The sequence below is a fragment of the Planotetraspora phitsanulokensis genome (assembly GCF_016863295.1).
Classification (GTDB): domain Bacteria; phylum Actinomycetota; class Actinomycetes; order Streptosporangiales; family Streptosporangiaceae; genus Planotetraspora; species Planotetraspora phitsanulokensis.
This window is the reverse complement of the sequence record NZ_BOOP01000011.1, coordinates 55,663-164,903: the sequence shown is the minus strand read 5'-3', so window position 1 is coordinate 164,903 and position 109,241 is coordinate 55,663. Positions and strand designations below refer to the sequence as shown.

Sequence of the window (109,241 nt, the reverse complement as noted above, 5' to 3'; positions counted from 1 at the left end):
ACCGCCGGCATGCGGGTCGAGCCGCCGACGAGCACCACGTGGGCGATGTCCGCGACCTTGATCCCGGCGTCCTTGATGACCTGGTGGAAGGGGCCCTTACACCGCTCGAGCAGGTCGGAGGTGATCCGCTGGAACTCGGACCGGGTCAGCTTCTCCTCGAGGTGGAGCGGGCCCTCGGCCGAGGCGGTGATGTAGGGGAGGTTGATCGAGGTCTCGGTCTGGCTGGACAGCTCGATCTTGGCCTTCTCCGCCGCCTCACGCAGGCGCTGCAGGGCCATCTTGTCCTTGGCGAGGTCGACGCCGTGCGCGTTCTTGAACCGGGTGGCCAGCTCGTCCACGATCCGCTGGTCCCAGTCGTCGCCGCCGAGGTGGTTGTCACCACTGGTGGCCTTGACCTCGACGAAGCCGTGGCCGTCCTCCTGGCCGACGTCGAGCAGGGACACGTCGAACGTGCCGCCGCCGAGGTCGAAGACCAGGATCGTCTGGTCCTTCTCCTTGTCGAGGCCGTAGGCCAGGGCCGCGGAGGTGGGCTCGTTGATGATGCGGAGCACGTTGAGGCCCGCGATCTGGCCGGCCTCCTTGGTCGCCTGCCGCTGGGCGTCGTTGAAGTACGCCGGGACGGTGATCACGGCGTCGGCGATCTTCTCGCCCAGGTACGCCTCCGCGTCCTGCTTGAGCTTCTGCAAGACGAACGCGCTGATCTGCTGCGGGGTGAACTTCTTGCCGTCGATCTCGACGGACCAGTTCGTGCCCATCTCGCGCTTGACCGAGCGGATGGTCCGGTCGACGTTGGTGACGGCCTGCCGCTTGGCGACCTCACCGACGAGAACCTCACCGTTCTTCGCGAAGGCGACCACGGACGGCGTGGTCCGCGAGCCCTGTGCATTGGCGATGACGGTGGGCTCACCGCCCTCGAGGATCGAGACGACGGAGTTGGTCGTCCCCAGGTCGATACCTACCGCACGTGCCATGAGTACGTCCTTGTAGTCAAAGTTGAGTTGGTCGGACTCAATAGTGAGTCAGCCGTGGAGGCTTTGTCAAACGTCTTGAGTCTAGGAGGCTCAACCCCGAAACGCGCCGAATTCTTCCCGATCTCGGCAAGGATTCACCGCCGCCGTCACAGTCTGCCCTGCCTGGCCGTACGAGCAGGTACGGGCAGGTCGGAGGGGGTAGCCGAGAGCGGCGTCAGCGGGCGCCGTCGACCACTTCGCGGCCCCCGAGCGGGCTGGGCAGCTGAACCCGCGTCTGCTTCTTGATCGCGATCTCGATGCAGACCGCGTCGGGCTGACGGCGGTCATGGCCCTCCCAGAGCGTGACCGTGACCGTCTTGGCGGTCTCGGTCACGTCGACCCGGTCGAGCATGTTGCACGGCTCGACCCCCGACCACCAGACGACGTCGAGCGCGGTGCCGTCGTCCGTGGGCGTCGCGCTGATCCAGGGGACCTTGCGGGGGTTGATCGTATGGCCGACCGGTGTGACGAAGGACGGAGACGGCGTCGCGCCGCCGCTGGAACTCACCGGAATGTCGGAGCTCGCGGGAACGCCGGTCGGCTGTTCCGGAGACGCCGACGACGACGGCGTCTCTCCGCAGGCCACCGCCATGAACAGGAGTGCTGCGAGCCAGAGCTTTCCCATACCTCGTCAACGTACGGGGGGCCGCCGGGGTTCATCCGGCTGTTGACGGGCGACGCGCCGGGGCCTAATTTCAACACATGATGAATTTACCGGAGCCCGCGATAGCCGTACGGGATCTGAGGGTCTCGCGCGGCGGCGTCGAGGTCCTGCACGGGCTCACCTTCGAGATGCCGCGCGGTCAGGTGACGGGGCTGCTCGGCCCCAGCGGTTGCGGCAAGACCACGTTGATGCGCGCGATCGTCGGCGTGCAGATCGTGACCGGGGGCGAGGTGACGGTGCTCGGCCGTCCCGCCGGCGACCCCTCGCTCAGACGCTCGGTCGGCTATTCGACGCAGAGCCCGGCGGTCTACCGGGACCTGTCCGTGGTGGAGAACCTCCGCTACTTCGCGGCCGTGCTGAAGGCCCCGAGGTCGGACGTGGACCGGGTGATCGAGGAGGTCGGCCTCTCCAGCGTGGCCGGTCAGCTCGGCGGAACGCTCTCGGGCGGTCAGCTCAACCGAGCCAGCCTCGCGGTCGCGCTGCTCGGCAGCCCCGAGCTCGTCGTGCTCGACGAGCCCACGGTCGGGCTCGACCCGGTCCTGCGCCAGGAGCTGTGGCTCCTGTTCCAGAGCCTGGCCGACCGCGGGGTGACGCTCATCGTCTCCAGCCACGTGATGGACGAGGCCGCCCGCTGCCAGCGGCTCATCGTGATGCGCGAGGGGGAGATCCTCGCCGACGACACTCCGCACGACCTGCGCGAGCACACCCGCACGACGGATCTGGAAGAGGCGTTCCTGCGCCTCATCGAGGAGAGGACGGCGGCATGAACCCGGCGATCACGCTCGCGACGGCGCGGCGGATCCTCACCCAGCTTCGCCATGATCACCGCACGGTGGCGCTGATGGCGCTGGTGCCCACCCTCGTGATCATCCTGCTCTACTACGTGATCGACGATCAGCGCTCGTTCGACGCGTGGGCGCCGATCCTGCTGTGCGTCTTCCCCTTCCTCGTGATGTTCCTCGTCACCTCCATCGCCACCCTGCGGGAACGGACGTCGGGCACGCTGGAGCGGCTCATGGCCACGCCGCTGGGCAAACTCGACCTCCTCCTCGGGTACGGCATCGCGTTCGGGCTGATGGCCTGCGTCCAGGTGGCCATCGCGCTGGCCGTCTCGCTGACGTGGCTCGGGTTCGACCTGGCCGGGCCTCTGTGGTCGCTGGTCGTGATCGCGCTGCTCAACGCCCTGCTCGGCACGGCGCTCGGACTGCTGTGCAGCGCCTTCGCCCGAAGTGAGTTCCAGGCCGTGCAGTTCATGCCGGTCGTCATGATCCCCCAGCTCCTGCTCGGCGGGATCCTGGTCCCCCGCGACCAGATGGCCACCGTCCTGGAATGGATCTCCAATGTCCTGCCGATGTCGTACGCCATCGAGGGGATGAAGGTCGTCGTGATGAACGGCGAACTCGGCGGCGAGTTCTGGCGTGACGTGGCGGTCGTCGCGGGATCGGCCCTGCTCGCCCTCGTCCTCGGCGCGGCCACCCTCCGCCGCCGCACCCCCTGACGTTCGCGAGAGCCGTACGGAAGGTCAGCCCGAGGCGAGCTGGCGGCTGCGGTCGCGAGCCGCCTCGATGGCGTCGAGGAACGCGGCGCGGACCTTGTGGCGCTCGAGTTCGGCGATGGCGGCGATCGTCGTGCCGCCGGGAGAGGTCACGGCCTCGCGGAGGATCACCGGGTGCTCACCGGAGTCGCGGAGCATGATCGCGGCGCCGACGATCGACTGGGTGACCATGTCGAGGGCGGCCGCTCGGGGCATGCCCAGCAGGATGCCGGCGTCGACCATGGCCTCCACCAGGTAGAAGAAGTACGCCGGGCCGCTGCCGGACAGCGCGGTCGCGGCGTCCTGCTGCGACTCGGGGATCCGCAGGACCTTTCCGACGGGGGACAGGAGGTCCTCGGCTCGCCTGAGGTGGACCTCCGACGCGTGCTCGCCCGCGGAGATGACGCTCATGGCCTCGTCGACCAGCACCGGCGTGTTGGACATGACCCTGACTACGGGCACGTCGCCGCCGAGTCTCGCCTCGACGAAACCGGTCGTGATGCCCGCAGCCACCGAGATGACCAGGCTGTCCGCGGACACGTGGGGGGCGATCTCGGCGAGGAGGCTCGCCATGTCCTGTGGTTTGACGGCGAGGATGAGGGTCTGCGCGCTCTTGGCGGCCTCGGCGTTGTCGGTCACCCGCACGCCGTACCGCTCGCGCAGGGCGTCGGCACGCTCCGGGCGCCGGGCGGTCGCCGTGATCTCGTGCGGCCGGAGCCCGGCCCGCACCAGTCCGGACAGGAGGGCCTCGCCCATCTTGCCGGTTCCGAGAATCGCGATCATGGCATCGTCCTCACCGCTAGAACCCGGTTGGCAGCCTACCGACGGTCAGGCTCTGCGGAGGTTGCGGATCGCGGGCACGCTCAGCAGCACCGCGATGCCGGCGAGGCCCACGCCGAAGCCGAACAGGAGCACGTGATCGGCTCCGACCCGCTCGGAGACGGGACCGGAGAGCGCCTGGCCGATGGGCATGCTGAGGACCGAGCCCCCCACCTCGTAGGCCGTCACCCGGTTGAGGACGTCGGGGGCGACCTTGGTCTGGATGCTGGTGGCCCACATGACCGACCAGAAGGCCCACGCCGCACCGGCCAGGGCGAACCCGGCCGCCATCACGCCGGCGGGCATCCGGGTGGCGATGACCAGCGGCTCCATGAAGTACACGATCATCACGACCGCTCCGGTGGCGAGCGGCCGGGACGGTCTGACGTACATCGCGACCAGGCCGCCGAGGATGGTCCCCGCGCCGACGGCCGACATCATCCAGCCGTAGGCCGACCTGCCCAGATCTTCGGTGATCAGTGCGGATCCGAGGGGCACGAGCGGGCCGAAGATCACCACGCCGTACACGGCCCAGACGAGGATGACCCCCCACATCCAGGTCCGGGACCGGAACTCGTCCCAGCCCTCACGCAGGTTCCTGATCATCGACGAGCCCGCCGCGATCGACGCCGCCGGCCGGACGCGCAGCGACAGGATGCAGACGGCGCTCACCGCGAAGGTCCCGGCGTTTACGCCGTAGACGACGCCCGCGCCGCCGAAGACCACGAGCACGCCGGAGAGGGCGGGTCCGAAAAGCTGGGCGATGGCGTCGGCGACCCGGAGGGTGGCGTTCGCGCGCTGCACGTCGTCGGAGATCTGGGGCACCATGCTGCTCACGCCGGGCTGGAACATCGCGGCGGCCGCGCCGCTCAGCGCCGAAAGCACGATGAGCAGGAGGAGTGAGGGCGTTCCGGTCAGGAAGCTGATCGCGATGGCGGATTGGGTGACGACCCGCACCAGGTCGGCCCCGATCATCATGCGCCGGGCGGTGAACCGGTCGGCGAAGACTCCCCCGAACAGGATGAGGGTGGCGAGAGGCGCCATCCACGCGGCGAGGACGAATCCGACACCGGTGGGGCCGTATCCGGCGCCCAGCACGCCCAGGGAGACGGCGACGGGCAGCATCGCGTCCCCGAGGATGGAGACGGCCCGGCCCACGAAGTAGAGCGAGAAGTCCCGCGTCCACAGGGCCGGCCGCTGCCCTTTCGCTGCGGTCTGTACGGCCTGTGCCACTTCGCCCCCTGATGCCCGATCTGCCGCCGGACATCATGCCAGATTGGAAAGTTTCTTAATCAAAGGGCTTTCTCTGGACGGCGCTTCGCGGGACGGTCGCGCGTGCGGCTCTGTGTTGCATGATCACGATCGGCGTTTTCCCTGATGAGTGGGCCAGCCCGCGAATGTGTGCATGATCACGCGAGGAGAGTCGGGGTGGTGCGAATACCCGGAAAAGAAGGGTCGTTGACCATCTCTTTACGATTGATCGAGTGACGCCACGTCGCGGAATCCTTCCGCTTCTCGCCGTTCTCCTGGCCGCGGGGTGCACCACTCAGGAGGCCCCCGCCGTTCAGATCGGACAGGTCACCCGTGCGCCGGTCAGCGAGGTGATCGAGGCCCCCGCGACGGTCGGCGCGCGTGCCACGGCGGCGCTGACCACTCCCGCGTCCGGCACGATCTCCAAGCTCTACGTGGAGGACGGCGACACCGTCAAGAAGGGGCAGATCCTCGCGAGGATCAGCTCTCCCCAGGCAACGGACCAGCTCGAACAGGCACGAAAGGCCGACAAGCAGGCCTCCCGGCCGATCTCGACGCGAGGCGTCGCCACGTCGGTCCGGCTTCCGCCGCTGAAGGTGCCGGCGAGCCTCGACACCCGGGTCGCCCGCGACTTCGCCAGGGCCAGGAAGGCGGCGGCGAAGGTCGAGGACCGGGCGATCAGGGCGCAACTCCTGGCCGCGATCGACGCGGCGCAGGCACAGCACAAGGCCCAGCGGCGCGCGCTCAACCAGGTGGTCACCGGCCTCAACCGGTCGGTCGATCAGGTGGTCGCGCAGGTGAGCGGCCAGCTCGGCGCGGGGCTCAGCGGCCTGACGGCGTCCATGTCGTCGCTCCAGGCGGCTTCGCGGTCGCAGACCAGGGTGGCGGTGAAGGCGGCCGAGCGGACCGTCGACGGCCTGGTCATCAAGGCGCCGTTCGGCGGGGTGGTCACGCTGGGCGGCGCCTCCTCGGGAGGCGGCGCGGGAGATCTGAGCGGCCTGCTCGGGCAGCTTCCCGCCGGACTGGCCGGCCAGGCGGGCGCGGCCGCCACGGCCCCGAGCGGGCGCTCCGGCGGAGTCGTGGCGACCGGCGTCCCGGTGGCGGCGGGAGACACCATCGTGACGGTCACCGACGTGTCGGCACTCGTCCTGTCCGCCGACGTGGACGAGACCGACGTCCTGCTGGTCGAGAACGGGACGCCCGCGGAGGCCGAGTTCGACGCGGTGACCGGCGCCACCTACACCGCCACAGTGACGGGCGTCGGGGTCACTCCCAAGGAGGGGACGACCGGCGGAGTCAGCTATCCCGTGCGCCTGCGGCTCGGTGACGGCGTCTACGACGACCAGAGCCCCGCCCCGGCGCCGAAGCCCGGGATGAGCGCGGTCGTGCGGCTCACCGTACGGCAGGCTCCCGACGCGATAGCCGTACCGGCCTCGGCGATCGTGACGAGCGGCAGGGAGTCGATCGTCTGGGCGGTGCGCGACGGCAGGGCCGAGCGCCGCGTCGTCAAGCTGGGGGCACAGGGCGACGCCACCGTGCAGGTCGTCAGCGGGGTGTCGCCCGGCGAGCGGGTGGTCGTCAAGGGCGCGGACACCGTCCGCCAGGCGCAGACGCTGCCATGACGACACAATCTCCCGGCACGCCGCCGGCGGCGTTCGAGGCGATCGGGCTGACCAGGTCGTACGACCTGGAAGGCGTGTCCGTCGACGCCCTGCGCGGGGTGGACCTGCGCATCGAGCAGGGCGAGTTCGTCGCCATCCTCGGGCCGTCGGGCTCGGGCAAGTCCACGCTCATGCACCTGCTCGGCTGTCTCGACCGGCCGACGTCGGGTGTCCTGCGGGTGGGCGGGGTCGACGTCTCGACCCTCGACGACACCCGCCTGGCCGAGTTGCGCAACCAGACCATCGGCTTCGTCTTCCAGTCCTTCCACCTGCTCGCCCGGACTCCCGCGCTCGACAACGTGGCGCTGCCCCTCGTCTACCGGGGGGTCGGGAGATCGGAGCGGCGGGCACGGGCCGAAGCGGCGCTCAAGGCCGTCGGGCTCGGGCACCGGATGGGCCACCGGCCCTCCCAGATGTCCGGCGGCGAGCAGCAACGGGTCGCCATCGCCCGCGCGCTCGTGGGCGATCCCCAGGTCGTGCTGGCCGACGAGCCGACCGGCAATCTCGACACGCGCAACGGCGAAGAGGTGATGAACCTCCTCGAACGGCTCAACGCCGACAGCGGGGTGGCCGTCGTCCTGGTCACGCACGAACCGGACGTCGCGGCCCGCGCCCGCAGGCAGGTCCACGTCCGCGACGGCCTCATCGAGCTCGACTCGCGATCACGTACGGCACCGGCCGGCACGACCGAGGGGGAAGTGGGATGAGGACGGCGGAGGCGCTGCGGATGGCGCTGGAGGCCCTGCGGGTCAACCGGTTGCGCAGCACGCTGACCATGCTCGGCGTGATCATCGGCGTCCTGGCGGTCGTGATCCTCGTCGCCATCGGCACCGGCGCGAAGAACGCGGTGGAGAAGGAGATCGCCGGGCTCGGCAGCAACATCATCCTCGTCGTCCCCGGGCAGGTCGGCCTGGGAGCCGCCCCGACGCAGAGCCGTCTCGACCTGACCGACGTGGCCTTCGTCCGGCGCGTCGTCGGGGACCCGTCGAAGGTCACGGTCGCCGTCAACTCGGGCGAGCCGGTGCGGGTCGGCCGCAACGAGGTGTTCGCCACGCTCACCGGGACCGACGAGAACATGCCGAACATCTTCGACCGGCCGCTGCGCCGTGGCCGCTACATGAGCGCCACCGACGTCGACACCCGCCGCCGGGTGACCGTGCTGGGCTCGGAGGTCGCGGCGAAGCTCTTCGGCGACGTCGACCCCATCGGCCGGCAGGTGACGATCGCGGGCGTCAGGTTCCGGGTGATCGGGATCTACGAGACCGTCGGCTCGACGTTCGGCGTCGCCCGGGATCAGGAGGTGCACGTCCCGGTCACCACCGCGCAGCGGCTCATCGGGCTGCCGCGGATCAACGGCATCGCGGTCGGCGCGTCCGGCCCGGACGAGATCGAGTCGCTCCAGAGCAGGGTGGTCGCGGCCCTGGACGCCCGCTATCCGGACGAGAAGTTCTCCGCCGTGACCCAGACGCAGCTCCTGGGCACCATCGGCACCGTCCTCAGCATGCTGACGGGCGTCCTGGCCGCCATCGCCGGGATCTCGCTGCTGGTCGGAGGGGTGGGGGTGTCCAACATCATGCTCGTCAGCGTGCGGGAGCGGACCAAGGAGATCGGCCTGCGCAAGGCCCTCGGCGCCCGCCAGCGCGACGTCCTGTGGCAGTTCCTGATCGAGGCCGTGCTGCTCACGACGATCGGCGGACTGATCGGCATCCTGCTCGGCGTCGGCGGCGCGCTGCTGATCCAGGCGCTCTCACCGGTTCCCGCCGCGATCACATGGTGGTCGATCGCCCTGGCCTTCGGCGTCTCCGTCGGCGTCGGGGTGTTCTTCGGCGTCGCCCCCGCGAGGCGGGCGGGCCGGCTGGACCCCGTGGTCGCCCTCCGCTCCGAGTGATGCGTATGAGCCCCGGCGGGTGATCCGCATGAGCCCCGGCGGCCCGTCGTGCGGTAGCGTCGCGGGCATGAGTCAGGCGGTGCGGGTCGTCTGGGACGACGCTCTGATTTCCTATGACTTCGGTCCGGGTCACCCCCTCGCGCCCGTACGGGTCGAACTGACCATGGCACTCGCCCGCAGCCTCGGAGTGCTCGACGCCGTCGAGATCACCGGCTGTGCCCCCGCGACCGATGACGAGCTCGCGCTCGTTCACAACCGCGACTACATCGACGGAGTCAAGGGGGTCTCGGGCACCGGCCGCCCGGATCTCCGCTGGGGTCTCGGGACCCCGGACAACCCGGCGTTCGCGGGGGTTCACGAGGCCTCCGCCCTGGTCGCCGGAGCCACCCTGGAGGCGGCGAGAGCCGTCTGGACCGGCGAGGCCGAGCACGCGCTCAACATCACCGGAGGGCTCCACCACGCGATGCCCTTCAGCGCGAGCGGCTTCTGTGTCTACAACGACCCGGCGATCGCCATCGCGTGGCTGCTCTCCCAGGGGGCGACCAAGGTCGCCTACGTGGACGTGGACGTCCATCACGGCGACGGCGTCCAGGCGGCCTTCTACGACGATCCACGCGTGCTGACGATCAGCCTGCACGAGAGCCCCACCACGCTCTTCCCGGGAACGGGCTTCCCCCAGGAGACGGGCGCCGACGGCACCGCCGTCAACGTCGCCCTGCCCGCCGGGTGCGGCGACGGCGGCTGGCTGCGGGCCTTCCACGCCGTCGTCCCTCCGCTCCTGCGCGAGTTCGCCCCGGAGATCCTGGTGACCCAGCACGGCTGCGACAGTCACGCGCTCGACCCGCTCGCCCACCTCATGCTGAGCCTCGACGGGCAGCGTGCGGCCTACGCGGAGTTGCACCGGTTGGCGCACGAGATCGCCGGGGGGCGCTGGATCGCCACCGGTGGCGGCGGCTACGAACTGGTGCAGGTGGTGCCCCGGGCCTGGACGCACCTCATCGCCGAGGCGGCGGGCTCACCCCTCGACCCCGCGACCCACACGCCGCAGGGCTGGCGGGATCTTGTGAAGGAGCGGACCGGGGAGACGGCGCCGCTGACCATGACGGACGGCCGCCACCCCGCATACCAGGACATCGCACGGGGATACGATCCAGCTGACGCCATCGACAGGGCGATCCTCGCGTGCAGGAACGCGGTGTTCCCCCTCCACGGACTCGATCCGATTCCGTAGCCCCGCCGACTGGACCGTCACCGCCGGAATCATGACGACACCAGGAGAGCTGTAGCGATTGTGACCCGTCAGCCCGCCTCCCCTCTTCCTCCCACCCGCGCCGAGCTCACCGATCATCTGGTCCGGACGCGCATCGCGGGCGAGGTCGCGACCACCCGCGAGAACAACCTCGACCACTACCGCTCGCTGGCACTGCGCGACCCGCACTACATGTTCGGGCTGACGCCGGCCGCCGAATGGACGTTCGCCGACATCCTCGAGCTCATGGCCAAGAAGACGGGCGTGGTCGCCGATCCCCGCCATCGCGAGGGCCAGGACACCATCGACCCGGAACGGACGATCGACGCCCTGGAGGCGATGGGCGACCGCATCGCCGGGGTGCTCCGCCGCGGCGGAGCCCGCGTCATCGTCGCCACCGGGCACCCCACCGGTCTGCTGACCGTCCATCTGGCCCTGGCCCGGTTCGTCGTCGACCACGGGGCGACGCTGCTGACTCCCGCCGAGGGGTGGAGCTACACGTACGGCGGGCTCGGCCGGCGCAGGTGGATCCGTTATCTCGACGGCGTGGCCATGCTCGACGACCGGGGGAACCTGGTCCACACGCACGATCCGCATCCCATGCGCGAGATGCTGGCGCAGGAGCGCCCCGACTTCGTGATCGCCGATCACGGATGGGCGGGAGCGGCGGGCGAGGCCGGGGTCGAGACGGTCGGATTCGCTGATTGCAACGACCCCGCCCTCTTCGTGGGGGAGGCCGAGGACAAGATCGCGGTGGCGGTGCCGCTCGACGACAACGTGTTGCCACGCCATTACGGTCCGCTCACGTCCTACCTTCTGGAACGGGTCACTCAGGGGTTGTAACCCCAATCCGGACCATCCCATTCGGGCATTTCGCGCCCGCTTTTCCACCAGAGTGTCGACCGTTTGCCAACTTTTTTGTGATCCTGGGCGACTCTAATGTGAGGGAAGTTGGTCCGTTCCAAGTGTGAGGCGAAGGGCACGACCCGGCTGCTGCCAGCGATTTCCTCGGTTTTGACGGCATAAGGCTCTAGTCGCGGATGGAATGGGGGGTTTGCCGACGTGGAGTCCGGACTTACGCTGACAGCAGTACACGTGCGTGAGCGATGGCACCAGTGGGGATAACCCGGAAACACGTGCGGAAGAGGCGTCCGATGGGTGCAGGCGAAAGACCTCTCAGCGAGGTGAAGTTTCTGACGGTCGCAGAAGTTGCCACCGTCATGCGGGTGTCCAAGATGACGGTGTACCGGCTCGTGCACTCGGGCGAGTTGCCGGCCATCAGAGTCGGCCGATCTTTCCGAGTGCCTGAGCAGGCCGTCCACGACTACTTGAGGGACGCGTTCATCGAGGCTGGATGAGCCGGCCCCGCGGCCGAGACCATGGCTCCGTGGAGCCCATGGTGCGATGCAGGCCACGCGGGACCCCCTGAAGGGGCGATCTACCATGGATCGCCGGTAGGCTGTTGAGCCGGTGTGCGTTCGCGCGCCGGTTCTGACACCACCTTCACCTGGGGGTCCCGTGGGCTCTGTGATCAAGAAGCGCCGTAAGCGCATGGCCAAGAAGAAGCACCGCAAGCTGCTCAAGAAGACTCGCATTCAGCGACGTAACAAGAAGTAGTAGACGGAGCGCGCACCGGTCCCGAGGGACCGGGCCACCGTTGGAATGTCCCCCATCCTGCGAGGCGACGTTGACCCACACCGTGCTCGTCACCGGGGTCGCTCGCCATATCGGCGCCCGAGTGGCCGGAGCTCTCGCAGCGGATCCGGGGATCGGACGGGTAATCGGCGTGGACACGGTGCCGCCGCCCGCCCTCACGCGTGACGGCGGAGCGCTGCTCGGCCGTACCGAGTTCGTCCGGATCGACCTGCGGACCCCCGAAATCGCCCAGGTCGTCTCGGCCGAGGACGTCGACACCGTCGTGCACATGAGCCTGGTCAGCGAGCCCGCCAAGAGCCGCTCGGCCATGATGGAGCACAACGTCATCGGCACCATGCAGTTGCTGGCGGCATGCCAGCGATCGGCGACGGTGCGCAAGGTGGTGGTCCGTTCGACCACGGCGGTGTACGGCTCCTCGCCCCATGCCCCGGCCGTGTTCACCGAGGACACCGAGCCCGTCGACGTGCCGCACAGCGGTTACGCCAAGGACGCCATCGAGGTCGAGGGCTACGTCCGCGGCTTCGCCAGGCGGCGGCCGGACGTGGTGACCTCGACCCTGAGGTTCGCCAACCTCATGGGGCCGCGCGTCGACTCGCCCCTCACCCGGTACTTCGCGCAGCCGGTGTCGCCGACCGTCTTCGGCTTCGACCCCCGGCTGCAGTTCGTGCACGAGGACGACGCGGTCGAGGTGATGCGCCGGATGACGCTCGAGGACCGTCCCGGCGTCTTCAACGTGTCCGGCGACGGGGTCCTGCTGCTCTCCCAGTGCGTACGGAAGGCCGGCCGGACCGCTCTGCCCGTCCCGTCCCCCGCATTCGGGATGCTCGGGATGCTGGCGCGGACCGCCGGCCTGGTCGACTTCTCTCCCGAGCAACTCGCGCTGATGAGCCACGGCCGGGTCGTCGACACCACCCGGCTGGCCGCTGCGCTCGCCTGGAGGCCCAAGTTCAGCACGGCTGCCGCCTTCGATGACTTCTTGCAGTCGCGCGGCATGGGCGCGGACAGGCCGGCCGCCCTGGTCGACTGGCTGTCCGGCCTGGCGACGAGGCGGTGAACGAGATCCCTGCTTCCGAGACGCCCTCCGGGGAGGGCGCACGGATCATCCCGATTTCCTCGGTCCGGGGGACGCCCCCGCCCGGCCCTTCGAACTCGGTGGACGAACGGATCGCCGAGCTGCTCGCCCTCCTCAGGCGCAGGGTCGTCGGAGACTACGAGGTCGACGAGTTCGGCTTCGATCCCGAGCTGAACGACAAGGTCCTGCTCGAGCTGATCCGGCCGATCTACCGGCACTGGTTCCGGGTGGAGACGCTCGGCGTGGAGAACGTCCCCGCCGAGTCCGGCGCGCTGGTCGTGGCCAACCACTCGGGCACGCTTCCCGTGGACGCGCTGATGATGCAGGTGGCGCTGCATGACGAGGCGCACCGGGCGGTCCGCCTGCTCGGCGCCGATCTGGTCTACCAGCTGCCGGTCCTCGGTCACCTGTCGCGTAAGACGGGACACACCCTGGCCTCCCGCGAGGACGCCGACAGGCTGTTGCGCAAGGGAGAGCTCGTCGGGGTCTTCCCCGAGGGCTTCAAGGGCGTGGGCAAGCCCTTCTCGGAGCGCTACAAGCTCCAGCGGTTCGGCCGCGGGGGGTTCGTGACCTCGGCCGTCCGCGCCGGCACGCCGATCGTGCCGTGCGCCATCGTCGGCGCCGAGGAGATCTATCCCAAGATCGGTGACTTCTCCACCCTGGCCAGGTTGCTCGGCCTGCCGTACCTGCCGATCACGCCGTTCTTCCCCTGGCTGGGCCCGCTCGGGCTGATCCCGCTGCCGTCCAAGTGGCTGATCGAGTTCGGCGAGCCGATCCGCACCGACAAGTTCGACCCCGAGGACGCCGACGACCCCATGCTGGTGTTCAACCTGACCGACCAGGTTCGCGAGGCGATCCAGCAGCAGCTCGACGCGCTGCGGCTGCGACGTGGCCCCGCGTTCCCGCCGTTCTTCTGACGGGACCCGCCAGGGGCGCGGGCTAGCTCGAGCGGTAGTGCCGGCGGAGCGCGATGCCCGCGGCGACGCCGCCGGCGATGGCTCCCGCCGTCGCCGCGATCGGCAGGCCGATCATCGTGGCCTTCCGCCCGGTACGGAAGTCGCGGATCTGCCAGTTCTGGTCCCTGGCGTACTCCCGCAGCTCGCTGTCCGGGTTGATCGCGTAGGGGTGGCCGACCAGCGACAACATCGGCAGGTCGTTGGCCGAGTCGCTGTAGGCCGAGCAGCGTGACAGGTCGAGCCCCTCGCGCCGGGCCAGCGCCCGGACGGCCTCGGCCTTGGCCGGTCCGTGGAGCAGGTCTCCGACGAGCCTGCCGGTGTAGGCGCCCTCCGCGGTCTCCGCGACCGTTCCGAGCGCTCCGGTGAGCCCCAGCCGCTGCGCGATCACCCTGGCCAGCTCGACGGGCGTCGCGGTGACCAGCCACACCCGCTGGCCCGCGTCCAGATGGGCCTGCGCCAGGGCGCGGGTGCCCGCCCATACGCGGTCGGCCATGACCTCGTCGTAGATCTCCTCGCCGAGCCGTACGACGTCGTCGACCTTGAGGCCCGCGACGAAGGCCAGGGCCATCTCCTTGGCGCGCGCGATGTGCTCGGGGTTCTCGTTGCCTCTGACGCGGAACCAGGCCTGGCCGGCGGCGAACTTCATGAGGTCGCCCGTGGTGAACAGGCCGCGTGCGGCGAGCCCTCGTGCGAAGTGGTAGATGGAGGCGCCGCGCATCATCGTGTTGTCGACGTCGAAGAAGGCCGCCGCGGTGGGATCGGGGATCACCTCGGGAGCCGAGACCGCCGCGGCCGCCGCCACTTCACCCGCGAGCTCCGCCGCGTCCCGTCGTCGCAATAGCCGCCTCATGGCACATCAGCTTAACCGTCCCGGGTTGCCCCTAATGGGAGCAAGCGCGCACGGCCCGGGACGTGTCAACGCTCGGAAAACGCGAACATATCGATGTATTTCAGGTACTTACGTGCCTTTTTGCGATTCGCTCCATCGAGCTTGGGAATCAGCGACTCGACGGCGTCGCGCTGCTCCCTCGCGAAGCGCTGCGCCTCGGTACTCGTGGCCTCCCCGTGCCGCTTGACCAGGCCCAGAGCCGCCCTGGTCTTGGACTCCATGTCCTCGAGGGTCCGCTTGATGAGCTCGTCCCGCCCGGGGTCCGGTGTCGAGTAGCCCGCCAGGGACGCGGTCTCGGCCGCTCGGAGGCGGGCGGCGCCCATCTCGCGGTGCGCCCGCTCCTCGTCGGACGCCATGGACAGCAGCGTCGACTCCGCGGCCCGCTTGAGCGGGTAGAGCGGCTCGCCGGGGACGGAGTGGTAGGTCCGGATGCCCGTGCCGTACATGGCGATCAGCAGCACTCCGAACACGAGGCCCGGGCGGACCCGGGTGAACAGCGACCGGCGGCGCACCCGCGGACGTTCGGCCGGCGGCTCCGACGCGGGCACCCGTTCCTCGACGTGGGTCCGCAGGAGCTCCTCACGGAGACTGGCGCGGAACTCGGGACTCGGGCCGCTGAGGAAGACGCTGAGCTCCGCCAGGCGCGCGGGGACCTCGCCGCCGCGTGCCTTCCGTCCGCGCAGCCGGCGCGAGGCTCGCCAGCAGCTCATGAGTAATGCTCCCGCCATCCCCCGTCTGATCCACCCCTGCCACATGCCCAACGACAGGACGGGGCGGGGGTTACGGCAGGGGCGCTAACCGAGATCCTTCGGTAGTGACCGGGCCAGCGCCTTGATCGCCCGGAACTGCAAGGCCTTGATCGCACCGCTCTTCTTGCCCATCGCCACGGCCGTCTCGGCGAGGGACATCCCATGGAGGAAGCGAAAGATCACGCAGGCCTGCTGCTCGGGCCCGAGCTGCTTGATCGCCTGCATCACGCGCTCGTTCACCATGTTCGTGACGACGGCGTTCTCGGGGATGTGCGGTCCGTCCAGCGGCCGGTCGAAGACCTCGGCGGTGGTGACCTCGAGCCGGTTGCGGCCCGACTTGAAGTGGTCGGCCACAAGGTTGCGGGCGATGGTGACCAGCCAGGCGCCGAAGTCGCGGCCCTGCCAGGTGAAGTCCGAGATGCCCCGCAGGGCGCGAAGGAAGGTCTCACTGGTGAGGTCTTCCGTCTGCGCGTGAGTGCCGACCCGGAAGTAGATGTAGCGGTACACCAACTCCAGGTAACGGTCGTAGAGGACGCCGAAGGCCTCGGTGTCTCCGGTTTTGGCGCGCAGGACCAGCTCCCGCATCTCCTCGTCCTCGCCTGCGGCGGGGTCGATGAAGCGAGTTGGAGACGATGCTCCGAGGGCGGCTGGAGGGGCCAGCCCGGCCAACGGCCACGTGTTCGGCATCCGGTGTCCCTTGGGGGAAGGGGAGTCGGCGTGCTCGAACACTCTAGAAATCATCGGCGGATAACACAATCCGTCTGAGCGTCGCAGTCACGATACGTGACGGAGGTTGTTTCCTGATCGCGGTGGTCCGGGGCATTTGGGGGTCCGGCTACCCGTCAGGCGGCAATGTCCGGCAGCATGGGTTCCACCATGGGAGTCCTTGTCGCTTTCTTAGCCCTCGCCGGCGCCCTGACCGCCGGGATGACCACCGCTGTCCTGATCGGGCGCCTCCGTGAGCAACCGACGGGTTGGTTGATCGCCTGGAGCGTTGCCACAGGTGCGCTGACCCTGTCACTGGCGACCATCGGGCTCGGCCATCTCGCGGGCTTCGGGGCCGGAATCTTCCGGATATCCCAGATCACGGGGTCCTTGCTCGCCCCGCTCTGGCTGGCGGTCGGCGTCCTTCAGCTTCTGGCGGACAAGGGTTCCTCCCGCTTCGGCGGGTGGCTGCTCGGCTCGGCCCTGACGGTCATCGGTGCGGTCATCATGCTGCTCGACCCGGTGACGGGCGCCTTCTCCAAGGAGTTCCCCGACGCCGCGGAGCACTGGGACATCTGGCCCGCGTACCTGCTGCACGGTGTCCACGGCCTTGTGATCTTCATGTTGGTGATCTCGCTGGCCGTCGCCCTGCTGAGCTGGCGTGACGGGGACGACTACGACGTCGACAACATGCAGGCCACGGTGGTGCTCGCCCCTGCGGGCATGCTGCTGTGCGCCGCGCTGGAGCTCGGCCTTCCCGCGATCCTCGTCGTGGTCCTCATGGCGGGCTCTGCCGGAGGCATCTGGTACGCCGTGTCCCGGCCGCTCGCGCCGTACGAGGACGACGAGGAGGAGGACGACGAGCCCGACGAGTGGGCGGGTCGCTCCCGGCGCTCCGCCGACCGGCACGAACCGCAGGTCGCCTCGCCGATCCCGCCGGCGCCCCGCCGCTCGGGTCTGGGTGATCTCGTCGCCGAGATCCAGGCGAAGGAGGAGGCCGAGCTCGACTTCGCCAACCGCATGCAGCCGATGGACGACTTCGGCGCCCGCGCCCGGCCCGACGAGTTCCGCATGCCGGCGGACGACTTCGGCGCCCGCGTTCGCCCCGACGAGTTCGCGGGCCCGGAGACCGGGCAGCTGATCATGCCGGACGCGTACGGCCAGCCTCGTCAGGCCGACTTCGGCGCTCCCGTCGCGCCGCCCGCGGGACCACCCCATGACATGCCCGCCACGGGCGTCATGTTCCCCGTGGTGGACAACCCGGCGTTCCCTCCGGCCGCCGCCGCGGCGTTCGGCTCGGCCTTCGGTGCGGGAGCAGGAGCGGGTCAGGGCGTCTCCGCCTCGCGTCCGGACCCCACGGTCAAGCCCGCGGCCGGCATCTACGGCATCCTCACCGTCTTCACCCTGATGGACGGATCGGGCGAGGCGTTCGACAAGCTGGCCGAGGAGACGGTCGAGGCCGTCCTGCGCAACGAGCCCGACACGCTGGTCTTCATCTGTCACGCCGTCAAGTCGGCGCCGCTCCAGCGCATCGTCTACGAGCTCTACCGCGACGAGGTGGGCTTCTCCGAGCACCAGCGCCAGCCGCACATGGAGCGTTTCGCCACCGAACGGCAGTCTCTGGTGCTGGCGACCAACGTGATCGAGCTCACGGTGAACGCCGCCAAGGTAGTGCCTCTCCCCGGGAACGCCTACCGGGTCTGATCACACTCGTTCCGCCCGCGCGGCGGTTCCCCGGGCCCCGGAGGACGTGGCCCGCGCCGTCCCGCCCGCGAGGCGAAAATCACACGGCCAGCGCCGCTCGGAGGCGGGATTCGTTCACCCGCCAGTAGTCGTGCTGGACGCCGTCGACGAGGACGACAGGGATCATCTCCCCGTATTCGGCCATGTCATCAGGGGACACGGTGATGTCCCTCTCCTCCCATGCCACACCGAGATCCTGCGCCACTCGTTCGACGATCACGCGGGCGTCGTCGCACAGATGGCAGCCGGGTTTGCCGAGCAGAGTGATCCGGTGATCTCCAGGGGACATGGCCTCAGGATATGCGGGTGCGCGCGGGTCGGATTCGCTACCGGGCCGTCGTCCTGGGACAGTTAACGGACGCTCACTTTGTGCGTAGCTTCACAAAGGCACTAATGTGATGTTCATCCGTCGCATCCGCTCGTGCGGCCGGGGACGCACCGGCCGTCCGTCCCCCTGGAGCATCGGCACGTGACACGCCGTATTCCGCAAGCACGCGATCGTGGCATTCCCGACGCGACCGTCGCGAGACTGCCGCTCTATCTGCGTGCCCTCAACGGGCTGGCCGAGCGCGGAACGCCGACGGTCAGTTCGGAGGACCTGGCGACGGCCGCGGGTGTGAACTCCGCGAAACTCCGCAAGGACCTGTCCCACCTCGGCTCGTACGGCACGCGGGGCGTCGGCTACGACGTCCAGTACCTGATCTACCAGATCTCACGTGAGCTTGGTCTCACCCAGGATTGGGCGGTCGCCATCGTGGGAGTCGGTAACCTCGGTCGGGCGCTCGCCAACTACGGCGGGTTCGCTTCCAGGGGATTTCGCATCGCGGGCCTCCTGGACGCCGATCCCGCGGTGGTCGGTGACCGGATCGCCGGTCTCGTCGTGGAGCACACCGACGAGCTGGAGTCCGTGATCGCCAGTCGTGCGGTGTCGATCGTGGTGATCGCCACGCCGGCGACCGCGGCGCAACATGTCTGCGATCGGGTCACGAGGGCGGGAGTCACGAGTATTTTGAACTTCGCGCCTGTAGTGCTGAATGTGCCTGAGGGCGTAGATGTCCGTAAAGTCGATTTATCTATCGAGCTGCAGATTCTTGCGTTCCACGAGCAGCGCAAGGCCAATGGAGGGCCCATCATGGCCGAGGAGTGGCCGGACGGGGTTGAACAAGTGAATGAGCGATCGATCGGAGCGAGCTCATGAGCCTCCTCGTCGTCGGGCTGAGCCATCGGTCCGCTCCCGTGGCGCTTCTTGAGCGCGTCACGGTCAGCGGCGACGCGCTCGACAAGCTCCTGCACGGCGTCAGCCAGAGCGAGCACGTGTCCGAGGCCCTGGTGATCTCCACGTGCAACCGGGTCGAGGTCTACGCCGACGTCGATCGATTCCACGGTGGCGTGACCGCGATCAGCGATCTGCTGAGCGCGCACTCCGGCATGCCCCAGGAACAGCTCGGCAGGCACCTCTACGTGCACTACGAGGACCGCGCGGTCCAGCACCTGTTCAATGTGACCTGCGGGCTCGACTCGATGGTGGTCGGCGAGGGCCAGATCCTGGGCCAGTTCCGCTCGGCCCTGAGGCTCGCGCAGACGCAGGGCACGGCGGGCTCCACGCTCAACGAACTCGCGCAGCACGCGCTGCGCGTCGGCAAGCGCGCGCACACCGACACCGACATCGACCGCGCCGGAGCCTCGCTGGTGGGCGTGGGCCTGACGCTGGCCGAGCGCGTGATCGGCCCCATCGCCGGCAGGCGGGCCCTCGTCGTCGGCGCCGGCTCGATGAGCGCCCTGTCGGCCGCCACCCTTTCCCGCGCCGGCGTCACGGACATCGTCATCGCCAACCGCACCCACGCCCGTGCCGAACGGCTGGCGGAGACGGTCGGTGGCAGGGCCGTCCACCTGGCGGATCTTCCCGCGGAGCTCGCCCAGGCGGATCTGGTGATCTCCTGCGTCGGCGCGGGCTCCCGCGCGGTCACGGCGGAGATGGTCGCGACCGCGATGGGCGCGCGCGAGTCGGGCGGGCTCTTCCTCCTCGACCTCGCCCTCCCGCACGACGTCGACCCGGGTGTGCGTGCCATCCCCGGCGTGACGCTCGTCGACCTGGAGTCCATGCAGCAGGCCGGCCTGGGCGAGGGCGCCGGCGACGGCGGGCACGGCGAGGCGATCGCCGCGGTCAAGCGGATCGTCGCCGAGGAGGTCACCGCCTACCTCGACTCCGAGCGGGCCGCCAAGGTGACCCCGACGGTGGTGGCGCTGCGGAGCAAGGCCGCGCAGGTGGTCGAGGCCGAGATCGGCCGGCTGATGTCGCGGCTGCCGACCCTGGACGCGCGGATGCGCGACGAGGTCACCCAGACCGTGAGAAGGGTCGTCGACAAGCTGCTCCACGAACCAACGGTGCGGGTGAAGCAGCTGGCCACCTCCCCTGGCGGCGATCACTACGCCGAGGCGCTCCGCGAGCTGTTCGACCTCGATCCGAAGACGCCCGACGCCGTCGCCGGCATGGAGCTCAGCACGCTCGAGGCCGACCGCCCGGTCACCGATGGCAGAGGAGCCGGGCAGTGAGCGCCGCCCTGCGTCTCGGGACGCGCAAGAGCCTGATGGCGACCACGCAGTCGCAGTCCGTCGCCGACCGGCTGACCGGTCTGACGGGCCGGGATGTGGAGCTCGTCGGCATCACCACCTTCGGCGACGTCACCAAGGCCCACCTGGCCCAGCTCGGCGGCACCGGCGTCTTCGTCAGCGAGTTGCGCGGCAAGCTGGTCGACGGCGACATCGACTTCGCGGTCCACTCGCTGAAGGATCTCCCCACCGCGCCCGACGAGCGGATCGTGATCGCGGCCATCCTGCCCCGCGACGACCCGCGCGACGCGCTGGTCAGCAACGCCAAGCTCGCCGATCTCCCCCCGGGATCGAAGATCGGCACCGGTTCGCCCCGCAGGGTCGCGCAACTGCGTGCCATGCGGCCCGATCTCGATTACCTCCCCATCAGAGGCAACGCGGACACGCGCATCGGCAAGATCGCCGCTGGTGAGTTCGACGGTGTCGTGCTGGCCGCCGCCGGCCTGGAGAGGATCGGGCGGGACAGCGAGATCTCCGAGATCTTCGACGTGGACGCCATGCTTCCGGCACCCGGGCAGGGGGCCCTCGCCGTCGAGTGCCTGGCCTCCCGTACAGACCTGATCGAGCTGCTGGGCGTCCTCGACGACCCGCGTACGCGGGCCGCCGTGACGGCCGAGCGCTCGGTCCTCGCGGCCCTCGAGGCCGGTTGCGCGGCACCGGTAGGTGCTTTCGCGTCCGGTGACGGGCACATTCTCAATCTGACCGCAGTCGTCGTCGCGACCGACGGCGTCCGGTCAGTGCGCAAGTCCGCCTCAGGACCTCCTCCGGCGGCCATGGACCTGGGCCGTGATCTCGCGGCCGCCATGATCGCCGAGGGGGCCGACACGTTGATGGGGGATCAGTCCCATTGAGCTCCGCGAACCGCAGTCCGCAGGCCCGTTCCGGGTTCGTCGCCTTCGTCGGCGCCGGACCGGGTGACGAGAACCTGCTCACCTTGCGTGGCGCCGACCTGCTGAGCAGGGCCGACGTCGTCGTCCTCGATCAGGCGGCCTACGGCTCGCTGCTGCGTCACTGCCGTGCGGACGTGGAGGTCATGGACATCTCCCCGGACGCCGCGGAGAACTCGGTCTCACTGAGGACGATCCAGCACGCGAAGGCGGGGCGGACCGTGGTCCGGCTGTGTCAGGGAGACCCGTCGTTCTTCTCCTCGGTCGCCGACGAGGTCGCGGCGTGCGCCAAGGCGGACGTCGAGTTCGAGATCGTTCCCGGTGTGCCGCCCGCCACGGCGGTGCTGACCTACGCGGGCATTCCGCCGGCGCCGGGCGTGCCCGAGTTCCGGGTCGTGGATGCGGCACAGGTCGACGACTGGGCGCCGCACGCCGCCTGTACGGGCACCCTGGTGATCTACAACGGCGTCGCGGAGGCCGTGCCGATCGGCAAGGCCCTGGTCGCGGCGGGAAAGCCGGACTCGACCCCGGTCGCGGTCACCAGCGACGGAACCACGACCGAGCAGTACACCGTCGTGTCCACGCTCGGCCGTCTCGGCCCTGATCTCAAGCATGCGGGCATGACCGAGCCCGCGGTGATCGTCGTGGGCGACGCCGTCGCCGCGCGCGAGAAGCTGTCGTGGTTCGAGACCAAGGCGTTGTTCGGCTGGCGGGTGCTCGTACCGCGCACCAAGGAGCAGGCCGAGGGCCTCTCGGAGCAACTGCGGTCGTACGGCGCGGTGCCGGAGGAGGTCCCGACCATCTCGGTGGAGCCGCCGCGCACCCCGCAGCAGATGGACCGGGCGATCAAGGGCCTGGTCACGGGACGCTACGAGTGGGTGGCCTTCACCAGCGCGAACGCGGTCAAGGCCGTCCGGGAGAAGTTCGAGGAGTACGGCCTGGACGCCCGGGCCTTCGCCGGGCTCAAGGTCGCCGCCGTGGGAGATGCCACCGCGCAGTCCCTCGTGGAGTTCGGCGTGAAGCCCGACCTCATGCCCACCGGCGAGCAGTCGTCGGAGGGACTTCTCGCGGAGTGGCCTCCGTACGACTCGATGCTGGACCCGATCAACCGCGTCCTGCTGCCCAGGGCCGACATCGCGACCGAGACGCTGGTCGCCGGGCTCACCGAGCTCGGCTGGGAGTGCGACGACGTCACGGCGTACCGGACGGTCCGCGCCGCGCCCCCGCCCGCGCCCATCCGTGAGGCGATCAAGGGCGGCGGATTCGACGCGGTGCTGTTCACCTCGTCCTCGACGGTGCGGAACCTGGTCGGCATCGCGGGCAAGCCGCACAACGTCACGGTCATCGCGGTGATCGGCCCGCAGACCGCCAAGACGGCCGAGGAGTTCGGCCTGCGTGTCGACGTGATGGCGGACAAGCCCTCGGCTTCCGCCCTCGCCGCCGCGCTCGCGGACTATGGTGCCAAGCAGCGGCACGCCGCGATCTCCGCGGGCGAGGTGCCTCGCCGGCCCTCCCAGACCCGCAGGGGCGCCCGGCGCCGCGTGAAGTGAGTGAGCGGGATGACGCGCCGGGACCGGATGCGTTGGACCGCATGACGGGCCTCGACGTCATGGTGAGGCCTTCCGAACCCCGAGCGGAGAGTCCACAGTGAACGCGCGTTCCCGCAATCTCCCGCCGGCGACTGACATGGCTCAGTTCCCGGTGGCACGGCCACGCCGCCTGCGCCGTACGGCACCGCTCCGCCGGATGGTCGCGGGGACGCGGCTGCATCCGGCCGAGCTGATCCTCCCGCTGTTCGTCAAGGAGGGGATCGACGAGCCGCAGCCTGTGGCGTCGATGCCCGGCGTCTTCCAGCACACGCGCGACTCGCTCCGCAAGGCCGTCCACGAGGCGGCCGAGGCGGGAGTGGGTGGCGTCATCCTGTTCGGCGTGCCGGTCCACAAGGACGCCAGGGGCTCGGCTGCCGACGACCCCGAGGGCATCGTCCAGGTCGCCCTGCGCGATCTCGCGGCGGACTTGGGCGACCAACTGGTCCTGATGACCGACACGTGCCTGGACGAGTACACCGATCACGGCCACTGTGGCCTGCTGACCGAGACAGGCGAGGTCGACAACGACGCCACCCTGGAGCGGTACGCCTCGGCCGCGGTCGCACAGGCGGCCGCGGGATCGCAGGTGATCGCGCCCAGCGGCATGATGGACGGCCAGGTCGGAGCCATCCGCGCGGCGCTGGACGCCGAGGGCTTCGCCGAGATCCCGATCCTGGCCTACTCCGCCAAGTACGCCTCCGGCTTCTACGGGCCCTTCCGCGACGCCGCCGAGTGCGCGCCGCAGTTCGGCGACCGCAACGCCTACCAGCAGGATCCGGCCGGGCCGATCGGGGAGGCGCTGCGCGAGGTGCGGCTCGACCTCGCCGAGGGCGCCGACGCCGTGATGGTCAAGCCGGCGCTGGCCTACCTGGACGTCCTGAGCCAGGTGCGCGCGATGGTGGAGGTGCCGGTCGCGGCCTATCAGGTGAGCGGCGAGTACGCGATGGTCGAGGCGGCGGCGGCCAACGGCTGGATCGACCGGGAGCGGATCATCATGGAGTCGCTCATCGCCATCCGGCGGGCCGGAGCCGACCTGATCTTGACCTACTGGGCCACGGAAGTCGCCCGGACACTATCCTGACCGTCCTTCACGGGGGGTCGCCCTGCGCCGGTGTGGGGCGACAGGGCATTATCGGGAGCACGTTCCTTGTGGGGAGGAGCACCATGGTGGGGGTACCGCTGGCTCGTCGCACGAAACGGCGTGCGCACCGAGCGCCGCGGAAGATCACATCGGTGCTCGAGTACGCCCAGCTCGGTTGGGCGGTGTGCGTGGGCGCCCATCCGCTCGAAGAGGGCGGCAGGGCCTGTTCCTGTGACCGCGTGGGATGTCCCGAGCCGGGGATGCACCCGCTGTCGCCCGCCTGGCAGATGCAGGCCACGACGGACACGGCGCTGCTGACCCGATGGTGGGAGATGGACCCGCAGGCCAACGCGATCCTTCCCACCGGCAGGGTGTTCGACGTATTCGACGTGCCGTCCACGGCGGGCCTGCCCGCCCTCGCCGCAATGGACGCGGCAGGTTTCGAGACCGGCCCGGTCGCCGCCAACGGCGACCGGGTTCTTTTTTTCGTCGCGACCCGTGGCGCCCCCGACGACGAGGACGAGTGGTGGTCCTGCCACCTCGACGCGGATCCGGAGACCATCGACAGCACGCCGGGCCTGCGCTGGCACTGCCGTGACAGCTACGTTCTGGCGCCGTCGTCGACGTTGCCCAACGGAGGGGCGGTGACCTGGATCAGGCCCGCCGACGGGCGGCCGCTGCCCGATCCGCTCCGCGTCCTCGGCTGGCTGGCCGACGCCTTCGAGTGATCCGGTACGGCCCCTGGCCTCCCCGGCCCCTAATCTGGGGGGCGTGACTCGAACGCAATCCTCCGAGGCCCTGTTCGCCCGCGCGCGTGAGGTCGTCCCTGGCGGCGTGAATTCGCCGGTGCGCGCCTTCGGCGCCGTGGGCGGCACTCCCCGGTTCATGGCCGCAGGTCAGGGGCCTTACATCACCGACGTGGACGGCAACCGCTACGTGGATCTGGTGTGCTCCTGGGGCCCGATGATCCTCGGTCATCGGCACCCCGCCGTCGTGGGGGCCGTGGAGGAGGCGTTGTCGCGGGGGTTCTCCTATGGGACCGCCACCGAGGGCGAGGTCCTGCTGGCTGAGGAGATCGTCTCCAGGATCGAGCCGGTGCAGAAGGTCCGCCTGGTCAGTTCGGGTACTGAGGCCACGATGTCGGCCGTACGGCTCGCGCGCGGCTTCACCGGGCGATCGAAGATCATCAAGTTCGCCGGGTGCTACCACGGGCACGTCGACGCCCTGCTCGCCTCGGCAGGCTCCGGAGTGGTCACGTTCGGCCTGCCCGACACCCCGGGAGTGACGGGAGCCTCGGCCGCCGACACGATCGTCCTGCCGTACAACTCGGTGGGGGCCGTGGAGGAGGCGTTCCGGGCGTTCGAGATCGCCTGCGTGATCACCGAGGCCTGCCCGGCGAACATGGGCGTGGTGCCGCCGGCGGAGGGCTTCAACCGGCGCCTGCGCGAGTTGTGCAGCGCGAACGGCGCCCTGCTCATCATGGACGAGGTCCTGACGGGGTTCCGGGTCTCCGCGGAGGGCTGGTACGGCATCGACCCCGTCGAGGCGGACCTGATGACCTTCGGGAAGGTGATGGGCGGAGGCCTGCCCGCGGCGGCGTTCGGCGGCCGGGCCGATGTGATGGCCGCTCTCGCGCCCGAGGGGCCCGTCTACCAGGCCGGGACGTTGTCGGGCAACCCGCTCGCCTGCGCCGCCGGTCTGGCCACCCTGCGGGCCTGTGACGAGGACGTGTACGACCGGGTGGACGCCTCCGCCCTGGTGATCGGCCGGGCCGCGTCCGACGCGCTGGCCGCCGCGGGGGTCCCGCACCGGCTCCAGCGGGCGGGCAACCTGTTCTCGATCTTCTTCGCCGACGGGCCGGTCACCGACTTCGAGTCGGCCCGTCGGCAGAACACGGACGCCTACCGGGCCTTCTTCCACAGCATGCTCGACCAGGGCGTCTACCTGCCGCCGTCGGCGTACGAGGCGTGGTTCCTGTCGGCGGCCCACGACGACGAGGCGCTCACGCGGGTAGCCGAGGCCCTCCCGGTCGCCGCCAAGGCGGCCGCGCAGGCCTGACCTTCACTTCAGCAGCGCGTCGAGATCGATGTCGATGGGGAAGGGCACGGACACGGCCAGCCGTTCGTGATGGATGCCGGTCAGGCCGTAGGAGCCGGTGGCGGGATCGATCTCGTAGACGTACACGACCGGCCGTCCGTCGTCCTCCTCGACCCGCCAGAAGTGGGGGATGCCCGCCTCGCCGTACCGCTGGGGCTTGGTCTTCCGGTCTCGGTCGACGGAATCCGGAGAGACGACCTCGACGACCAGGCGGACTTCCGAGGGGACGTAGAACGTCCGTTCATCGTCGGCCGCCGCCTCCGCTGTCACCACGAGGACGTCAGGGCACGGGCGCATCCGAGGCCCCACCTTCACGTCCATCTGGTCGACGGCGGCGAACCGCTTGGGGGCCTGGGCGTCGAGTCGCTCCGTCAGCCCGCGGATCAGGCGCTGGTGGAAGCGCCGCCGGGGGATGCGAAGAGAAGGGCTCCATCGATCAACTCGACGTGCTTGAAGAAGTCGGGTTCACCGTTCGGGCCTTCAGACGGCAGGTGATCGAGGTCGTCGGCCGTCCAGCCCCGAGGAGGCGGCGTGGGCCAGCACTCGAGTGCACTGCTCATTCCACCGACCGTAGCGTCGTAGGCGTTACCGAAGTCGCCATTCCACTCGCCTCTGGCATTTCCTGGCTGAGCGGCACAGAGGCGGGTGGATCACGGAGTGGGACGGTCGCTCGGCTCGGCTGAGGGTGGCAGCAGCACCGCGTCGGGCTGGGAGACGGCGCGGCGGGCCCTGGCGCGGACGACGAGTGTGCGCAGGTACCCGGTGCCGGGCGCGACGGCCGACGCCGGTCGCCTGCCGGCGTAGAGCAGCCCGGCCACGATCAGCACGCCCGCCGCGACGGTGACGTGGGAGATCGGCTCGCCGGTGAACAACGCGGCCGACGACAGGCCGAAGATCGGGACGAGCAGCGCGTACGGCGCGACCACCGAGGCGTCGTACCGGGCGAGGAGCATGCCCCACACGCCGAAACCGCCCAGGGTCGAGATGAGAGCGGTGTACAGCACGGCGGCCACGCCCTCGACGCTGAAGACGCCCAGCGAGGCGGGCCCCTCGACCAGTGCGGCCAGCACGAGCAGGGGCACCGAGGAGACCGCGCTCACCCAGATCATGAACCGGAGCGAGTCCGGAGGCGCTGCCTTCCGCATGAAGACGTTGCCGAGGCCCCACGCCGCCGCGGCGCCCACACTGAGCAGGAACGCGCCGAGGGGGACGGCACCGGTCAGTTCCATCGTGAGCAGGGCGAGGCCGCCGAAGGCGAGCGTCGTGCCGTACACGCGGCGGGTCCCGAGCCGCTCACCGAGAAGCGGCACCGCGAAGGCCGCGGTGAAGATCGCCTGAACCTGGATCACGAGGGAGGCCAGCCCCGGGGGCATGCCGGCCCGCATGCCCAGGAGGAGCAGGCCGTACTGGGCGACCCCGAGGGTGGCCCCTGTCGCGAGCACCCAGCGCCAGGGCGTCCGCGGGGCTCCCGCGAACAGCACCGCGGGGAAGGCGGCCAGAAGGAAACGGAGTGCCGCGTACATGAGCGGCGGGTAGTGCCTGAGTCCCGCGTCCATGACGACGAAGTTGAAGCCCCAGACGGCCGCGAGGCCGACCGCCAGAGCCACGTGACGAGGACGCATCCGCTGGTGGGGGATGCGAGGCGTCAGCGGGAGGCGGCGGGGCGACCGACCCGGCTGTGCCGGGCGTTGTTCGCCAGCGTCTCCAGATACGACACCTCGGTGAGGGAGGGACGGGACGGCTTAGTGAAGAGCTTGTTGAAGATTCGCATGTCCATATCTTCGCATCGCTTAATAGTTGAGCACAAGAAAGATTTTCTAAGGCCGATGCTTTAGACTGGCTTACATGTTGGATCTCAACCGGCTGAAGGCTCTCCACGCGGTGGCCGTTTACGGTTCCGTGGGCGCCGCCGCCGACGCCCTGATGGTCACGCCCTCGGCCATCTCCCAGCAGCTCGCCAAGCTGGAACGGGAGACCGGCACGGTGCTCGTCGAGCGCAACGGGCGAGGCGTGAAGCTGACGGACGCGGCCGGCCTGCTGGCCGACCACGCCGAGAAGATCCTCGCCCTGGTGGAGACCGCGGAGGCCGACTTCGAGGCCCTGCGCGGCTCCGTGGTGGGCAAACTGACGATGGCGGCCTTCCCGACCGCCGCCCGCGGCATCCTCCCCCGTGCCCTCACCCGGTTGAAGAAGGACCATCCCGACCTCGCCCTGCTGGTCTACGAGCGGGAGCCCGAGCGGCAACTCCGGGACGTCTCCCGTGGCGAGATCGATCTCGCCGTGGTCCAGGACTGGCTCAATCGGCCGATGGCGATGCCCGACGGCCTGTCCCGCGCCGCGCTCATGGACGACATCGCCGACGTCGTCGTCCCCGCCGACCACCCGCTGGCCGGCAGGCGTGAGGCGCAACTCGCCGACCTCCCCGGCGACAGCTGGATCAGCTCGTCCCCGGGCACGGTGTGCCACGACTTCCTGAGTTTCCTGCTCCGCTCGGTCGAGAGGGAGCCGGAGATCGTCTGCATGGCGGACGAGTACCCGACCCAGATCGCCCTGGTGGCCGAGGGGCACGGATGCGCGCTGATCCCGCGCCTCGGGCGGGGCCCGCTGCCCGAGAGCGTCGGCGTGGTGGCGATCCAGCCCCGGCCAGTCCGGCGGCTCTACGCGGTGTGGCGCACGGACGCGGCACGCCGCCCCGCCATCCGTGCGGCGGTTGAGGCCCTGCGTGCTTCGTGCGCCGATCTGGATGCCGGGTAGTCTGTCCTCGCCATGACTGAGAGCACGATCGTTCATCTCCTGCGCCACGGTGAAGTGCACAATCCCGACGGCGTCCTGTACGGCAGGCTGCCGGGCTACCCGCTGTCGGCCAACGGCAGGCAGATGGCGGAACTGGTCGCCAAGGCCGTCGGCGGCCGGGACATCGTGGAGATCTGGAGCTCGCCGATGGAGCGGGCCCAGGAGACCGCAGCCCCGTCGGCCGAGGCGCTGAACCTCGAGGTCAAGCTCGATGAGCGGCTGATCGAGGCGTCCAACGTCTTCGAGGGCATGCGGGTGGCGGGCGGCGACGGCGTCTTCCGTAACCCGCGCCACTACCAGCACTTCAGGAACCCGTTCAAGCCCTCGTGGGGCGAGCCGTACGGCGAGGTCGTCGCGCGCATGAAGTCGGTCATCGACGACGTGCGCGAACGGGTGACAGGTCACGAGGCGCTGCTCGTCAGCCACCAGCTGCCCATCTGGGTCACCCGCCTTGCGGCCGAGGGCCGGAGGCTGTGGCACGACCCGCGCCGCCGTCAGTGCGCGCTGGCCAGCCTCACGAGCTTCACGTTCGAGAACGGCCGTCTCATCAGCGTCGGCTACAGCGAGCCCGCGGGTTCGCTGCTCAAGGGCAATCCCGTCCCGGGAGCCTGACCCGGCGGCCCGAGCGACCGTTGTGGTCGGTAGAGTGACAGCTCTACCGGCTGTAGTGCAAGGAGATCTCCTCCCGTGACCGCCAAGAGCCTGCCCGTGATCGCCGCTCTGGCCGTGACAGCCCTCGCGGGCTGCGCGGGCGGTCAGTCGTCCCAGTCGCCCGGTGACACGCGGTTCGTGGCGGGCGACGGCAAGGTCCAGGTGTTCCCCGTCGCCGAACGGCACAAGGCCCCCGCGATCGAGGGCGCCACGATCGACGGCGCGACCGAGAAGGTCGCCGCGGGCAACGTCTACGTCCTGAACTTCTGGGCGTCGTGGTGCGCCCCCTGCCGGGCCGAGGCGCCGGTGCTCAAGGACATCGCCGCCAAGACGAAGGCGTCGGGCGTGCAGTTCGTCGGGATCAACTTCAAGGACCTGCAGGCGTCCGCCCAGGCCTACGACCGCACCGTCCAGCCCGGCTATCCCAGCATCTTCGACAAGACGGGCAAGGTGCTGCTGTCGTTCCAGGGCACCGTCCCGCCGGCGGCCATCCCGTCCACGCTGATCATCGACAAGCAGGGGCGCATCGCCGGTCGAGCGCTCGGCGGCGTCAAGTACAACGAACTGCTCAGCGCCGTCACCAAGGTGAGCGATGAGTGATCTCGGCGGAACCGTCGCGACCGGTTCGCTGGTGCTGGCCCTCCCGATCGCGCTGCTGGCCGGCCTGGTGTCGTTCGTCTCCCCGTGTGTGCTCCCGTTGGTCCCCGGCTACCTGTCGTACGTGACGGGCATGAGCGGCGACCCGAAGCGGAGCCGTATGGTGCTCGGGAGCGCCCTGTTCGTGCTCGGCTTCGCGGCCGTTTTCGTGCTCGGCGGGGCCCTGTTCGGCGGCGTCGGCGGCGTCCTGCTCGGCAACTCTTCGGTGATCACCCGCGTCCTGGGCGTGCTGACGATCGTCTTGGGCCTCGCCTTCATGGGGCTGGTCCCCGGGCTCGAGCGCGACGTGCGGATCCGCCGCTTCCCGGCGGCGGGCCTCGCCGGGGCTCCGCTGCTCGGGGTGGTGTTCGGGCTCGGCTGGACGCCGTGCATCGGGCCCACGCTGGCCGTGGTGCTCACCCTCTCCGTCGACCAGGGCAGCGCCGCCAGGGGCGCCGTCCTCGCCTTCGTCTACGCCCTGGGCCTCGGCCTGCCGTTCGTGCTGGCCGGGCTCGCCTATCGCAAGGCGCTGCACGCGTTCAAGGCGGTGCGCCGCCACACCGTGGTCATCACGCGTGTGGGCGGCGCCATGCTGGTCTGCGTGGGCCTGCTCCTCGTGACGGGGCTCTGGGGCGACCTCATCGCCGGCCTGCAGGGTTGGGTCGGCGGATTCGAGCCGGTGATCTGATGACTGTGCCACCCGACACCGAGACGACCGGAACGCCCGAGGCATCCGTCGCGATCGAGTCGGCCCCCAAGGAGCCGCCGCGTCCCGTCGGCCTCGGCGTGGTCGGCTGGCTCCGCTGGGGCTGGCGGACGCTCACCTCGATGCGCACGGCGCTGATCCTGCTGTTCCTGTTCGCGCTCGGCTCCGTGCCCGGCTCGATCTTCCCGCAGCGCGGAGTCGACCCGGACAAGGTGGCGCAGTACTTCCAGAACTCGCCCACCGAGGCCGAGTGGCTGGATCGGTTCCAGCTCTTCGACGTGTTCACCGCGCCGTGGTACGCCGCCGTCTACCTGCTGCTGTTCGTCTCCCTGGCCGGATGCGTGCTTCCTCGTATGCTGGTGCATTTCAGGGAGATCCGCCGCAAGCCGCCCGCCGCCCCGCGCAACCTGCTACGCCTGCCGTACGGCGAGGCCTTCGAGGGAGACCTGACGGTCGAGCAGGCCGCGGCGAAGTTGCGGCGCAGGCGGTTCCGCGTCGTCACGGGCCCGGACTGGGTCGCGGCGGAGAAGGGCTACCTGCGGGAGACCGGGAACCTCCTGTTCCACGTCGCACTGCTCGCCCTGCTGTTCGCCGTCGGCGCCGGCGGCCTGTACGGCTACCGCGGCAACGTCCTGGTGGTCGAGGGCGACGGCTTCGCCAACACCGTCGCGGCCTACGACCGGTTCATGCCGGGGCAGCGCGTGTCGGCGGAGTCGCTGACGCCGTTCTCCTTCACGCTCAAGGACTTCCAGGCGTCCTACGTCGGAGCCGGGGAGAAGATGGGGCAGCCGCTGGACTACAGCGCGAAGCTCTCCGTGCAGGACACTCCGTCGTCTCCGCCCCGCGACGTCGACCTGAAGGTCAACGACCCGCTCGACGTCAACGGCACGCTGACCTATCTCATCGGGCACGGCTACGCCCCCACGTTCAAGGTGACCGACGGGAACGGCCAGGTGGCCTTCGACGGGCCCGTGCCGTGCCTCGTCGACGACCAGGCGACCTACACCTCCGAATGCGTCATCAAGGTGCCCGACGCGCACCCGTCGCAGCTGGGGTTCGTGGCGCGCTTTTTGCCGAGCACGGTGCCGAACGGGAGCGCCTGGGTGTCGGTTTTCCCCGCCGCGGTCAACCCGACGGTGCAGATCATCGGCTCCTTCCATGGTGACCTCGGGCTCGACTCGGGGCAGCCGCAGTCGGTCTACGTCCTCGACACCGACAAGCTGAAGCCCCTCGGCAAGATGTCCGCGACACCGCCGCCCCCGCTCGCCCTGGGCGAGACGCGAGACCTGCCCGACGGCGCCGGGAAGATCCAGTTCACCGGCGTCAAGGAATGGATCACTCTGCAGACCACGCACGACCCCGGCCGCCTCCCCGCGCTGGTGGCCGCCGCCGCAGCGGTCCTCGGCCTCGTGTTCTCCCTCATGATCCGCAGGCGCAGGGTCTGGGTCCGGATAACGGACCGGAAAGTCACGGTGGGAGGATTGACCCGCACGGAAGGCGATGTCGGCGGCTTCTCCGAGGAGTTCGCCGAGCTCGTCTCCCTCCTCCGTGACCCTCAGGATTCTCCGGCGCCTCAGGCCGGGGCAGCACCAGTTGAGCCGAGCACCGGCCCCGACCAGGAGTAGAGATGCCGTCCCAGGTCAACACGGGACTCGCCACCCTGAGCGATCAGCTCATCCTGGCGACCGTCCTCCTCTATCTCGTCGCCATGATCGGCTACGCCCTGGAACTCGCCTTCGGGCGGGTGCGCACGGCCTCCGCCGCGAAACGCGAACCGGTGGCCGTGGGCGCGGCCGTGGGCGCGTCCTCGTCCGGTTCCTCGGCCTCGGCGGAGGTCCAGCCGGACGCCGAGACCCCGCGTGAGCCGGAGCCCGAGGCCTGGGCGATCAAGGCGGGTGGCGTCGCGGTCGTCCTCACGTGGATCGCGTGGGCGGGCAACCTCGCCGGCATCCTCACGCGGGGCATCGCGGTGGACCGCTGGCCCTGGGCCAACATGTACGAGTTCGTGGTGGCCATCTGCTTCGCCGCGGTGACGGCCTTCCTGGTGCTCATGACCCGCCAGCCGATCCGGTTCCTCGGCGCCTTCGTCGCACTGACGGCCGCGCTCGGGCTCGGGTTCGCGGTGCTCTTCCTGCACGTGCAGGCGGGGCCGGTGATGCCGGCGCTGCACTCCTACTGGATCGCCATCCACGTCACGGCGGCCATCGTCGCCAGCGGACTGTTCATCCTCGCCGGCGTCTGCGCCATCCTCTACCTGGTCCGCAACGACAGCCGGGCGTCGGTCCTGCCGAGTCGCAGGGACCTCGAGCGCATCACGCACCGCGCGATCGTGATCTCCTTCCCCATCTGGACGTTCGCCGTCATCGCCGGTGCGATGTGGGCCGACCGGGCCTGGGGCCGTTACTGGGGCTGGGACCCCAAGGAGGTCTGGGCGTTCATCACCTGGGTGGCCTACGCCGCCTATCTGCACGCCCGCGCGACGGCCGGGTGGCGGGGCAAGGCCGCGATCATCGTGTCGCTGGTGGCGTTCGCCTGCCTGCTGTTCAACCTGATCGGCGTGAACATCTTCTTCAGCGGCCTCCACTCCTACGCCGACGTCCCCAACTGACCCCCCTCTCTACCGTGATCAATGCACAGATTCGTGATCACGGCCGCTGACCTGCCCCTCCCTTGTGCGTGATCACGCGTGGGGGGTGCAGGGTCATGCCGAGGTCAGTCTTCGTCGCGGAGGCGGCGTTCGAGGTGACGGAGGAACTCGGGGTCGTCGTCCGGACCCTTCGGGGCTTCGGCGCGAGGCTGCGACGGAGGCATGCCGTAGGACTGGGGTCCATAGACGTGACGCGCGCCCGGGACCGTGTCGCCGATCCTGGGCCGTCCGAGCATGAGCCAGAGCAGGCCGCCCAGCGACGCGAGCAACACCACGATGATGACCCAGAGGATCTTCGGTAGTCTCCGGACCTCCTGCTCGGGGCTCGTGATCACGTCGAACAGGCAGTAGAGCCAGAAGGCCAGCAGCGCTAGACCGATAATCACGCTAGGCATGCCCACACGTTAAGCCATATGGCCATGTGATCGTGTTTTCGCGCCGATAGCCGTACATCATTTCCGGGTGACGCGGCCAGAACGGCAACGTACGGTGGACCGGTAGAACGCGAGCGCGCGACACATGAGAGGTGCGATGTCGGAGCCGGGCGACAGGGGACGCCACCGGCGGGGGCCGCGGTGGTGGCAACGCGGGCCGTACGCGTCGTCGCACCGGGAGTCCCGGGACACCCGAGAGACGCGGGAGACTCGCGAGCCCCGGGAGACCCAGGAAGGTCGAGAGGCCCGAGACACCCGGAAGGCTCGTGACCCGCGGGACGCCCGGGAATTCCGCCAGTTCCGCGAGACGCGTGACTTCCGTGACGTCGACGTTCCCGGGCGGTTCATCGAGCACTCCATCGAGAAGGTCCATGCGGTGACCGCTCCGGTCGTGGACGACCGGCCGCAGTACACCTGGCGCGACTTCGAGCTGGACGACCAGCCCGTGCGCGCCGAGCCGCATCGCGCGGACGCGCCCGACCTGAGGGACGGCCGGCGCCACTGCGGGCCGCTGGAGCGCGTCCTGTTCCGCCAGTGGGACGCCATGGACGGACCGCCCTCTGCGGACGCCGTGCGGGCGGTGGACGGCCTCGCGCGCCTTCCAGAGGCCCTCAAGGCCAAGCTCGCCATCGGGCTCGACGGCATCTACGTCGGCCGTGGTGGAGTCCCGGATCTCGATGACATGGGCTACCTGCGCGGAGCGCCGCTTCCGTCCGGGCGGGCTACCTGGGACATCTGCGCCGGCGCGTACGGCGACCGCAAGATCGTCGTCGGTGACCGGCCGTCGCCGACGCCTGACGTGATGATGCACGAAGTCGGGCATGCACTGGACGACGTGGACGCGAGTCCGGGAGAGTGGGTCTCGGACTCTCCGGAGTTCGCCGCGCTCTACGACGACTGCATGCCGATGTTCGCCTCGGCGTTCCACCGGCAGCCCGGCGGTCTCGGACGCAAGGAGTTCTTCGCCGACGCGTTCGCGGCGATCGCGTCGCGTCAGCGTCCGGCTCTGGTGGACATGCTCGGCGGCGACACACGGACCGCGCTCAACGTCATGCTGTTCTTCAACAGGCGCTACGGAATCTAGGTGAGACGGGATGTACGTGATCCGGCTCGGTGACGGGACACTTCGGGTGCCCCAGTCGCTGACCAGCGATGACGGGCGCCTGATCGGCAACGCGTACGTCGAGATCGCTCCGGGGGAGCCCGACTACGACCGATGGGTCGCCGAGTCGATCACCGAGGCGGAGGACGCCGAACGGCGTCAGCGCTGGCAGGAGGAGAACGACCAGTTGGAACAGGAGTTCCTGGCCTTCAAAGCCGAACAGGACTGAGTCCGATGCGCGCCCGGGCAGGACAGGCCGGGCTGACTCGGTGATCCTGCGCTATCCGGGTAGCGCGCAGGATCACCCGGTGCTGGTACTTGCGTCAGATCCGCGGTGATTCGCCATTCGGCCGATCGGCCGTGAGGACGTCCTCCCCGCGAAGGAGGGCGTGCACTTCCGACTCGCGGAACCGCCTGTGCCCACCGGGCGTACGGATGCTGCTGATTCGTCCCGCCGCGGCCCAGCGTGTCACGGTCTTCGGGTCGACCCGGAAGAGGGCGGCAACCTCTCCAGGGGTCAGCAGTCGCTCGCTGCTACTCTCCACAATCTCTCCCCCTCGCATCCCGCGTCCTGCAGCGGGGCGGACAGGTAACCAGTGTGCCGAGCGAAGCCTGATTTATCCGTGGTTTTCGTAGAAGATCACGGGTTGTTACCGGCTCAGTGCCCGATTGTTATATGATAGAGCCTCTTTGGGACGCTCATGGGTGTTTCTTTACAAAAGCGCCTTGTTGTGAACACTAGCAGTGCTCGCGCCCGATGCGAAGAGAGACCTACATCTCGGGAAGGTGACGTAACCTCGACGCTGTGCATCCGGTAGTCGTTTACACCCTTTCACGCATCGGCTTGTTCGCCGCCGCCCTCGCCGTCCTGTACCTCGTCGGGCTGCGCACGTACCTCCTGCTCGCCGTGGCTTTTCTGGTCAGCGGCGTCATCAGCTACGTGCTGCTGTCGAAACAGCGGGACGCCCTCAGCGAACGGATCACCAGGAAACGCGGAGGGCACGAGGAGAACTAGGTCGTCGGGAACATGCCGATCCGGGCATGGTACTCATGTCCAAGGGTGGTCGTGTCGCTTCCCACCAAAAGACCCTTCTTTACAGTCAGGAACGCCTTTACCCCGATTCCCCTTTCTCGCGTGGGGTTCCAACTTTGCGCCTTGCCGGTCACCGGGTTGATCGCCCCGATGCCCTCGCGGCTGACCGAGCCCCGGCCGGCGGTGTCGGCCCCCCGCGGGTTGTCGAGCCAGCGCTGGTGGCCGCCGACGTACACGGCCGAACCGCTGACCGCCACGGCGTAGAGAGAGTCGCCTCCCGTGAGGTTCACCCAGGTCGGCCGCACCTGATCACCTTTGGCGTACGTCTCGAACCGGGCGGCCGAGTCGCACAGTTTCGTGGTGCCGGGGAAGGGGCCGCCGGTCGTGACGACCACGAAGTACTGCCCGTCCGGTGAGATGTCCAGGCCGCGGACGTACCAGGGGAAGTTCGGCTTGCACGCCGCGGCGTAGGCCTCGGTGTGCCAGTCGGCGACGCGACCGGTCGTGAGATCGATCACGCCGAGCTGTGGCCGGCGCAGGCCGTCGAGGGCCGCGAACGACCCGTCGACCACGAGCCGGTCGCGGGTGGCCGCCATGGCGTACACCCTCGGGCCGGCCCCGGGACCGCCCGACGGAGTGACGGTGAAGGTCGGGTCGACTGCTCCGGTCTCCACGTCGATGCGGGCCAGCGCCGTGCGCATGCCCAGGCCGATTCTGACGAAGTCGCCGCCGACGTAGAGCTTCGAGCCCTGCCGTACGAGGCTGGCGACGTTGCCGCCGTAGGCGGGCGCGTAGAAGGTCTCCACCGGAGAGCCGTCCGCCACCCGCAGCCGCACCAGCGCCCGCTGGGGGCCGTTGAAGGAGCCGCCGACGAAGACGCTGCCGTCGGGGGCGGTGGCCAGGGAGGTCACGGGCCCGTCCAGGTCGGGGGCGAAGCCGCGCGAGACCCGGCCGGAGCCGAGGTCGAAGGCGAAGATGTTGGCCCGGGGGATCTCCTCCGTGCCCTGGGCCTCCTGGACGGCGCTGAAATCGCCCCCGACGACCACCGTGTTGCCGACGAGGGCGAAGGCGTTGACGATGCCGTCGAGCACGTGCGGGGTGGTGTCGACGGGGTTCGCCGACACCACACGGGGCTGTCTTAAGCCGGCCTGAGCGGGGACGGCGGACAGGACGACGAGGGCCGCCGCCGCGAGCAGTGTGATCCTGGCGAACATTCCAAAAGTTCTAGCAGACGCAGCGTAATCAATGAACTACGTTCCGCTCATCGCGCAACGGTGGTGAGAGGCCCACCGGAGGGCCGCCTAGGCTTGCGTCCATGACGCGCGCATCGCTAGACAAGCAGCCGCACGAGGTCGCCGCGATGTTCGATCGCACGGCCCGGCGGTACGACCTGGTCAACGACGTTCTCTCGCTGGGCCAGGACCGCCTGTGGCGTAAGGCGACGGCTGATGCGATCGACGCCGGTCCCGGCGAGCTGGTGCTCGACCTCGCGGCGGGCACGGGCACGTCGACGGACGCCTTCACGATGCTCGGCGCGCGAGCGATCGCCTGCGACTTCTCGCTCGGCATGCTGCGGACCGGGGTGGCCAGGAGAGGCGGCTCCGGCCTGTACGGCGGAGGGGTCAGGGGGGTCAGCTTCGTCGCCGGAGACGCCCTGCGCCTGCCCTTCGCGGAGGGCGTGTTCGACGCCGCGACGATCTCGTTCGGGCTGCGGAACGTCGCCGACACGACGCAGGCGCTGCGTGAGATGCTCAGGGTCGTCAAGCCGGGTGGGCGCCTCGCCATCTGCGAGTTCTCCCGGCCGCCGATCAAGTCGTTCGACCTCGTCTACTCGCAGTATCTGATGAAGCTGCTGCCGCCCGTGGCGCGGGCGGTCAGCTCGAACCCCGAGTCCTATGAGTACCTGGCGGAGTCGATCCGGGCGTGGCCCGATCAGGCGGCCCTGGCGGCCATCATCCAGAAGGCGGGGTGGGAGAGAGTCGCCTGGCGCAACCTTTCCTTCGGCATCGTCGCGCTCCATCGCGCGGTCAAGCCGGAAGCCGTCAATCCTTAGCCACACCCCCTCTGACATTGTCCGGCGGATAAGGGTTAGACTTCGGCGCGACAAGTTTGTGAAGAGGTTCACAAAGGCACGAAGGTCCCAAACCCTCGGACCTTCCTTCCTCGGACAGGACAGGTCCCCGTGAGCGAGCAAGGCCGCGCACAGCGGAGAGCAGCGGAAGCCGACGTCATCGTCGTCGGTGCCGGCCCCTCAGGGGCGACGGCCGCCTTCTTCCTCGCCAGAGCCGGGTTGAACGTCCTGCTGCTGGAGAAGACCCGGTTCCCCCGCGAGAAGGTGTGCGGAGACGGGCTCACGCCCCGGGCCGTCAAGGAACTCATCGGGATGGGCGTCGACATCGACGGCCCCGGATGGATCAGGAACAAGGGCCTGCGGGTCGTCGGCGGCGGCCTGCGCCTGGAGCTCGACTGGCCCGACCTGCACAGCTACCCCGACTTCGGGCTCGTGCGCACCCGGATGGACTTCGACCAGATCCTCGCGGAACACGCGGTGCGCAACGGCGTCACGCTCATCCAGGAGGTCACCGTCACCGGGCCGGTGCTCGACGAGCGCAGTGGCCACATCGTCGGCGTGACGGCGCGCAAGGACGGAGAGGACGTCACCTACGGTGCCCGCCTGGTGGTCGCCGCCGACGGCAACTCCTCGCGGCTGTCCCTCGCCATGGGCCTCCACAAGCGCGAGGATCGCCCGATGGGCGTCGCCGTGCGTACCTACTACACGAGCCCCCGGCACGACGACGACTACCTCGAGTCGTGGCTGGAACTGTGGGACGGCGAGCGCCTCCTGCCGGGCTACGGCTGGATCTTCCCCGTCGGGGACGGCACGTCCAACGTGGGGCTCGGCCTGCTGAACACCAGCGCGGCCTTCAAGAACATCGACTACCGCGACCTGCTCAAGCGCTGGGTGAAGGGCATGCCCGCCGAGTGGGGCTACACCGAAGAGAACATGGTGGGGTCGATCAGGGGCGCGGCACTGCCGATGGCCTTCAACCGGCAGCCCCACTACACCCGGGGCCTCGTGCTCGTCGGCGACGCCGGCGGTTCGATCAATCCCTTCAACGGCGAGGGCATCGCGTACGCCATGGAGACGGGCCGCACAGCGGCCGACGTCATCGTCCAGGCGCTGTCTCGGACGACTCCGGCGCAGCGTGAGCGTGTACTGCGCGAGTACCCGCGTATCCTCAAAGACGTCTATGGCGGATACTTCACTCTTGGGCGGCTCTTCGTCGATGCGATCGGCAAGCCCGGGGTGATGAAGTTCGCCACGCGGCACGGGCTTCCACACCCGACCCTGATGAGATTCGCTCTGAAACTCCTCGCTAATCTCACAGACCGTCGGGGCGACGCCTCTGACCGCATCATCAACGCCCTTTCCAAGGTGGCTCCGCCCGCATGAACTCCGTCACAGCAGCAATCTCCGGCGATCTCGTGCCGACTCGTGAGACCGCTGCCACGTCCGGCGTCCGTACGCCGGGCCGGGGGACGCCTGTGCCGGGGCTCGCCGTGACTGTCCCATTCCACCGACCAAGCGAGGACATGTAGCCATGGAGCTGTATGTGCCGATTCTGGTGCTCGCGGTCCTCGCGGCGGGATTCGCCGTGTTCTCCGTGGGCATCGCGCCCTTCACCGGGCCGAAACGCTGGAACCGCGCCAAGCTGGACGCCTATGAGTGCGGCATCGAGCCCACTCCCCAGCCGGTCGGCGGTGGGCGTTTCCCCCTGAAGTACATGATCACGGCGATGCTGTTCATCGTGTTCGACATCGAGATCATCTTCCTCTATCCGTGGGCGGTGGCCTTCGACAGGCTCGGCGTGTTCGGGCTGGTCGAGATGGTGCTGTTCATCGTCACCGTCCTCGTGGCGTACGCCTACGTGTGGCGCCGTCGCGGCCTCGATTGGGATTAGCCATGGGTCTTGAAGAGAAACTTCCGAGCGGGTTCGTCCTGACCACCGTCGAACAGGTGGCGGGCTGGGCCCGGAAGAACTCCGTCTGGCCGGCGACCTTCGGCCTCGCGTGCTGCGCGATCGAGCTGATGGCGACGGGTGGACCCACGCACGACCTGGCGCGGTTCGGCATGGAGCGCGCCTCGGCGTCGCCCCGCCAGGCCGACCTGATGATCGTGGCCGGCCGCCTGTCGCAGAAGATGGCGCCAGTGCTCCGCCAGATCTACGACCAGATGGCCGAGCCCAAGTGGGTCATCGCGATGGGCGTCTGCGCGTCCAGTGGCGGCATGTTCAACAACTACGCCATCGTGCAGGGCGTGGACCACGTGGTGCCCGTCGACATCTACCTGCCCGGCTGCCCGCCTCGGCCGGAGATGCTGATCGACGCCATCGTGAAGCTGCACGACAAGATCCAGAACATGAAGTTCGGCGCGCACCGGGCCAAGCAGATCGACGAGCTCGAGCTCCAGGCGCTGCGGACGCTGCCGCTGATCGACCAGGGAGCCGACAGATGAGCACCGACAACCTCCCTGAGGTTCCCGGGGCGACTGCGGAAGAGGCGCCCGTCGCCCGCACGGGCATGTTCGGCGCCGCGGGCAGCGGCGACACCTCCGGATACGGCCGCCTGGTCGTCCGGCGTCCCGCGAAGGCCTTCACGCCGCGGCCGTACGGGTCGTACTTCGACGAGGTGGCCGACGTCCTGGAGCCCGTCTTCGGCGACGCGATCGAGCGCGTGGTCGTGGATCGTGACGAGGTCACCTTCCACGTGTCCCGCGAGCGTCTGGTGGACGTGCTGCGACACCTGCGCGACGACCCGGCGCTGCGGTTCGAGCTGTCCCTCGGCGTCTCCGGCGTCCACTACCCGGAGGAGACCGGCAGCGAGCTGCACGCGGTCTACCACCTCTGCTCCATCACGCACAACCGGCGCGTCAGGGTCGAGTCGTCCTGCCCCGACGACGACCGGCACATTCCCTCCACCGTTCCGGTCTACCCGACGCACGACTGGCACGAGCGCGAGACCTACGACTTCTTCGGAATCGTCTTCGACGGCCACCCGGCGCTCACCAGGATCGAGATGCCGGACGACTGGGAGGGCCACCCCCAGCGCAAGGACTACCCGCTCGGCGGCATCCCGGTCGAGTACCGCGGCGCAGAGATCCCCGCGCCGGACCAGAGGAGGTCGTACTCGTGAGGGAGCACATCAGTGCCGCCTGTCAGGAGCCGGCGAGCGCAGTGAGGAGAGCGTCGTGACGAGCACCACTGAGACCGAAGGCCGGATCTACGACGTCGCCGGTCAGGACTGGGACGAGCTGGTCGAGACCGTCACGGAATCGTCCGAGGAGCGCCTGGTCATCAACATGGGGCCGCAGCACCCCTCGACCCACGGCGTGCTCCGCCTCGTGCTGACGCTCGACGGCGAGTCGGTGACCGAGGCCCGCACGGTGATCGGTTACCTGCACACCGGCATCGAGAAGAACATGGAGTTCCGCACGTGGACCCAGGGGGTCACGTTCGTCACTCGCATGGACTACCTGTCGCCGATCTTCAACGAGACGGCGTACTGCATGGGCGTCGAGAAGCTCCTCGGGATCACCGACAGGATCCCGGAGCGGGCGCAGGCCATCCGGGTCATGATGATGGAGCTCAACCGGATCTCCTCGCACCTCGTCGCCATCGCGACGTTCGGCCTGGAACTGGGCGCGACCACGCCGATGCTCTTCGGCTTCCGCGAGCGTGAGATGGTGCTCGACCTGTTCGAGTACATCACCGGCCTCCGGATGAACATGGCCTACGTACGGCCCGGCGGCGTGAGCGTCGACCTCCCCGCGGGGGCGGTGGACAAGATCGGCGAGTTCCTCAAGGTGATGCCTTCGAGGATCAAGGAGATGCGCAAGCTCCTCGACGCCAACCCGGTCTACACCCGCAGGACCAAGGACGTGGCCTACCTCGATTTGACCGGCTGCATGGCGCTCGGGATCACCGGCCCCATGCTGCGGGCCGCGGGCCTGCCCTGGGACCTGCGCAAGTCCCAGCCGTACTCGGGTTACGAGACCTACGAGTTCGACGTGCCGACCGAGAACAGCTGCGACGTCTACGGCCGCTACCTCGTCCGCGTCGCCGAGATGGAGGAGTCGCTCAAGCTCATCGAGCAGGCTCTCGACCGGCTGCAGGGCCCGCTGAAGAACGGCCCGGTGATGATCGAGGACAAGAAGATCGGCTGGCCCGCGCAGCTCGCGCTCGGCCCGGACGGCTTCGGCAACTCGCCCGACCACATCGCGCACATCATGGGCAGCTCGATGGAGGCCCTGATCCACCACTTCAAGCTGGTGACCGAAGGGTTCCGGGTCCCGGCCGGCCAGGTGTACGCGGCGGTCGAGTCGCCCCGCGGCGAACTCGGCGCGCACGTGGTGAGCGACGGCGGGACGCGCCCCTACCGGGTGCACTTCCGCGACCCGTCCTTCACGAACCTGCAGGCGGTGCCCGCGACCTGCGAGGGCGGCATGATCGCCGACGTCATCTCGGCTGTCGCCTCGATCGACCCAGTCATGGGAGGTGTGGACCGGTGACTTATTCACCTGAGGTCCGCGAGCGTCTGGAGACGGACGCCAAGGAGATCATCGGCCGCTACCCCAAGCCGCGGTCGGCGCTCCTGCCGCTGCTGCACCTGGTGCAGAGCGAGGACGGCTACGTCTCCGACGACGGGCAGGAGTTCTGCGCGGAGATGCTCGGCCTGTCCAAGGCCGAGGTCGTCGGCGTGGCGACCTTCTACACGATGTACAAGCGCAAGCCGTCCGGTGAGTACAACGTCGGCGTCTGCATCAACGCCCTGTGCGCCGTCATGGGCGGCGACCAGATCTGGTCCGAGCTCAGCGAGCACGCGGGCGTCGGCCACGACGAGACGACCGAGGACGGCAAGATCACGCTGGAGCGGCTGGAGTGCAACGCCGCCTGCGACTTCGCGCCCGTGATGATGGTCAACTGGGAGTTCTTCGACAACCAGACGCCCGAGTCGGCCAAGCAGCTCGTCGACGACCTGCGCGTGGGCAAGGAGATCGTCCCCACCCGCGGGCCCGGACGGCTCTGCACGTTCAAGGAGGCGTCGCGGGTCCTCGCAGGGTTCCCCGACGGCCTGGCCGGCGACGGTCCGGCGGCGTCCGGCCCCTCGCTCGAGGGTCTGAAGATCGCCAAGGCCAACGGCTGGGAGGCGCCCGCCGCCGACGAAGGATCGGTGAACGACCGATGACACAGCTGACGCCGGTTCTGACGCGGAACTGGGACCTGCCGAACGCCTTCACCGTTGACGGTTACGGCGAGTACGCCGCCGCCAAGAAGGCGCTGAGCACCGACCCCGACGCCATCATCCAGATGGTCAAGGACTCAGGCCTGCGCGGCCGAGGGGGAGCGGGCTTCCCGACCGGCATGAAGTGGGGATTCATCCCGCAGAACGACGGCAAGCCGCACTACCTCGTGGTGAACGCGGACGAGTCGGAGCCCGGGACCTGCAAGGACATCCCGCTGATGATGGCCAACCCGCACTCGCTGGTCGAGGGCGTCATCATCACCGCCTACGCCATCAGGGCCAACTACGCGTTCATCTACGTGCGCGGCGAGGTCCTCCACGTGATCCGCCGGGTCCAGGCCGCGGTCCGCGAGGCGTACGAGAAGGGCTATCTCGGCAGCGACATCTTCGGCTCGGGATACGACCTCGAAGTGGTGGTCCACAGCGGCGCCGGAGCGTACATCTGCGGCGAGGAGACGGCTCTGCTCGACTCCCTCGAGGGATACCGCGGCCAGCCGAGGCTCAAGCCGCCGTTCCCCGCGGTCGCCGGCCTGTACGCCTCCCCGACGGTCGTCAACAACGTCGAGTCGATCGCCAGCGTCCCGAGCATCGTGGCCAACGGCGCCGACTGGTTCGCCGGGATGGGCACCGAGAAGTCCAAGGGCTTCGGCATCTTCTCACTGTCCGGCCACGTGACCAGGCCCGGCCAGTACGAGGCGCCGCTCGGCATCACGCTGCGCGAGCTGCTCGACATGGCGGGCGGCATCCGCGAGGGCCACGAGCTGAAGTTCTGGACGCCGGGCGGGTCCTCGACGCCGATCTTCACGGCGGAGCACCTCGACGTGCCCCTCGACTTCGAGTCGGTCGGGGCGAAGGGCTCGATGCTCGGCACCCGGGCTTTGCAGATCTTCGACGACACCACGTGCGTGGTCCGCGCCGTCCTGCGCTGGACGGAGTTCTACGCTCACGAGTCGTGCGGCAAGTGCACTCCATGCCGCGAGGGCACCTTCTGGCTCAAGCAGGTGCTCAAGCGGCTGGAGAAGGGTCAGGGCACCGAGGACGACCTGACCACGATCACCGACATCGCCGACAACATCCTGGGCCGCTCGTTCTGCGCCCTGGGCGACGGCGCGACGAGCCCGATCCACTCGTCGGTGAAGTACTTCCGCGAGGAGTACCTCAAGCACTTCGAGATCGGCGGTTGCCCGTTCGATCCCGCCGCGTCAACTGTGTGGGGTAAGGCATGACAGTACAGACAACCTCGGCGGGGGCGGTCGAGCAGCCGGTCGACCTGGTGACGCTCACCATCGACGGTTTCCAGATCAGCGTGCCGAAGGGGACCCTGATCATCCGGGCGGCCGAACTACTGGGCATCCAGATCCCGCGGTTCTGCGACCACCCGCTGCTCGAGCCGGCGGCGAACTGCCGCCAGTGCCTGGTGGACATCACCGACGCGGGCAACGGCCGCGGCTTCCCCAAGCCTCAGCCGTCCTGCGCCATCGAGGTCGCCCAGGGCATGGTCATCCAGACCCAGCTCACCTCTCCGGTCGCGGAGAAGGCGCAGCGGGGCGTGATGGAGATGCTGCTGCTCAACCACCCGCTCGACTGCCCGGTCTGCGACAAGGGCGGCGAGTGCCCCCTGCAGAACCAGGCCATGTCCAACGGCCAGGGCGAGAGCCGCTTCGTCGAGGAGAAGCGCACCTTCGAGAAGCCGATCGCGCTGTCGTCCGAGGTGCTGCTCGACCGCGAGCGGTGCATCCAGTGCGCCCGGTGCATCCGGTTCTCCGACCAGATCGCCGGCGACCCGCTGATCGACTTCTTCGACCGCGGGGCCAAGGAGCAGGTGGGCGTCGCCAAAGGCGAGCCGTTCGAGTCCTACTTCTCCGGCAACACCGTGCAGATCTGCCCGGTCGGCGCGCTGACCGGCGCGGCCTACCGGTTCCAGTCCCGGCCGTTCGACCTGGTGTCGACGCCGAGCGCCTGCGAGCACTGCGCCTCCGGCTGCGCCCAGCGCACCGACCACCGGCGCGGCAAGGTCACCCGCCGCCTGGCCGGCGACGACCCGCAGGTCAACGAGGAGTGGAACTGCGACAAGGGCCGCTGGGCCTTCCAGTACGCCACCCAGTCCGACCGGCTGAGGACGCCGCTGATCCGCGACGAGTCCGGCAAGCTGGTCCCGGCCTCCTGGCCCGAGGCGCTGAGCGCCGCGGCCGACGGGCTGGCCAGGGCACGCGGCAAGGCGGGCGTGCTGGTCGGCGGACGGCTGACGGTCGAGGACGCTTATGCCTACAGCAAGTTCGCCAGGGTCGCCCTCGGCACCAACGACATCGACTTCCGGGCCCGCCCGCACTCCGAGGAGGAGGCGCGCTTCCTGGCCCACGCCATCGCGGGCAAGGGCATCGAGGTCTCCTACGCCGACCTGGAGAAGGCCCCGGCCGTGCTCCTCGTGGGGTTCGAGCCCGAGGAGGAGTCGCCCATCGTCTTCCTGCGCCTGCGCAAGGCCGCGCGGAACAAGGGCCTCAAGGTCCACGCGCTCGCGCCGTTCGCGTCGCCCGGGCTGGCCAAGATGAAGGGGTCGCTCATCCGCACGGCCCCCGGCGCCGAGGCCGAGGTGCTCGGCGACCTGGTCGCCACCGCCGGTGAGTTGCTGCCCGCGGGTTCGATCGTCCTCGCCGGCGAGCGGCTTGCCACCTCCGGCGGCGCCTTCTCCGCCCTCGTACGGCTGTCGCAGGCGGCCGGCGCGAGGATCGCGTGGGTGCCGAGGCGGGCGGGCGAGCGCGGCGCCCTCGAGGCGGGCGCCCTGCCGGGCCTGCTGCCGATCGGCCGCCCGGTCGACGACGAGACCGCCCGCACCGAGGTCGCCAGGGCCTGGGACGTCGCGGCCCTGCCGGGCACCCCCGGCCGGGACACCGCCGGGATCGTCGAGGCGGCGCTGAACAACGAGATCGACGCGCTGGTGGTCGCGGGTGTCGACCCGTACGACCTGCCCGACCCGGCCAAGGCGCTGGCCGCCCTGGAGAACACGCCGTTCATCGTCAGCCTGGAGATCCGGGCCAGCGCGGTCACCGACAGGGCCGACGTGGTCCTGCCGGTCGCCGCCGTGGCCGAGAAGGCCGGGACGTTCGTCGACTGGGAGGGCAGGGGCCGCTCGTTCGGTGTGGCCACGCCCGTCACCGGCGTCATGAGCGACCTGCGGGCCGTCGTCTCCATCGCCGACCAGATGGACGTCCACCTGGGCCTGCCGGACGCCGAGGCCGCCCGCCGCGAGCTCGCCGCGCTTGGCGCCTGGCGGGGCTCCCGCCCGGCCGCCCCGAGCGTCACCGGCGGCCCGGTCGGCCGCACGGCCGGGGAGCCCGAGGTCGGTCAGGCACTGCTGGCCACCTGGCACCTGCTGCTCGACGAGGGACGGCTCCAGGACGGCGAGCCGTACCTGGCCGGGACCGCACGCCGCTCGGAGGCGCTGATCTCCGAGACCACCGCCGCGGAGATCGGGGCGGTCGACGGCGGGAAGATCGTCATCGGTGACGGTGCGATCCTGCCGGTGCGCATCGCGGACCTGCCCGATCGCGTCGTGTGGGTGCCGTCGAACTCGGCCGGCCTGTCCGTGACACGCGACCTGCGTGCCGTGGCGGGCGACGTCGTAACCATCGGGAGCGTCTCGTGAACAACCCCGCGCCCAATCTGAGTGACTTCGGCCACGATCCACTGTGGCTGTCGATCATCAAGGCCCTCTTCATCTTCGTGTTCCTGATGGTGGGCGTGCTGATGAGCGTGTGGACCGAGCGCAAGCTCATCTCGCGCATGCAGCACCGCTACGGCCCCAACAGGGCGGGCAAGTTCGGTCTGCTCCAGACTGTGGCCGACGGCCTGAAGATGGGCCTGAAGGAAGACCTCATGCCACGCACCGTGGACAAGGTCATCTACTTCCTGGCCCCGGTCATCATCGCCGTGCCGGCGTTCCTGGCCTTCTCGGTCGTGCCGTTCGGGCCGATGGTCTCGATCTTCGGCGTGCGGACCCCGCTGCAGCTCACCGACCTGCCGGTCGCGGTGCTGCTGGTGCTGGCCACGGCCTCGATCGGCGTCTACGGCATCGTCCTCGCCGGCTGGGGATCGCGCTCGCCGTACGCCATCCTGGGCGGTCTGCGCTCCAGCGCCCAGGTGGTCTCCTACGAGATCGCGATGGGTCTGTCGTTCGTGGCGGTCTTCCTGCAGGCGGGCACGTTGTCCACCTCGGAGATCGTCGCGAAGCAGGCGGGCGGCGGCACCTGGGACATCTTCGGGCTGCACATCCCGACGCCGTCCTGGTACGTCTTCTCGCTGCTCCCGTCGTTCCTGATCTACGCGATCACGATGCTGGGCGAGACCAACCGCGTGCCGTTCGACCTCCCCGAGGGTGAGGGCGAACTGGTCGGCGGCTTCCACACCGAGTACTCCTCGTCGCTGAAGTTCGCCATGTTCATGCTCGCCGAGTACGTGAACGTCTTCACGGTCTCCGCGGTGGCGATCACGCTGTTCCTCGGCGGCTGGCACGCGCCGTGGCCCATCTCGATCTGGGACGGGGCCAACACCGGCTGGTGGCCGATGCTCTGGTTCTTCGGCAAGCTCGTGCTGTCCTTCTGCTTCTTCGTCTGGGTGCGCGCGTCACTGCCCCGCGTCCGGTACGACCAGCTCATGGCCTTCGGCTGGAAGGTCCTCATCCCGCTCAACCTCGCCTGGATCCTGCTCGCCGCCACGTTCAGGGCGCTGCGCCTTCCCGAGGTCGACCGGGGAGTCATCCTGACGATCGGCGCTGTGGTCGTCATCGGGGCGTTCGCCATATGGCTACGCTTCGACACGGCGAACCAGCGGCGCAGAGAGAGCCGGGCCGCCGAGGTCGAAGAGGAGTTCGAGCAACTCCGCGAGGAGCCGACGGCCGGAGGGTTCCCCGTTCCGCCGCTCGACCTGCCGCACTACCACGGAGTCGTGCCGGCGGCGCGCCTTCACACCGAGGCCAAGGAGGTGACCAGTGGGAGCAACTGATTGGCTGAACCCGATCAAGGGATTCGGCGTCACCTTCCACCACATGTTCAAGAAGCCGGTGACCGTCAACTATCCGGAGGAGAAGCGGCCCACCGCGCCGCGTTTCCACGGGCGGCACCAGCTGAACAGGTGGCCGGACGGTCTGGAGAAGTGCGTCGGCTGTGAGCTGTGCGCGTGGGCCTGTCCCGCGGACGCCATCTTCGTCGAGGGCGCGGACAACACCGAGGAGGAGCGGTTCTCGCCCGGCGAGCGGTACGGTCGCACGTACCAGATCAACTATCTGCGGTGCATCCTGTGCGGCCTGTGCATCGAGGCATGCCCCACCCGGGCGCTCACGATGACCAACGAGTACGAACTGGCCGACTCGAGCCGCGAATCGCTGATCTTCACCAAGGAGATGCTCCTCGCTCCGCTGGGGCCGGGAATGGAGCAGCCGCCCCACCCGATGCGCCTCGGTGAGACCGAGGAGGACTACTACCGGTTGGGTCGTAGCAATGGGTGAATCCATCACGTTCTGGGTGCTGGCGGTCGTCTCGGTGTCCGCCGCACTCGGGCTCGTCTTCAGTCGCAGGGCCGTCTATTCGGCCCTGATGCTCGGCGTCGTCATGTTCTCGCTCGCGGTGCTGTACGCGGTGCAGGACGCGCCGTTCCTGGCCGCGGTGCAGATCATCGTCTACACCGGCGCGGTCATGATGCTGTTCCTGTTCGTGCTCATGCTCGTGGGCGTGGACTCGTCCGACTCGCTGGTCGAGACGATCAAGGGCCAGCGGTTCTGGGCCATCCTGGCCGGGCTCGCCTTCGCGGCCCTGCTGGGGCTCGGCATCGGGAACGCGGTGATGCCGGCTCCCAAGGGCCTGGCCGCCGCGAACCAGGCGGGCAACGTGCCGTCGCTGGCCGAGCTGATCTTCACGCGGCACGTGTTCGCGTTCGAGGTGACCTCGGCCCTGCTGATCACCGCCGCGCTCGGCGCGATGGTGCTGGCGCACCGGGAGCGCAGCGAGCCCAAGGCGACGCAGAAGGACCTGTCGCGGGCCCGTTTCGTCCGGTTCGGTCAGCTGGGCAGGAACCCCGGGCCGCTGCCCGGACCCGGCACCTACGCCCGGCACAACGCCATCGACATGCCGGCGCTGCTGCCTGACGGCTCGGTGTCGCCGCTGTCGGTCAACCGCGTGGTCGCCCGGTACGAGGCCGCGGAGGGCACGCTGCCTCCGGAGGTCGAGCGGATCCTCCAGGAGGAGGCCGTGAGCGAGCGGGCCAACGGGCACGGAGCCCGGCCGCTCGACGAGGAGGACGGCAAGTGACAACGCATTACCTGGTGCTCTCCGCGCTGCTGTTCGCGATCGGCGGCGTCGGCGTGCTCGTACGGCGCAACGCCATCGTCGTGTTCATGTGCGTCGAGCTCATGCTCAACGCCTGCAACCTGGCGTTCGTCACCTTCGCCCGGCAGAACGGCAACCTGGACGGCCAGATCATCGCGTTCTTCGTGATGATCGTCGCCGCCGCGGAGGTCGTGATCGGTCTGGCCATCATTGTGACGATCTTCCGAACCCGCAGGTCCGCGTCCGTCGACGACGCCAGCCTGCTGAAGTACTAAGAGGTGGCCGTGGAACCCGCTGAGATCATCCAGCACTCCGGCGGAGTGATCGGGGCCTCCTGGCTGATGATCGCTCTGCCCCTGTTGGGAGCGGCCGTTCTCCTGCTGGGCGGGCGGAGGACCGACAAGTTCGGTCATCTGCTCGGCGTCGCCATGTCCGTCGCGTCGTTCGTCGTGGCGGCACTGGCCTTCATCCAGCTGCTGGGCTTCGCGCCCGGCGAGCGCCGCAGGGGAGTCGAGCTCTACGACCTCATTCCCGGCATCGCCAAGGTGGGACTGCTGATCGACCCTCTGTCGATCTCGTTCTGCCTGCTGATCACCTTCGTCGGATCGCTGATCCACATCTACTCGATCGGCTACATGGCGCACGACCCGGCCCGGCGTAGGTTCTTCGCCTACCTGAACCTGTTCGTCGCGGCGATGCTCGTGCTCGTGCTGGCCGACAACTACCTCGGCCTGTACGTCGGGTGGGAGGGCGTGGGCCTCGCGTCGTACCTGCTCATCGGGTTCTGGCAGCACAAGCCCACCGCGGCGACGGCGGCCAAGAAGGCCTTCATCGTCAACCGGGTCGGCGACTTCGGCCTGGCGATCGGCCTCTTCACGATCTTCGCGACGTTCCACTCCCTGTCGTACCAGGGCGTGGCGGAAGGCATCGCGAAGGGCGGGTCGATCCCGTTCACGGCCATCGGGCTGCTGCTCCTGCTCGGTGCCTGCGGCAAGTCGGCGCAGCTTCCGCTGCAGTCCTGGCTCCTGGACGCCATGGAGGGCCCGACCCCGGTCTCCGCCCTCATCCACGCGGCCACGATGGTCACCGCGGGCGTCTACCTGGTGGTGCGGTCCGGCCCGATCTTCCAGGCCACCGACACCGCGCAGCTCGTCGTCACGATCGTCGGCGTGGCCACGCTCCTCGCCGGTGCGATCATCGGTACCGCGAAGGACGACATCAAGAAGGCCCTGGCCGGATCGACCATGTCGCAGATCGGCTACATGATGCTCGCCGCGGGCATCGGCCCGGCGGGTTACGCCTTCGCGATCGCCCACCTGATCACGCACGGCTTCTTCAAGGCCGACATGTTCCTCGGCGCCGGATCGGTCATGCACGCCATGAACGACGAGGTGAACATGAGGAAGTACGGCGGCCTTCGAAAGGTCATGCCGATCACCTTCGTGACCTTCCTCATCGGATACCTGGCGATCATCGGGTTCCCGCTGCTGTCCGGTTACTTCACCAAGGACGGCATCATCGAGACCGCGATGGAGCACAACGCGATCCTAGGCTGGCTCGCCGTCCTGGGCGCGGGCATCACCGGCTTCTACATGTCGCGCCTGGTCTTCATGACCTTCTTCGGCAAGAAGCGCTGGGAGGATGACGCCCACCCGCACGAGTCGCCGGCCGTCATGACCTGGCCGCTGATCATCCTGTCGATCGGCGCGGTCGTCCTGGGTGCGTTCCTGGTCCTGGGCAACCGGTTCATGATCTTCCTGTCGCCCGCTGTCGGACAGCCGGAGGAACTGCCCTCCTTCCACCCGTTCAGCACGACCGGACTCGCCACGCTCGCCCTGGTCGCCGTCGGCGCGGTGTTCGCCTGGATGAGGTACGGCTCCGCCGAGGTGCCCGTGGTGGCTCCCCGCGGCTCGTTCCTCACCGCGTTCGCCCGTCGTGACCTGTACGGCGACGCGCTGAACGAGGCGCTGCTCATGCGGCCGGGCCAGTGGCTCACCCGCCTGGCGGTCTTCTTCGACAACCGTGGGGTCGACGGCCTGGTCAACAGCCTGGCCGCCCTCATCGGCGGCTCGTCCGGCCGGTTGCGCAGGATCCAGACCGGCTACGTCCGGTCGTACGCGTTGTCGATATTCGTCGGTGCCGCCGTCCTGGTCGGCGCCTGGTTCGTCGTAGGGAACCTGTGATGCCCTGGCTCTCAATCCTGATGGGCGTGTCCGTGCTGGGCGCGCTGGGCGTGACTCTTGTCCGCAACGACAAGCTCGCCAAGCAGTTCACGCTCGGGGTGTCGCTCATCGTGCTGGCTCTGGCCGTCGCGATGGCCGTCCAGTTCAGCCCCAACGGCGACAAGTTCCAGTTCGTCGAGAAGTACGACTGGATCCCCGACTTCGGGGTCCACTACGCGGTGGGCGTCGACGGCATCGCCCTGGTGCTGATCCTGCTCTCGGTCGTGCTGGTGCCGATCGTGGTGCTCGCCTCCTGGCATGACGCCGAGGCCGGCAAGCGGTCGGTCCGGACGTACTTCTCGTTGATGCTCGTGCTCGAGGCGATGATGATCGGCGTCTTCGCGTCGACCGACGTCTTCCTCTTCTACGTCTTCTTCGAAGCCATGCTGATCCCGATGTACTTCATGATCGGGTCGTACGGCGGCGCCCAGCGGTCCTACGCGGCCGTGAAGTTCCTGCTGTACTCGCTGTTCGGCGGGCTCCTGATGCTGGTCGCGGTGATCGCGCTCTACTCGATCGCCGGGAAGAACACCTTCATGTTCCCCGACCTCGTCGGGACCATCCAGGACGTGAACACGCAGAAGTGGCTGTTCCTCGGCTTCTTCATCGCCTTCGCGATCAAGGCTCCGCTCTGGCCGTTCCACACCTGGCTGCCCGACGCGGCGGCCCAGGCCCCGGCCGGCGCCGCGGTTCTGCTGGTCGGCGTCCTGGACAAGGTCGGCACGTACGGCATGCTCCGCTTCTGCCTGGAGCTGTTCCCCGACGCGTCGAAGTACTTCACGCCGCTGGTGATCACGCTGTCGGTGATCGGAATCGTCTACGGCGCGATCGTGGCGATCGGGCAGACCGACATGAAGCGGCTCATCGCCTATACGTCGGTCTCGCACTTCGGCTTCATCGCGCTCGGCGTGTTCGCCATGACGACGAACGCCGGCGCCGGGGCGACCCTCTACATGGTCAACCACGGCTTCTCGACCGGTGCGCTCTTCCTGATCGCCGGCTTCCTGATCCAGCGCCGGGGTTCCCAGTTCATCGCCGACTACGGAGGCGTGCAGAAGGTCGCGCCGGTGCTCGCGGGGACGTTCCTCGTGGCCGGACTGTCCAGCCTGTCGCTGCCCGGTCTGAGCACCTTCGTCAGCGAGTTCATGGTGCTGGTCGGCACGTACGAGAAGTACCTCGTGCCCGCCGTCATCGCGACGACCGGCGTCATCCTGGCCGCGATCTACATCCTGTGGATGTACCAGCGGACGATGAACGGGCCGACGGCCGAGTCCGTCAAGCATCTGCCTGACCTCAACGCGCGCGAGAAGTGGGTCGTCGCGCCTCTGGTCGCGTTGCTGCTGGTGTTCGGGTTCTATCCCAAGCCCCTGCTCGACGTGATCCATCCCGCGGTCAAGAACACGCTGTCCAGTGTTCCGGCGACCGACCCGGCCCCTGCCGTACAAGTTGCCAAGGAGGCCCAGTGAACGGCACCATCCCAGCGCCGACCATTGAGTACGCCCAGCTTGCACCGATGCTGGTCGTCTTCGGCGCGGCGATCGTGGGCGTGCTCGTGGAGGCGTTCGCTCCGCGATACCTGCGCTCGGCGATCCACGTGCCGATCACCCTGCTGTCGCTGGCCGGCGCGTTCGCGCTGACCATCTGGCAAGTGGTCAAGGGCGTCCCGACCGAGCCCGCCGCCATGGGCGCGGTCGCCGTGGACGGGCCGTCGTTGTTCATCTGGGGCACCATCTTGGTGCTCGCCTTCGTGAGCGTCCTGCTGATCAACGACGAGGACCACTTCGTCGCCGCGGCGGCGGCCGTTCCGGGATCGGCTGAGGAGGAGCAGGCCCTGCACGAGGGGGCCGGCCACACCGAGGTCTACCCGCTGGCGCTCTTCGCGGTCGGCGGAATGCTGCTCTTCCCCGCAGCCAACGACCTGCTGGTCATGTTCGTGGCCCTGGAGGTCATGTCCCTGCCGCTGTACCTGCTCTGTGGCCTGGCGCGCCGCCGCCGGCTGCTCTCGCAGGAGGCCGCGGTCAAGTACTTCCTGCTCGGCGCGTTCTCGTCGGCCTTCTTCCTGTACGGCACGGCCCTGCTGTACGGCTACGCCGGTTCGATCGACCTCGCGAAGATCAGCTCGGCTCTGGCCGTCGTCGGCGGCCAGGAGACCCTGCTCTTCATCGGTGTCGCCATGCTCGGCGTCGGCCTGCTGTTCAAGATCGGTGCCGCGCCGTTCCAGGCCTGGAAGCCGGACGTCTACCAGGGAGCCCCGACTCCGATCACCGCGCTGATGGCCTCGGGCACCCTGGTGGCCGCGTTCGGCGCGCTGCTGCGGGTGTTCTGGGTGGCTCTGGGCGGTCTCGACTGGGACTGGAGCCCGATTCTGTGGGCTGTGGCGATTCTCACAATGGTCGTGGGCGCCGTCCTCGCGATCACGCAGACCGACATCAAGCGGATGCTGGCCTACTCGTCGATCGCCCACGGCGGCTTCCTGCTGGTCGGCGTGGTCGCGACCGGTGCGGCGGCCGGGCAGAACTCCAAGGCCCTGTCGGCGATCCTCTTCTACCTCGTGGCCTACGGATTCACGACGGTGGGCGCCTTCGCGGTGGTCACCATGGTCCGTGACGCGGGTGGCGAGGCCTGGCACCTGTCCCGATGGGCGGGGCTCGGCAAGCGGTCGCCGCTGCTCGCCGGCATCTTCGCCTTCTTCCTGCTCGCCTTCGCCGGGATTCCGCTGACCAGCGGTTTCTTCGGGAAGTACGCCGTCTTCCAGGCGGCCGTGTCAGGCGGAGCGCTGCCGTTGGTGATCGTCGGCGTGGTGGCGTCCGCGGTGGCGGCGTTCTTCTACGTCCGCGTCATCGTGCTCATGTTCTTCAGTGACCCCTCCGCCGACGGCCCGTCGGTCGTACTGCCGTCGCGGGGTACCGCGGCTGTGGTCGGCGTGGCCGTATTGGCTACCGTATTCCTGGGGGTCTACCCGCAGCCTGTGCTCCACCTGGCGCAGAACGCTGCTCAGTCGTTGTTCATCCGTTAGGAGCCCTGTTCTATGGCCGCGCCGCCCGTTGTGGACATCCCTCAGATCGACGAGCAGCTGGCCGTGGACCTTGCTAACGGGCTGGCGGCAGTGGAGAAGATGCTCCGGTCGTCCGTCGAGAGCGAGGACGCCTTCGTCACGGAGGCGTCCAAGCATCTCATCGAGGCGGGCGGCAAGCGTTTCCGCGCCACGTTGATGCTCCTGGCCGCGCAGTTCGGCAATCCCGACGCCCCCGGCGTGGTGGCCGGGGCCGTCGTGATCGAACTGACTCACCTGGCCACCCTGTACCACGACGACGTCATGGACGAGGCGCCCGTACGCCGGGGCACCCCCTCGGCCAACGCCCGGTGGGACAACACCATCGCGATTCTGACCGGCGACTATCTCTTCGCCCAGGCGTCGGAGATCCTCGCCGACCTGGGAACCGAGCTCATCCGGATCCAGGCGCGCACCTTCTCCCGCCTGGTGCGGGGCCAGATCCAGGAGACCCTCGGTCCGGCCGAAGGGACCGACCCCGTCTCGCACTACATCCAGGTGCTGACCGACAAGACCGGGTCGCTGATCGCCACCTCGGGCCAGTTCGGGGCCCTGCTGTCCGGCGCCCCGCCGGAGGTGGTCGAGCGGCTGACCGACGCCTGTGAGGCCATCGGCGTGGCCTGGCAGCTCGGAGACGACCTCATCGACGTGGCGGCGCCCACCTCCGACTCGGGGAAGACCCCGGGAACCGACCTGCGCGAGGGCGTCCGCACTCTTCCCGTCCTCTACGCGCTGGCCTCCGAGGACCCGGCGGACGCCCGGCTGCGCACGCTGCTGTCCGGCGCCGTGCGGGAGGAGGACGTCGAGGAGACGCTGACGCTCCTGCGGAGCAACCCGGCCATGGAGCAGGCCCGCAAGGAGCTCATCAGGTGGACCGACCGCGCCAAGGCCGCCCTGGCCGGGCTGCCTGACATCCCGGCGCGGGCGGCTCTTCTGGCCCTGTGCGACTACGTGGTCGAGCGGTCCGGCTGATCATCCTGGAACCGGTCAGCGGCCGGCGAGGAGCTCGACGACCGGGGCGAACGCCTGGGCGAAGACGCCGTTGACGGTGACGTAGGAGATCCCGAACTCGTCGCGGCGGCGCAGCAGCGTGTCGGCCATCTCGCGGGGCGAGCCGTCCAGCACGGCCAGCGAGCCGGGCCCCGCCCCGTGGAGCAACGGCCGCAGCCACGGCGGCGGATCCGAGCCGACCAGGTGGACGTTGCTGCTCAGCTCGATCTCGCCGAACCGGTCACCCGCCTTCTCCTCGAGGACGGCGAGTGGCCGGTGGAGGGCGTGCGGAGCGGTCGCCGGATGGAGGGCGAACGTGACGATGTCGGCCTCTCTGGCGGCGAGGGTGAGCATGCGTTCCCCGGCCGCGGCCAGCAGGACGGGAGGCCCCTCCTTCTGCACCGCCCCGGTGAACCGCGCGGATCCGCCGAACGCCGTGCGGACCTCGGTGATCAGCTCCTCCACCTGGGAGAGGCGTTCCCCGGCTGAGCCGTACGGCATGCCGAGGAACTCGGTGTCGGCACGAGCGTCGGCGCGTCCGGTTCCGATCCCGAGATCGAGCCTGCCTCCTGAGAGGAAGTCGAGCCCGGCCAACTCCCACGCGAGCTGCCGGGGGCGGCGGTAGGGCACGCTCAGCACGAACGTGCTCAGGCGCAGCGTGGTGGTCGCGCCGGCAGCCGCGGCGAGGGCGAGGAGCGGGGGCAGGGTGCCGAGCGTGTCGGGCACGAGGAGGGTCGAATAGCCGAGATCCTCGGCCTGACGTGCGAGGCCCGTCCAGCTCTGGGCGTCCGGCGCGAAGCCCGCCACGACGCCGAAACGGAAATGCTTGGTCATGAGGCCGATCCTCGCCGGATGCGGCCGTTGCGTCGTCGGTTCGGGGGAGACGAAATTCCTACTCCCCAGGGCGTACGGCGTCAGACGGTCTCGAGGGCGGGAGCCGTACGGGCCTGGCGGCGGGTGGCCCGGGCGGCGCGGAAGCCGTCCCAGGTGAAGACGGCGAGCGCGAGCCACACGACGGTGAATCCGACCCACCGGCTCGCGGGCATGGTCTCGTGGGCGATCAGCACGCCGCAGAGGAACTGCAGGACCGGCGCGATGTACTGGAGCACCCCGATGACGGTGAGCGGGACCCGGATCGCCGAGGCGGTGAAGGCCAGCAGCGGGACGGCGGTGACGACGCCCGCGCCCACGAGGAGCGCCGCGTGCCCGAGACCGTGATGGCCGAACGTGGCGGTGCCGTTCACCTCGAGGACGGTCAGGTAGACGAGTGCGGGGACGAGGAGCACGAGCGTCTCGACGGTCAGGCTTTCGGCGCTGCCGACCTGCGCCGACTTCTTGACCAGGCCGTATGTGCCGAAGCTCATCGCGAGGACGATGGCGATCCAGGGGAGACGGCCGTAGTCGATGGCGAGGATGATTACGGACGCCCCGCCGAGCCCCACGGCGGCCCACTGCCACGGGCGCAGGCGTTCGCGGAAGATGAGGACGCCGAAGAGCACGCTGACGAGGGGGTTGATGAAGTAGCCGAGAGCGCCTTCCACCACGTGCCCGCTGTTGACGGCGTAGATGTAGGTGCCCCAGTTGATGGAGATCGTGATGGCGGCGACGGTGAGCAGGACGAACTGGCGGCGGGTCAGCGTGCGCAACCACGTCCAGTGGCGCCTGACGGCCAGCACCGCGACCACTGCGACAAGGGACCAGACCATCCGGTGGGCCAGAATCTCGACGGCGCCGGACGGCTTCAGCAGCGGCCAGTAGAGCGGAAAGAGGCCCCACATGACATAAGCGGCGATGCCGTACAGGATCCCCCGGCGCTCTTCATGCATGTCCCAATTTTTGCTGACACTAGGATTTAATACAAATAAGTATTTCTATGTCCGGTTCTTAAGGGCTGCTTACGGCAGGAACAACGCGACCCCCTGTCTGGTTGGGACAGTCAGAGCGGATGGAGGTTCGACATGGGCTGGCTCTTCGGCCGGAACAAGACATCGATGGTGGACCCCTCGGAGGCGCTGCCAGGCCGTTCTGCGGCGATGCCGGTGGCCGGACGCCACGTGGTGCTGGACGCGCCGCTGGCGGCGCCGTACCCGGACGGCACGGAGATCGTGGAGTTCGGACTGGGCTGCTTCTGGGGAGCGGAGCGCAAGTTCTGGCAGACGCCGGGGGTCGTGTCCACGTCGGTCGGATACGAGGGTGGATACACCACGAATCCCTCCTACGAGGAGGTATGTACCGGGATGACCGGGCACGCCGAGGTCGTCAGGGTGGTGTTCGACCCGTCCAAGGTCTCCTACGAGGAGCTCCTCAAGGTCTTCTGGGAGGAGCACGACCCGACCCAGGGGATGCGCCAGGGGAACGACGTCGGCACGCAGTACCGGTCGGTCATCTACACCCACGGTCCTGAGCAGGCGAAGGCGGCTCAGGCGTCCAAGGACGCGTACCAGGACGTGCTGACCAAGGCCGGGTACGGCCAGATCACCACCGAGATCGCCCCTGCCGGCGAGTTCTACTTCGCCGAGGACTACCACCAGCAGTACCTGTACAAGGTCCCCAACGGATACTGCGGAATCGGCGGAACGGGCGTCGCCTGCCCGGTCGGCCTGACCACCGGCGAGGCGTGAGGTCTGTTGCACTTAGGAAGGAACCGGCGTTCGAGGAATGACGCCGGTTCCTCGCACTCATGGCTGTTCAGGGTGGGCGCGGGCCAGTGACCTCTGGGGTCCTCGGCGTACACTCGTGCCATGACCGCCGCTCCCGAAGAGTACGAGGACATGCACAGGCTGGTCGACCAGTTGACGCCTGACCAGCTGCGAGAGGTGCGCGCCCACACGCTTCGTCTGGTCCATTCTTCGGACGGCGCACAGGGTGAGAGTTGGCCACCCGCCTGGTTCGGGTCGATCACCACGGAGCACGACGATATCGCCGAACGCACTGAGGAGATCTTGCGCGAGGGGTACGGTCGTGAAGCGTGATCGTCGTCGACACCGGTCCGATCGTTGCTGCCGCAATCGCCAACGATCGTAAGCATCGAGCCTGCACGACGGTCTTCCAGCGGCTCCATCAGGACCGGCGCGAGCTTCTCGTTCCAAGCTTTGTAGCGGCGGAAGCGTGTTACATGCTCGGGAAGCTCGGCAGTCCCAAGGTGGAGGCCGGCTTCCTGCGTTCGCTGGAGGCCGGGATCTTCACGCTGATCGAGTTGACCGAGACGGACCTATTGCGTATTGCCAGTTTGGTTGAGCGCTATTCCGATCTTCCGCTCGGATCCGCTGACGCGTCGGTGGTCGCTATCGCGGAGCGCCTCCGGATCCCTGAGGTGCTCACCCTTGATGCGAGGGACTTCTCGGTGGTGCGGCCGGCCCATGTGCCCGCATTCGTTCTCTTGCCCGCTTAAGCGATGACCTCAGGAGATTTATTGCGCCGGGGGAAGGCCTATCACCAGCAGTACCTGTACAAGGTCCCAACGGATACTGCGGAATCGGCGGAACGGGCGTCGCCTGCCCGGTCGGCCTGACCACCGGCGAGGCGTAACCTCTCCGAGCATCTCTGGCCCTCGATCACCCGGCTTGCTGGCCCGCGATCGAGGGCCAGAGCCGTTTCGGCGACTGATCAGTCGCCGGGCAAGATCGTTGTCCCTTGGGTAGGTGACGAGGGGCAACGACTAAATAGTCCCGCTGATCAAGTGTCGCGACTTCGCGAAGGTCGAAGCGCTCGGCCAAGGCGATCACGCAGGCGTCGACCGCTTGGAGCCGCAGTGACGCCTAAGCCGAGAGCAATTCGGACATTCGACGATAGTCGTGTGGTGTTACCTCGATCACCCGGAGTTCGTCATCGGCGATTGCCGCGCAGAACTCGGTAGAAAGGGCGGAACTGCCACGCCGAACTGCATACGAGAGCAGGTGACAAGGGGTCCCGTGTCGCAGAGGATCACGCTGTGGCCGCTCCGCCTGGTTCCTCGTGGTGAGGATAAGTGAGGTAGTGGTTGTGGCGGGCGCCGAGGTCCGACGGCCCTTGGAGCGCGCCGACCAGTGCGACGAGGTGCCGCGGAAGCTGCACCTCGTCGAGTGCCTCTGAATCACGCGGGGTCTCGTCGTCGAACGCCATGCTTCAAATGTAAGGGGCGGTCAGTCAGGAGGCCCGGCTCTTCAACGGCTCGGGTGTGCAGGAATTATGGCCAGGAGTGAACCGCTACTCACCCGGCCCGCCGGCCCCCGATTGAGGGCCATCTGGTCATCCCTCGGCAGAGACGCCCCGGCGGCGGCACACGCCAGGACATCTCCGCCGAGAGGATGTCTTCATGGCGTCCCAGAGTCAGACGCCGGGGCGCACGGCGGCGACGAAGCTGCTGCTCCAGTAACCGCTGAGGCTGTCGATCCTGACCACCGCACCGGTATGGGGGGCGGCGATCACCTTGTCGTGGCCTAAGTACATGCCCACATGGCCGCCGCTGTCGGTGAAGATGAGGTCGCCAGGCTCGAGATGCGATAGGGAGACCTTCTTCTTGACGGCGCTGAGCATCGACCACGTCGTGCGGGGGAGTGCGACGCCGGCCTTGCGCCAGGCGAACTGGACCAGCCCCGAGCAGTCGAACGCCCCTGGGCCCGTGGCGCCCCACACGTAGGGATCGCCGAGTTGATTTCTCGCCACCTCGATGGCGCGCTTGGCCTTCGCCTGCTGGAGAGCGGACTTGGTGGGCTTCATGGTCGCGGAGGCTTCCGCCATAAGCGCCACGAGAGCCTTGTAGGTGTTCGGGGTGGCCTCCGCAACGGGTGGTGCGGCGGGCTCAGGTGGGATGACCGTCGATGCCGGGGGTGTGACTGTCGCTGTCCCCGAATCGGCGGCCGCAGGCAGTGCGCTGGATGCCCCTATAGAGGCAGTGAGCGCGGCGCTGCTGAGCGCGACGCAGGCAATGCGGAACAGGGTGGTGGGGTTGGTAGACAGGGGGGTCTCCTTGGGGTCTTCCGCTTGCGCCTACCGGGTTAGCTGACGGATTCGGGCAGGGAAGTTGCCCTACGGCGCTTGGCGCGCCGATTCACCCCAGACCTTCATCGAAGGTCGACTGGTTCCCCGGCTCCGTGCGTCCTTGCTGCACGGATTCGGCAGATCACCGGCGCCTAGGGGGGCGGAGAGGACGTGGCGACGGTGACAGTGGTGTTCATTTCAAGCACGGCCGGCTGGCCGGGTTCCGCGATAGCGGCGCCACGGGGACGCCGCTGCGGGGCAAGGAAAGTACCAAATTTACGCATATCGCCGCAAAGGGTGTGAAACGGTAAAGATCGCCCAAAAAGGATCAGGCGGTGCAAAATTGCAGGTCAGGGCACCTCTTGGCTGCGAATGTGATGCTCGTCACATGCACTCGGAGAGCCTCTTCCTCGCCACGAGTGGAGTTCTATACGCACAGGTGCGGTGTGCCGACCGGCATGGCGAGCTGCCGGGGCGGCGACAGCTCGTTGCTACCAACCGTCTGTCGCGGCGAAGGTGTCCCATCGGCGCTTGCGTTTATTTCGTTTGTTGCGGATACTGCAAATAGGAGGTATTAGCGGTGACTGACGTCCAGGCCAAGCGGGTTCAGCCCGGGAGCATCGATGCCGAGATAGCTGGTCGCGCCGTGCGCCGGATCAAGGACTACCTCATGCGGTATCCCGAGCGGTCGACCATTCAAGTCGCCGGCGAGCATGGGGGCGAGGACCCGTTGGTCTTGCCCCGCGAAGCCGTGAGTCTCCTCGCCTTCATTCTTGCCCAGGCGGCCGAAGGGCGAGGCGTAACGGTCATCCCCTCTCATGCTGAGCTCACGACACAGCAGGCAGCGGACATGCTGAACGTCTCGCGCCCCTATCTGATCAAGCTTCTGGAGGCTGGGGAAATCCCCTTCCGCTTGATCGGCAAGCATCGGCGCATCACGTACGAGGATCTTCAGGAGTACAGGCGCCGCGATGACGCCAAGCGGCGTACAGCTGCCGACCAACTTGCCGTGCTAGGCGAAGAGCTGGGCATCTGAGCATGGGCTTCGTGGTGGTCTACGACGCGAATGTGCTCTATGGCAACACACTCCGCGACCTGCTCATTCGCATGGCTATGACGGGACGACTCCAGGCCAAGTGGACCAACAGGATCCTCGACGAAATGCAGCGTAACCTTGCGGCCAATCGTCCTGACATCCCGGAAGAGAAGCTGGGCAAGCTCCGCATCCTTATGAACTCCGCTGTCCGGGATTGCCTGGTAGAGGGATACGAGCCGCTTGTTGAGGGACTGAAACTTCCAGACGCAGACGACCGGCACGTTCTTGCTGCGGCGATCAAAGCGAGGGCACAGATCATCGTCACTTCTAACCTCAGGGACTTTCCTCCAGAACATCTGGCGTCCTGGGACATTGAGGCAAGGTCTCCTGATGACTTCGTGCTGGACCAGATCGACCTTGACGGACGAGTCGTCTGGGCTTGTGTGCAGCAGATCGCGGACTCACGTATCAGCCCGCCGGAGATCGTGGACGATGTGCTCGACGCTTTGGAGAAAGTCGGCCTCGTCGAGTCGGTCGCTGCGCTTCGGGCTGGTTAGGCGGTCGCCGGGGCTCGGAGGCGGGATCTATTGCCTGAGGCGAACCGCTACCACCAGCAGTACCTGTACAAGGTCCCCAACGGATACTGCGGAATCGGCGGAACGGGTGTCGCCTGCCCGGTCGGCGACCACCGTCGAGGCGTAACCTCTCCGAGCATCTCTGGCCCTCGATCACCCGGCTCGCCGGTCCCCGATCGAGGGCCAGAGCCGTTTCGGCGACGACTCTCTGTACAGGGTCAAGGCGACGGCGCTCCGCGTCGCCGCAGTGGCCCAGCGCCCGCCCGCCGTCCGGGCGTGCGGCTCTTCGGCCGGTCCCGGCCGCCGGCAGCTCGGGCCGCGCGAACGAACGTCACTCAAGCTTGGAAGCCCGTAGCCGCAACCGCCCGTCCAATCGGGCTTTCACGCCAGTCGCGCACGTAGACCCCGACCTGGATTCGCCGATCAGCGCCGACTTCTGTGACCTTCGGCGGGACCGAACGTCGTACCTTGCCGCGCGCATCGACAGGTTCGAGCTCGCTGCGGCTGAAGACCATCACATCGAGCGGAACCAGACCCCCGAGCTTGTCCCTCCGCACCTCGACCAGATCGGACCACTTGACGGAGATCTTGTAAGCGTCCCGTTGCGCAGTCATCCCATCCTCGTGAACCGTCAGAGATCGACGCCTCATCCGAGAGGCCACCAACCCGAAGGTGAGGAGCGCACCGACCACCGCGCCGAAGACCGAACGCGACAAGGCCGCGAAGACGAGTCCGAAAAGCGCGGGAAAGACCAGGCTCGATAGGAGGACCAGAGACCAACGGGGGCGATACGTCGTCTGCACGAGCAAAAAGTACCGCCAACACGAAAGCGGACCAGCAGGGGCGCTCCGGCTCCGGGGTGATCAGTCAGGGGTTCGCGCATCCGCGTGCCGACCACTGGTGCCAAAGCATTCATGACGAGGGATGCTGACCGAACCCCGCAGCGAAACTGCCCGAATCAACGACAGTTTCGCCCGCTATGTTCGCTGGGTGATCGAAGAGTTGATGCCGTCACCTAGACGCGCTCACCCTGCTTCCCGGGCAGCTCTGAAAGATCGAGTCGTCCGATAGGGGTATTGCGTACCGATGGGTACCAGCGTCAAGCTATGTGACCCGTCAGAGGGCGGCGAACGCTGCTATGGAAGCAGTTGAAGAGCGGCGACGTGGAGGGGGCGCACGACACTGAAGTGGCGGTGATCCAGAGTCGCAACCGCGGGGAGCCCGAGCCGCTCAGCGATCGCGATCACAGATGCGTCGACTGCCCCCAAGGGGAGGTCCTTATACAGTCGCACGAGTTCCGCGATGCGCGTGATGTCCTTCGGCTCCACGGCGATCAACTCCAGTTCGCCGCTGTCAATGGAGCCGAGGAATGCGGCCTCCGCGAGAGCGCCTCGGTACTTCTCGACGAGCCAGCACACTTCCACCATCACGGTCACGGGAACCAGCAGCGGTCCTGAAGCGGTTTGCAGGAGCTCAGAACAACGCACATGGTCCTTGTCGTCGGCGTCCAGAGCCGCGACCAGCGGGCCCGTATCGAGAAGGATCGTCACACCGGACGATTCAACCCCTCGCGGAGGATCTCTTCATGGTGTTCGGCCAGATCGCCGACTCCGGAGTTCATGGTGCCGATGAATGACAACCGCCGCCGACCGCTTCGGTCGGTGTCTGGCTGATCCAGGCTCTCATTGGCCTCCACCAGCCGGAGAGCGACGGCACGTAGATCGCGCGCCTGGTCAGGGCTCAGCCTGTCCACCAAGGCGTGTAGATCCTCGTAATCATGCGCCGCGGTCATGCTCACAGTGTACGTCGCCGTGGTTTCCGAACCAGGAGATCTTGTCTCCTCGTAGCATGATCGCCCGCTGTCTTGATTGGCCGTTGCGGCCCCGTTGGCACCAGCGTCAAGCTAGATGACCCGTCTGGGCAGAGTCTGGATCCCTGGGTATCTGGGAGTGCACGGAGACACTGGTCGCCGCCCGGACGAAGGCAGCGAGAGCCAGCGATTGGCTCTGCTCCGGCCAGGCGATCATCATCGTGGTCGGTGGCGCATCGAGAACAGGCACACACACGACGTCGCCGCCCACGTAGCCACGAGCGGACTCCGGCAGGATGGCGATGGTCCGCCCCATGGCGATGAGTTGCATCAGTTGTCCGGCGTCACGCACTTCGGGGCCTTTGGCATCGTCCTGAAGCAGGCCCGCCCAGCGCGGCATGACCTCGCCGTCCAGGTCCGCCAAGGTCACCGCTGTTCTTCCGGCCAACCGGTGCCGCGCCGGCAATACCACAACCTGTCCCTCGACCAGCAAGTCCTCAGAGTCGAGCCCGGTCAGGTCAGGCCGTCCATGCAGCAGCCCGATGTCGGCGAAGCCGCCACGCAGCAGGGCCGTCTGCTCGCCGAAGCCGCAAAACAGCACGTCCACTGCGATCGCCTCTGGTTCCCTCTCATAGGCGGCCAGGATTTCCGGCAACATGCCGCCGTCACCGACGGCCTTCGTCACTAGGACCAGCCTGTGATCCTCTTGGCCCGCTCGCTGGGTACGACGAGCAGCCGCTGCCAGGCCTTCCAGGGCTCTCCTGCCTTCGTGGAGCAGCACCTGACCCGCCGCTGTGAGAGTGACCTTTCTGCTGGTTCGCTCCAGTAACAAAACACCCAGGCGACGTTCGAGTTGCTTGATGGTTCTGGACAAGGGCGGCTGCGCGATGCCGAGGCGTTGTGCTGCCCGGCTGAAGTTCAGCTCCTCGGCGACCGCCACGAAATAGGCAAGCTCGCGAGCTTCCAGCCCATCCATACCTCTAGGGTATGGCTCGTGATCGAGCTGGTCATGGTGTTTGGCCACCCACACGTGATGCAGTCTGATCATGACACACGACACGGTGTCCACCCCCAACGTCGCCCTGGTGACCGGGGCGAACAAGGGGATCGGATACGAGATCGCCGCTCAGCTCGCTGATCTGGGCATGACGGTGCTGCTCGCGGCCAGGGGCTCGAACCGGGGCCACAAAGCGGCCGATGCGTTGCGATCCACCGGCGGCGACGCCTACCCGATCACGCTCGACGTCACCCTCCCGGCCTCGGCCGTGGCCGCCGCCGCACAGATCGAGCAGCGATTCGGCCACCTCGATGTATTGATCAATAATGCCGGGATCTCGGGGAGCGTTTTCCATCAGTCACCTGGTACGGCCGGCCTCGACACGGTACGAGCGGTGTTCGATACCAACGTTTTCGGTGTGATCACGGTGACCGACGCCATGCTGCCTCTCCTGGCGCGCTCCCCCGCACCGCGGATCGTCAACGTCTCCAGCACCGTCGGATCGCTGACCGCCCTTGGCCTGGCTTCCAGGATCAGTCGCGTACGCCCCCTCCAAGACCGCGCTCAACGCACTGACCGTGCAGTACGCCAAGGACCTTCGCGAGGCCGGAGTCCTGGTCAATGCCGCCGATCCGGGCGGTTGCGACACCGACCTCACGAGGCCGACGGGATTACCCGTCCACCGCGCTCCCGTCCAGGGCGCGGCGATAGCCGTACGGCTGGCGACCCTCGGGCCCGATGGTCCTACAGGCGGTTTCTTCAACGACGACGGCCGGATGGCGTGGTGAGTCGCTGTAGCGATGCGCCCCACAGCGGAGGTGAGGGAAATGATGGAGAGGTACTGGCGTCCCGGCTGGCTCACCGTACGGGTGGTCAACCCGGTGATTCGGCGGCTGGGAACAGTCACCACGCTTGAGGTCGTGCGACGCCAGACCGGCACCCCTCAGCTCGTGCCGGTGAACGTCCTCGAACTCGGCGGCGACCGTTACCTGGTCTCCATGCGAGGTCAGACACATTGGGTGCGCAACCTCCGTGCCACTGGCCGCTGCCACCTGCAAAGGGGTGGTCGGCGGCGCGCGTACCTGGCGGCGGAGCTGTCCGGAGAGCAACTGTCACACATCATCGCCGCCTACAGGGATCGATGGCAGGTACAACGCTTCTTTGACAAAATGCCTGATCCGACCGACCATCCGGCCTTCCGCCTTTATCCGGTCGAAAACGTATCTGTGGAGCCAGGGATTGAACCCCAGACTCTTTGATGCTTCGTACCGGCCAGATCTGTTGCCATCGGCAAACCGCTACCACCAGCAGTACCTGTACAAGGTCCCCAAACGGCTACTGCGGGATCGGCGGCACCAGCGTCAAGCTATGTGACCCTTCGGCATGACGCCCGGAAGGTAGTGATCTTTTCGGAGGAGCCGAGTGGCTCACTGGGCTGGAAGTCCCGGGTCGTGGGCCCTCCTGCTGGTAGCGGCCTTCTGGCTAGGCTCGATGCATGAGCGTGATGCGCGAGGAACTCCACCATCTGGTGGATCGGTTGCCCGAGGAGAAGGTCGCCCCTCTCCTGCGCCTCGTTCGTGATCAGCTCAACGAGGAGCCGGCGATTCGTGATCTGCCCTTCATCGGCATGCTGGAAGCAGAACCAGATTTCGCGGAACGGTCAGAGGAGATGCTCCGCTCGGAGGGCAATCACTCTTCGTGATCGTCGTTGACTCGTCCATTGGTAGCAGCGATCAACGTCCAGGATGACCACCACGCCTCCTGCGCTCACCTGCTTCGCTCCCATCCTGGCCCGCTGTTGGTTCCCGCGACGGTCGTCACCGAAGTCTGCCAACTGGTCGAGAAGCGACAAGGAAGCAAGGCGGAAGCCGCCTTCTGCTTCCCGGGCAGCTTTGAAAGATCGAGTCGTCCGATGGGGGCGTTGCGTACCTATGGAACGGGTGTTGCCTGCTCGGTCGGCCCTTCCCGCTTAGGCGATGACCCCAGGAGACCTCAGTCAGAGCCAGGGCGCGTATCGGGTTGTGATCAAGGGGTGGTCCGGGTGAGGTCGTTGAACCAGATCATCGCGGCGCGAAGGCGGAGGCCGGCGAGGTAGCTCGCGGGGGCCTTGTCGTACTGAGTGGCGATGCCTCGCCAGGCCTTGAGCTTGTTGATCAGGCGCTTGAACGGTGTTCCGTTCCTTGTAGAGGTCGCGTCGGGCAACTGCCGAAACTTCGGTGGGTCGGCCCTGCTTGCGGGCGTGCCGAAATGCCGGAAAACCCGGGAGGCGCCACGTCCTAAGGCGCTGGCTTGTCGGGCTTACCCGGCGGCCGGTGCTCCGCAGCGATGCCGATGTGGCGGGGCTCGGCCGGGCGAGACTCCACGCCGTGGTAGGTCGCAGTCCCCAGACGGATGACTGTCTCTGGGGGCTGCTGTTCCGTGTCCTCCTGGGCCTGCGGCCGTTCGAGGTCGGCAGCCGGGACCAGGGCCACGATGGGCTTTCCGTGCCGGGTCATAACGATGCGCTCCCCGCCATACGCGACACGGTTCACCAGCTCGGCGAAGACGGCGCGGGCTTGCGTGACAGGGATCTCTTCCGCCATGGCTCCAACATAGCAGTCCGTATGTAATGTACGTTCTATATATTCTGTACAGAACGGAGCCGCTCATGATCCGCCCTGCCAGTCGCCATGTCCTGCCGGAGGTCGTTGAAAGGACCAGCCACGGCACGATCGTGATGGATCCCTACTCCAAACTCCTGGCAGGAAGGATCATCTTTCTCGGCACCCCGATCGACGACGCCAGCGCCAACGACGTGATGGCGCAGATGCTCTATCTCGACTACGACAACCCCGAGCGGGACATTTCGCTTTACATCAACTCCCCTGGCGGCTCGTTCACCGCGATGATGTCGATCTACGACACCATGCAATACGTCGCCGCGGACGTGGAGACCGTCTGTATGGGTCAGGCCGCCTCTGCCGCGGCCGTCCTGCTGGCGGCCGGAACCCCCGGCAAGCGGCTGGCCCTGCCGCGCTCGCGCGTCCTCGTCCACCAGCCCTCCAGCGAGGGGCAGGGACAGTTCAGCGACCTGGAGATCCACGCTCGGGAGCTCTTGCGAGCGCGGGCGCTCACGGAAACACTGCTCGCCAAGCACACGGGGCAGAGCGAGGAGTGTGTCCGGCGTGACATCGAGCGGGACAAGATCCTTAACGCGAACGAGGCCGTCGCCTACGGCATCGTCGACGCGATGGTCGACTCCCGTAAGACGGTCCCGATCTGGTGAAGTGTCGGTGACGGGCCGCGCGCCCGGCGGGTGCCTGGCTCCGTGCGGGATCACTTCGAATCCGTGACACGCCTCGGGGCTCCTCATCCTCGCGGGCGGTCTATGAGCCGGAGGACCCGGACGTGTGGGTGTAGTACGGCGGGCCGATCGGCTGAGGGGTTCCATGAACCCGGCCTCGCCCGAGGCTGCAAGGTCGAGGCGGTCAGTGGGAGGGTGATCGCTCACTGAGATGTCGGGTCTGATCCCTATACTCCCGCCCATGTCAAGATCGGCTACGTCACTCGACATCGCTTACGGCCTTCTGAATGAGGGTCGGCTGGTCGATGCTGAACAGGTCATGTTGCGGGAACTGCAGACCATCGAGCGCAGGCATGGTCGCGGGAGCCGGGAGTGGGCCTCCGTCCAGTGCGACATCGGCAATCTCCTGTTCAGTTCCGAGCAGTTCGATCGAGCGGCGGAGTGTTACCGCAGCGCATGCTCGAGTGCGCCGGACGGTGACCGGGAGGCGTACAAGGATCATCTGACTTACCGGCTCAATCTCGGCACCGTGCTGACCCTGGCCGGTCGGCTCGACGAGGCCGAGATCGAGCTGCGCCGCAATCTCCAGGAGCGGCAGGACTTCTACGGCCGTGAGCATCCCGGCTACGCCTTCGGCCTGGAACCGCTGGCCGACGTTCTCGTCCGGCGCGGCGACATCGCCCAGGCTCGGCAGGTCATCGAAGAGGCGATCGGCAATTTCTGGCGCAGCGGCCATGAGCGGGTCGCGACCGCGCTGGCACTGCGGGAGGAGATCGCCGTGGCCGGTGGCGGCGGTGAACCCTCCTTCCCAGGACTTGAGCAACTGCCGGACGAGGTCGTCGAGCAGATCGCGTTCACCGTGATCAGCCGGCCCGGCCACGATCCGGTGATCAGGAAGGCGGTTCTCGTCAGCCTGGTCGCGGCCTTGGAGACGCGGTTCGGCCCCGATCACCAGACGACGCTCAACGCGCTCTCCCATCTGGCGAACTCCGGTCGCGACATCGGAGATGAGGCGGGGCGGGTGGAGGCGATCCAGAAAGTGCTCGCCTCCTACGACCGGCAGGGCAGGGCTGAGGACGCGCTCATGGCGACGCTCGGCCTGGCCATGGCACAGGAGGAGGCCGGCGACGCGGCCGCGGCGCTGCGCACGTATGCGCAGGCCCGGACCCGGGCGGACGGCATCGGCCGACCCGAGCTCCGCGCCCAGGTGCTGAGGAACTGGGGGCTTGCCCTGTCGACCGCAAGTCGCCCGGCCGAGGCGGAAGAACGCCTGCGCGAGGCCGTGGGCGAGGCCAATCGCGGGACGGATCCCGAGATACTCGGCCGCGCGCGGATCGCACTCGGGCTCTTCCTGCAGCACATGGAGCGGCTGCCAGAGGCACGACAGATCGTGGAGGCGGGGTTGTCGACGCTGGATGTCGCGCACCCCGACGCGATCACCGGGCGAGGTCACCTCTCCGCCATCATGGCCGGCCATTCCTGCGGGTGCGGAGACGTCCAAGGCGCGCTCACTGAGGCGTTCCGCGAGTTCGTCATCGGCAGGCTGCCGCGTGACCTCCTGGCCGAACTCAACGTGACCATCGAGAACAACGACTTCGCGATCAGCGTCGAGCTCAGCCGAGAGCCGACTGAGGCCGAGCTGGAGCACATGAACCATTTGGTCCAGAGCGCGAGCGCCGAGTTCCGCGGCCGGCTGCTCTCTGGAAGATAGATCTCCACGGCATCCTGGTGTGGGCAGGAACTCGGCATGATCGCCTGAAGCTGAGATGATCATCGCGTGCCGGTGATCTGGGACAGCACGAGCGGTACGTTCGCCCCCGCGATACTGGGCCGGTGATAGCGGCGGATGACCTGGTTCGACGCCAGGATGCCATTCAGCTTGAGGCGGCGGCTGTGAGCCTCGATCTGGAACTGGAGGAGCGTCTTTCCGCTCTGGGAGATCCGGTACGGGTGGGCAGCGCCGCGCTCGGCCTGATGGTCCGCCGCGACCTCGACATGACGACCGCGTGTCCCGCTCTCGGCATCGTGGTCACCGAGGCCGTCGCGCTGCTCGGCGCCCGTCTGGCCGTGCATCCCCGCGTACGGCAGGTGCAGTTCCGCGACGACACCGGGCATTGGAACACCGATCCGGCCTATCCGGACGGTCTCTACCTCGGTGTGCGGTATCGGCTCCCTCCAGGGGCACGACTGGACGCTGGACCTGTGGTTCGTGGACGAACCCGAGCGCCAGCCCGACCTCGCCGACCTGCGGACGATGCCGCCGCGCCTCACCGGCGAAGCCCGCGTCGCGATATTGCGGATCAAGGACGCCTGGGCGGATCGGCCCGAGTACGGAACGACCGTACACAGTGTCGACGTCTACCGATCGGTGCTGGACGACGGCGTCCACACACCGGAGCAGTTCACTCAGTGGTTGTCGGCCCGGGGCCGCCGTTCCTGACCGAGGCGGGCACGAGCCGGGTCGGGCATGTGCGCGTCACCCCGGGATGAGGCCCGCTTCGTGGGCGAGGACTGCCGCTTGGACCCGGTTTCGCAGGTCGAGCCGGGTGAAGATGGCGCTGACGTGACCCTTGACGGTTCCCTCGACGAGGCCGAGCCGACGGGCGATCTGGGCGTTGGACAACCCGGCGCCCAGCAGGGCCAGCACGTCGCGTTCCCGTTCGGTGAGCGCTGCCGTCCTGGTGCGCGCGGTCGTCGCGCGGCTCAGTCCCGAGGAGCGCAGTTCGCCGATGACCCGCGCAGCCACCCTGGGTGACAGGTACGCGCCGCCCCCGGCGACCGCGTGGACGCCGGCGATCAACTCCCGGGGGTTGCCCGACTTGAGCAGGAAACCGCGGGCGCCTTCGTCGAGCGCCCGGGCCACGTAGGCGTCGTCGCCGAAGGTGGTGAGGATGGCGACGGCGACCGACGGGGCCGCGCGGGAGATCTCGGCGCCGGCGGCCAGACCGTCCAACCGGGGCATGCGGATGTCGAGCAGGGCGACGTCCGGGCGATGCGCGAGGGTGAGCTCGATCGCCTCCCGCCCGTCGCCGGCTTCTGCGATCACGTCGATGTCGGGGTCGGTGGCGAGGATGGCACGCAAACCGGCCCGGACCAGCTCGTCGTCGTCGGCCAGCAGGATCCTGATCATGATTCTTCCCGGTGGGGCAGCGTGGCCGCGATCTCGAACTCGCGATCACTTGGTCCGGCGCGGAAGGTTCCGCCGACGAGCCGCACATGTTCCCGCAGTCCTAACAGGCCGGTCCGCGTGCCGCGGCCTCGCCGCGCGTCCGGCGGCAGGGCATTGGTGACGGTGACCGCTGTGGTGCCGTCCGAGGTCGCCAGCCGCACCCGTACGGCCGCTCCGGCCGCGTGCTTCGCGGCATTGGTCAGCGCCTCCTGGACGACGCGGCGTACGGCGACGTCCACTGTCGGCGGCAGGCGCCGTTCGCCCTGCCACTCCAGCGTCACGGGCAGACCGGCCTGGACAGAGCGTTCGACGATGTCCTCGACGCGGTCCGTGACCGGCAGCAGGGGTGCGGGCTCGTCGTCCCGCAACACGGTGAGGATCTCGGCCAGACGCTCGGTCGCCTGCCCGGCTCCGGCCCGCAGCTCCGCCACCGTCGTCCGGTGCCGCTCGTCGAGCTCGGGCGCCATCTCGAGTGCTCCGGCGCGCAGCGCCAGCAGAGTCAGCTCGTGTCCGAGCGTGTCGTGCATGTCGCGGGCGATGCGCTGGCGCTCCTGCATCCGGACCCGCTCGGCGGTGACGGCGACCAGCTCGGCCTGCTGATGGAGGGAACGGCCCAGTGTCCACGGCAGTATCACCGTCAGGCCCAGCAGCAGCAGGCCGGTGCCCCACGTGTCACCCACGGTCAGGGGGAGCAGGAGGTTCAGCGCGGCCCCCGCCGCGAACACACCCAGAGCGCGGGCCGGCCGGGGCGTCCGCCGACCGGCGAGCAGGCTGAGCACGAAGATCGCCCCTGCGAAGGCGCTACTCCACACCGGGACGGCGTCGGCCATGCCCCGCGCCGTCGCGACGCTCGTCACGGCGCACACCCCCAGCGAGATGACCGGGTAGGAGGTGACGAGTGCGGTGGCCACGATGAGAGCCGGCAGGGCGCCCGCCCATGCCCACACGGGCAGCTCGGCGGAGGACAGGACGATGACGAGCAGCAGCGCCGCGAGCACGCCCTGCGCCCACGGTGGTACGGGCCACCTGGTCAGCCACATGCGGCCGTCGTTCATCACGCCGCCGACGCTATCTCGTGGCAAGTTGAGTGGATCCGTCCGGTACGGGAGGAGCTTCGGCTGAGCGGCGGCCACGGACCAGCGCCACGACGCGGATGGTCATCACGCCGATGTTCATCACGGTTGCGACGGCGGACCAGGCGACCAGCGGCGCAGAGTAGTAGCACAGCTGGACGAAGCTGATGTCCCGTCCGCCTCCGACGAGTCGACCGAGCAGGTCGGGAAGGCTGATCAGCAGGGCGAGAGGGACGAGCCTGGGCGCCAGACGCAGGGCGAGCCGCCACGACGGCCGGGTGGCGAGCCGGGTTGCCCAGTTCCGCGTGCGCCGCAGGTTGCGGACGCCCAGCAAAACGCTCAGCAGGGTGAGGCACGCCAGTATCAGGTCGACGATGAGTCGCATCGGGGCGCCCGCTTGTGGCTCGCCGCCGGTCACGAGAGTGGCCAGTTCGTCCGTCAGCGCGTCGACGCCCTCGTTGCCGAGGCCGATGCCGCTGTTGCCGATGACCGCGATGCCGTAGCCGCCGGGGAGCAGGAGCTGGTCGGAGGTGTAGGTGAACCAGATGCCGTTGTGGTGGACCCGTCCCCTCTGGTCGGTGTCCCAGCCCATGCCGTACGTCCACCGCCGGTCGGATGAGGTGTGCATGGCCGTGACGTCCGCGGCCGAGACCAGCCGGGTCCCGTTCGCGGCCAGGCCCTCGTTGTTCTGCGTGATCAGCCATTTCGCCATGTCCTCGGCGGTGGTGATCACGCCGTCGGAGCCGTTGACGAACCGGGTCGGCTCGGCGGCGGGAATCGACATGCCGTATGCGTAGACATATCCCTTGCGAACGGTATCGGGGAGATCTCGCGGAGTCTGGTTGATCGTGATGGTCGCCCGCATGCCGATCGGCTCGAACACGTGACGCCGCATGTAGTCCGCGAACGGCTCGCCGCTCACGACTTCCACCAGCCGGGCGGCGAGGTGGTAGTTCGTGTTCGTGTAGTAATGCTTCGTGCCGGGCTCGGCGGCCAGCGTCGCGTCGCGCGCACGCGTCACCGCCTCCGCCGGCGTGGCCGGCTGCGGCAGGCTCTTCTCCGGGAAGGTGCCGTCGGTGATCCCGGAGGTCTGGTTCAGCAGCTCGCGTACCGTGATTCGCGTCCCGCGAGGGTCGGCGATCCGGAAATGCGGCAGATAGTCGCGTACCGGTGCGTCCAGCGTCACCTTCCCCGCCTCGGCCAGTTGCATGACGGCGAGCGCCGTGAACGACTTGCTGACCGACGCCACCGGCATCGGCGTCGTCGCGGTCACCGCGGCGCCCGCGGAGTCATGGCCGTACCCGCCCGTGTACAGCACCTGGTCGCCCTTGGTGATGGCGACTGCGATGCCCGGATAGCCCGCCCTGTCCGCGAAGTCGGACACAACGTGTTCCACAGCCGCCTTGTCCGGCGCCGTCGTCGCGAACCCCGTGTCCGCGGCGGACGACACCACCAGCCCGGCGGCCACCGCCGCGACCACACCGGGCCACCATCTCCTGCTCTTCCGCACAACGCGCTCCCGTCGTCTCGTTGACGACGGTCACGCTAGGTATCGCGCGTTCTCGGTACAGGACCCGAAGGACACGGTCCACCCCTGACTTTCGTCAGGTCATGCGTCTGGGCTCCTGATCGGTGGGTCCCGGTCGGCCGGGGGCGGTACGTACTCAAACGTTCATGCCGGGTACGGAGCGGTCTCGCGTGCCGACCGAAGCACGCCTGCCCACCAGGCCAGCTGGTCGAGCAACGTCTTGGCGTACCCGGATGCCTCGGCGTCGAGAGGACGTCCGTCCTGCCACGCCGTGAAGTAGTTCGGGAAGGCCAGGCCGTCGCGAATCGTCACCGCGTGCAACTCGGTCAGCACGTTCTCCAGGTGCAGTACGGCATGCCTGCCACCTGCTGCGCCGCCGTAGCTGACGAAGGCGACGGGCTTGGCCGTCCACTGGGTGAAGTGCCAGTCGATGGCCGCCTTCAGCGACGCGGGATAACTGTGGTTGTACTCCGGCGTGACCACGATGAACGCGTCGGCGGCCTCCAGTGCCGAGGTCAGTGCCGCCATTCCGTCCGGGCGAAGGTAGCCGTCGCCGGCGAATTTCGGCGGTGCCGCGGGCAGGGCCAGCGGGATCTCGACCTGGGCCAGATCGACGACGTTCACATCGAACCCACCATGAGCGCGGGCCTGATCGGCGACCCACGAGGACACGACTGGACCGAACCGTCCCTCTCGGACGCTCCCGACGATGATTGCCAAATTGTGCTTGTCATCCATGCCCACCACGATCAGGCGGTCGTGACGGTGACAACCAGACCGCGCTCAGGCTGGCCCCCGGAGGGTCACGCTGAGCACGCCGCGGTCGAAGTGCGCCGCCATATGCTTCCGGCATGGGTACGCCGTTGGGGGATTTCGTCCGGGCCAAGCGCGACAGCATCCAGCCGGAGACGTTCGGGCTGCCGGAGCGTGGCCGCCGCCGCTCACCTGGTCTGCGCCGCTCGGATCTGGCCACCCGGGCCGGCGTCAGCGTGGAATACCTGACCCGTATCGAGCAGGGCCGCGACCGCAACCCCTCAGTGGCGGTGGTGAACGCGCTCGCCGATGCGCTCAGCCTCGACCCCTCGGAGCGCAACCACCTGCGCTACCTGGCCAAGATCACTGGTGGTGAATGTTCCGCACACACCCGGCCCGTACCGCCGCGCCGCGACGTCCGGCCGTCTGTTCTGGAGACACTCCGCCTCCTCGAACCGGGGATCGCGGTGGTGACGAACCGGCTGGGCGACGTCCTCGCCTACACCAGTGGCTACGAGTCGGTGATGGGTGAAATCGGGTTGCTCGACACCGGCACGCCGAATCTCACCCGCTACGTCTTCACCGACCCCGGTGCCCGGACGTTCTTCGCCGACTGGGACGACGTCGCGGACGAGCAGGTCTTCGACCTGTGGCTCGCACCATCCGTGGAGAACTCCGAATGGTTCACCGCGGAGCTCGCGCCCGTCGCCGGGCCCGACTTCACGCGGCGCCTGAACCGTCACGTGGTTCCGCGACGTGGAGTGCTCCGGCTCAACCACCCATCCGGGCACGAACTCCGGCTGCTCCGCGAGACGCTCGACCTCTCCTCGGATGCACAACAACTCGTGGTTCTCCTCCCCGCTGACGAGGCGACGGCCCAGAGCATCGATCAGCTCCGCCGTCGCCCCTCGGGCCGGCTCCGCGCGATCTCGTAACGCACCTGGTCGCGTTTTCGTCGAACTGCGGCTGAACGAAGAGTGCCTTTGATCCGGAGCGGGCGGGGCCCAAGGGTGTTCGCTCATTTCGGATCAAAGGCACTCAAATCGGGCCCGGCTCTGAAAGGGCTGGTACGAAGGGCGGTGCTCCGGGTGGATCTCAGGGCTGGACCGGCAGCGCCAGGCGGCCGGATCGCAGCGCGGCGACGACGCCGCCGTCGACGAGCAGGTCGGTGCCGGTGATGAACGACGACTGCGGGCTGAGGAGGAACGCCACCGCGTTCGCGACGTCTTCGGGTGTGCCGACGCGGCCGGTCGCGGACGCGTCGACCAGCGCTTGGATGCCCTGCCCGAGCTCGCCTGTCAGTTCGCGTCGGCCCTGTGCGGTGGAGATGATCCCGGGGCTGACGCTGTTGATCCGGGCGCCGCGCTCTCCCCAGGCCGAACTCGCCGCCTGCACGCGGAGCTGGTTGGCGCGTTTGGCGATGCCGTACCCGGTGACCGAGTCCGGGATCGCGTCCGGCTGGATGAACGGAAGGCCGCGCAGTTCCTCGATCGGCGCGGTCCGCAGAGCCGCTTCCTGCTCGGGCGTGAGTGAGACCGCCACGTTGGCCGCCATGCTCGCGATGACCACGCCGGCACCGCCATCGGCGATGACCTGGGCCATCTCCTCAAGCATGATCACGACACCGAACAGGTCGACCTCCAGGATGGGACCAGCCGCCGCCTGAGTCGCGTGGAGGCCGGCCGTGTGGATGACCTGCACGACCTGACCGGCCGCACCCGCGGCCTGGGCGAGCGCCCGCATCGACTCGCGGGAGGTCACGTCGACCTGCTGCGAGATGACGTCGTAGCCGTCGCTCCTCATGGATTCGCCCACCTTGTCCAAGGTGGCCTCGTTGAAGTCCGCGAGCAGGACCAAGTGTCCGGTCCCCTGCCTGCGAGCGATGACCTCGCCCATCCCGCCCACGCCGATGACGACGACGACGCGCTTGTGCATGAGTTGTCTCCCAGCTCTCAGCCGCGTATTTACGAGACTAATAGTCTCGCATTTGCCCCCACTGTAGCTTGGGCCCATGACGACGGGGAGGCGTGGTCGTGTCCGCAGTGAGGAGGCGCGGCGCGCGATACTCGAGGCGACCGCCACGCTGCTGGCCGCCTCCGGCTACGAGCAGCTGTCGGTCGACCGCATCGCGACCACCGCCGGAGTGGGCAAGCAGACCGTGTATCGGTGGTGGTCCTCCAAGAGCGCCGTCATCGCGGAGTGCCTGCTCGACGGATATGTCCTGTCAGATCTCATCGTGCCGGCCAAGACCGGCGACGCCCGTTCCGACGTGGGGAACTGGTTGCGGGCGCTCGTGGACTTCCTCGACGACCCGAAGAACGCCGCTCTGTTTCGCGCACTCGCCGCGGCCGCGTCCGAGAATCGGGAAGTCTCCGACCGCTTGTACGAACGGTTCTCCGGCCCGTTGCACACCGCCCTGGTCGAGTGCCTGCGTGCGGGCATCCGCGCCGGTCAGGTCCGCGACGACGCCCCCGTGCCCGCGGTCGCCGACATCCTGATCGGAGCCGTCCTCCATCGGGCCCTGGCCCACATCGCCATCCCCCTCGGCACGGTCGACGGGGTCGTGGACGCGCTCTTCTCGGGCGTCGCCGCCGCAGCCCGCGAAGACTGATACGACTGATCAGTGCTTACAGGCATGGGGTTGAGGGCAGCCGGCCGATGCGTCGCTGTATCGAACTGGCGCATACCGCAGATGGGGAAGAAGCGATATGAGCGAGCAGGAGAGCTGGCGAGAGCTCAGAGATCGCCGGATGGCCGAGTCGGGTGCGGCAGAAGCCTATGAGGCCACGCGTCTCGCCTACGAACTTGGTGAGACGGTCCGTGCGATGCGTGAGGGGCGAGGCTGGAGTCAGAACGACCTCGCACTGCCTGACGACGTGGCTTAGATCGCCTGGGTGAAACGGTCGAGCAGGTCGCGGAGGGAGTCGCGTTCGTCCGGGCTGAAGGCGTCGGCGATCCTGCGCTCGATGACCACCGCCGCCGCGTCCGCGGTGTGCAGCGCCTCGCGTCCCGCGTCGGTGAGGTGCGTCTCCAGCATCGTGCGATGCCACTGATGCGGGGCGCGCTCGATCAGACCGTGCTCCAGCAGGTTCTTCAGCACGACGGTCATCGCCTGCGGGGTGACAAGGCATTCCCTGGCCAGGGCAGCTGCGGAGATGCCCGGGTTGGCGGCCAGCGCGAGCAGGGCGGCGTACTGCGGCACAGTCAGGCCCGCTGTCTTCACCGCCGCATGCTTGGCCGCCATGAGTCGCTGCTCGGCGCGTTTCACCGCGAGGCCGAGCCGCTCCTCCACGGGCATGTCCATGTGCGGAGCCTACAAGTCAGCACGGGTATGCGAGTATTTATAGATATAAAAGCTTTGATAGCGTGATCACATGTCTGTGATTCCGGAAAGCCATCTCGACCTCCTGACTCGCCCCTTGTACGCGCACCTGGCGACGCTGATGCCTGACGGCACTCCGCAGGTGACGCCCGTGTGGACCATCTGGGACGGCGAGTTCCTGCGCTTCACCACCACGGCCGACCGGCAGAAGGGGCGCAACGCGAGCGCTCGGCCTCACGTGTCCGTCTCGATCAACGATCCGGACCAGCCGTACCGCTACCTGGAGGTCCGCGGCATTGTCGAGCGAATCGACCCCGACCCCGAGGGCGTCTTCTTCGACGTGCTGGCCAAGCGCTACGGGCTGGAGTACGAAGCGCCGGTCGGCGACGCCGAGCGCAGGGTTGTCCTCGTCGTGCGGCCCACTCGCTTCACCAGGCAGTGACACCCGGGACGGGTCCTTTCCGTCGACCTGATCGGCCTGCCGCGATCGCCGACCGGTCGAGATGCCGGATCACCCCGCGGTTAGGGGTCGCAGGGCGTCGGCGTTCCGGGCGCACCACTCGGTGAAGGTGCGGGGGCGGCGGCCGAGCAGGCGTCGCACGGTGTCGGTGCGGACTCCGGTCGTGTCCGCGCGCATGATCGCGGCGGCTTCGAGAATGGCGTCGGCAAGGGGCTTCGGTGCACCGGCAGGGTAACGGGACCGGACGATCTCCTCTGGGGAGGCCGCCGCGCGGACCTCGATGTCGCGGCCGATCGTGTCGGCGATGATCTCGACCTGCTCGGCGATGGTGAGTGTCTCGTTGCCGGTGAGGACGTAGGTCTGGCCGGCGTGGCCGTCCTCGGTCAGTACGAGGGCGGCGACGGCGGCGATGTCGGCCGGATCGATCGGAGCGGACCGGCCGGGCCCGATCGCGTCGAGGACGAACCCCTCCTTGTGGATGGACGGCACCCATTCCAGGGCGTTGGTCGTGAAGCCGCCGGGACGCAGGACCGTGGACGGTATGCCGGACATGCGCAGGAGTTGCTCGCGTTCGTGGTGCCAGCGGCCCATGGCGGGCACCGGATCGCCGAAGACCCAGATGGACGACAGCAGCACGATGTGGCGCACTCCTGCGGTGCGGGCGGCGGTGACGGCGTTGGCGGCCTGGGCGACGCCGATGCCCGGGGTGAGCAGGAACAGCCGGTCGATGCCGTCGAAGGCGGGGGTGAGCGTCGCGGGTTCGTCCAGGTCGCCGACCACGCGCTCGGCGCTTGCGGGAAGATCGGCCGCGCGGCTCGGGTCGCGGACGAGGATGCGGAACTCCGCATTCCTTTCGTCGAGCTCTCTGACCAGCTCGCGGCCGATTCTGCCGGTGGCTCCGGTCGCAAGTATCATCGACACTCCTAGTCATTTGCCGTCTAACGATGTGGCGTTCGGGAAGATTAGCCGGTTAATGATTAGCCGTCAATCGACCTGTTTCCGGAGGTGGCGTTGCCCGAGTTCCTTGACTTGCACAGCCGAACGACGAAGGTGCTGCGTGGGCTGGCCGAGACCGCCATGCGCCGCCACGGCCTGCACCAGGGGCAGGATCACCTGCTGGCGGCGTTGTGGGAACGCGATGGCAGCACGCCCGGCGAGATCGCCGCCGCGCTGCATGTCACCACGCCTACCGTCGTCAAAATGGCCACCCGGATGAGCGCCGTCGGCCTGCTGACCCGTCGCCGCGACGAACATGACAGCAGGCTGGTGAGGCTCTGGTTGACCGACGCGGGCCGGGCGCTTCAGGGGCCGGTCGAGGCCGAGCGCCGCAGTCTGGAAGAGAAGGTCACCGCCGACCTGACCGAGGACGAGCGCCGCCAGTTGATGATCGCGCTGACCAAGGTCTACAAGTCGGGCAGCGACCTGCTGTGACCACGGCTGTACGGCTCGAGCGCGTCCCCGGGATCACTGTGCCGCTCCGCGGCGGGGTGAGCTTGAGCCCGTGCTCCCCAAGGGGGGTGCTTTCGTTCGCAGCTCTTGTCGACCTGCTTGAGATCCGCCCCTGGAGCACTCCGTGGCTGCCCTGCCGCGGCGGCGTGCCGCGAGTCGACGCCCCCTTCGTCATTGTCCGGCTATCAGAAGGTGTACTGACTCATGATGGTGCCGTGAGCAGTAGCAATGCCGACGCGGTCACCTTCTCGGACCTGTCGAGAAACCCCAGGGCGTCGCCGAACGCGCTGCGCGTCTCGGCCGAGTATGTGTCACTCACCGCGATGCGCGCCGCGGAACTGGATGTTGATCTCACCGCGCAGGAAGTGATCGCAGGCTGGCGGGCGACCGCTCGGATCAAGGCTGACCCTGGAACCATGCCCAGGCGCGCAAGGCTACGAGCGGCGACTTTGGGCCGGTAGAGGTTTCAGCGTGAGTCTGAAGCGTGGAGATCGGGTTACGGTCCCACCTCCTGACGGTGAATGGGATATCAGGTTCGGCACCAGTGACGCGGTCAAGGGGGTGGGAGGAGTCTCCGTGCGGAAGATGGGCGCCCCCCGAGCCTCGACGCTTCGCATATTCCGCATACATCTTCGCGTAAATCGAATCGTCTACCGCGTGTATCCAGACGAGCCTGCAGATCGGCGGGTGGACGAGACGTCCGGCTACAGCAGCCTCGTTGGCACCAGCGTCAAGCTAAGTGACCCTTCAGGTCGCTGCGTGCGAGCAGTCACTTGTTCTTCTGTATATCTATCTATACAGTTCTTGTATGACTGTTCTCCATGACGCGACCGAGCTCACGGTCACCGAGGCCGCGCAGCGTGGGGTGGCACGCCTGGTGGCTGATGCGGAGCAGGGTGCGGATCTGGTGGTAACCCGCCGGCACCAGCCGATCGCGGCAGTCGTGAGTATGCGACGTCTCAACGAGTTGGAAGAAGCCGCAGCAGACCTGCGGGATCTGGCCTTGGTTCTCGTCAGAGCCGCCACGGACACGGGGCGGCGGACGTCGATGGACGAGGTCCTATCCGCCTTCGGGCATACCCGTGAGTCGCTGGCTGCGCTTCCGGATGACGACGAGTAGCAGTGTCCGACGTCGTATTCACCGACCCGGCCATTGATGATCTCCGAAGGATCGGCCCGGATGCCGTACCCAAGGTCCTCAAGAAGATCCTCCTCCTTTTGGAGAACTCGGAAGCGGGCTACCCGCTGGGCGGTGAGCTGACCGGGTTCCGGAAGCTTGTCGTGGGGCGGAACATGTGGAGGGTCGTCTACCGGATCACTGACGACAAGATGGTTGAGATCTGTGAGATTTGGGCGGTCGGAGAGAGGGCTGACGCCGAGGTCTACGCCGAAGCCCAGGCACAAGTCCGCGCGGCCGGAGGTTCACGGCCCGACGTTGTCCGCCTCGGCGAAGTCATCGATCGTCTGGGTGCTTTCACCGATCACATCCGCATCGATGAGATGCCGGTGCGCGAGCCGGTACCCGACTGGCTTGCCAATCGATTGATCTACACGGCCGGCATGGCTCGGGAAGCTGTGGCAGCACTCGACCTGGAAGAAGCCGTCGATCTTTGGGCGGAGTTCCGCTCCAAGTCCCGCTAGCCCTCGCCGGCGTTCACGCTGAAACGCGTGCTGTTCGACGCCGGGCCACTGCGGCATCGTTGGCACCAGCGTCAAGCTAAGTGACCCTTCGGCGTAGGGTCCGGCGGGAGTGACGGGCTCGTCTGGGGGAGTAGCCGGCGGGTGAGGCGTCAAGACGAGAGGGGGGCGTGTACGAGCGGCTCGACTTAAGAACGCGAGTTCCTGCACGTAGAACGTGCAACTTGCGTAAGCTGCAAGCTATGTTTCAGTTTATGAAACAGCCGCCTTCTGTCTTGCTGCCCCTCCTGCGTTCTCCCTTCCAGGGAGAGCTCCTGGCATGGCTCTTTTTGCATCCCGACGAAGAGTACGCACAGATTGAGCTGGCGAAGAGGTTCGGTGTTTCGGCTTCGACCGTCACCCGCGAGGTCGATCGTCTCTCCGGGGCGGGCCTGATCATCGAACGAAGAGTGGGCAACTTGCGGATGGTCCGCGCTGACACCGATGTGGTCGTGGCTCGGCCACTCACTGAGTTGCTCGCTCTGACGTATGGGCCGTCGGCCGTTCTCGGCGAGTGGCTGGCCGATGTGGCCGGTGTCGAAGAGGCCTACATCTACGGCTCCTGGGCGGCGCGTTACTCGGGCGAGCCGGGCAGAGTACCGAGGGACGTAGACGTCCTCATCATCGGGGACGTTGATGAAGATGATCTCTATGACGCGGCCAGAGCCGCGGAGCGCCGGCTTGGCAGGGAGGTCAACATGCGCCGGGTGAGCCGTGCCGCCTGGGAGGCTTCAGCCGGCGATCCCTTCCTGGACACGGTCAGGTCCCGGCCATTGGTGCAGCTCAAGATCGATAGGGGGCGTGGTCGGTGACGTGGGAACAGGGGCGCGCCCTCGTTGAGGGCATGCTCTCCCGTGGGGAGGTCGAAAGGGTTGCGGCGAGCCGTGCCCAGGCTGATGAGCTGCTCGACCAGGCTCGGAAGCATATGGCGACGGCTCGACTTGCAATGGAGTCGGATCCGATTGGTGCTTACCAGTTGCTCTATGACGCATCGCGTAAGGCGCTTTGCGCAGTTCTGGAGAACCAAGGTCTACGGGCCGGTAGTCGCGGCGGGCACATTGCGGTATACGAGGCGGTCATCGCACAGCTTGATCCACCGCTTGGCCAGAACTTGCGTCCCTTCGATCGGATGCGGCGACGACGGAACGAAGCGGAATATCCGCGTCTGGGATCTCCACGTTTCAGCGCCGATGATGTCCGGGCAGACATGGTGAAGGTCGAAACGATCGTGGAGATCGCAGCGAAGGTTCTCGACCAGATGCAGCCCTTCTGACATAGACGAGTGCCACTCGGTGGGAAATTTCTGACTGGGCACTGCGCCGCCGCGGGGACTGGCGTGATTTGCCCGGTCGGTCTGACCGCCGGCGAGGCGTGAGCTCTCCGGGTCTCGCCAGTCCTCGATCGCCCGGCTTGCCGGGTTCCTGATCGCGGGCCAGGCGCGACGACTGCCTCCCCGCCCTCGCGAAGATCGAAGCGTTCCTCGATCGGCTGGAGTTCGTCTTCGGCGGTCATGTAGTCGATCACCTCAGAAGTCTGAAATATGCCTTTTGGTCGTCAGGGTCGATTCACCGATGGGTTCAGCAACATCGGAATGCTCGACGGAGTCAATGAGATCGTCGAGAGGATCGGACATGACGTTCCCCAGTGCGCGCCGGGCCGTGCGGTCGCTGGCCGCCGTCGCTGTGATAACGGCGGGCCTGGTCGCGGGCAACGCCAGCGCCCATGCCGAGGACGACCCCCGGGTCGAGCAGGTCCGGCAAGCGATCGCCGCGCTGAAGCCGTTGGTGAAGCAGCCGGTGTGTGACCAGGTACCGGAACCCGGTCGTTGGGTCGACGCCGGAACTCCGGACAAGGGTTCCGACAACGTGTTGATCTCCGCGCACCGGGGAGCCAACAGCCTCGCCCCTGAGAACACCCTCAAGTCGTACGAGTACGCCTTCGCGTACGGGGTCGACATGGTCGAGGTCGACGTCCAGCAGACCAAGGACGGGCGTTTCGTCGCGCTGCACGACTCCACGGTCGACCGTACGACCAACGGCACCGGCAACATCGCGGACCTGACCTACGACGAGGTGCGCGCCCTCAACGCCGCCGACTACGAGCCCTGGAAGGGCGGCGAATACGACCCGGCGCAGATCGCCTCGCTGGATGAGATCCTCGCCCTCGCTCAGCGGGTCGGTCGCGGCGTCGAACTCGACGTCAAGGGATCGGTGACCGAGGAAGGCAAGCTCGCCGAACTGGTGGGCAAGTACGGCCTGATCGAGGAGTCGATCTGGAACTCGGGCGACCCGCGGATCCTGGTCGCCGAGCCCGGCGCCCGGATCATCTACAACCGCGACTCGTGGGAGCCCGGCTTCTTGATCTACGAGATCGGGCAGGTCGCCAAGGTCTTCGGTTCCACGCTGGCCGAGTACTCGCCCGAGTCCATCGCCGCGGCCCATGACTCGTGCGCGGTCGTCATGCCGCACGCGTACGACGCCGGCCCCGACCAGGAAGTGGCCCAGTTCCAGCTCGCCCGTTCGATGGGCGCCGACGGAGTCCAGACCAACCAGCCCGACCTCATCGTGGCGGCGGCCGGAGAGGCGGTCGACTCCAAGCTTGTCGTGCACCGTCATGAGAAGGCCCATGGCGACGAGGTGTGCCTGGTCAACGCCGAGAACGGCCTCGGGTTCCCCGGCAAGACGGTGCACCTGGCCAAGGGCAAGGGCAAGAAGTCGATCGACCTGACCACTGGTTATGACGGCTGTGCCACAGTGCCCGGCGTGAACTGGCGCGGCTCGTCGGTGTCGTTCGCCGGCGACGGCGCCGTACACGCGTCGAGCGGGCGGCTTGCGGCCGGCAATCGCTGACTCGGCTTGAGGGGCGGGGTGTGTTCACCTGCATGGTGTGCGCGCCCCGCGCCTTCATCACCACACAGGACCCCTGCTATTGGGGACGGACACGCACATCCTTGAGCGCGCTCCGCACGAAGTCCTCGTCGCCTGAGGCGGCCAGGTAGAAGCCGCCGCGGCAGACGCTCCCCGCGACGGGATGGCGTGAGTCGAGGACGACGCGCGTCTTGCTCGCCCGTTCGCAGCCGGGGATCGGGGCCAGCACCAGCATCCGGCGGCTCAGCCCCCCGAGCCACAGCTGTGGCCCGACGAGCACGCCCTCACGGGTCTGACCCGGTCGCGAGAGCCGTACCGGGCCGTCGGCCGAGAGGGTGAGGAAACCGTCCGGGGTGAGCCTGCCGTGCAGGTTCTCCGCCCAGGCCACCCGTTGTTCGAAGGTCATCCCGGCGGACGTGTCCTGCAGGGCGATCCGCCAGTCGCCGAAGGCGAAGAGCAGGACCGAACCGGCGGTGTCCACCCCCAACGGCCCGGGCCACACCGTGACGTTTCCGGTGAGACGGCGGATCATCGGGCGCCCGGAGGCGGTCTCGGCCTCGCCGTACAGCGGGGCGGTGAGGGAGCGGAACTCGCCCTCCTTCCCGTCTCCACCGAGAGTGCCGCTCACGTGCGGCCGCACCCCCAGCGAGGACAGGTTCAGATCGGTGGGGTAGGTGATCGCCGCGCGAGACCCGTCGGGGAAGGCGACCCGCATCGTCCTCGTGTCCCCCTGACCGGTCGCCGCCGGATAGACGGCGTTGGGCGTCACGCTGATCGCGTTGCGCAGGGGTACGGGGGTGACGATCGGGACGGGACGGCTCGTGTCCCGGTCGGCGAGGATCCCGATGAGCGGCAATGCCAGGAGGGCGACCAGCACCAGCGTTCCGACCCAGCGGGGCCCGCGGGGGTTCTGCTCGACGATGTCCACACGGCCGGTGGCCATTGGCCTTCCTTTGTCGTACGGCTGTCGCACCAAGTTCAGACCAACGTCCGCCGCCCGCGCAAGCCCGCGTGGTCCTTTGCGAACCGCCTCGTACCGGAGCGAACGGCCATCGATACGCTGCGGACGTGACCCTGATCGGCCGTCGCGGCGTCCTCGCCGCGGTGGAACAGCTGCTCGACCGGGCCGCGGCCGGGCTCGGCGGACATCTCATCGTCACGGGACCGCCGGGAGCCGGCAAGACGGCGCTGGTCGGCGCCGCCGCGGAGCTGGCCGAGGCGAGAGGGATCGCGGTGGTCCGCGTGGCTGGCACGGGTCTCGGCTCCGGTCCGCCGATCTCGGCGCAGTTGCTGGGCGAAATCGAAGGTCGGCCTCCGCATGAAGAGCCGCGGCTGCTCCTGATCGACGACGTCGACCGGGCAGGCACTGCGGCCGTCGAGTTCCTCTCCCTGCTCGCCTCGCGCCTCGCCTCGGGCGCGACCGTGCTGCTCGCGACGGCTGAGGATCCCCTCGGATTGACGCCGGAGATCCGGCTGCGCGGCCTGACGGAGCCGGAGCTGGCAACGCTTACACCGGACCTGGCCCCCGATGCCGTCCATGCGGTGTGGCTGGCATCGGGCGGGCTGCCCGGAGCCGCCATCGGACTCGCAGGTGAGCTGGCCGATCTCGACCCTGCGGCCGACGCGGTGATCCACCTGGCACTGGCTGCGCCGTCGCGGACCCAGTTCCTCGACCTTGACGCCGGCCTGATCCGCCTGTTGGAGGCGGCGGCGGAACGCCCGTCGCCGCCCGCCGTCCGGGCCCGGGTGCTGGCCCGGCTCGCCCGTGAATCACTGGGCGACCCGTCGGGCGGCGCGCGCAGACGCGAGCTGGTCGACGAAGCGGTCGCCCTGGCCCGGACGGCCGGTGATCCCGGCACGATCGCCGAGGTCCTCGACTCCCGGCTGCACGCGTTGTGGGATCCGGCGGCCGCCCATGAACGCCTGACCACCGCGTCGGAGATCGTCGAGCAGGCGCGGCGGGCCTCCGACGCTCTGGCCGAACGGCGGGGCCTGTTCTGGCGCTTCGTCGCTCTGGCCGAACTGGGTGAGCTGGGACCCGCTGAGGCGGCGCTCACCACGTACGCCCGGGCCGCCGAACTGGCCGGAGACGCCGAGGCCGCGGTGGTGGTGCTTGCGCGCCAGGCGATGCTGGCGACGGTTCGCGGCCGGTTCGACATGGCCGGGGAACTCGCGGCCGAGGTCGCCGTGCGTGGACGGCGGGCGGGGCTGAGCGACACCGACCGCCTCGTCGGGTCGCTGCGCGCCGCCCTCGCCGCGATGCGGGGCGAGTTCGAGTCGCTCGTCGATCCCTGGCAGAACATCGCCCGGCGGCTGCCCGGCCATTTCTTCGAGGCGACCGCGGCCAGGTCACTGGCCGAGTCCGGGCGCGACGTCGAGGCGGGTCTCGAGCTGGAGCGGCTGCTGCCGTCCGTGCTCGCCGGGTCCGGGCCGCGCTGGCTGGGGGTCGTGGCCGACCTGGCGATCGTGGCGTCGCGGATCGGGGACGCGACGGCCGCGCAGGCCCTGTACGACGCACTGCTTCCCTACCAGGGACGTCTGGTCGTCTGGGGCGGTGCCAACACGATCACCGGGCCGGTGGACGACTACCTGGGACGGCTGGCCCTGCGGCTGGGCCGGCCGGACCAGGCCGTCTCCCATCTGGACGACGCGGCGGCGCTGGAACAACGGATCGGAGCGCTGCCCTGGCTCGCGTGGACCCTGGTGGCCCGGGCGCGGGCACTGTCCACACGCGACGGTGAGGGCGACAGGACACGGTCCGGTGAGGATCTCGACCGCGCCCGTTCGACGGCGAAGCGTCTCGGCATGGCGGGGCTCGTCGCGAGGCTCGCCCCCTCGCCCGACGAGTGGCGTCTGGTCCGCGAGGGCGACGACTGGCGTCTCGACGCCGGGGCCGAGCGGGTGCGCCTGCGGGACAGCCGTGGGATGCGGTACCTCCGGTCGTTGCTGGCCGCTCCCGGCCAGGAGATCGCGGCGCTGGATCTCGTGGCGGGAGGCGCGGGACTGCGGGTGCCCGATGGCGGTCCGGTTCTCGACGAGGCCGCCCGTACGGCCTATCGGAGCCGATTGAGGGTGCTCGACGAGCAGTTCGACACGGCCGACCGGGCCGGTGACGTCGAGCGGGCCTCGGCCGTCCAAGCGGAACGGACCGCCCTGCTGGCCGAGTTGCGGCGGGCCACCGGTCTCGGTGGCCGGCCGCGGGCACAGGCCCCCGAAGCCGAACGCGCCCGCGTCAACGCGACCCGTGCGTTGTGGGCGACCGTCAAACGAGTGGAGTCGGCCGCACCACTGGCCGGGGCCCACCTGCGCGCCTCGCTGCACACCGGCCGGTTCTTCCGGTATCAGTCCGCGCCGGGCGGCCCGGCCCGCTGGAACGTGTGACCCCCGCCACGTACAGGTTGTGCACACCGGAGTTACGCCTCCCCGATGCAATCTCGGGGATGGGAGTAGAACATGCGTTTCGGTGGTCTTTCCGCGGACAGCCGCGGCACGGCCGATGACCGGCCACCGCTGGTCTTCCTGCACGGTCTCTCGTACGACCGGCGCCAGTGGGGACCGGTCCTGAACGAGCTGGCGACCGTCGAGGGGGACCGGCGGGCGCTGGCCCTCGACCTGCCCGGGCACGGAGGTTCGCCGCGGCGTGACTCCTACCGGCTCGACGAGGTCGTGGGGGTCCTGCACCAGGCGGTGACCGAGGCCGGGCTCGACGCGCCGATCGTCGTCGGGCACTCGCTCGGCGGCGTGCTGGCGACGATCTACGCCGCGACGTATCCGGCCCGGGGCGTCGTCAACGTGGACCAACCCCTGCTCGTGGGCGGCTTCGGAGAGGTGCTGCGCAGGGCAGAGCCGGTGTTGCGGAGCCCGGCGTACGGGGAGGTCTGGAACTCCATGCTCGCCAGGATGCACATCGACCTGCTGCCGCCGGAGGCGCGGGAACTCGTCCGTACGGCCACGACCCCGCGGCAGGACCTCCTCCTCGGGTACTGGCACGAGGTCATGACCGAGTCCGCCGCCGACCTCGGTGAACGCCGGGCGCGCGACCTGGAGGTCATCCACTCGCGCGGCATCGCGTACGACTACGTGACGGGCGGCGAACCGGACCCGGCGTACCGTCATTGGCTGGAGTCGGCCCTGCCCGACGTCGCCGTCACCGTTCTCCCGGGCAGTGGTCACTTCCCGCACCTCGCCCATCCGGCCGAATTCACCAGGATCCTCACCGGGTGACCCCGGTCCCTGCCGCCGAGACCGCCGGGAACTTCGGCGGCCTCGTGTCACCTCGGTTCGATCTGCTACGTCATAGTCATGACGGCACGCGACGGGCGAGGGTGATCATGGCGGAGCAGGACTGGCTGGCCGAGCGGTTCGACGAGCACCGGGCGCATCTGCGCTCGGTCGCGTATCGGATGCTCGGCTCGCTGCACGAGGCGGAGGACGCGGTGCAGGAGTCCTGGCTTCGGCTCAGCCGCTCCGACACCGGCGACGTGGCGAACCTGGGCGGCTGGCTGACCACGGTGACCGGCCGGATCTGCCTGGACATGCTGCGGGCGCGCGGCTCGCGGCGCGAGCGACCGCTGGATGTCCACGTCCCGGATCCGATCGTGAGCCCGGCGGACGGCGTCGACCCCGAGCAGGAGGCGTTGCTCGCCGAGTCGGTGGGGCTCGCGCTGTACGTGGTCCTGGAGACCCTCACTCCCGCCGAGCGACTGGCCTTCGTGCTGCACGACATGTTCGCCGTGCCGTTCAACGACATCGCGGCGATGCTCGGCCGGTCGCCGGACGCCACCAAGCAGCTGGCGAGCCGTGCCCGTGCCCGGATCCGGGCGGGCGGGCCGTCGCCTGACGCCGATCTGGCGCGACAGCAGGAAGCGGTCCAGGCGTTCTACGACGCCGCACGCCACGGGGACTTCGACGCGCTCGTCGCGCTGCTGGACCCGCAGGCCGCGATGCACTCGGACGGCGGCGCCGCGCACCCCAAGATCACCGGGGTGACCCGGGGAGCGGCGGCGATAGCGGGCCGGGCGCTGATGTTCGCCAATCCGGACGCGACGGTCCACCCGGTCCTGGTCAACGGCGCCGCGGGCGCGGTCGTCACCGTGGACGGCCGCCCCGTCTCGGTCATGGGATTCACCGTCACGGGCGGCGTGATCGTCGCGATCGACGTGCTGGCCGACGTCGACCGGCTGGGACGGCTCGACCTGTCCTGGCTCGCGAGCTGATCGGCGGGCGGCCGGATCGGGGACCGGACCGCCCCCGGCCGCGCCATCGGGGCGTGGACGAGTCGAGGAGGCGGCGCACGTCCGCCCGTTCGCCTGATCGAGGGCTCACATCCTGCTCGCCGGGGGCATAGGGTTTCGCCCGGCGGCGGAGATCGCATTCCCCTTGGAGGCGTGGAGATGGCCCAGATCAGAGACCTCTACCTCACGGCGGCCGCGTCGGCGGCCGAACTGCTCGCCTCTCCCCAGGTGGCGAGTTCGTGGCACGATCCGAGCGCCTTGGCCAAGCTCAGCGTCCAGGGCCTCGCCGGCCATCTGGCCGGGCAGATCTTCTTCATCCCCAAGGTGCTCGCCGAGCCGGTGCCCACCGAGGAGGTCATCCCGATCCACGAGTACTACGCGCGGGTGAGCTGGATCGGATCCGATGTCGACGACCCGTTCAACGTGCTCATCCGCACCAGCGGCGAACAGGACGCGAAGGACGGTCCCGCCGCGCTGGCGGCTCAGGTGGCGGCCACCGTCCAGGAGTTGCGCACCGTGCTGCCGTCCGCGCCGTCGCGGCCGGTACGGCGGCCCAGGTGGGGGGACTGGTCGATCAGCCTGGACGACTTCGTGGCGAGCCGGATGCTCGAGGTGGTCGTCCACAGCGACGACCTGGCCCACAGCGTGGGGATGCCGACGCCCGAACTGCCCGCCGAGGTCGTCGAGACCGTCGTCGACATCCTGACCCGCATCGCGCTGCGCCGCCACGGCGCGACCAACGTGCTGCGCGCTCTCAGCCGCGCCGAGCGCGCGCCCGCCTCGATCTCCGCGCTGTAGCCCTCTCACACAGGGCTCTCGTCTCCGCAGCCGGACGAGGCTTTCAGCCCGTGGGCAACGCCTCGAAGTAGTCCTTCATCGAGGGGTAGTAGTCGGCGAAGTCGGGCTGGGGGGAGCCTTCGCGGGCGGCCATCAGCATGTCGAGGTAGTACTCCCAGCCCGGGCCGATTTCGCCGATGCCGTCCTCGCCGGCCAGGTGGTGCACGAGCCGCAGCTCCGTCGAGCCGTCCGCCTCGGACAGCGTCAGCTCCAACCGCCAGTTCCCCGACTCGTCGGTCATCGACAGAGCCAGCCGCCGTGGGGGCTCGCAGGCGTCGATCCGCATCTCACACCACGGCGCCTGCTCCTCGTACGCCATCTGCACCTTGATGGTCCGGCCTGGAGCGGCCTCGCCCTCCCACGGCCCGAACCAGCGGGCGGTCCGGTCGGATTCGGTGACACTGGCCCACACGTCCTCGGCGGATGCGCGGAACGTACGGCTGAGGAGGAGATCGCTGCCGGTGTCGGTCCGAAGCAACCGGCCGGTGGGCGTGAGACTCATGCGGTGTCCTTCCTTCCAAGGTCCTTTTTCAGGGCCGCCGTCCCGCGTTCGCGGCGGGTTCGGTAGACCTCTGTCTCGAGCGCGTCGAGGCGGTGCTCCCACCCGGAGGGCCGCGTGAACTGGGCGATCCACTCGGCGAGTTCGGTGAGCCGTTCGGCGTCGAGCACGTAGAACCGCTGCCTGCCGACGAGTTCGTCGTGGACCAGTCCGCTCTCCCTGAGCACGCGAAGGTGCCGGCTCACGGCGGGTCTGCTGACGGCGAAGCGCCCGGCGATCCGCCCTGCCGGCAGCCGCCCGTTCCGGAGCATCAGCAGGATCTCGCGCCGTACGGGATCCGCGATCGCCGCCGCCACCTCGTCCATGGAGAAAGCGTAACTTACCAGTTACGCTTTTGCGAGGCCCGTGCCGTCGCGAGCTGGAGCGGCTGCGTGGAGCCGAGAAGTGCTGGCACAGTAAGAGATCGCTCGATCTGCGCTGTTCGAGAGGGTTTGATGGGCATCGACATCATTGACATACGGCCGCTCGCGGGACGGGTCTGGCTCGTTCCCGGCGACCCGGATCCAGAGAACGTTCGAGGCAGCGTCGCCGTCGTCGCCGACGACGCGGGGAGCGTGGTCGTCGACGCCGGGCAGAGTCCCGCGCACGCCCGTGAGATCCAGTACGCCATGGACGCGGCGGGGTTGCCCCCGGCCAGATGGCTGGTCTACACGCATCACCATTGGGATCACGTCTGGGGCGCGTGCGCCTGGCCCGATGTGGAGATCATCGGCCACGTCGCCGGCCAGGACGTCCTTCAGCGTGAGGCGGCCCGGCCGTGGAGCCACCGCTACCTGCGCGACGAGGTCCGTGCGAACCCGCGCCTGGGGCCGAGCTTCCGCGCCCGAGCCCTGGCGATGGACACCTGGGACGGTTTCACCGTCCTGCCGCCGCATCGCGTCTTCACCGACGAGCTGACCCTTCCCACCGGTGTACGGCTGCGCCATGTCGGCGGCGCGCACGCGCCCGACTCGACGGTCGTGCTCGTCCCCGACTCGTCCGTCGCGCTGCTTGGCGACTGCTACTACCCGCCGCCGGCGCATCTGCGTGCCCCCGATGACGCACCCGACCTGACGATGGTGGCGGGTCTCGTCCGTGACGAGTACAGCTGGTACGTCGACAGCCACAGCGAGCCCTGGACTCTGGAGCAGGCGCGGTCGTTCGAGGCCTGACGTCTTCACGCGCGAACGCCTCGCGCCACCGCCCCCGAGGGGGTGGCGCGAGACGTTCTCTCGTCGGGACGGTCAGAACGGCCAGCCGGCCGACCTGCCCGCCTCGAGCAGCGGGATCAGCCGGAACGACGCGTCGGAGAACCCGCCGAACTCGTGCCGGTTCCCCCGGCCGGTCGGCATCGCCGCCGCGCGGTACCCCTGCAGGTTGAAGCCGTACAGAGGCACGTGCGCCGGAACCGCGTCGGTGACGCCGCCCGAATAGTGGCCGCTCATGGTCTGCATGTCCGACAGGATCACCGCCCGGTCGTGGCCCTTCCACGAGCGCCGCAGCGCGTCGGCGATCTGCGTGCCGTGGCCGACCTCGCCGATCCGCCCGCAGAACCGGTCGATCTCGCGCAGCACCGAGGCACCACGCCGGATCTCGTGGCGGAACGTCCCGTCGGCGAACCCGACGAGGTCGACCTGGTCGCCGCGTGCGGCGAGCGTCACGCCTAACAGTGCGGCGGCCTGGGCCGGCGTGACCGTCGACCGTGCCGAGATCGTCCCGGACGTCATGGACGCCGAGGTGTCCACCAGCACCAGGGTCCGGCCCGTGAAGGACGGAACGTTCCCGGTGGCGAGCGTCAGCGCCTTGTCCAGCGCATGGCCCCACCGCAGCGACGGCGCGTTGAGGTACGCCGAGTAGAACCGGAACGGCAGCTGCCGCGACCTGGAGACCTCGTCCGGGTCGGACAGCTTGGCCGCGATCTGCCCGGCGAGCTCGTCGCTGACGCCGGCCTCGTCGAAGTTCCTGAGGTTGCGAATGAGGCTCATGTACCCCATCGACGGGATCACCGTCGACCAGGCCTGCGCGTCCATCGGGCCCTGCAGCCACCCGGCGAGCGCCTCCCACGTCATGCCCGCGGCGCGAAGCCGCCCGGGGTCGGCGGCCATGACCGTGCGCCGCTCGTCCACCGGCAGAGCCAGCAGTTCGGCACGCAGGCGCACCATCCCCAGAGACTCCGGGATCGGCTTGTCACGGCCGTGACGGCGATCGAGCGCGTGCGCGAACAGGTCGCCCTGCCTGTATTTGTCCTCGGCAGGGGCGGGGTGGACGAGGTCGATCATGTCGCCGAAGCGGAAGCCGTGGGTCGCGCTGTCGTATTTCGCCAGCGACCGCTCGGTGTACAGGCGTCGCACGGCGTCGGCGACGCCGCGCTTGACCGGCTTCGGTATCGCCCGGCCGTACCGGGACATCCAGTAGGCGACGGCCTCGCCCGGCTCGTCGGCGCGCTGGAGCACGGACCCGACCAGCTCGCGGTTACCGCCCTGAAGGCCGGCGGTGAGCCGGGCCCTCACCGCCTCGAGTGCGGCGACGACGGGCGCGGACCGCATGTTGGCCTCGCCGCGCAGCCACGGCAGGAAGCGGCTCATCCAGTCGAGGTCCTCGACGGCGACCTGGTGGACGAGCGCGCGGAACCGCTCGTCGCGGTCGCCGGCCTTCTCGTAGAAAGTGCTCTCACCGACCATGTTGGAGACGGCGAGGAGGAAGAGCTCACCCTTCGCGTCACGGATGTACCCGGGCGCGCCCTCGTGAGTGCGGACGCTGGGGGTGGCCTCGGTCGTGACCGGGCTGGAGACGGCCGGGCGGGCGGCGGTCGTGTTGAACTTCGACATGGAGACGGGCCCCTTCCTACGTGTGGGAGGAGCCCGCGTTCAGAATGATCGTGCCCGAGATCGAGGTCGGCGACGGAACCGAAGTGCTCTGGCCGCCTGAGCTACAGGGCCGAAACCCCGGCAGGACTCGAACCTGCGACCACTCGATCCCGAATCGAAGTATCCGTCGCCTGCGCACCGGGCACATTCTGAAGTCGTTTTCCTCCCGAGATAAAAGCCGGCGGCGGTGTGCGGATATCGAAACCGCCACCCGAAGGTGTTCAGCCAATGAAGTAACCGCCGCCATCGCACCGGGAGACGCATATGAAGTTGTGCCTCCCCGAGATCAGAGGTGGTACCGGACCGGTTTCTTTTGGAGAGAAGTATCCGGGACCTTCGCACCGGGGAGGTGCATGTCACGTTGTGTTCCCCCCGAGGTCAAGGCGGCGACGGTCGTAGCGTCCTAGGCCACTGGACGACACCGGCCTGGGCCGGCGGCGGGATTCGAACCCGCGTTGCCGCTTTTGCAGAGCGAAGTAACCGTTGCCTGCGCACCGGGAGGTACAAGATCAGACGGTATCCGGTGTGATATTCGGTGCGCATTCTGTTTTTTCTGCGACCGGCGCATTACAGGCGGCAGCCGGACCGGGCGTGTCACGGCTCAGACGGGGGTACGGAGAATCCGGCGATTCATGTTTCCGTCGTTTCCGGGGTGATGCTCCCGAGGTCACCGGTTGGTAGTGTCACGTGCTGACAGGACCTGTTCCGTTCGCTCGCGGTCGGCGTGGACACCCTGTTCTCCCGCCGCGTGCACGACAATGACGAGCCCCGAGTCGTCAGGATGCCCGCGATGCTGAAAGCCGGTCGGCCACAGGAGGAGATGCGCCGGCACAACCTCGGCGCCCTGCTCCGGCAGGTGCATCTGGGCGGCCCGATCTCCCGTGCGGAGCTGGCCGAGCGGATGGGTCTGAACCGCAGCACCATCATGGCGTTGACGGCCGAGCTCACCTCGGCGGGTCTGGTGCGAGAAGAGCTTCCCAAGGAGAACGGCAAGGCGGGCCGCCCGTCGCTGGTGGTCCGGCCGGAATCTGAGCGGGTGTACGTCCTGGCCTTCGATGTCAGGGTGGACCGGCTGGTCGCCGCCAGGGTCGGGCTGGGCGGCACGATCCTCGACCGCAGAGAGGCCGTCCGGGCCCGCGCGGGGGCCGACCTCGACGACGTGGTCGGGGTGCTCGCCGAGTTCGGCCGTCAGATGGACGGCGGCGCCAGTCCCGGCTCGGTGTGCGTCGGGGTGGGCGCGGCCTACTGCGGCATGATCCGGCCTGGTGACGGGACGGTGCGGTTCGGGCCGAACATGGGCTGGGTGGACCAGGCCTTCGGCGCCGAGCTCGGGGTCAGGCTGGGGCTCGGGCTGCCGGTGTCGGTGGGCAACGAGGCCCACCTGGGCGCGCTGGCCGAGCACGAACGCGGGGTGGGCATCGGCCATCGGAACCTGGTCTACCTGCACGGAGACGTCGGCGTCGGCGGCGGGATCATCGTCGGCGGCAAACTGCTGGACGGCGACGGCGGTTACGGCTGCGAACTCGGGCACATGATCGTGAACCCGTATGACGGTCGGCCGTGCGGGTGCGGGTCGCGAGGCTGCCTTGAGGCGGAGGTAGGGGAGCAGGCCCTGTTCGACGCCGCCGGCCGGTCCGGACTGATGGGCCGGGAAGGGGTCCGGGCCGTGGTGGACGCCGCGGAGGGCGGAGACGTCGTGGCGCGTGAGGCGCTGCACCGTATCGGAGACTGGCTGGGCATCGGGGTGGCGAACCTGATCAACCTCTTTAATCCCGGCCTGGTGATCTTCGGGGGGATGTTGCGGGAGATCTACCGAGGCTCGGCGGCCCAGATCCACGACCGGGTGGCGGCCAACGTGTTGGTGATCTCCCGGGAGAGGGTGCGACTGCGCACCGCGGCTCTCGGCGACGACGCCACCCTGGTCGGCGGGGCCGAACTCGCCTTCTCCAAGGTGCTCGCCAACCCGCTGGAGGTGCTCGCCGAGGCCACGGCGGACCCGGTCGCCGGCGAGCGGGAGGCGCTCACCCGCACGACGTCGTGATCCCGGAGAGCGGGCCGGTCAGGCTCTGCCGTACCAGGTCACGGTGGCGCCGTTGGAGAAGGACCGCGTGCGTGACGGGGTGAAGTGCGTAGGCCGGAAGGCTCCGGAGAAGGCGGAGATTCCGCCGCCCGCGACGACGGGGTAGCTCTTGACGATCAGCTCGTCGATCTCCGGGAGCACCGAGCCGGCCAGCTTCCCGCCCCCGCACAGCCAGATGTCCAAGCCGTCCTCCTTCTTCAGCCGCTGGACGAGCGCGACGGGGTCGCCGCCGACCAGTTCGACGTCCGGATCCGCGATCTCCGGTGTCGAGGTGGAGACGACGTACTGCCTCAGGTGCCCGTAGGGGCTGGTGACGCCGACGTCGAGCCCGGGCTGGTACGTGCCCCTTCCCATCACCACGGTGTCGAAATGACCGTTGGGCGCATCGAGGCCGATCTGGGATCGGACGGGGCCGAAAACGGTCTCCGGATACTCGGCGGTGATCCACGCGGTCATGTCGTCCGGCAGCGGATAGAAGTCGAACTCCCCGCCGGGTCCGGCGATGTAGCCGTCGATGCTCACGCCGATGTAGTAGACAAGCTTTCGCATTTGATGAATTCCATTCGTAGTACTCTGGCTGTAGTGGTCTGAACGTAGTACTACAAGTGGAGTGGTGTCAATGCGGCAGAACCAGGCGAGGCGGATGGCGTTGCTCGACGCGGCCATCGACGTGCTGGCGCGTGAAGGGGCGCGCGGCCTGACCTTCCGCGCCGTGGACGCCCAGGCGGAGGTGCCCGGCGGCACCACGTCCAATTACTTCGCCAGCAGGGACGATCTGCTCACCCAGGCGGGCTCGCGCATCTACGAGCACATGCAGCCGGACGTCGCGACCATGGCCAAGAGCCTGGAGGGCCCGCGCGACCGCGAACGGGTGGCCGGGCTCATGCACGATCTGGTCGACCGGATCGGCGCCTACAGCGTCGGCTATCTCGCCCTGCTGGAGTTGCGTCTGGAGGCGACGCGCCGCCCCGGTCTTCGGGCCGTCCTCACGGAACAGGTCAAGGCGATCATCGGCGCCAACGTCGAGTACCACGTGGGGACGGGGCTGCCCGGGGACGCCAAGACAGTCGAACTGCTCTATCTGGCCATCAACTGGCTGATCGTTGAGCGGCTCACGCTGCCTGGCGTGTTCACCGAGGATCGGATGCGTCAGCTGGTGGACGGCGCGGTCGAACGCATCGTCCCTGCGGCGGAGGGCTGACCGCGCGCGAGCCGTGCGCGCTCACCCCGCGAGGAGTGTGACCGTCCCGAGGTGCGTTCACCTGCCTTCGGTGAGTCTCCTGAAGACCTCGTACGCGTTGCGCTCGACCCGGTTGGACAGGAGCTTTCCGTCCTCGCGGACGGCCCAGACAGCCGTGCCGGTCATCTCGATGGGTTCGCCGGCGGGTTCCGTACCGAAGACGCCGTTGTTCCTGCCGGTGATCCGCCACATCGAGGCCACGCGCGAGCCGTCGTGGTTCTCGAAGGATTCGACGATTTCGAAGTCCATGTCGTCGATCTTGGAGCCGAACTCCCGCGCCCATTGCTTGAAGGCCTCGCGGGACTCGATCCGCGTGCCGCCGGTGATGAGAACGAAGTCCTCGACGACGAGATCGTCGATGGCGTCGTAGTTCTGCGGAGGCTGCCAGACCTGCGCCCAGAACGCGTGGACCAGGTCGACGCTCGAGCGTCTCGTCATCTCCCGACTCCCCGAAGTCAGATGCTGCGATGGGTGCTGACGGCGGCCCGGCGTTGGGCGAGCGTCGGTGCGAGGGCGGCGTCGACAGCGAGCGGGTCCCGTGTGTTGAGTTCCCGCAACGCGCGGCGGTCAGGCAGCTGGGTGTCGATGTCGACGTGGCGGGCCTCCAGGCCGGCCATGATCTCGGCGGCCACCTCGCCGGCGGGACGGAGTCCGTACCCCAGGTCCGGGCCGGCCTGGGACGAGGCCATCATCGGTGTGTCCACCGGGCCGGGGTAGACCGTGGCCACGTGGACGCCCTCTCCGATCAGTTCGCGGCGCAGGGCTTCGTCGAATCGGGTGAGCCCGGCCTTGGTCGCCGCGTAGGGGGCGTAGTAGGGGAGGCCGACCAGAGCGGAGGCCGAGGCGATGCCGACCAGGGCGGCGTTTCCGTGCCGGGCTCCTGCTGCGCGCAGGTGCGGCAGCGCCGCCTTGGCCGCGAGTATGGGCGCGACGAGGTTGAGCTTGATCATGGCGTGGATGTCGGCCGCGTCGATGTCCTCGAGCGCCCCCGCCCGCACGTTTCCCGCGTTGTTGACAAGGATGTCGAGTCCGCCGAGCACGGCGACGGTCTCCGCGATCAGGCGTTCGGGCTCCCCGTCGGCGGCGAGGTCGGCGGTGATCGTGTGCGCGGTGCCGCCACGCTGGGCGACCAGCGCCGCGGTCTCGGCCAGGGGTCCGGGCCGCCTGCCCGCCAAGGCGAGCACACCCTGGCGGGAGGCCAGTTCCAGGGCCAGGGCGCGGCCGATTCCGCTGCCCGCACCTGTGATGAGGGTGCGGCGAGCTTGCAGATCGAGGTGAGAGTCGCTCATCGAAGGGACCTTTCGAGATCGAGACAGAGCGCGAAGACCGCTGGTTGGCGCGGGATCGCTGGACGTGGCCGCCGGGGGTGTCGTCATCTTTGACACCCTTGTCATGTTTGACAGGCTTGCATAGTTTGACAGTCATGTCAAAGATGATTAGGGTCGCCGCATGGTCGGGCAACGTCAGTTCGATGAGAGGCGGGCTCTGGAGAGCGCCCGCGACGTCTTCTGGAACAAGGGTTACGGCGCTACCTCGATGCAGGACCTCGCGACCGCCTCAGGCGTTCTGCGCGGGTCGCTCTACAACGCCTACGGCGACAAGGAGGCGTTGTTCCTGCGTGTCTACGCGGACTACGCCGACGTGTTCCTGGCCGAGACCGCCGAGGCGCTCGCCCATCCGAGGGTCGACCAGGCCCTCCGCGACTTCTTCGACTTCACGATCACGTCCATGACGACGGGGGTACCCACCCGCGGATGTCTGACCACGAAGACGGCGATCGACACGAAGGCCGACGGTGAACGCATCCGTGCCGCGATTCGTGGTCTGCTCGACGACATGGAGCGGTTGCTGGAGCAGCGGCTGTCCACTGACGAGGCCCGCCCCCGCCTCGCCATCCCCCCGGCGGAGGCGGCCCGGGTCCTGATCACCATGACCCGGGGGATCGTCGTCATGGAGCGCGTCTACCAGGACGCTCAGCGCCTCAGGGCCACGGCCGCCTCGCTGATCGACGCCCTGGTCCCACCAGACCAGACGCGCTGACCCTCCGGCCGGAGGGCTCAGGAGGACCAGCGATCCCGCAGTTCGGCGATTCCTGGGCCGGACAGTTGCGGCAGGGCGGCCTTGCGGCCGGTCAACGACAGCAGGATCGCGGACATGGGACCTTCGACGCGATGGCCCTGTCCTGCGGACCAGGAGCAGTCGGTCGCCGCGAACTCGAACCCGGCCAGCTTCCGCCGGGCCTGGAAGGGGCGTCCCATCGTCCAGACGCGGGTTGCGGCCGCCGCCCCGGCCCGCACCGGCATGGGCCGATCCCGTCCGAGCGGGACCGCGATGTCCTGTCCGTGGACGAGGACGTCGATGAGCGGTTCGAGGTGGGTGATGCCGGGGGCCTTCTTGCGCGAGCCGACCATGCCGCGCAGCCGGTCGGCATGGTGTCCGACAGGTGTTCCCGCCTGCCGTACGGCACTGTCGTGGATCATGCGGTTGAAGTTCCCGCGAGCAAGCAGCAGCCAATATGCCGCCTCGAGCGCACCCGTCTGGGCGAGTGCCAGGTGGGCCGCGACGTCGCGCACCCGCCAGCCGGCGCACAGGGACGTGGTCGCCCATTCCTGCTCGGACAGGTCGTCGAGGAGGTCCGCGAGGCTTGCCCGCTCGTGGTCGATCGTCTGCCACACCTCGTCGCGGTTCATCCCGGCTCCCAGTTCAAACTGGTACGATGATGGAACCATATTGGTTCGATAATCTGTCTATTGTCAAGGAGGCCGGGTGAGCGAGGACTCGCCTGTACGCGGGCCCAACCTCGGCCTGCTCTGCTTCTTCCCCTACCGCGCCATGGAGGCCAGGGTCATGGACGCCCTGGCCGAGGCCGGGTACGACGACATCACCCTGGCGCAGAGCCGGGTGTTCCAGCGGGTCGGCCCGAACGGCACGCGGGTGACCGACCTGGCCGAGCAGGCCAGGATCAGCAAGCAGACGGCCACCTTCCTGGTGGACCAGCTCGAACGGGCCGGATACGTGGAACGGGTGCCCGACCCCGTCGACGCCCGGGCCCGCCTGGTGCGGATCGCCGCGCGCGGCGAGGCGTGCGTCGCCATCGCGCGGGTGGTCGAGTCCGAAGTCGAAGCCGAGTGGACACGGCACCTCGGCAAACGGGACGCCGACCACCTACGCCGCGCGCTCACCCGCCTCCGTGAGGTCACCGACCCCTACGGATGACGGGCCGGCCATTCGTTTCAGGACGACAGCAGGCCGGGCAGGTCGGCCACGCCGGGCAGCAGGTGGGTGTGCCGCTCGGCGCCCAGGCCGGTGGCGTCCAGCTTCCCCGTGAGCACGCCGACGACGTAGCCGGCGCCCGCGTTGGTCCCGGCCTGCAGGTCGCGGATGGTGTCCCCCGCGACGAGAACCCGCGCGACGTCGTGAACGCCGGTGGCCTCCATCGCACGGAAGATCATGTAAGGGGCGGGACGGCCGGCCGGGACGTCGTCCACGCACACCACGGCGTCGACCACGTCGTGTTCCCAGCCGAGGGTGTGCAGCAGGGACTCGGTCACCTCGCGGTCGAACCCGGTCGTCAGCGCCACCTTGGTCCCGGCCGCGCGGATGCGGCTGAGCGCCTCGGGGACGCCGGGCAGCGGCACCGGCGGCCGGTCGCGGTAGGACTTGTCGAGCCGGGCACGGAAGTCGGCGAACGCGGCGTCGACCGTCTCCGGCTCGACTTCGCGGCCGAAGTGCTCCTCGAGCAGATGCTGGATCGCCTCGCGCTTGCCCGCGCCCATCCAGCGCTGGATGTCCGCCTCGGAGGGCTCGCCTCCCGCCGCGATGACGGCTTCGGCCAGCGCTTCGTAGACGGCGCCGTATTCCTCGATCGTCGTGCCGGCCATGTCCAGGACCATCAGTTCGATGGGCATGAGTTCCTCACTTGGGGTGTGTCTGGTTGTTGTCGGCGGGGGTCGGCCGCCAGGCGCGCGCGACCGAGGGATGCGCCTGTTCGGCGTTCTCGATCGTGAAGGTGACGACGTCCGGCCGGTAGCGGTCGTCGGAGTACTCGTACGGCTCGCCGGACGCGCTGCCGGCACGCCGCCGTTCCCGCAGGAGCGGCGCGCCCTCGGGGACCTCCAGGAGGGAGGCGTCCGTCGGGTCGGCGGCGACCGCGTCGAACACGTGCCGGGCGACGCTGAGGTCGACCCCTCGTTCCGCCAGGTACGCGTAGATCGAGCTGGAGTCCGGATCGAAGGCGACGTCGAAAAGCAGGCGGCCCACGGATTCCACGAAGGTCGTCCGCTCGATCATGGTGGGCCGCCCGTCCAGCAGGCGTAGCCGTACCAGGTCGACGACGGGATCGCCCTCGTCGATCGCCAGCGCGTCGGCCACCTCCTGGCGTGCGGGCCTGCGCGCGATCTCCAGAGTGCGCTGGCCGGGTGTGCGGCCCAGGCTGTGGGCCCAGCGGGAGAAGGACAGCAGGGTCTCGAACGGCTGCGGGACCCGGCTCGTCCGCACGACCGGCGGACGGCCTCGGCCGCCGCCGATGAGCCCCTCGGCGCGCAGCGCGCTGAGCGCCTGGCGCACCGGCCCGCGCGAGGCCGCCCACTGCTCGCACAGCTGCGACTCGGACGGCAGCGCGGCTCCGACGGGCAGGTCGCCACGGGCGATGCGGCGGCGCAGATCGTCGGCGATGCGCTGATAGAGAGGCTCGTCCACGGACTTGACTATACAGACGGTCCAGGTCGGCACAAGTGGCAGGAGAGGGAGCCCATCCTTTGTGATCAGGTGAAATGAATCCCGAGGGAACATCCTTCGACGATTGCGGGCGGCCTGTTGACGAACGTTCGATCCTGAGCGAGGCTACTTGTCATGACAAGTGCTCCCATGCTCACCGGCTCCACCGACCGTGCCGACGTGGTCATCGTCGGAGCCGGGATCGTCGGTCTCGCACACGCCGTCGAGGCCGTCCGCAGAGGTTGCTCCGTGGTGGTGGTCGAGCGCGACGATCGGGCCGTCGGAGCGTCGGTGCGCAACTTCGGGCACGGGTGCTTCACCGCGCAGGGAGGCCGGACGCTCGAGTACGCCATGGCCGCCCGTTCGGCCTGGATCAGGCTGGCGAAGGAAGCGGGCTTCTGGCTGCGCGAGAGCGGAACGGTCGTGGTGGCCCGCGCCGAGGACGAGCTGGCCGTGCTTGAGGAGCTCCGCGAGTCCCGCGGCGACCAGGTGGAGATGCTCGACCGGGCCGACGTCGAAGCCCGGCTGCCCATCGGCGCGGACGTCATCGGGGGCGCCTGGCTCCCGCTGGACGTCCGGGTCGATCCCCGCGAGGCCGTCCACATGATCGCGGCCTGGCTGGGCACCCAGGGCGTCCGCTTCCGGTGGGCCACGACCGCCCTGGCGATCGAGCCGGGTCTCATCCGCACCAGCCGCGGTGACGTCGCCGCGGATCACATCGTCGTGGCCGTCGGGCACGACGTGGACCGCCACTTCCCCGGCCTCGCCGACCAGGCCGGTGTCGTCCGGTGCGCCCTGCAGATGTTGCGGGTGGCGGCTCCCGGCGATCGGGTCATCGACCCGGCCGTCCTCAGTGGTTTCTCCCTGCTGCGATACGGGGGGTTCGAGGAGTGCCCGTCGTTGTCGGCGGTCCGGACGCGTCTCGCCGCCGACCACCCCGATCTGGTGGCCGCCGGGCTGAACCTCATGTTCACCCAGCGCCCGGACGGCGACCTGACCATCGGGGACACGCACACCTACGGCCGCACGGTCGACCCCTTCAGCATGGAGTCCCTCGACGAGGCCATCCTGGAGCAGATCGCGTCCCTGCTCGGTTGCGGGCCGCTGACCGTCCGCGAGCGGTGGCAGGGGGTCTACGCCTCGTCGCCTGACCGTGACTTCCTCATCGAGGCGCCCGCTCCCGGCGTCCGGGTCGTCTCCGTCACCTCCGGCGTCGGCATGACCACCGCCCTCGGACTCGCGCAGGACGTCCTCGGCGGGTTGCTCGGCTGATCCCGCGAGAGGGCGCCGCGCCTGCCGGCCGCGTGAACGCCGCGGTCAGCGAGGTACGGCTGCCTGCAGGAGCCGGGCGGGCAGGTAGGGGGAGACGACCCGGATGGTCCAGCCCCGGCGCCGGGCATGGCAGGTCAAGGCCAGGATGTCGAGGTTGATCGCGGCATCGGAGTCGTCCGCGCGGTCGGCGACCGCGTAGTGGTCGCGATGAGCGGTGAGGGCGTCGAGAAGGGCCAGGTTGAAGCTCTCCTCGTCGCCCTCGACCAGCTGGGAGAACAGGACGGCGGGCGGGGGGAAGAACCCCCAGTTCTTCGCCTTTTCGCTGTCGGCCAGCGCCTGATCCGTCGCGGGCTCGGGCTCGGCGCCACGCAGGTAGTCGTGGAGGGCCCGGCGATATGAGGCGAAGGCGGAGCCGTCCTCCCGGAGGGCGCCGGAGCCGGCGAGCACGAGCGGGGCGAGGTCCTCGCGAACACCCGTGATCAGGGCGAGGTTCGTGGCCGTGTGCCAGTGGCCGGGCCCGACGTCACTCCCGTTGTACGCGGGGTAGGTGAGCGTGCGGCCGTCGATCGTCACCTCGACGTCGGTGCCGGGTTCGGCGCGGGTGATGCGGAAGAGCGCGGCACCCAACTGGGAGGCGAGGCGCAGGTTCTCCATCTGCAGGTCGGTGACGTCGGCGGACAGCGAGGCGCGGGCCTTGAAGAGGAGATCCTGGTGGTTCAGCGCGCTCTTCAGTCTCCACGCGTCCAGCGACCTTCCTTCCGGCGGCGTGAAGGCCTCCCTGGTGTACTGCTCGAACAGGGCCTCGCTCTCCGGATGCAGGTGCTGGGGATGCTCGGGCCGCTCGAACACCACTGGCCCGGCGGCCAGTTCGGCGACCGCTCCCGGACGCCGGTCGCGGCCGTACCCCTGGACCCGTGGCCCCGTGGTCTCGAACCCGGTCACCAACGCGCGCGGCAGATAGCCGGTGTCGATCGGCGGCTGCCAGCCCTCACGGCGGTAGGCGAGAGCGGTCAAGGCGAGCGGGAGGAGCGGAAGCAGGGACTCGGGGGTGGCGGCCGAGCCGGCGAGGGCGCTGTGCCGGATCAGCAGCGTCTCCAGATCGGTGCGAAAGGCCTCCAGGTCGCCGGTGGTCATGGCGCGCAGGGCGTGGAGCGCGGTGCTCTGCGGGTGGTCGAGGAGGCCTTCGCCGATCTCGTCGTCCAGGGCGCGGATCCGGGCGAGTGCGGCGTCGAGCGCCGCAAGCTTCTGCCCACTGGGCGGCGGGTGTTCCGCGGTGTCTCCCGTGTCCCCGATGACGTACGCCATGAGGCCGTTGATGAGCTCGACGGCGGGACGCCCTGCTCCGCCCTCCTGTGGCGTCTTGCGGGCGAAGTGGAACGCCTCCCCGTGCAAGTCGGTCTTGCCGCACAGGACGGCCAGGCAGAAGGCGTCGATCCACTCGTGCGCGCTGACGGATTCCCGTTTGCCCTCGGACTCGGGCTCGTAGGTGACCCCGAAGTTCACGTAGTCGAGGAAGACCGAGAAGCGGTCGTGGGAGTGGTACGCGGCGTACTGCACGGCACCCGCGGCGGCCTCGGCGGCGTTCTCGAGGACCGCCTTGGCCTCGGCGGTGTCGAGGTCGGGCGTCTCCACCGAAAGCGCGCCCAGATAATTCAGGAACGCCTCCGAGATCAGCTGCCACTCGTAGCCGGTCATCGGGCCGGCCTTCGACATCGAGCGGACCTGCGAACCGATCCGGTTGGTGAAGTCCTCGCGGGCCGCCGAGACCGCGGCCTCGCTCACCCGGTGCCGCTCTATCCGCACTGACCCGCTCCCCATGTAGGCGCCGTCTCCCCGGCCGCGAATTCCGGATGCGGATGGTGTGCCGGGGGATGAGAAGTGCCTACGTTAGCGCCCTTCTCGTTCCTGGCGTCGGGTCCGCGCGCTGAGGGCTCAGCCCTCGTCGGCCGGGAAGGCGAAGAGGCGGACGTGCAGAGGGCGGGCGTCCGGAGCCGCCTCTCCGGCCCGCCGGCTGTACTTCATCAGCAGGGCCATGTAGGCCTCGAAGAACTCCTCGAACTCCGCCAGGGTCATCCGGCCGAGACCTCGGGACGCCTTGACCCAGCGAGGATCGCGTTCGTAGAGCTCGGGAAGACGGTCGAACAGCCGGAGATCCTCCTCCATGCCGATCCGGTGGAACTCGGCGAGCACGGGACGGTCCTCGGGGGCGAGCTGGTCGGGGGTGGGGAGTCGCATGTCCCTGGGGGCCTCGGTCCTGCGCCACCAGCGTTCCCGTCCGCGGGAGCGCTCCGGGATCTCCTCGATGAATCCGGACTTCTCGAGTTGCCGCAGGTGATAGCTCGTCGTGCCCGTCTTGGCGCCGAGCAGGTCGCCGAGCGTCGTCGACGTCGCGGGGCCGTGCACGCTGAGGTGGCGCAACATGAGCCGCCGCATGGGGTGCGCCAGCGCCTTGAGTCGCGCCGGGTCGTCGAGCATGAACGGCTCGTCATCCTTCATGACGAACACCCTAGTCCTGCAGAACGATATCTGCAGATAAACCTATGCCGAGATTTCTCTGCAGAATAGATTCGGCATATGAACCGGATACGACACGTCCTCACCGCGGCCGCCCTGGCGCTGGGCCTGGCCGCCGCCCCCGCCACCGCGAGTCATGCCGCAGTCGACGCCCCTGCGAGTCGCGCCGCCGCCCCCGCCGCGGGGAGTCACGCCGGCGTTCCCGCCGCTGGGGACACTGCGCGTCCCGTCGCCGCTCCCGTGAGTCCCGCGGCCGCAGTCGTCGATGCGGCGGAACCCGCCCCGGCCGTGCCGCCTGACCTGCGGTCGGTGGAGGTGACCTTCTCCGGAGGGGGAGGTCTCACCTTTCACGGCTCGGTCCTCTCGCCTGACGACGCGAAGCCCGGACGGCCCGGCGTCGTCCTGATCCACGGCGCCGGAACGGGCACGCCCAGGACGAAGCTGATGGGCGAGGCCGTCGAGTTCGCCCGCCGGGGCATGTCCGTACTGATCTACGACAAGCGGTCCGTGGGCTATTCGCTCTTCCGGCGGTCGTACTCGCGGCTCGCCGACGACGCGCTCGGGGCGGTGGCCGCGCTGCGCTCCCAGCCGGGCGTCGACCCGGCGAAGGTCGGCATATGGGGGCTCAGTGAAGGCGGCTGGGTGGCGCCGATCGCGGCGGCGCGGTCGACGGACGTCGCCTTCGTCGTCCTCGTGGGGGCCAACGGCCTGCCTCCGCTGCGGCAACAGACCTGGGCCGTGGCGGCGGGGCTGCGCAAGGCCGGGGTGTCGGGCTCGCTCGTCGACCGGACGGAGCTCAACCTCTACCGGGTGATCGCCGACGGCGGCATGTTCCCCGAGCCCTACTACGACCCCGAGCCGACGATCGCCGCGGTGAGCCAGCCCGTCCTCGCCATCTGGGGTACTCACGACCTGCTGACGCCAGCTGTGGAGAGCCCGCCCATCTTCGCCAGGGCGCTCGAAAGAGGAGGCAACGAGAACTACACGTTCCGCTTCTTCCCCGACGCCGATCACGCCGCCCATCGGACCCCGGACGGCGGCGTCACCCGCCTGCCTGAACTCGCTCCCGGCTACGCCGACCTGGTCGGCTCCTGGGTGGACGCCGTCACGAGCGGCAGGCCTCCCGCGACGGGGACGGCGGGGCCCTCGCCCGTACAGGACTCCTTCACCGTTCCCGTGAGCCCTCCGGCTTGGTGGGAGTCGGCGCCGGTCCAGCTCGCCGCACTGATCCTCTTCGTGGTCGCGTTCACCGCCTACCCGCTGGTCGCGCTGGTGCGGCGGATCCGCGGCGGATCGCGGGGGCCGGTGACGAGGGCGGCCCGGCTCGTCAGTGCCGGCGGCACCGCGGTGGTGCTCGGATCGCTCGCCTACCTCGTCTTTCTGGTGATGACCGGCGGCAAGCTGGCCGTCACCGGGCCCGTCCTGGCGGGGCGTCCGGTCATCTGGCTCGTGCTGCAGGTGCTGGCGGTGGTGTCGGTGGCGGCTGCCGTCCGCACCGCGCTCGCATGGTGGCGTGCGCGCGGCTCCGTCCCGCGGGGAGAGCGGGTACGGCTCGGCCTCCTGCTCGCCGGCGGGCTGGCGTTCATCCCCTGGGCCCTCTATTGGGGCCTGATCCTTCCCTGAGATCCGTCGAGCCGGTGCGGGGAGAGCCGGACGCCGTCAGCAGATTAGGTCTGTAGAGGATCGTCTATTACAGATCTATCTGCTACGGTCCTTCCTGTCGTCGATTCGAACAGGAGCAGCCGACATGTCCTCTGCCTTCGCCTCCCCGCCCGGGTCTTCCCGGTCCGCCTGGTCCCGCAGGCTCGCCCTCATCGCGCTCTGTGCCGGGATGCTCATGGTCGTCCTGGACGGCAGCATCGTCACCGTGGCGCTGCCGGCCATCCAGCAGGACCTGAGGTTCTCCCCGTCCGCCCTGACCTGGACCGTCAACGCGTACCTGATCCCCTTCGGCGGCCTGCTGCTCCTGTCCGGACGGCTCGGCGACCTGATCGGCCGCAAGCGGGTGCTTCTGGCGGGCCTCGCCGTCTTCACCGTCGCCTCGCTGCTGTGCGGGCTGGCGGTCAGCGCCGAGATGCTGATCGTCACCCGGTTCCTGCAGGGAGTCGGTGGCGCGATGTTCTCGGCGGTCAGCCTCGGCATGATCGTCACGCTGTTCACCGACCCCCGGGAGAGAGCCTCGGCGATCGGCGCGTTCGCCTTCACCGGAGCCGTCGGCGCCTCGATCGGCCAGGTCCTGGGCGGCGTGCTCACCGACGCCCTCGGCTGGCACTGGGTGTTCCTCATCAACCTGCCGATCGGCATCGCCGCCGCCTCGCTGGCCGTACCTCTCCTGGAGAACGAGCGAGGGCTCGGGCTCCGCGACGGGGCGGACACGCTCGGCGCCGCCCTGGTCACCGGTGGTTCGATGCTCGGCGTCTACGCCATCGTCCAGGCCGAGCAGTACGGCTGGGCGTCGGGGCGCACCCTCGGACTGGCCGCCGTCGCACTCGTCCTGCTCGCGGGTTTCGTCGCCCGTCAGGCCATGGCGGCGCGCCCTCTGCTGCCGCTCCGCGTGTTCCGCTCCCGCAACGTCTGGGGAGCCAATGTGATCCAGATGCTGGTGCTGGCCGCCATGTTCAGCTTCCAGATCCACATCGCCCTCTACATGCAGAGCGTGCTCGAGTACGGTGCGACCGCGACCGGTCTCGCGATGCTTCCGGCGGCGTTGACCATCGGGACGGTCTCGCTCACCTCGTCGGCCCGTCTGATCGCGCGTTTCGGCGAGCGGGCGATCCTGCTGGCCGGTTTGGTGCTGCTGCTGGCGGCGCGCCTGCTACTTCTGCGCCTGCCGGTCGACGGCGCGTACGCCGCGGACCTGTTGCCGGTGATGATGCTGACCGGTGGCGGCGGTCTGGTGTTGCCCGCGCTGACCGGGCTCGGCATGTCGGATGCCAGGTCCGAGGACGCGGGGGTGACCTCCGGCCTGTTCAACACCACCCAGCAGATCG

The 109,241-nt window shown here is 68.7% G+C and carries 122 protein-coding genes, 2 tRNA genes, 4 pseudogenes and 1 riboswitch (2 of these 129 only partly in view); of the genes and pseudogenes, 81 read left to right on the top strand and 47 right to left on the bottom strand.

Translation table 11 applies throughout. From position 1 onward, the window contains the following. Together dnaK and Pph01_RS15020 are read right to left on the bottom strand one after the other, a co-directional pair. On the bottom strand, positions 1-971 hold the 5' portion of the coding sequence (gene dnaK, locus Pph01_RS15025; protein WP_204073688.1) for a molecular chaperone DnaK. Its footprint begins 898 nt before the window's first position; the window shows 971 of its 1,869 coding nt (coding positions 1-971); it begins with the start codon at positions 969-971; its stop codon lies off the left edge, out of view. 214 nt (positions 972-1,185) lie between these two features. Beyond that, positions 1,186-1,635, bottom strand: a complete 450-nt coding sequence (locus tag Pph01_RS15020) for a hypothetical protein (protein WP_204073687.1) — start codon at positions 1,633-1,635, stop codon at positions 1,186-1,188. Between the two features lie 77 nt (positions 1,636-1,712). On the opposite strand from Pph01_RS15020, the gene Pph01_RS15015 reads away from it, so the two are divergent. Continuing rightward, entirely contained in the window at positions 1,713-2,441 is a 729-nt protein-coding gene (locus tag Pph01_RS15015) for an ABC transporter ATP-binding protein (RefSeq protein WP_204073686.1), read from the top strand. Then, on the top strand, positions 2,438-3,172 hold the full coding sequence (locus Pph01_RS15010; protein ID WP_204073685.1) for an ABC transporter permease: 735 nt from the start codon (positions 2,438-2,440) through the stop codon (positions 3,170-3,172). Before Pph01_RS15015 ends, Pph01_RS15010 begins: the two co-directional genes overlap by 4 nt. 24 nt (positions 3,173-3,196) lie before the next feature. Here the strand turns inward: Pph01_RS15010 and proC are convergent, their stop codons facing one another. Then, entirely contained in the window at positions 3,197-3,991 is a 795-nt protein-coding gene (proC, locus tag Pph01_RS15005; RefSeq protein ID WP_204073684.1) for a pyrroline-5-carboxylate reductase, read from the bottom strand. Between the two features lie 45 nt (positions 3,992-4,036). Further along, positions 4,037-5,260, bottom strand: coding sequence for an MFS transporter (locus Pph01_RS15000; RefSeq protein WP_204073683.1), 1,224 nt, complete (start codon positions 5,258-5,260; stop codon positions 4,037-4,039). A gap of 251 nt (positions 5,261-5,511) precedes the next feature. Here Pph01_RS15000 and Pph01_RS14995 point away from each other — a divergent pair, with 251 nt between their 5' ends. The 9 genes from Pph01_RS14995 (at position 5,512) to Pph01_RS14955 (ending at position 13,721) form a co-directional block, all read left to right on the top strand. Then, positions 5,512-6,900 carry an efflux RND transporter periplasmic adaptor subunit gene (locus Pph01_RS14995; RefSeq protein ID WP_204073682.1) on the top strand — a complete coding sequence of 463 codons (1,389 nt, stop codon included), beginning with the start codon at positions 5,512-5,514 and terminating at the stop codon, positions 6,898-6,900. Then, positions 6,897-7,646, top strand: a complete 750-nt coding sequence (locus tag Pph01_RS14990; RefSeq protein WP_204073681.1) for an ABC transporter ATP-binding protein — start codon at positions 6,897-6,899, stop codon at positions 7,644-7,646. The genes Pph01_RS14995 and Pph01_RS14990 overlap by 4 nt, the downstream gene beginning before the upstream one ends. Continuing rightward, complete coding sequence (locus tag Pph01_RS14985; RefSeq protein WP_204073680.1) at positions 7,643-8,827, top strand: ABC transporter permease; 1,185 nt, start codon at positions 7,643-7,645, stop codon at positions 8,825-8,827. Before Pph01_RS14990 ends, Pph01_RS14985 begins: the two co-directional genes overlap by 4 nt. Before the next feature lie 67 nt (positions 8,828-8,894). After that, a complete protein-coding gene (locus Pph01_RS14980; protein WP_204073679.1) occupies positions 8,895-10,058 on the top strand; it encodes an acetoin utilization protein AcuC in 1,164 nt (387 codons plus the stop codon). A 60-nt stretch (positions 10,059-10,118) separates the two neighbouring features. Then, positions 10,119-10,919 carry a phosphatase gene (locus Pph01_RS14975; RefSeq protein WP_204073678.1) on the top strand — a complete coding sequence of 267 codons (801 nt, stop codon included), beginning with the start codon at positions 10,119-10,121 and terminating at the stop codon, positions 10,917-10,919. Between the two features lie 311 nt (positions 10,920-11,230). Next, entirely contained in the window at positions 11,231-11,434 is a 204-nt protein-coding gene (locus tag Pph01_RS14970; RefSeq protein ID WP_030456159.1) for a helix-turn-helix domain-containing protein, read from the top strand. A 160-nt stretch (positions 11,435-11,594) separates the two neighbouring features. Next, positions 11,595-11,693, top strand: a complete 99-nt coding sequence (locus tag Pph01_RS14965; RefSeq protein WP_018654693.1) for a 30S ribosomal protein bS22 — start codon at positions 11,595-11,597, stop codon at positions 11,691-11,693. A gap of 82 nt (positions 11,694-11,775) precedes the next feature. Beyond that, positions 11,776-12,786 (top strand): NAD-dependent epimerase/dehydratase family protein, encoded by a 1,011-nt coding sequence (locus Pph01_RS14960; protein ID WP_308441898.1) that lies wholly within the window; start codon positions 11,776-11,778, stop codon positions 12,784-12,786. Further along, positions 12,783-13,721: a lysophospholipid acyltransferase family protein gene (locus Pph01_RS14955; protein ID WP_308441896.1), complete on the top strand. Its 939-nt coding sequence runs from the start codon at positions 12,783-12,785 to the stop codon at positions 13,719-13,721. Before Pph01_RS14960 ends, Pph01_RS14955 begins: the two co-directional genes overlap by 4 nt. 22 nt (positions 13,722-13,743) lie before the next feature. Here Pph01_RS14955 and Pph01_RS14950 read toward each other — a convergent pair whose 3' ends face one another. The 3 genes from Pph01_RS14950 to Pph01_RS14940 all read right to left on the bottom strand — a co-directional run bounded on the left by Pph01_RS14950 (position 13,744) and on the right by Pph01_RS14940 (position 16,139). Further along, positions 13,744-14,610, bottom strand: a complete 867-nt coding sequence (locus tag Pph01_RS14950) for an HAD family hydrolase (protein WP_204073676.1) — start codon at positions 14,608-14,610, stop codon at positions 13,744-13,746. Between the two features lie 65 nt (positions 14,611-14,675). Beyond that, positions 14,676-15,359: a DUF5667 domain-containing protein gene (locus Pph01_RS14945; protein WP_204073675.1), complete on the bottom strand. Its 684-nt coding sequence runs from the start codon at positions 15,357-15,359 to the stop codon at positions 14,676-14,678. An 84-nt stretch (positions 15,360-15,443) separates the two neighbouring features. Next, positions 15,444-16,139: a sigma-70 family RNA polymerase sigma factor gene (locus tag Pph01_RS14940; protein ID WP_239116701.1), complete on the bottom strand. Its 696-nt coding sequence runs from the start codon at positions 16,137-16,139 to the stop codon at positions 15,444-15,446. Between the two features lie 186 nt (positions 16,140-16,325). On the opposite strand from Pph01_RS14940, the gene Pph01_RS14935 reads away from it, so the two are divergent. Continuing rightward, positions 16,326-17,807, top strand: coding sequence for a putative quinol monooxygenase (locus Pph01_RS14935; RefSeq protein WP_204073674.1), 1,482 nt, complete (start codon positions 16,326-16,328; stop codon positions 17,805-17,807). Positions 17,808-17,886: 79 nt separating this feature from the next. Here the strand turns inward: Pph01_RS14935 and Pph01_RS14930 are convergent, their stop codons facing one another. After that, positions 17,887-18,135 carry a glutaredoxin family protein gene (locus tag Pph01_RS14930; protein ID WP_204073673.1) on the bottom strand — a complete coding sequence of 83 codons (249 nt, stop codon included), beginning with the start codon at positions 18,133-18,135 and terminating at the stop codon, positions 17,887-17,889. 180 nt (positions 18,136-18,315) lie between these two features. On the opposite strand from Pph01_RS14930, the gene Pph01_RS14925 reads away from it, so the two are divergent. From Pph01_RS14925 to hemL, 7 genes are all read left to right on the top strand, one after another. Then, the gene (locus tag Pph01_RS14925) at positions 18,316-19,044 is read left to right on the top strand and encodes a redox-sensing transcriptional repressor Rex (RefSeq protein ID WP_204073672.1); all 729 of its coding nucleotides are present in this window, start codon (positions 18,316-18,318) and stop codon (positions 19,042-19,044) included. Beyond that, entirely contained in the window at positions 19,041-20,399 is a 1,359-nt protein-coding gene (locus Pph01_RS14920) for a glutamyl-tRNA reductase (protein ID WP_204073671.1), read from the top strand. The genes Pph01_RS14925 and Pph01_RS14920 overlap by 4 nt, the downstream gene beginning before the upstream one ends. After that, the gene (gene hemC / locus Pph01_RS14915; RefSeq protein ID WP_275412832.1) at positions 20,396-21,307 is read left to right on the top strand and encodes a hydroxymethylbilane synthase; all 912 of its coding nucleotides are present in this window, start codon (positions 20,396-20,398) and stop codon (positions 21,305-21,307) included. Before Pph01_RS14920 ends, hemC begins: the two co-directional genes overlap by 4 nt. Beyond that, positions 21,304-22,893 carry a bifunctional uroporphyrinogen-III C-methyltransferase/uroporphyrinogen-III synthase gene (locus tag Pph01_RS14910; RefSeq protein WP_204073670.1) on the top strand — a complete coding sequence of 530 codons (1,590 nt, stop codon included), beginning with the start codon at positions 21,304-21,306 and terminating at the stop codon, positions 22,891-22,893. The genes hemC and Pph01_RS14910 overlap by 4 nt, the downstream gene beginning before the upstream one ends. A 136-nt stretch (positions 22,894-23,029) precedes the next feature. Then, entirely contained in the window at positions 23,030-24,013 is a 984-nt protein-coding gene (hemB, locus tag Pph01_RS14905; protein ID WP_204073669.1) for a porphobilinogen synthase, read from the top strand. 83 nt (positions 24,014-24,096) lie between these two features. Continuing rightward, positions 24,097-24,741, top strand: coding sequence for a bifunctional DNA primase/polymerase (locus tag Pph01_RS14900; protein WP_204073668.1), 645 nt, complete (start codon positions 24,097-24,099; stop codon positions 24,739-24,741). A gap of 43 nt (positions 24,742-24,784) precedes the next feature. Next, a complete protein-coding gene (hemL, locus tag Pph01_RS14895; protein ID WP_204073667.1) occupies positions 24,785-26,071 on the top strand; it encodes a glutamate-1-semialdehyde 2,1-aminomutase in 1,287 nt (428 codons plus the stop codon). A gap of 3 nt (positions 26,072-26,074) precedes the next feature. Here the strand turns inward: hemL and Pph01_RS14890 are convergent, their stop codons facing one another. From Pph01_RS14890 to Pph01_RS43315, 4 genes are all read right to left on the bottom strand, one after another. Then, positions 26,075-26,485 carry a Uma2 family endonuclease gene (locus Pph01_RS14890; protein WP_308441897.1) on the bottom strand — a complete coding sequence of 137 codons (411 nt, stop codon included), beginning with the start codon at positions 26,483-26,485 and terminating at the stop codon, positions 26,075-26,077. 8 nt (positions 26,486-26,493) lie between these two features. Then, positions 26,494-26,670 carry a hypothetical protein gene (locus Pph01_RS43575; protein ID WP_308441895.1) on the bottom strand — a complete coding sequence of 59 codons (177 nt, stop codon included), beginning with the start codon at positions 26,668-26,670 and terminating at the stop codon, positions 26,494-26,496. Between the two features lie 90 nt (positions 26,671-26,760). After that, positions 26,761-27,717, bottom strand: coding sequence for an EamA family transporter (locus tag Pph01_RS14885; protein ID WP_239116700.1), 957 nt, complete (start codon positions 27,715-27,717; stop codon positions 26,761-26,763). A gap of 38 nt (positions 27,718-27,755) precedes the next feature. Next, on the bottom strand, positions 27,756-27,881 hold the full coding sequence (locus tag Pph01_RS43315) for a hypothetical protein (protein ID WP_275412831.1): 126 nt from the start codon (positions 27,879-27,881) through the stop codon (positions 27,756-27,758). Positions 27,882-27,955: 74 nt separating this feature from the next. Here Pph01_RS43315 and Pph01_RS14880 point away from each other — a divergent pair, with 74 nt between their 5' ends. The 6 genes from Pph01_RS14880 to ccsB all read left to right on the top strand — a co-directional run bounded on the left by Pph01_RS14880 (position 27,956) and on the right by ccsB (position 33,504). Beyond that, the gene (locus Pph01_RS14880) at positions 27,956-28,864 is read left to right on the top strand and encodes a LysR family transcriptional regulator (RefSeq protein WP_204073665.1); all 909 of its coding nucleotides are present in this window, start codon (positions 27,956-27,958) and stop codon (positions 28,862-28,864) included. 12 nt (positions 28,865-28,876) lie between these two features. Beyond that, positions 28,877-29,515 (top strand): histidine phosphatase family protein, encoded by a 639-nt coding sequence (locus tag Pph01_RS14875; RefSeq protein ID WP_204073664.1) that lies wholly within the window; start codon positions 28,877-28,879, stop codon positions 29,513-29,515. Between the two features lie 75 nt (positions 29,516-29,590). Continuing rightward, positions 29,591-30,154 carry a TlpA family protein disulfide reductase gene (locus Pph01_RS14870; RefSeq protein ID WP_239116699.1) on the top strand — a complete coding sequence of 188 codons (564 nt, stop codon included), beginning with the start codon at positions 29,591-29,593 and terminating at the stop codon, positions 30,152-30,154. Beyond that, positions 30,147-30,878 carry a cytochrome c biogenesis CcdA family protein gene (locus Pph01_RS14865; protein ID WP_204073663.1) on the top strand — a complete coding sequence of 244 codons (732 nt, stop codon included), beginning with the start codon at positions 30,147-30,149 and terminating at the stop codon, positions 30,876-30,878. The genes Pph01_RS14870 and Pph01_RS14865 overlap by 8 nt, the downstream gene beginning before the upstream one ends. Further along, the gene (gene resB / locus Pph01_RS14860) at positions 30,878-32,521 is read left to right on the top strand and encodes a cytochrome c biogenesis protein ResB (protein ID WP_204073662.1); all 1,644 of its coding nucleotides are present in this window, start codon (positions 30,878-30,880) and stop codon (positions 32,519-32,521) included. The genes Pph01_RS14865 and resB overlap by 1 nt, the downstream gene beginning before the upstream one ends. A 2-nt stretch (positions 32,522-32,523) precedes the next feature. Then, a complete protein-coding gene (gene ccsB, locus Pph01_RS14855) occupies positions 32,524-33,504 on the top strand; it encodes a c-type cytochrome biogenesis protein CcsB (RefSeq protein WP_204073661.1) in 981 nt (326 codons plus the stop codon). Between the two features lie 104 nt (positions 33,505-33,608). Here the strand turns inward: ccsB and Pph01_RS14850 are convergent, their stop codons facing one another. Beyond that, entirely contained in the window at positions 33,609-33,938 is a 330-nt protein-coding gene (locus Pph01_RS14850) for a PLDc N-terminal domain-containing protein (RefSeq protein WP_204073660.1), read from the bottom strand. A 136-nt stretch (positions 33,939-34,074) separates the two neighbouring features. Here Pph01_RS14850 and Pph01_RS14845 point away from each other — a divergent pair, with 136 nt between their 5' ends. Next, the gene (locus tag Pph01_RS14845; protein WP_204073659.1) at positions 34,075-35,061 is read left to right on the top strand and encodes a hypothetical protein; all 987 of its coding nucleotides are present in this window, start codon (positions 34,075-34,077) and stop codon (positions 35,059-35,061) included. Between the two features lie 10 nt (positions 35,062-35,071). Then, positions 35,072-35,308, top strand: a complete 237-nt coding sequence (locus tag Pph01_RS14840) for a hypothetical protein (protein ID WP_204073658.1) — start codon at positions 35,072-35,074, stop codon at positions 35,306-35,308. Between the two features lie 94 nt (positions 35,309-35,402). Here the strand turns inward: Pph01_RS14840 and Pph01_RS14835 are convergent, their stop codons facing one another. Then, positions 35,403-35,642 carry a BldC family transcriptional regulator gene (locus tag Pph01_RS14835; protein ID WP_203881816.1) on the bottom strand — a complete coding sequence of 80 codons (240 nt, stop codon included), beginning with the start codon at positions 35,640-35,642 and terminating at the stop codon, positions 35,403-35,405. 242 nt (positions 35,643-35,884) lie between these two features. Here Pph01_RS14835 and Pph01_RS14830 point away from each other — a divergent pair, with 242 nt between their 5' ends. After that, positions 35,885-36,094, top strand: a complete 210-nt coding sequence (locus tag Pph01_RS14830) for a DUF4229 domain-containing protein (RefSeq protein WP_204073657.1) — start codon at positions 35,885-35,887, stop codon at positions 36,092-36,094. On the opposite strand, the gene Pph01_RS14825 is transcribed toward Pph01_RS14830, so the two are convergent. Then, positions 36,091-37,326, bottom strand: a complete 1,236-nt coding sequence (locus Pph01_RS14825; RefSeq protein ID WP_204073656.1) for an NHL repeat-containing protein — start codon at positions 37,324-37,326, stop codon at positions 36,091-36,093. The genes Pph01_RS14830 and Pph01_RS14825 overlap by 4 nt on opposite strands. Before the next feature lie 101 nt (positions 37,327-37,427). On the opposite strand from Pph01_RS14825, the gene Pph01_RS14820 reads away from it, so the two are divergent. From Pph01_RS14820 to Pph01_RS14740, 17 genes are all read left to right on the top strand, one after another. After that, on the top strand, positions 37,428-38,165 hold the full coding sequence (locus Pph01_RS14820; protein ID WP_204073655.1) for a demethylmenaquinone methyltransferase: 738 nt from the start codon (positions 37,428-37,430) through the stop codon (positions 38,163-38,165). 129 nt (positions 38,166-38,294) lie between these two features. Further along, positions 38,295-39,566, top strand: coding sequence for a geranylgeranyl reductase family protein (locus Pph01_RS14815; protein ID WP_204073654.1), 1,272 nt, complete (start codon positions 38,295-38,297; stop codon positions 39,564-39,566). Positions 39,567-39,714: 148 nt separating this feature from the next. Beyond that, a complete protein-coding gene (locus Pph01_RS14810; protein WP_111699579.1) occupies positions 39,715-40,074 on the top strand; it encodes an NADH-quinone oxidoreductase subunit A in 360 nt (119 codons plus the stop codon). A gap of 2 nt (positions 40,075-40,076) precedes the next feature. Continuing rightward, the gene (locus Pph01_RS14805) at positions 40,077-40,628 is read left to right on the top strand and encodes a NuoB/complex I 20 kDa subunit family protein (protein WP_203881821.1); all 552 of its coding nucleotides are present in this window, start codon (positions 40,077-40,079) and stop codon (positions 40,626-40,628) included. Continuing rightward, the gene (locus Pph01_RS14800; RefSeq protein ID WP_204073653.1) at positions 40,625-41,305 is read left to right on the top strand and encodes an NADH-quinone oxidoreductase subunit C; all 681 of its coding nucleotides are present in this window, start codon (positions 40,625-40,627) and stop codon (positions 41,303-41,305) included. The genes Pph01_RS14805 and Pph01_RS14800 overlap by 4 nt, the downstream gene beginning before the upstream one ends. A gap of 55 nt (positions 41,306-41,360) precedes the next feature. Continuing rightward, the gene (locus Pph01_RS14795; protein WP_204073652.1) at positions 41,361-42,680 is read left to right on the top strand and encodes an NADH-quinone oxidoreductase subunit D; all 1,320 of its coding nucleotides are present in this window, start codon (positions 41,361-41,363) and stop codon (positions 42,678-42,680) included. After that, the gene (gene nuoE, locus Pph01_RS14790; protein WP_204073651.1) at positions 42,677-43,357 is read left to right on the top strand and encodes an NADH-quinone oxidoreductase subunit NuoE; all 681 of its coding nucleotides are present in this window, start codon (positions 42,677-42,679) and stop codon (positions 43,355-43,357) included. Before Pph01_RS14795 ends, nuoE begins: the two co-directional genes overlap by 4 nt. Beyond that, positions 43,354-44,640 carry an NADH-quinone oxidoreductase subunit NuoF gene (gene nuoF / locus Pph01_RS14785; RefSeq protein ID WP_203881825.1) on the top strand — a complete coding sequence of 429 codons (1,287 nt, stop codon included), beginning with the start codon at positions 43,354-43,356 and terminating at the stop codon, positions 44,638-44,640. Before nuoE ends, nuoF begins: the two co-directional genes overlap by 4 nt. Next, a complete protein-coding gene (locus tag Pph01_RS14780; RefSeq protein ID WP_204073650.1) occupies positions 44,637-47,057 on the top strand; it encodes an NADH-quinone oxidoreductase subunit G in 2,421 nt (806 codons plus the stop codon). The genes nuoF and Pph01_RS14780 overlap by 4 nt, the downstream gene beginning before the upstream one ends. Then, a complete protein-coding gene (gene nuoH / locus Pph01_RS14775; RefSeq protein WP_204073649.1) occupies positions 47,054-48,412 on the top strand; it encodes an NADH-quinone oxidoreductase subunit NuoH in 1,359 nt (452 codons plus the stop codon). The genes Pph01_RS14780 and nuoH overlap by 4 nt, the downstream gene beginning before the upstream one ends. Next, positions 48,399-48,914, top strand: coding sequence for an NADH-quinone oxidoreductase subunit NuoI (gene nuoI, locus Pph01_RS14770; RefSeq protein ID WP_204073648.1), 516 nt, complete (start codon positions 48,399-48,401; stop codon positions 48,912-48,914). Before nuoH ends, nuoI begins: the two co-directional genes overlap by 14 nt. After that, on the top strand, positions 48,907-49,713 hold the full coding sequence (locus Pph01_RS14765; RefSeq protein ID WP_204073647.1) for an NADH-quinone oxidoreductase subunit J: 807 nt from the start codon (positions 48,907-48,909) through the stop codon (positions 49,711-49,713). Before nuoI ends, Pph01_RS14765 begins: the two co-directional genes overlap by 8 nt. Beyond that, complete coding sequence (gene nuoK / locus Pph01_RS14760) at positions 49,710-50,006, top strand: NADH-quinone oxidoreductase subunit NuoK (protein ID WP_203954635.1); 297 nt, start codon at positions 49,710-49,712, stop codon at positions 50,004-50,006. Before Pph01_RS14765 ends, nuoK begins: the two co-directional genes overlap by 4 nt. A gap of 66 nt (positions 50,007-50,072) precedes the next feature. Further along, positions 50,073-51,914, top strand: coding sequence for an NADH-quinone oxidoreductase subunit L (gene nuoL / locus Pph01_RS14755; protein WP_204073789.1), 1,842 nt, complete (start codon positions 50,073-50,075; stop codon positions 51,912-51,914). Further along, positions 51,914-53,419, top strand: a complete 1,506-nt coding sequence (locus tag Pph01_RS14750; protein WP_204073646.1) for an NADH-quinone oxidoreductase subunit M — start codon at positions 51,914-51,916, stop codon at positions 53,417-53,419. Before nuoL ends, Pph01_RS14750 begins: the two co-directional genes overlap by 1 nt. Next, positions 53,416-54,969, top strand: a complete 1,554-nt coding sequence (gene nuoN / locus Pph01_RS14745) for an NADH-quinone oxidoreductase subunit NuoN (protein WP_204073645.1) — start codon at positions 53,416-53,418, stop codon at positions 54,967-54,969. The genes Pph01_RS14750 and nuoN overlap by 4 nt, the downstream gene beginning before the upstream one ends. Positions 54,970-54,981: 12 nt before the next feature. Continuing rightward, positions 54,982-55,977 (top strand): polyprenyl synthetase family protein, encoded by a 996-nt coding sequence (locus tag Pph01_RS14740; RefSeq protein ID WP_204073644.1) that lies wholly within the window; start codon positions 54,982-54,984, stop codon positions 55,975-55,977. A gap of 15 nt (positions 55,978-55,992) precedes the next feature. Here the strand turns inward: Pph01_RS14740 and Pph01_RS14735 are convergent, their stop codons facing one another. Next, positions 55,993-56,829 carry an LLM class flavin-dependent oxidoreductase gene (locus Pph01_RS14735; RefSeq protein WP_204073643.1) on the bottom strand — a complete coding sequence of 279 codons (837 nt, stop codon included), beginning with the start codon at positions 56,827-56,829 and terminating at the stop codon, positions 55,993-55,995. An 80-nt stretch (positions 56,830-56,909) separates the two neighbouring features. Continuing rightward, positions 56,910-57,821: an EamA family transporter RarD gene (rarD, locus tag Pph01_RS14730; protein ID WP_204073642.1), complete on the bottom strand. Its 912-nt coding sequence runs from the start codon at positions 57,819-57,821 to the stop codon at positions 56,910-56,912. 132 nt (positions 57,822-57,953) lie between these two features. Here rarD and msrA point away from each other — a divergent pair, with 132 nt between their 5' ends. From msrA to Pph01_RS43830, 4 genes and pseudogenes are all read left to right on the top strand, one after another. Beyond that, positions 57,954-58,616: a peptide-methionine (S)-S-oxide reductase MsrA gene (gene msrA / locus Pph01_RS14725; protein WP_204073641.1), complete on the top strand. Its 663-nt coding sequence runs from the start codon at positions 57,954-57,956 to the stop codon at positions 58,614-58,616. Between the two features lie 120 nt (positions 58,617-58,736). Beyond that, complete coding sequence (locus Pph01_RS14720; protein WP_204073640.1) at positions 58,737-58,967, top strand: hypothetical protein; 231 nt, start codon at positions 58,737-58,739, stop codon at positions 58,965-58,967. After that, the gene (locus tag Pph01_RS14715; protein ID WP_204073639.1) at positions 58,964-59,386 is read left to right on the top strand and encodes a type II toxin-antitoxin system VapC family toxin; all 423 of its coding nucleotides are present in this window, start codon (positions 58,964-58,966) and stop codon (positions 59,384-59,386) included. Before Pph01_RS14720 ends, Pph01_RS14715 begins: the two co-directional genes overlap by 4 nt. A gap of 39 nt (positions 59,387-59,425) precedes the next feature. Then, a pseudogene (locus tag Pph01_RS43830) lies at positions 59,426-59,523 on the top strand (peptide-methionine (S)-S-oxide reductase MsrA); the annotation flags it as partial. A gap of 396 nt (positions 59,524-59,919) precedes the next feature. On the opposite strand, the gene Pph01_RS14710 reads toward Pph01_RS43830, so the two are convergent. Continuing rightward, entirely contained in the window at positions 59,920-60,096 is a 177-nt protein-coding gene (locus Pph01_RS14710) for a globin family protein (protein ID WP_204073638.1), read from the bottom strand. Positions 60,097-60,303: 207 nt separating this feature from the next. Next, positions 60,304-60,714, bottom strand: coding sequence for a C40 family peptidase (locus Pph01_RS14705; protein ID WP_204073637.1), 411 nt, complete (start codon positions 60,712-60,714; stop codon positions 60,304-60,306). Positions 60,715-60,945: 231 nt separating this feature from the next. Then, positions 60,946-61,104: riboswitch (cyclic di-AMP (ydaO/yuaA leader) on the bottom strand. A 430-nt stretch (positions 61,105-61,534) separates the two neighbouring features. Here Pph01_RS14705 and Pph01_RS14700 point away from each other — a divergent pair. From Pph01_RS14700 to Pph01_RS42760, 3 genes and pseudogenes are all read left to right on the top strand, one after another. Continuing rightward, positions 61,535-61,990, top strand: a complete 456-nt coding sequence (locus Pph01_RS14700; protein WP_239116698.1) for an excisionase family DNA-binding protein — start codon at positions 61,535-61,537, stop codon at positions 61,988-61,990. Between the two features lie 2 nt (positions 61,991-61,992). Next, on the top strand, positions 61,993-62,547 hold the full coding sequence (locus tag Pph01_RS14695; protein ID WP_204073636.1) for a PIN domain-containing protein: 555 nt from the start codon (positions 61,993-61,995) through the stop codon (positions 62,545-62,547). Positions 62,548-62,586: 39 nt separating this feature from the next. Further along, positions 62,587-62,673 (top strand): annotated as a pseudogene (locus tag Pph01_RS42760) (peptide-methionine (S)-S-oxide reductase MsrA); the annotation flags it as partial. A gap of 227 nt (positions 62,674-62,900) precedes the next feature. On the opposite strand, the gene Pph01_RS14690 reads toward Pph01_RS42760, so the two are convergent. The 4 genes from Pph01_RS14690 to Pph01_RS14675 all read right to left on the bottom strand — a co-directional run bounded on the left by Pph01_RS14690 (position 62,901) and on the right by Pph01_RS14675 (position 65,351). After that, a complete protein-coding gene (locus Pph01_RS14690; RefSeq protein ID WP_204073635.1) occupies positions 62,901-63,368 on the bottom strand; it encodes a hypothetical protein in 468 nt (155 codons plus the stop codon). Positions 63,369-63,701: 333 nt separating this feature from the next. Then, entirely contained in the window at positions 63,702-64,115 is a 414-nt protein-coding gene (locus tag Pph01_RS14685) for a type II toxin-antitoxin system VapC family toxin (protein WP_239116697.1), read from the bottom strand. Further along, complete coding sequence (locus Pph01_RS14680; protein ID WP_204073634.1) at positions 64,112-64,357, bottom strand: hypothetical protein; 246 nt, start codon at positions 64,355-64,357, stop codon at positions 64,112-64,114. The genes Pph01_RS14685 and Pph01_RS14680 overlap by 4 nt, the downstream gene beginning before the upstream one ends. 106 nt (positions 64,358-64,463) lie before the next feature. Beyond that, positions 64,464-65,351: a LysR family transcriptional regulator gene (locus Pph01_RS14675; protein ID WP_204073633.1), complete on the bottom strand. Its 888-nt coding sequence runs from the start codon at positions 65,349-65,351 to the stop codon at positions 64,464-64,466. A 70-nt stretch (positions 65,352-65,421) separates the two neighbouring features. Here Pph01_RS14675 and Pph01_RS43570 point away from each other — a divergent pair. The 4 genes and pseudogenes from Pph01_RS43570 to Pph01_RS14660 form a co-directional block, all read left to right on the top strand. Next, positions 65,422-65,823 (top strand): annotated as a pseudogene (locus tag Pph01_RS43570) (SDR family NAD(P)-dependent oxidoreductase); the annotation flags it as partial. Positions 65,824-65,887: 64 nt separating this feature from the next. Beyond that, complete coding sequence (locus Pph01_RS43565) at positions 65,888-66,160, top strand: SDR family NAD(P)-dependent oxidoreductase (protein ID WP_308441894.1); 273 nt, start codon at positions 65,888-65,890, stop codon at positions 66,158-66,160. Between the two features lie 39 nt (positions 66,161-66,199). Continuing rightward, complete coding sequence (locus tag Pph01_RS14665) at positions 66,200-66,631, top strand: nitroreductase family deazaflavin-dependent oxidoreductase (protein WP_204073632.1); 432 nt, start codon at positions 66,200-66,202, stop codon at positions 66,629-66,631. 236 nt (positions 66,632-66,867) lie between these two features. Continuing rightward, complete coding sequence (locus Pph01_RS14660; RefSeq protein ID WP_204073631.1) at positions 66,868-67,074, top strand: hypothetical protein; 207 nt, start codon at positions 66,868-66,870, stop codon at positions 67,072-67,074. A 323-nt stretch (positions 67,075-67,397) separates the two neighbouring features. On the opposite strand, the pseudogene Pph01_RS14655 reads toward Pph01_RS14660, so the two are convergent. Together Pph01_RS14655 and Pph01_RS14650 are read right to left on the bottom strand one after the other, a co-directional pair. After that, a pseudogene (locus Pph01_RS14655) lies at positions 67,398-67,599 on the bottom strand (hypothetical protein); the annotation flags it as partial. A gap of 49 nt (positions 67,600-67,648) precedes the next feature. Next, positions 67,649-67,954 carry a type II toxin-antitoxin system Phd/YefM family antitoxin gene (locus Pph01_RS14650; protein ID WP_204073630.1) on the bottom strand — a complete coding sequence of 102 codons (306 nt, stop codon included), beginning with the start codon at positions 67,952-67,954 and terminating at the stop codon, positions 67,649-67,651. A gap of 65 nt (positions 67,955-68,019) precedes the next feature. On the opposite strand from Pph01_RS14650, the gene Pph01_RS14645 reads away from it, so the two are divergent. Beyond that, entirely contained in the window at positions 68,020-68,637 is a 618-nt protein-coding gene (locus tag Pph01_RS14645) for an ATP-dependent Clp protease proteolytic subunit (protein WP_239116696.1), read from the top strand. 229 nt (positions 68,638-68,866) lie between these two features. Continuing rightward, a complete protein-coding gene (locus Pph01_RS14640; protein ID WP_204073628.1) occupies positions 68,867-70,366 on the top strand; it encodes a tetratricopeptide repeat protein in 1,500 nt (499 codons plus the stop codon). 59 nt (positions 70,367-70,425) lie between these two features. Here Pph01_RS14640 and Pph01_RS14635 read toward each other — a convergent pair whose 3' ends face one another. Further along, positions 70,426-70,770: a hypothetical protein gene (locus Pph01_RS14635; RefSeq protein WP_204073627.1), complete on the bottom strand. Its 345-nt coding sequence runs from the start codon at positions 70,768-70,770 to the stop codon at positions 70,426-70,428. Positions 70,771-70,810: 40 nt separating this feature from the next. Here Pph01_RS14635 and Pph01_RS14630 point away from each other — a divergent pair, with 40 nt between their 5' ends. Next, a complete protein-coding gene (locus Pph01_RS14630; RefSeq protein ID WP_204073626.1) occupies positions 70,811-71,095 on the top strand; it encodes a hypothetical protein in 285 nt (94 codons plus the stop codon). A 36-nt stretch (positions 71,096-71,131) separates the two neighbouring features. Here the strand turns inward: Pph01_RS14630 and Pph01_RS14625 are convergent, their stop codons facing one another. From Pph01_RS14625 to Pph01_RS14610, 4 genes are all read right to left on the bottom strand, one after another. Further along, positions 71,132-71,785, bottom strand: coding sequence for a response regulator (locus tag Pph01_RS14625; protein WP_204073625.1), 654 nt, complete (start codon positions 71,783-71,785; stop codon positions 71,132-71,134). Continuing rightward, positions 71,782-72,879, bottom strand: a complete 1,098-nt coding sequence (locus Pph01_RS14620; RefSeq protein ID WP_239116722.1) for a sensor histidine kinase — start codon at positions 72,877-72,879, stop codon at positions 71,782-71,784. The genes Pph01_RS14625 and Pph01_RS14620 overlap by 4 nt, the downstream gene beginning before the upstream one ends. Positions 72,880-72,892: 13 nt before the next feature. Further along, positions 72,893-74,407, bottom strand: coding sequence for a serine hydrolase domain-containing protein (locus tag Pph01_RS14615; RefSeq protein WP_239116695.1), 1,515 nt, complete (start codon positions 74,405-74,407; stop codon positions 72,893-72,895). 162 nt (positions 74,408-74,569) lie between these two features. Beyond that, positions 74,570-75,163, bottom strand: coding sequence for an NADPH-dependent FMN reductase (locus tag Pph01_RS14610; protein ID WP_204073623.1), 594 nt, complete (start codon positions 75,161-75,163; stop codon positions 74,570-74,572). Between the two features lie 113 nt (positions 75,164-75,276). On the opposite strand from Pph01_RS14610, the gene Pph01_RS14605 reads away from it, so the two are divergent. Beyond that, entirely contained in the window at positions 75,277-76,113 is an 837-nt protein-coding gene (locus tag Pph01_RS14605; protein WP_204073622.1) for a helix-turn-helix domain-containing protein, read from the top strand. A gap of 160 nt (positions 76,114-76,273) precedes the next feature. Here Pph01_RS14605 and Pph01_RS14600 read toward each other — a convergent pair whose 3' ends face one another. After that, positions 76,274-77,113: an SDR family oxidoreductase gene (locus tag Pph01_RS14600; RefSeq protein WP_204073621.1), complete on the bottom strand. Its 840-nt coding sequence runs from the start codon at positions 77,111-77,113 to the stop codon at positions 76,274-76,276. Between the two features lie 76 nt (positions 77,114-77,189). Between Pph01_RS14600 and Pph01_RS14595 the strand changes: the two genes are divergently transcribed. Next, positions 77,190-77,789: a TetR/AcrR family transcriptional regulator gene (locus Pph01_RS14595; protein ID WP_204073620.1), complete on the top strand. Its 600-nt coding sequence runs from the start codon at positions 77,190-77,192 to the stop codon at positions 77,787-77,789. A 270-nt stretch (positions 77,790-78,059) separates the two neighbouring features. Here the strand turns inward: Pph01_RS14595 and Pph01_RS14590 are convergent, their stop codons facing one another. Beyond that, entirely contained in the window at positions 78,060-78,482 is a 423-nt protein-coding gene (locus tag Pph01_RS14590; protein ID WP_204073619.1) for a MarR family winged helix-turn-helix transcriptional regulator, read from the bottom strand. Between the two features lie 70 nt (positions 78,483-78,552). On the opposite strand from Pph01_RS14590, the gene Pph01_RS14585 reads away from it, so the two are divergent. Continuing rightward, complete coding sequence (locus Pph01_RS14585; RefSeq protein WP_204073618.1) at positions 78,553-78,942, top strand: PPOX class F420-dependent oxidoreductase; 390 nt, start codon at positions 78,553-78,555, stop codon at positions 78,940-78,942. A 69-nt stretch (positions 78,943-79,011) separates the two neighbouring features. On the opposite strand, the gene Pph01_RS14580 is transcribed toward Pph01_RS14585, so the two are convergent. Continuing rightward, positions 79,012-79,875, bottom strand: a complete 864-nt coding sequence (locus Pph01_RS14580; RefSeq protein ID WP_204073617.1) for an NAD(P)H-binding protein — start codon at positions 79,873-79,875, stop codon at positions 79,012-79,014. A gap of 96 nt (positions 79,876-79,971) precedes the next feature. On the opposite strand from Pph01_RS14580, the gene Pph01_RS14575 reads away from it, so the two are divergent. The 7 genes from Pph01_RS14575 (at position 79,972) to Pph01_RS14545 (ending at position 84,935) form a co-directional block, all read left to right on the top strand. Next, complete coding sequence (locus Pph01_RS14575) at positions 79,972-80,391, top strand: MarR family winged helix-turn-helix transcriptional regulator (protein ID WP_204073616.1); 420 nt, start codon at positions 79,972-79,974, stop codon at positions 80,389-80,391. A 233-nt stretch (positions 80,392-80,624) separates the two neighbouring features. Continuing rightward, complete coding sequence (locus Pph01_RS14570) at positions 80,625-80,870, top strand: hypothetical protein (RefSeq protein WP_239116694.1); 246 nt, start codon at positions 80,625-80,627, stop codon at positions 80,868-80,870. Positions 80,871-81,217: 347 nt separating this feature from the next. Beyond that, complete coding sequence (locus Pph01_RS14565; protein ID WP_204073615.1) at positions 81,218-81,529, top strand: type II toxin-antitoxin system Phd/YefM family antitoxin; 312 nt, start codon at positions 81,218-81,220, stop codon at positions 81,527-81,529. A 2-nt stretch (positions 81,530-81,531) separates the two neighbouring features. Beyond that, entirely contained in the window at positions 81,532-82,050 is a 519-nt protein-coding gene (locus Pph01_RS14560) for a type II toxin-antitoxin system RelE family toxin (protein ID WP_204073614.1), read from the top strand. A 251-nt stretch (positions 82,051-82,301) separates the two neighbouring features. Next, on the top strand, positions 82,302-82,898 hold the full coding sequence (locus tag Pph01_RS14555; RefSeq protein ID WP_204073613.1) for a helix-turn-helix domain-containing protein: 597 nt from the start codon (positions 82,302-82,304) through the stop codon (positions 82,896-82,898). Next, positions 82,895-83,359, top strand: coding sequence for a hypothetical protein (locus tag Pph01_RS14550; protein WP_204073612.1), 465 nt, complete (start codon positions 82,895-82,897; stop codon positions 83,357-83,359). The genes Pph01_RS14555 and Pph01_RS14550 overlap by 4 nt, the downstream gene beginning before the upstream one ends. Positions 83,360-83,717: 358 nt before the next feature. After that, entirely contained in the window at positions 83,718-84,935 is a 1,218-nt protein-coding gene (locus tag Pph01_RS14545) for a glycerophosphodiester phosphodiesterase (RefSeq protein ID WP_204073611.1), read from the top strand. 76 nt (positions 84,936-85,011) lie between these two features. On the opposite strand, the gene Pph01_RS14540 is transcribed toward Pph01_RS14545, so the two are convergent. After that, on the bottom strand, positions 85,012-85,896 hold the full coding sequence (locus Pph01_RS14540; protein ID WP_204073610.1) for a hypothetical protein: 885 nt from the start codon (positions 85,894-85,896) through the stop codon (positions 85,012-85,014). Positions 85,897-86,021: 125 nt separating this feature from the next. On the opposite strand from Pph01_RS14540, the gene Pph01_RS14535 reads away from it, so the two are divergent. The 4 genes from Pph01_RS14535 (at position 86,022) to Pph01_RS14520 (ending at position 90,985) form a co-directional block, all read left to right on the top strand. Next, a complete protein-coding gene (locus Pph01_RS14535; protein ID WP_204073609.1) occupies positions 86,022-88,334 on the top strand; it encodes an AAA family ATPase in 2,313 nt (770 codons plus the stop codon). 72 nt (positions 88,335-88,406) lie between these two features. Then, entirely contained in the window at positions 88,407-89,177 is a 771-nt protein-coding gene (locus Pph01_RS14530; RefSeq protein ID WP_204073608.1) for an alpha/beta fold hydrolase, read from the top strand. Further along, positions 89,174-90,169: a sigma-70 family RNA polymerase sigma factor gene (locus Pph01_RS14525; RefSeq protein ID WP_308441893.1), complete on the top strand. Its 996-nt coding sequence runs from the start codon at positions 89,174-89,176 to the stop codon at positions 90,167-90,169. Before Pph01_RS14530 ends, Pph01_RS14525 begins: the two co-directional genes overlap by 4 nt. Positions 90,170-90,346: 177 nt before the next feature. After that, positions 90,347-90,985, top strand: a complete 639-nt coding sequence (locus Pph01_RS14520) for a maleylpyruvate isomerase N-terminal domain-containing protein (protein WP_204073607.1) — start codon at positions 90,347-90,349, stop codon at positions 90,983-90,985. Between the two features lie 43 nt (positions 90,986-91,028). Here Pph01_RS14520 and Pph01_RS14515 read toward each other — a convergent pair whose 3' ends face one another. Continuing rightward, the gene (locus Pph01_RS14515; RefSeq protein ID WP_204073606.1) at positions 91,029-91,526 is read right to left on the bottom strand and encodes an SRPBCC family protein; all 498 of its coding nucleotides are present in this window, start codon (positions 91,524-91,526) and stop codon (positions 91,029-91,031) included. Then, positions 91,523-91,888, bottom strand: a complete 366-nt coding sequence (locus Pph01_RS14510; protein ID WP_204073605.1) for a metalloregulator ArsR/SmtB family transcription factor — start codon at positions 91,886-91,888, stop codon at positions 91,523-91,525. The genes Pph01_RS14515 and Pph01_RS14510 overlap by 4 nt, the downstream gene beginning before the upstream one ends. 129 nt (positions 91,889-92,017) lie before the next feature. On the opposite strand from Pph01_RS14510, the gene Pph01_RS14505 reads away from it, so the two are divergent. Next, positions 92,018-92,734: an MBL fold metallo-hydrolase gene (locus Pph01_RS14505; RefSeq protein WP_204073604.1), complete on the top strand. Its 717-nt coding sequence runs from the start codon at positions 92,018-92,020 to the stop codon at positions 92,732-92,734. A 72-nt stretch (positions 92,735-92,806) separates the two neighbouring features. Here the strand turns inward: Pph01_RS14505 and Pph01_RS14500 are convergent, their stop codons facing one another. From Pph01_RS14500 to Pph01_RS14490, 3 genes are all read right to left on the bottom strand, one after another. After that, positions 92,807-94,390, bottom strand: a complete 1,584-nt coding sequence (locus Pph01_RS14500; protein ID WP_204073603.1) for a TROVE domain-containing protein — start codon at positions 94,388-94,390, stop codon at positions 92,807-92,809. Positions 94,391-94,502: 112 nt separating this feature from the next. After that, positions 94,503-94,573 (bottom strand) — tRNA-Ser (locus Pph01_RS14495). Positions 94,574-94,856: 283 nt separating this feature from the next. Then, positions 94,857-94,927: transfer RNA gene (locus tag Pph01_RS14490), tRNA-Cys, on the bottom strand. 292 nt (positions 94,928-95,219) lie between these two features. On the opposite strand from Pph01_RS14490, the gene Pph01_RS14485 reads away from it, so the two are divergent. Further along, complete coding sequence (locus Pph01_RS14485) at positions 95,220-96,470, top strand: ROK family transcriptional regulator (protein WP_204073602.1); 1,251 nt, start codon at positions 95,220-95,222, stop codon at positions 96,468-96,470. Positions 96,471-96,488: 18 nt separating this feature from the next. Here Pph01_RS14485 and Pph01_RS14480 read toward each other — a convergent pair whose 3' ends face one another. Then, positions 96,489-97,058 (bottom strand): dihydrofolate reductase family protein, encoded by a 570-nt coding sequence (locus tag Pph01_RS14480; protein WP_204073601.1) that lies wholly within the window; start codon positions 97,056-97,058, stop codon positions 96,489-96,491. A 70-nt stretch (positions 97,059-97,128) separates the two neighbouring features. Here Pph01_RS14480 and Pph01_RS14475 point away from each other — a divergent pair, with 70 nt between their 5' ends. Then, entirely contained in the window at positions 97,129-97,710 is a 582-nt protein-coding gene (locus Pph01_RS14475; RefSeq protein ID WP_204073600.1) for a TetR/AcrR family transcriptional regulator, read from the top strand. Between the two features lie 57 nt (positions 97,711-97,767). Here Pph01_RS14475 and Pph01_RS14470 read toward each other — a convergent pair whose 3' ends face one another. Beyond that, positions 97,768-98,187: an ester cyclase gene (locus Pph01_RS14470; protein ID WP_204073599.1), complete on the bottom strand. Its 420-nt coding sequence runs from the start codon at positions 98,185-98,187 to the stop codon at positions 97,768-97,770. A 17-nt stretch (positions 98,188-98,204) separates the two neighbouring features. After that, positions 98,205-99,038: an SDR family NAD(P)-dependent oxidoreductase gene (locus Pph01_RS14465; RefSeq protein WP_204073598.1), complete on the bottom strand. Its 834-nt coding sequence runs from the start codon at positions 99,036-99,038 to the stop codon at positions 98,205-98,207. A 160-nt stretch (positions 99,039-99,198) separates the two neighbouring features. Between Pph01_RS14465 and Pph01_RS14460 the strand changes: the two genes are divergently transcribed. Then, positions 99,199-99,789 carry a TetR/AcrR family transcriptional regulator gene (locus Pph01_RS14460; RefSeq protein WP_204073597.1) on the top strand — a complete coding sequence of 197 codons (591 nt, stop codon included), beginning with the start codon at positions 99,199-99,201 and terminating at the stop codon, positions 99,787-99,789. Positions 99,790-99,806: 17 nt separating this feature from the next. Here the strand turns inward: Pph01_RS14460 and Pph01_RS14455 are convergent, their stop codons facing one another. Further along, the gene (locus Pph01_RS14455) at positions 99,807-100,439 is read right to left on the bottom strand and encodes a maleylpyruvate isomerase family mycothiol-dependent enzyme (protein WP_204073596.1); all 633 of its coding nucleotides are present in this window, start codon (positions 100,437-100,439) and stop codon (positions 99,807-99,809) included. A gap of 76 nt (positions 100,440-100,515) precedes the next feature. On the opposite strand from Pph01_RS14455, the gene Pph01_RS14450 reads away from it, so the two are divergent. Then, positions 100,516-100,965 (top strand): MarR family winged helix-turn-helix transcriptional regulator, encoded by a 450-nt coding sequence (locus tag Pph01_RS14450; protein WP_239116693.1) that lies wholly within the window; start codon positions 100,516-100,518, stop codon positions 100,963-100,965. A gap of 17 nt (positions 100,966-100,982) precedes the next feature. Here the strand turns inward: Pph01_RS14450 and Pph01_RS14445 are convergent, their stop codons facing one another. Then, entirely contained in the window at positions 100,983-101,657 is a 675-nt protein-coding gene (locus tag Pph01_RS14445) for a phosphonatase-like hydrolase (RefSeq protein ID WP_204073595.1), read from the bottom strand. Between the two features lie 7 nt (positions 101,658-101,664). Next, the gene (locus Pph01_RS14440; protein WP_204073594.1) at positions 101,665-102,447 is read right to left on the bottom strand and encodes a GntR family transcriptional regulator; all 783 of its coding nucleotides are present in this window, start codon (positions 102,445-102,447) and stop codon (positions 101,665-101,667) included. A gap of 153 nt (positions 102,448-102,600) precedes the next feature. Between Pph01_RS14440 and Pph01_RS14435 the strand changes: the two genes are divergently transcribed. Beyond that, positions 102,601-103,737: a TIGR03364 family FAD-dependent oxidoreductase gene (locus tag Pph01_RS14435; RefSeq protein WP_204073593.1), complete on the top strand. Its 1,137-nt coding sequence runs from the start codon at positions 102,601-102,603 to the stop codon at positions 103,735-103,737. Positions 103,738-103,782: 45 nt separating this feature from the next. Here the strand turns inward: Pph01_RS14435 and Pph01_RS14430 are convergent, their stop codons facing one another. Next, positions 103,783-105,540: an immunity 49 family protein gene (locus Pph01_RS14430; RefSeq protein ID WP_204073592.1), complete on the bottom strand. Its 1,758-nt coding sequence runs from the start codon at positions 105,538-105,540 to the stop codon at positions 103,783-103,785. A gap of 129 nt (positions 105,541-105,669) precedes the next feature. Further along, entirely contained in the window at positions 105,670-106,233 is a 564-nt protein-coding gene (locus tag Pph01_RS14425) for an ArsR/SmtB family transcription factor (protein ID WP_204073591.1), read from the bottom strand. A gap of 78 nt (positions 106,234-106,311) precedes the next feature. Between Pph01_RS14425 and Pph01_RS14420 the strand changes: the two genes are divergently transcribed. Both Pph01_RS14420 and Pph01_RS14415 read left to right on the top strand, forming a co-directional pair. Continuing rightward, the gene (locus Pph01_RS14420) at positions 106,312-107,874 is read left to right on the top strand and encodes an alpha/beta hydrolase family protein (protein ID WP_204073590.1); all 1,563 of its coding nucleotides are present in this window, start codon (positions 106,312-106,314) and stop codon (positions 107,872-107,874) included. Between the two features lie 124 nt (positions 107,875-107,998). Further along, on the top strand, positions 107,999-109,241 hold the 5' portion of the coding sequence (locus Pph01_RS14415) for an MFS transporter (protein ID WP_204073589.1). 239 nt of this gene lie beyond the right edge of the window; only the first 1,243 of its 1,482 coding nucleotides appear in the window; the start codon lies at positions 107,999-108,001; its stop codon lies off the right edge, out of view.

Coding starts and splice junctions, on each gene's coding strand:
- msrA (WP_204073641.1), top strand. CDS start 57,954: ATGGGCTGGCTCTTCGGCCGGAACAAGACATCGATGGTGGACCCCTCG.
- Pph01_RS14740 (WP_204073644.1), top strand. CDS start 54,982: ATGGCCGCGCCGCCCGTTGTGGACATCCCTCAGATCGACGAGCAGCTG.
- Pph01_RS14510 (WP_204073605.1), bottom strand. CDS start 91,888: ATGGACGAGGTGGCGGCGGCGATCGCGGATCCCGTACGGCGCGAGATC.
- Pph01_RS14660 (WP_204073631.1), top strand. CDS start 66,868: ATGAGCGTGATGCGCGAGGAACTCCACCATCTGGTGGATCGGTTGCCC.
- Pph01_RS14900 (WP_204073668.1), top strand. CDS start 24,097: ATGGTGGGGGTACCGCTGGCTCGTCGCACGAAACGGCGTGCGCACCGA.
- Pph01_RS14470 (WP_204073599.1), bottom strand. CDS start 98,187: ATGACGAGACGCTCGAGCGTCGACCTGGTCCACGCGTTCTGGGCGCAG.
- Pph01_RS14610 (WP_204073623.1), bottom strand. CDS start 75,163: ATGGATGACAAGCACAATTTGGCAATCATCGTCGGGAGCGTCCGAGAG.
- Pph01_RS14460 (WP_204073597.1), top strand. CDS start 99,199: ATGGTCGGGCAACGTCAGTTCGATGAGAGGCGGGCTCTGGAGAGCGCC.
- Pph01_RS14875 (WP_204073664.1), top strand. CDS start 28,877: ATGACTGAGAGCACGATCGTTCATCTCCTGCGCCACGGTGAAGTGCAC.
- Pph01_RS14425 (WP_204073591.1), bottom strand. CDS start 106,233: ATGAAGGATGACGAGCCGTTCATGCTCGACGACCCGGCGCGACTCAAG.
- resB (WP_204073662.1), top strand. CDS start 30,878: ATGACTGTGCCACCCGACACCGAGACGACCGGAACGCCCGAGGCATCC.
- Pph01_RS14735 (WP_204073643.1), bottom strand. CDS start 56,829: ATGACCAAGCATTTCCGTTTCGGCGTCGTGGCGGGCTTCGCGCCGGAC.
- Pph01_RS14645 (WP_239116696.1), top strand. CDS start 68,020: ATGATCCGCCCTGCCAGTCGCCATGTCCTGCCGGAGGTCGTTGAAAGG.
- Pph01_RS14695 (WP_204073636.1), top strand. CDS start 61,993: ATGGGCTTCGTGGTGGTCTACGACGCGAATGTGCTCTATGGCAACACA.
- Pph01_RS14540 (WP_204073610.1), bottom strand. CDS start 85,896: ATGGCCACCGGCCGTGTGGACATCGTCGAGCAGAACCCCCGCGGGCCC.
- Pph01_RS14595 (WP_204073620.1), top strand. CDS start 77,190: ATGACGACGGGGAGGCGTGGTCGTGTCCGCAGTGAGGAGGCGCGGCGC.
- Pph01_RS14845 (WP_204073659.1), top strand. CDS start 34,075: ATGTCGGAGCCGGGCGACAGGGGACGCCACCGGCGGGGGCCGCGGTGG.
- Pph01_RS14825 (WP_204073656.1), bottom strand. CDS start 37,326: ATGTTCGCCAGGATCACACTGCTCGCGGCGGCGGCCCTCGTCGTCCTG.
- Pph01_RS14515 (WP_204073606.1), bottom strand. CDS start 91,526: ATGAGTCTCACGCCCACCGGCCGGTTGCTTCGGACCGACACCGGCAGC.
- proC (WP_204073684.1), bottom strand. CDS start 3,991: ATGATCGCGATTCTCGGAACCGGCAAGATGGGCGAGGCCCTCCTGTCC.
- Pph01_RS15010 (WP_204073685.1), top strand. CDS start 2,438: ATGAACCCGGCGATCACGCTCGCGACGGCGCGGCGGATCCTCACCCAG.
- Pph01_RS14565 (WP_204073615.1), top strand. CDS start 81,218: ATGACTGTTCTCCATGACGCGACCGAGCTCACGGTCACCGAGGCCGCG.
- Pph01_RS14750 (WP_204073646.1), top strand. CDS start 51,914: ATGCCCTGGCTCTCAATCCTGATGGGCGTGTCCGTGCTGGGCGCGCTG.
- Pph01_RS14445 (WP_204073595.1), bottom strand. CDS start 101,657: ATGCCCATCGAACTGATGGTCCTGGACATGGCCGGCACGACGATCGAG.
- Pph01_RS14625 (WP_204073625.1), bottom strand. CDS start 71,785: ATGATCAGGATCCTGCTGGCCGACGACGACGAGCTGGTCCGGGCCGGT.
- Pph01_RS14930 (WP_204073673.1), bottom strand. CDS start 18,135: ATGTCCCCTGGAGATCACCGGATCACTCTGCTCGGCAAACCCGGCTGC.
- Pph01_RS14805 (WP_203881821.1), top strand. CDS start 40,077: ATGGGTCTTGAAGAGAAACTTCCGAGCGGGTTCGTCCTGACCACCGTC.
- Pph01_RS14500 (WP_204073603.1), bottom strand. CDS start 94,390: ATGTCGAAGTTCAACACGACCGCCGCCCGCCCGGCCGTCTCCAGCCCG.
- Pph01_RS14840 (WP_204073658.1), top strand. CDS start 35,072: ATGTACGTGATCCGGCTCGGTGACGGGACACTTCGGGTGCCCCAGTCG.
- Pph01_RS14545 (WP_204073611.1), top strand. CDS start 83,718: ATGACGTTCCCCAGTGCGCGCCGGGCCGTGCGGTCGCTGGCCGCCGTC.
- Pph01_RS14835 (WP_203881816.1), bottom strand. CDS start 35,642: ATGCGAGGGGGAGAGATTGTGGAGAGTAGCAGCGAGCGACTGCTGACC.
- ccsB (WP_204073661.1), top strand. CDS start 32,524: ATGCCGTCCCAGGTCAACACGGGACTCGCCACCCTGAGCGATCAGCTC.
- Pph01_RS14990 (WP_204073681.1), top strand. CDS start 6,897: ATGACGACACAATCTCCCGGCACGCCGCCGGCGGCGTTCGAGGCGATC.
- Pph01_RS14800 (WP_204073653.1), top strand. CDS start 40,625: ATGAGCACCGACAACCTCCCTGAGGTTCCCGGGGCGACTGCGGAAGAG.
- hemB (WP_204073669.1), top strand. CDS start 23,030: ATGGCTCAGTTCCCGGTGGCACGGCCACGCCGCCTGCGCCGTACGGCA.
- Pph01_RS14980 (WP_204073679.1), top strand. CDS start 8,895: ATGAGTCAGGCGGTGCGGGTCGTCTGGGACGACGCTCTGATTTCCTAT.
- Pph01_RS14485 (WP_204073602.1), top strand. CDS start 95,220: ATGCTGAAAGCCGGTCGGCCACAGGAGGAGATGCGCCGGCACAACCTC.
- Pph01_RS14945 (WP_204073675.1), bottom strand. CDS start 15,359: ATGAGCTGCTGGCGAGCCTCGCGCCGGCTGCGCGGACGGAAGGCACGC.
- Pph01_RS14940 (WP_239116701.1), bottom strand. CDS start 16,139: ATGATTTCTAGAGTGTTCGAGCACGCCGACTCCCCTTCCCCCAAGGGA.
- Pph01_RS43315 (WP_275412831.1), bottom strand. CDS start 27,881: ATGCGAATCTTCAACAAGCTCTTCACTAAGCCGTCCCGTCCCTCCCTC.
- Pph01_RS14780 (WP_204073650.1), top strand. CDS start 44,637: ATGACAGTACAGACAACCTCGGCGGGGGCGGTCGAGCAGCCGGTCGAC.
- Pph01_RS14820 (WP_204073655.1), top strand. CDS start 37,428: ATGACGCGCGCATCGCTAGACAAGCAGCCGCACGAGGTCGCCGCGATG.
- nuoL (WP_204073789.1), top strand. CDS start 50,073: ATGATCGCTCTGCCCCTGTTGGGAGCGGCCGTTCTCCTGCTGGGCGGG.
- Pph01_RS14555 (WP_204073613.1), top strand. CDS start 82,302: ATGAAACAGCCGCCTTCTGTCTTGCTGCCCCTCCTGCGTTCTCCCTTC.
- Pph01_RS14985 (WP_204073680.1), top strand. CDS start 7,643: ATGAGGACGGCGGAGGCGCTGCGGATGGCGCTGGAGGCCCTGCGGGTC.
- Pph01_RS14480 (WP_204073601.1), bottom strand. CDS start 97,058: ATGCGAAAGCTTGTCTACTACATCGGCGTGAGCATCGACGGCTACATC.
- Pph01_RS14920 (WP_204073671.1), top strand. CDS start 19,041: ATGAGCCTCCTCGTCGTCGGGCTGAGCCATCGGTCCGCTCCCGTGGCG.
- Pph01_RS14635 (WP_204073627.1), bottom strand. CDS start 70,770: ATGCCCGGTGTCGTCGCGGAACTGCACCTGCCGTACGCGGGGATGCAC.
- Pph01_RS14590 (WP_204073619.1), bottom strand. CDS start 78,482: ATGGACATGCCCGTGGAGGAGCGGCTCGGCCTCGCGGTGAAACGCGCC.
- Pph01_RS14970 (WP_030456159.1), top strand. CDS start 11,231: ATGGGTGCAGGCGAAAGACCTCTCAGCGAGGTGAAGTTTCTGACGGTC.
- Pph01_RS14710 (WP_204073638.1), bottom strand. CDS start 60,096: ATGGCGTTCGACGACGAGACCCCGCGTGATTCAGAGGCACTCGACGAG.
- Pph01_RS14465 (WP_204073598.1), bottom strand. CDS start 99,038: ATGAGCGACTCTCACCTCGATCTGCAAGCTCGCCGCACCCTCATCACA.
- Pph01_RS14530 (WP_204073608.1), top strand. CDS start 88,407: ATGCGTTTCGGTGGTCTTTCCGCGGACAGCCGCGGCACGGCCGATGAC.
- Pph01_RS14810 (WP_111699579.1), top strand. CDS start 39,715: ATGGAGCTGTATGTGCCGATTCTGGTGCTCGCGGTCCTCGCGGCGGGA.
- Pph01_RS14520 (WP_204073607.1), top strand. CDS start 90,347: ATGGCCCAGATCAGAGACCTCTACCTCACGGCGGCCGCGTCGGCGGCC.
- Pph01_RS14935 (WP_204073674.1), top strand. CDS start 16,326: ATGACCACCGCTGTCCTGATCGGGCGCCTCCGTGAGCAACCGACGGGT.
- Pph01_RS14705 (WP_204073637.1), bottom strand. CDS start 60,714: ATGGCGGAAGCCTCCGCGACCATGAAGCCCACCAAGTCCGCTCTCCAG.
- Pph01_RS14475 (WP_204073600.1), top strand. CDS start 97,129: ATGCGGCAGAACCAGGCGAGGCGGATGGCGTTGCTCGACGCGGCCATC.
- Pph01_RS14665 (WP_204073632.1), top strand. CDS start 66,200: ATGATGGAGAGGTACTGGCGTCCCGGCTGGCTCACCGTACGGGTGGTC.
- rarD (WP_204073642.1), bottom strand. CDS start 57,821: ATGCATGAAGAGCGCCGGGGGATCCTGTACGGCATCGCCGCTTATGTC.
- Pph01_RS14600 (WP_204073621.1), bottom strand. CDS start 77,113: ATGCACAAGCGCGTCGTCGTCGTCATCGGCGTGGGCGGGATGGGCGAG.
- Pph01_RS14420 (WP_204073590.1), top strand. CDS start 106,312: ATGAACCGGATACGACACGTCCTCACCGCGGCCGCCCTGGCGCTGGGC.
- Pph01_RS14880 (WP_204073665.1), top strand. CDS start 27,956: ATGTTGGATCTCAACCGGCTGAAGGCTCTCCACGCGGTGGCCGTTTAC.
- Pph01_RS14865 (WP_204073663.1), top strand. CDS start 30,147: ATGAGTGATCTCGGCGGAACCGTCGCGACCGGTTCGCTGGTGCTGGCC.
- Pph01_RS14620 (WP_239116722.1), bottom strand. CDS start 72,879: ATGAACGACGGCCGCATGTGGCTGACCAGGTGGCCCGTACCACCGTGG.
- Pph01_RS14580 (WP_204073617.1), bottom strand. CDS start 79,875: ATGATACTTGCGACCGGAGCCACCGGCAGAATCGGCCGCGAGCTGGTC.
- Pph01_RS14640 (WP_204073628.1), top strand. CDS start 68,867: ATGTCGGGTCTGATCCCTATACTCCCGCCCATGTCAAGATCGGCTACG.
- Pph01_RS14455 (WP_204073596.1), bottom strand. CDS start 100,439: ATGAACCGCGACGAGGTGTGGCAGACGATCGACCACGAGCGGGCAAGC.
- Pph01_RS14585 (WP_204073618.1), top strand. CDS start 78,553: ATGTCTGTGATTCCGGAAAGCCATCTCGACCTCCTGACTCGCCCCTTG.
- Pph01_RS14675 (WP_204073633.1), bottom strand. CDS start 65,351: ATGGATGGGCTGGAAGCTCGCGAGCTTGCCTATTTCGTGGCGGTCGCC.
- Pph01_RS14850 (WP_204073660.1), bottom strand. CDS start 33,938: ATGCCTAGCGTGATTATCGGTCTAGCGCTGCTGGCCTTCTGGCTCTAC.
- Pph01_RS14605 (WP_204073622.1), top strand. CDS start 75,277: ATGGGTACGCCGTTGGGGGATTTCGTCCGGGCCAAGCGCGACAGCATC.
- Pph01_RS43575 (WP_308441895.1), bottom strand. CDS start 26,670: ATGAGCAGTGCACTCGAGTGCTGGCCCACGCCGCCTCCTCGGGGCTGG.
- Pph01_RS14650 (WP_204073630.1), bottom strand. CDS start 67,954: ATGGCGGAAGAGATCCCTGTCACGCAAGCCCGCGCCGTCTTCGCCGAG.
- nuoF (WP_203881825.1), top strand. CDS start 43,354: ATGACACAGCTGACGCCGGTTCTGACGCGGAACTGGGACCTGCCGAAC.
- Pph01_RS15020 (WP_204073687.1), bottom strand. CDS start 1,635: ATGGGAAAGCTCTGGCTCGCAGCACTCCTGTTCATGGCGGTGGCCTGC.
- Pph01_RS14680 (WP_204073634.1), bottom strand. CDS start 64,357: ATGACCGCGGCGCATGATTACGAGGATCTACACGCCTTGGTGGACAGG.
- Pph01_RS14950 (WP_204073676.1), bottom strand. CDS start 14,610: ATGAGGCGGCTATTGCGACGACGGGACGCGGCGGAGCTCGCGGGTGAA.
- Pph01_RS14720 (WP_204073640.1), top strand. CDS start 58,737: ATGACCGCCGCTCCCGAAGAGTACGAGGACATGCACAGGCTGGTCGAC.
- Pph01_RS14435 (WP_204073593.1), top strand. CDS start 102,601: ATGACAAGTGCTCCCATGCTCACCGGCTCCACCGACCGTGCCGACGTG.
- Pph01_RS15015 (WP_204073686.1), top strand. CDS start 1,713: ATGATGAATTTACCGGAGCCCGCGATAGCCGTACGGGATCTGAGGGTC.
- Pph01_RS14505 (WP_204073604.1), top strand. CDS start 92,018: ATGGGCATCGACATCATTGACATACGGCCGCTCGCGGGACGGGTCTGG.
- Pph01_RS14765 (WP_204073647.1), top strand. CDS start 48,907: ATGGGTGAATCCATCACGTTCTGGGTGCTGGCGGTCGTCTCGGTGTCC.